Source organism: Pseudomonas mandelii, assembly GCF_024138395.1.
GTDB classification, from domain to species: domain Bacteria; phylum Pseudomonadota; class Gammaproteobacteria; order Pseudomonadales; family Pseudomonadaceae; genus Aquipseudomonas; species Aquipseudomonas mandelii_E.
In genome coordinates this window covers 1-115,343 of the sequence record NZ_JAMYDU010000003.1, presented here as the reverse complement: position 1 = coordinate 115,343, position 115,343 = coordinate 1, and the positions used below count along the sequence as shown (strand labels likewise).

Annotated in this window: 99 protein-coding genes, 2 tRNA genes and 1 riboswitch (1 of these 102 running past the window's edge); of the genes, 63 read left to right on the top strand and 38 right to left on the bottom strand. The window is 59.3% G+C overall.

The annotated features are described in order from the left end of the window. The 3 genes from NHU87_RS06845 to NHU87_RS06835 all read right to left on the bottom strand — a co-directional run. Positions 1-630 carry the 5' portion of an aldo/keto reductase gene (locus tag NHU87_RS06845; RefSeq protein ID WP_253546822.1) on the bottom strand. It extends 183 nt beyond the left edge of the window, so the window shows 630 of its 813 coding nt (coding positions 1-630); it begins with the start codon at positions 628-630; the stop codon falls past the left edge of the window. Next, positions 627-1,802, bottom strand: coding sequence for an NAD(P)/FAD-dependent oxidoreductase (locus tag NHU87_RS06840; protein ID WP_253546820.1), 1,176 nt, complete (start codon positions 1,800-1,802; stop codon positions 627-629). Before NHU87_RS06840 ends, NHU87_RS06845 begins: the two co-directional genes overlap by 4 nt. Before the next feature lie 241 nt (positions 1,803-2,043). After that, entirely contained in the window at positions 2,044-2,376 is a 333-nt protein-coding gene (locus NHU87_RS06835; protein WP_008004867.1) for a DMT family transporter, read from the bottom strand. Between the two features lie 103 nt (positions 2,377-2,479). On the opposite strand from NHU87_RS06835, the gene NHU87_RS06830 reads away from it, so the two are divergent. Together NHU87_RS06830 and waaA are read left to right on the top strand one after the other, a co-directional pair. After that, the gene (locus NHU87_RS06830; protein ID WP_253546818.1) at positions 2,480-3,370 is read left to right on the top strand and encodes a LysR family transcriptional regulator; all 891 of its coding nucleotides are present in this window, start codon (positions 2,480-2,482) and stop codon (positions 3,368-3,370) included. A 22-nt stretch (positions 3,371-3,392) separates the two neighbouring features. Continuing rightward, entirely contained in the window at positions 3,393-4,670 is a 1,278-nt protein-coding gene (gene waaA, locus NHU87_RS06825; RefSeq protein ID WP_253546816.1) for a lipid IV(A) 3-deoxy-D-manno-octulosonic acid transferase, read from the top strand. Positions 4,671-4,899: 229 nt separating this feature from the next. On the opposite strand, the gene NHU87_RS06820 is transcribed toward waaA, so the two are convergent. Beyond that, on the bottom strand, positions 4,900-6,333 hold the full coding sequence (locus NHU87_RS06820) for a TolC family outer membrane protein (protein ID WP_253546814.1): 1,434 nt from the start codon (positions 6,331-6,333) through the stop codon (positions 4,900-4,902). Positions 6,334-6,526: 193 nt separating this feature from the next. Next, positions 6,527-6,632, top strand: a riboswitch (TPP riboswitch). 166 nt (positions 6,633-6,798) lie between these two features. Here NHU87_RS06820 and thiC point away from each other — a divergent pair. Then, positions 6,799-8,688, top strand: a complete 1,890-nt coding sequence (gene thiC / locus NHU87_RS06815; RefSeq protein ID WP_123721515.1) for a phosphomethylpyrimidine synthase ThiC — start codon at positions 6,799-6,801, stop codon at positions 8,686-8,688. Between the two features lie 170 nt (positions 8,689-8,858). Here thiC and NHU87_RS06810 read toward each other — a convergent pair whose 3' ends face one another. After that, positions 8,859-9,605, bottom strand: a complete 747-nt coding sequence (locus tag NHU87_RS06810) for an RsiV family protein (protein ID WP_253546812.1) — start codon at positions 9,603-9,605, stop codon at positions 8,859-8,861. 240 nt (positions 9,606-9,845) lie between these two features. On the opposite strand from NHU87_RS06810, the gene NHU87_RS06805 reads away from it, so the two are divergent. The 9 genes from NHU87_RS06805 to NHU87_RS06765 all read left to right on the top strand — a co-directional run bounded on the left by NHU87_RS06805 (position 9,846) and on the right by NHU87_RS06765 (position 19,273). Beyond that, positions 9,846-10,463, top strand: coding sequence for an NUDIX domain-containing protein (locus tag NHU87_RS06805; RefSeq protein ID WP_253546810.1), 618 nt, complete (start codon positions 9,846-9,848; stop codon positions 10,461-10,463). Beyond that, the gene (locus tag NHU87_RS06800) at positions 10,454-10,906 is read left to right on the top strand and encodes a DUF1249 domain-containing protein (protein WP_253546808.1); all 453 of its coding nucleotides are present in this window, start codon (positions 10,454-10,456) and stop codon (positions 10,904-10,906) included. Before NHU87_RS06805 ends, NHU87_RS06800 begins: the two co-directional genes overlap by 10 nt. A 98-nt stretch (positions 10,907-11,004) precedes the next feature. After that, complete coding sequence (gene cpdA / locus NHU87_RS06795; protein ID WP_253546806.1) at positions 11,005-11,820, top strand: 3',5'-cyclic-AMP phosphodiesterase; 816 nt, start codon at positions 11,005-11,007, stop codon at positions 11,818-11,820. A gap of 212 nt (positions 11,821-12,032) precedes the next feature. Beyond that, the gene (locus NHU87_RS06790; RefSeq protein WP_253546804.1) at positions 12,033-12,641 is read left to right on the top strand and encodes a YqiA/YcfP family alpha/beta fold hydrolase; all 609 of its coding nucleotides are present in this window, start codon (positions 12,033-12,035) and stop codon (positions 12,639-12,641) included. Between the two features lie 52 nt (positions 12,642-12,693). Next, the gene (parE, locus tag NHU87_RS06785) at positions 12,694-14,598 is read left to right on the top strand and encodes a DNA topoisomerase IV subunit B (RefSeq protein WP_253546802.1); all 1,905 of its coding nucleotides are present in this window, start codon (positions 12,694-12,696) and stop codon (positions 14,596-14,598) included. Beyond that, positions 14,598-15,587: an esterase-like activity of phytase family protein gene (locus NHU87_RS06780; RefSeq protein WP_253546800.1), complete on the top strand. Its 990-nt coding sequence runs from the start codon at positions 14,598-14,600 to the stop codon at positions 15,585-15,587. Before parE ends, NHU87_RS06780 begins: the two co-directional genes overlap by 1 nt. After that, complete coding sequence (locus tag NHU87_RS06775) at positions 15,584-16,105, top strand: retropepsin-like aspartic protease family protein (protein ID WP_253546798.1); 522 nt, start codon at positions 15,584-15,586, stop codon at positions 16,103-16,105. Before NHU87_RS06780 ends, NHU87_RS06775 begins: the two co-directional genes overlap by 4 nt. A gap of 10 nt (positions 16,106-16,115) precedes the next feature. Beyond that, complete coding sequence (gene parC, locus NHU87_RS06770; RefSeq protein WP_253546796.1) at positions 16,116-18,383, top strand: DNA topoisomerase IV subunit A; 2,268 nt, start codon at positions 16,116-16,118, stop codon at positions 18,381-18,383. Between the two features lie 176 nt (positions 18,384-18,559). Continuing rightward, on the top strand, positions 18,560-19,273 hold the full coding sequence (locus tag NHU87_RS06765; protein WP_253546794.1) for a PqiC family protein: 714 nt from the start codon (positions 18,560-18,562) through the stop codon (positions 19,271-19,273). Between the two features lie 452 nt (positions 19,274-19,725). Here the strand turns inward: NHU87_RS06765 and NHU87_RS06760 are convergent, their stop codons facing one another. Next, a complete protein-coding gene (locus NHU87_RS06760) occupies positions 19,726-21,255 on the bottom strand; it encodes an AhpA/YtjB family protein (protein WP_253546792.1) in 1,530 nt (509 codons plus the stop codon). A gap of 134 nt (positions 21,256-21,389) precedes the next feature. On the opposite strand from NHU87_RS06760, the gene serB reads away from it, so the two are divergent. After that, positions 21,390-22,604, top strand: a complete 1,215-nt coding sequence (gene serB, locus NHU87_RS06755) for a phosphoserine phosphatase SerB (protein ID WP_253546790.1) — start codon at positions 21,390-21,392, stop codon at positions 22,602-22,604. A gap of 119 nt (positions 22,605-22,723) precedes the next feature. Here serB and NHU87_RS06750 read toward each other — a convergent pair whose 3' ends face one another. After that, entirely contained in the window at positions 22,724-24,514 is a 1,791-nt protein-coding gene (locus tag NHU87_RS06750) for a molecular chaperone (protein ID WP_253546788.1), read from the bottom strand. Positions 24,515-24,550: 36 nt separating this feature from the next. On the opposite strand from NHU87_RS06750, the gene NHU87_RS06745 reads away from it, so the two are divergent. Next, positions 24,551-24,739, top strand: a complete 189-nt coding sequence (locus NHU87_RS06745; RefSeq protein ID WP_253546786.1) for a hypothetical protein — start codon at positions 24,551-24,553, stop codon at positions 24,737-24,739. 21 nt (positions 24,740-24,760) lie between these two features. On the opposite strand, the gene asd is transcribed toward NHU87_RS06745, so the two are convergent. The 3 genes from asd to NHU87_RS06730 form a co-directional block, all read right to left on the bottom strand. Further along, positions 24,761-25,621 (bottom strand): archaetidylserine decarboxylase, encoded by an 861-nt coding sequence (gene asd / locus NHU87_RS06740; RefSeq protein WP_253546784.1) that lies wholly within the window; start codon positions 25,619-25,621, stop codon positions 24,761-24,763. 18 nt (positions 25,622-25,639) lie between these two features. Beyond that, a complete protein-coding gene (locus NHU87_RS06735) occupies positions 25,640-26,455 on the bottom strand; it encodes a rhodanese-like domain-containing protein (protein ID WP_253546782.1) in 816 nt (271 codons plus the stop codon). A 277-nt stretch (positions 26,456-26,732) separates the two neighbouring features. Continuing rightward, positions 26,733-28,265: an HDOD domain-containing protein gene (locus tag NHU87_RS06730; protein WP_253546780.1), complete on the bottom strand. Its 1,533-nt coding sequence runs from the start codon at positions 28,263-28,265 to the stop codon at positions 26,733-26,735. Positions 28,266-28,430: 165 nt separating this feature from the next. On the opposite strand from NHU87_RS06730, the gene motA reads away from it, so the two are divergent. Together motA and motB are read left to right on the top strand one after the other, a co-directional pair. Further along, complete coding sequence (motA, locus tag NHU87_RS06725) at positions 28,431-29,282, top strand: flagellar motor stator protein MotA (protein WP_253546778.1); 852 nt, start codon at positions 28,431-28,433, stop codon at positions 29,280-29,282. A 3-nt stretch (positions 29,283-29,285) separates the two neighbouring features. Continuing rightward, positions 29,286-30,308, top strand: coding sequence for a flagellar motor protein MotB (motB, locus tag NHU87_RS06720; RefSeq protein ID WP_253546776.1), 1,023 nt, complete (start codon positions 29,286-29,288; stop codon positions 30,306-30,308). Here the strand turns inward: motB and NHU87_RS06715 are convergent. Continuing rightward, positions 30,295-30,609, bottom strand: coding sequence for a hypothetical protein (locus NHU87_RS06715; RefSeq protein ID WP_253546774.1), 315 nt, complete (start codon positions 30,607-30,609; stop codon positions 30,295-30,297). The two genes, motB and NHU87_RS06715, sit on opposite strands and share 14 nt — an antisense overlap. 329 nt (positions 30,610-30,938) lie before the next feature. Here NHU87_RS06715 and NHU87_RS06710 point away from each other — a divergent pair, with 329 nt between their 5' ends. From NHU87_RS06710 to NHU87_RS06700, 3 genes are all read left to right on the top strand, one after another. Next, positions 30,939-31,208: a hypothetical protein gene (locus NHU87_RS06710; protein ID WP_253546772.1), complete on the top strand. Its 270-nt coding sequence runs from the start codon at positions 30,939-30,941 to the stop codon at positions 31,206-31,208. Positions 31,209-31,641: 433 nt separating this feature from the next. Beyond that, the gene (locus NHU87_RS06705; RefSeq protein WP_253546770.1) at positions 31,642-32,622 is read left to right on the top strand and encodes an ImmA/IrrE family metallo-endopeptidase; all 981 of its coding nucleotides are present in this window, start codon (positions 31,642-31,644) and stop codon (positions 32,620-32,622) included. After that, positions 32,623-33,264: a hypothetical protein gene (locus NHU87_RS06700; protein WP_253546768.1), complete on the top strand. Its 642-nt coding sequence runs from the start codon at positions 32,623-32,625 to the stop codon at positions 33,262-33,264. Positions 33,265-33,596: 332 nt separating this feature from the next. Here NHU87_RS06700 and NHU87_RS06695 read toward each other — a convergent pair whose 3' ends face one another. From NHU87_RS06695 to rsgA, 4 genes are all read right to left on the bottom strand, one after another. Then, positions 33,597-34,082, bottom strand: coding sequence for a toll/interleukin-1 receptor domain-containing protein (locus NHU87_RS06695; protein WP_253546766.1), 486 nt, complete (start codon positions 34,080-34,082; stop codon positions 33,597-33,599). After that, on the bottom strand, positions 34,082-35,041 hold the full coding sequence (locus NHU87_RS06690) for a caspase family protein (RefSeq protein ID WP_253546764.1): 960 nt from the start codon (positions 35,039-35,041) through the stop codon (positions 34,082-34,084). The genes NHU87_RS06695 and NHU87_RS06690 overlap by 1 nt, the downstream gene beginning before the upstream one ends. Before the next feature lie 3 nt (positions 35,042-35,044). Beyond that, on the bottom strand, positions 35,045-35,452 hold the full coding sequence (locus tag NHU87_RS06685; RefSeq protein WP_253546762.1) for a TIR domain-containing protein: 408 nt from the start codon (positions 35,450-35,452) through the stop codon (positions 35,045-35,047). 213 nt (positions 35,453-35,665) lie between these two features. Continuing rightward, positions 35,666-36,697 carry a small ribosomal subunit biogenesis GTPase RsgA gene (gene rsgA, locus NHU87_RS06680; RefSeq protein WP_253546760.1) on the bottom strand — a complete coding sequence of 344 codons (1,032 nt, stop codon included), beginning with the start codon at positions 36,695-36,697 and terminating at the stop codon, positions 35,666-35,668. Positions 36,698-36,804: 107 nt separating this feature from the next. Between rsgA and orn the strand changes: the two genes are divergently transcribed. Next, complete coding sequence (gene orn, locus NHU87_RS06675) at positions 36,805-37,347, top strand: oligoribonuclease (RefSeq protein ID WP_008068863.1); 543 nt, start codon at positions 36,805-36,807, stop codon at positions 37,345-37,347. A 203-nt stretch (positions 37,348-37,550) separates the two neighbouring features. Further along, positions 37,551-38,162 (top strand): trimeric intracellular cation channel family protein, encoded by a 612-nt coding sequence (locus NHU87_RS06670; protein WP_253546758.1) that lies wholly within the window; start codon positions 37,551-37,553, stop codon positions 38,160-38,162. A gap of 89 nt (positions 38,163-38,251) precedes the next feature. Here the strand turns inward: NHU87_RS06670 and queG are convergent, their stop codons facing one another. Continuing rightward, entirely contained in the window at positions 38,252-39,340 is a 1,089-nt protein-coding gene (gene queG / locus NHU87_RS06665; protein WP_253546756.1) for a tRNA epoxyqueuosine(34) reductase QueG, read from the bottom strand. Between the two features lie 63 nt (positions 39,341-39,403). Between queG and NHU87_RS06660 the strand changes: the two genes are divergently transcribed. The 12 genes from NHU87_RS06660 (at position 39,404) to NHU87_RS06605 (ending at position 54,407) form a co-directional block, all read left to right on the top strand. Then, on the top strand, positions 39,404-40,903 hold the full coding sequence (locus tag NHU87_RS06660; RefSeq protein WP_253546754.1) for an NAD(P)H-hydrate dehydratase: 1,500 nt from the start codon (positions 39,404-39,406) through the stop codon (positions 40,901-40,903). Beyond that, the gene (tsaE, locus tag NHU87_RS06655; RefSeq protein WP_253546752.1) at positions 40,891-41,361 is read left to right on the top strand and encodes a tRNA (adenosine(37)-N6)-threonylcarbamoyltransferase complex ATPase subunit type 1 TsaE; all 471 of its coding nucleotides are present in this window, start codon (positions 40,891-40,893) and stop codon (positions 41,359-41,361) included. The genes NHU87_RS06660 and tsaE overlap by 13 nt, the downstream gene beginning before the upstream one ends. A gap of 48 nt (positions 41,362-41,409) precedes the next feature. Next, positions 41,410-42,792: an N-acetylmuramoyl-L-alanine amidase gene (locus NHU87_RS06650; protein WP_437180820.1), complete on the top strand. Its 1,383-nt coding sequence runs from the start codon at positions 41,410-41,412 to the stop codon at positions 42,790-42,792. After that, positions 42,789-44,699, top strand: coding sequence for a DNA mismatch repair endonuclease MutL (gene mutL / locus NHU87_RS06645; RefSeq protein WP_437180819.1), 1,911 nt, complete (start codon positions 42,789-42,791; stop codon positions 44,697-44,699). The genes NHU87_RS06650 and mutL overlap by 4 nt, the downstream gene beginning before the upstream one ends. Beyond that, a complete protein-coding gene (gene miaA, locus NHU87_RS06640) occupies positions 44,699-45,670 on the top strand; it encodes a tRNA (adenosine(37)-N6)-dimethylallyltransferase MiaA (protein ID WP_253547380.1) in 972 nt (323 codons plus the stop codon). Before mutL ends, miaA begins: the two co-directional genes overlap by 1 nt. 93 nt (positions 45,671-45,763) lie before the next feature. Beyond that, positions 45,764-46,024: an RNA chaperone Hfq gene (gene hfq, locus NHU87_RS06635; protein WP_007902656.1), complete on the top strand. Its 261-nt coding sequence runs from the start codon at positions 45,764-45,766 to the stop codon at positions 46,022-46,024. 12 nt (positions 46,025-46,036) lie between these two features. After that, positions 46,037-47,338 carry a ribosome rescue GTPase HflX gene (hflX, locus tag NHU87_RS06630; RefSeq protein ID WP_008009827.1) on the top strand — a complete coding sequence of 434 codons (1,302 nt, stop codon included), beginning with the start codon at positions 46,037-46,039 and terminating at the stop codon, positions 47,336-47,338. 96 nt (positions 47,339-47,434) lie between these two features. Next, positions 47,435-48,607, top strand: coding sequence for an FtsH protease activity modulator HflK (gene hflK, locus NHU87_RS06625; RefSeq protein WP_253546750.1), 1,173 nt, complete (start codon positions 47,435-47,437; stop codon positions 48,605-48,607). Further along, positions 48,607-49,476, top strand: coding sequence for a protease modulator HflC (gene hflC, locus NHU87_RS06620; protein WP_253546748.1), 870 nt, complete (start codon positions 48,607-48,609; stop codon positions 49,474-49,476). Before hflK ends, hflC begins: the two co-directional genes overlap by 1 nt. Positions 49,477-49,791: 315 nt before the next feature. Further along, positions 49,792-50,979, top strand: coding sequence for an ATP phosphoribosyltransferase regulatory subunit (locus NHU87_RS06615; RefSeq protein ID WP_253546746.1), 1,188 nt, complete (start codon positions 49,792-49,794; stop codon positions 50,977-50,979). A 54-nt stretch (positions 50,980-51,033) separates the two neighbouring features. After that, a complete protein-coding gene (locus NHU87_RS06610; protein WP_253546744.1) occupies positions 51,034-52,323 on the top strand; it encodes an adenylosuccinate synthase in 1,290 nt (429 codons plus the stop codon). A 149-nt stretch (positions 52,324-52,472) separates the two neighbouring features. Continuing rightward, positions 52,473-54,407: a methyl-accepting chemotaxis protein gene (locus tag NHU87_RS06605; RefSeq protein WP_253546742.1), complete on the top strand. Its 1,935-nt coding sequence runs from the start codon at positions 52,473-52,475 to the stop codon at positions 54,405-54,407. A 92-nt stretch (positions 54,408-54,499) separates the two neighbouring features. Here NHU87_RS06605 and NHU87_RS06600 read toward each other — a convergent pair whose 3' ends face one another. From NHU87_RS06600 to NHU87_RS06580, 5 genes are all read right to left on the bottom strand, one after another. Continuing rightward, complete coding sequence (locus NHU87_RS06600; protein WP_253546740.1) at positions 54,500-56,065, bottom strand: ABC transporter permease; 1,566 nt, start codon at positions 56,063-56,065, stop codon at positions 54,500-54,502. Further along, on the bottom strand, positions 56,065-57,075 hold the full coding sequence (locus tag NHU87_RS06595) for an iron ABC transporter substrate-binding protein (RefSeq protein ID WP_253546738.1): 1,011 nt from the start codon (positions 57,073-57,075) through the stop codon (positions 56,065-56,067). Before NHU87_RS06595 ends, NHU87_RS06600 begins: the two co-directional genes overlap by 1 nt. 107 nt (positions 57,076-57,182) lie before the next feature. Next, entirely contained in the window at positions 57,183-57,425 is a 243-nt protein-coding gene (locus NHU87_RS06590; protein WP_253546736.1) for a hypothetical protein, read from the bottom strand. Beyond that, a tRNA-Leu gene (locus tag NHU87_RS06585) sits at positions 57,396-57,482 on the bottom strand. The genes NHU87_RS06590 and NHU87_RS06585 overlap by 30 nt, the downstream gene beginning before the upstream one ends. Before the next feature lie 165 nt (positions 57,483-57,647). Then, positions 57,648-57,734: transfer RNA gene (locus NHU87_RS06580), tRNA-Leu, on the bottom strand. 226 nt (positions 57,735-57,960) lie between these two features. On the opposite strand from NHU87_RS06580, the gene rnr reads away from it, so the two are divergent. From rnr to dnaB, 7 genes are all read left to right on the top strand, one after another. Next, positions 57,961-60,591: a ribonuclease R gene (gene rnr / locus NHU87_RS06575; protein WP_253546734.1), complete on the top strand. Its 2,631-nt coding sequence runs from the start codon at positions 57,961-57,963 to the stop codon at positions 60,589-60,591. Next, positions 60,588-61,349, top strand: a complete 762-nt coding sequence (rlmB, locus tag NHU87_RS06570) for a 23S rRNA (guanosine(2251)-2'-O)-methyltransferase RlmB (RefSeq protein WP_253546732.1) — start codon at positions 60,588-60,590, stop codon at positions 61,347-61,349. Before rnr ends, rlmB begins: the two co-directional genes overlap by 4 nt. A gap of 317 nt (positions 61,350-61,666) precedes the next feature. After that, on the top strand, positions 61,667-62,089 hold the full coding sequence (gene rpsF, locus NHU87_RS06565; RefSeq protein ID WP_007902678.1) for a 30S ribosomal protein S6: 423 nt from the start codon (positions 61,667-61,669) through the stop codon (positions 62,087-62,089). A gap of 28 nt (positions 62,090-62,117) precedes the next feature. Continuing rightward, positions 62,118-62,348 (top strand): 30S ribosomal protein S18, encoded by a 231-nt coding sequence (gene rpsR, locus NHU87_RS06560; RefSeq protein ID WP_002551829.1) that lies wholly within the window; start codon positions 62,118-62,120, stop codon positions 62,346-62,348. Between the two features lie 36 nt (positions 62,349-62,384). Beyond that, positions 62,385-63,278 carry a hypothetical protein gene (locus NHU87_RS06555; RefSeq protein ID WP_007902692.1) on the top strand — a complete coding sequence of 298 codons (894 nt, stop codon included), beginning with the start codon at positions 62,385-62,387 and terminating at the stop codon, positions 63,276-63,278. Positions 63,279-63,297: 19 nt separating this feature from the next. Then, positions 63,298-63,744 (top strand): 50S ribosomal protein L9, encoded by a 447-nt coding sequence (gene rplI, locus NHU87_RS06550; protein WP_003197251.1) that lies wholly within the window; start codon positions 63,298-63,300, stop codon positions 63,742-63,744. 123 nt (positions 63,745-63,867) lie between these two features. Beyond that, positions 63,868-65,262, top strand: coding sequence for a replicative DNA helicase (gene dnaB, locus NHU87_RS06545; RefSeq protein WP_007902695.1), 1,395 nt, complete (start codon positions 63,868-63,870; stop codon positions 65,260-65,262). A gap of 42 nt (positions 65,263-65,304) precedes the next feature. Here the strand turns inward: dnaB and NHU87_RS06540 are convergent, their stop codons facing one another. Both NHU87_RS06540 and NHU87_RS06535 read right to left on the bottom strand, forming a co-directional pair. Beyond that, the gene (locus NHU87_RS06540; RefSeq protein ID WP_253546730.1) at positions 65,305-69,957 is read right to left on the bottom strand and encodes an NEL-type E3 ubiquitin ligase domain-containing protein; all 4,653 of its coding nucleotides are present in this window, start codon (positions 69,955-69,957) and stop codon (positions 65,305-65,307) included. 113 nt (positions 69,958-70,070) lie between these two features. Next, on the bottom strand, positions 70,071-72,311 hold the full coding sequence (locus NHU87_RS06535) for a hypothetical protein (protein ID WP_253546728.1): 2,241 nt from the start codon (positions 72,309-72,311) through the stop codon (positions 70,071-70,073). A gap of 230 nt (positions 72,312-72,541) precedes the next feature. Here NHU87_RS06535 and NHU87_RS06530 point away from each other — a divergent pair, with 230 nt between their 5' ends. From NHU87_RS06530 to NHU87_RS06510, 5 genes are all read left to right on the top strand, one after another. After that, a complete protein-coding gene (locus NHU87_RS06530; RefSeq protein WP_030128321.1) occupies positions 72,542-74,845 on the top strand; it encodes a YgiQ family radical SAM protein in 2,304 nt (767 codons plus the stop codon). 398 nt (positions 74,846-75,243) lie between these two features. Continuing rightward, positions 75,244-78,519, top strand: a complete 3,276-nt coding sequence (locus NHU87_RS06525) for a DUF2126 domain-containing protein (protein WP_253546726.1) — start codon at positions 75,244-75,246, stop codon at positions 78,517-78,519. A gap of 88 nt (positions 78,520-78,607) precedes the next feature. Next, the gene (locus NHU87_RS06520; RefSeq protein ID WP_253546724.1) at positions 78,608-81,094 is read left to right on the top strand and encodes a circularly permuted type 2 ATP-grasp protein; all 2,487 of its coding nucleotides are present in this window, start codon (positions 78,608-78,610) and stop codon (positions 81,092-81,094) included. Next, positions 81,094-81,984 carry a transglutaminase family protein gene (locus NHU87_RS06515; RefSeq protein WP_253546722.1) on the top strand — a complete coding sequence of 297 codons (891 nt, stop codon included), beginning with the start codon at positions 81,094-81,096 and terminating at the stop codon, positions 81,982-81,984. The genes NHU87_RS06520 and NHU87_RS06515 overlap by 1 nt, the downstream gene beginning before the upstream one ends. Positions 81,985-82,032: 48 nt before the next feature. Next, complete coding sequence (locus tag NHU87_RS06510) at positions 82,033-82,410, top strand: NUDIX hydrolase (protein WP_253546720.1); 378 nt, start codon at positions 82,033-82,035, stop codon at positions 82,408-82,410. A gap of 73 nt (positions 82,411-82,483) precedes the next feature. Here the strand turns inward: NHU87_RS06510 and NHU87_RS06505 are convergent, their stop codons facing one another. Together NHU87_RS06505 and NHU87_RS06500 are read right to left on the bottom strand one after the other, a co-directional pair. Next, positions 82,484-82,672 (bottom strand): hypothetical protein, encoded by a 189-nt coding sequence (locus tag NHU87_RS06505; RefSeq protein ID WP_253546718.1) that lies wholly within the window; start codon positions 82,670-82,672, stop codon positions 82,484-82,486. A 68-nt stretch (positions 82,673-82,740) separates the two neighbouring features. Then, the gene (locus NHU87_RS06500; protein WP_253546716.1) at positions 82,741-83,328 is read right to left on the bottom strand and encodes a TIGR00730 family Rossman fold protein; all 588 of its coding nucleotides are present in this window, start codon (positions 83,326-83,328) and stop codon (positions 82,741-82,743) included. A gap of 344 nt (positions 83,329-83,672) precedes the next feature. Between NHU87_RS06500 and azu the strand changes: the two genes are divergently transcribed. Further along, complete coding sequence (gene azu / locus NHU87_RS06495; RefSeq protein ID WP_253546714.1) at positions 83,673-84,119, top strand: azurin; 447 nt, start codon at positions 83,673-83,675, stop codon at positions 84,117-84,119. A 191-nt stretch (positions 84,120-84,310) separates the two neighbouring features. Here azu and nadE read toward each other — a convergent pair whose 3' ends face one another. The 3 genes from nadE to NHU87_RS06480 all read right to left on the bottom strand — a co-directional run bounded on the left by nadE (position 84,311) and on the right by NHU87_RS06480 (position 87,505). Beyond that, positions 84,311-85,138 (bottom strand): ammonia-dependent NAD(+) synthetase, encoded by an 828-nt coding sequence (gene nadE, locus NHU87_RS06490; protein WP_253546712.1) that lies wholly within the window; start codon positions 85,136-85,138, stop codon positions 84,311-84,313. A gap of 4 nt (positions 85,139-85,142) precedes the next feature. Next, positions 85,143-86,369 carry a nicotinate phosphoribosyltransferase gene (gene pncB / locus NHU87_RS06485; protein WP_253546710.1) on the bottom strand — a complete coding sequence of 409 codons (1,227 nt, stop codon included), beginning with the start codon at positions 86,367-86,369 and terminating at the stop codon, positions 85,143-85,145. Between the two features lie 227 nt (positions 86,370-86,596). Further along, entirely contained in the window at positions 86,597-87,505 is a 909-nt protein-coding gene (locus NHU87_RS06480; RefSeq protein ID WP_253546708.1) for a LysR family transcriptional regulator, read from the bottom strand. Positions 87,506-87,689: 184 nt separating this feature from the next. Here NHU87_RS06480 and amaB point away from each other — a divergent pair, with 184 nt between their 5' ends. The 8 genes from amaB (at position 87,690) to NHU87_RS06440 (ending at position 97,668) form a co-directional block, all read left to right on the top strand. Continuing rightward, the gene (gene amaB, locus NHU87_RS06475) at positions 87,690-89,180 is read left to right on the top strand and encodes an L-piperidine-6-carboxylate dehydrogenase (RefSeq protein WP_253546706.1); all 1,491 of its coding nucleotides are present in this window, start codon (positions 87,690-87,692) and stop codon (positions 89,178-89,180) included. Positions 89,181-89,319: 139 nt separating this feature from the next. Next, on the top strand, positions 89,320-90,603 hold the full coding sequence (amaA, locus tag NHU87_RS06470) for an L-pipecolate oxidase (RefSeq protein WP_253546704.1): 1,284 nt from the start codon (positions 89,320-89,322) through the stop codon (positions 90,601-90,603). A gap of 364 nt (positions 90,604-90,967) precedes the next feature. After that, entirely contained in the window at positions 90,968-92,101 is a 1,134-nt protein-coding gene (locus tag NHU87_RS06465) for a branched-chain amino acid ABC transporter substrate-binding protein (protein WP_253546702.1), read from the top strand. A gap of 170 nt (positions 92,102-92,271) precedes the next feature. Beyond that, complete coding sequence (locus NHU87_RS06460; RefSeq protein WP_030128310.1) at positions 92,272-93,186, top strand: ABC transporter permease subunit; 915 nt, start codon at positions 92,272-92,274, stop codon at positions 93,184-93,186. A gap of 3 nt (positions 93,187-93,189) precedes the next feature. Beyond that, positions 93,190-94,473 (top strand): high-affinity branched-chain amino acid ABC transporter permease LivM, encoded by a 1,284-nt coding sequence (gene livM, locus NHU87_RS06455; protein WP_253546700.1) that lies wholly within the window; start codon positions 93,190-93,192, stop codon positions 94,471-94,473. Continuing rightward, positions 94,470-95,345 carry an ATP-binding cassette domain-containing protein gene (locus NHU87_RS06450; RefSeq protein ID WP_253546698.1) on the top strand — a complete coding sequence of 292 codons (876 nt, stop codon included), beginning with the start codon at positions 94,470-94,472 and terminating at the stop codon, positions 95,343-95,345. The genes livM and NHU87_RS06450 overlap by 4 nt, the downstream gene beginning before the upstream one ends. Next, the gene (locus NHU87_RS06445; protein ID WP_030128307.1) at positions 95,342-96,058 is read left to right on the top strand and encodes an ABC transporter ATP-binding protein; all 717 of its coding nucleotides are present in this window, start codon (positions 95,342-95,344) and stop codon (positions 96,056-96,058) included. The genes NHU87_RS06450 and NHU87_RS06445 overlap by 4 nt, the downstream gene beginning before the upstream one ends. An 842-nt stretch (positions 96,059-96,900) precedes the next feature. Then, on the top strand, positions 96,901-97,668 hold the full coding sequence (locus NHU87_RS06440; protein WP_038978733.1) for an SDR family oxidoreductase: 768 nt from the start codon (positions 96,901-96,903) through the stop codon (positions 97,666-97,668). 224 nt (positions 97,669-97,892) lie between these two features. On the opposite strand, the gene NHU87_RS06435 is transcribed toward NHU87_RS06440, so the two are convergent. The 7 genes from NHU87_RS06435 to NHU87_RS06405 form a co-directional block, all read right to left on the bottom strand. After that, positions 97,893-99,020 carry an AGE family epimerase/isomerase gene (locus tag NHU87_RS06435; protein WP_253546696.1) on the bottom strand — a complete coding sequence of 376 codons (1,128 nt, stop codon included), beginning with the start codon at positions 99,018-99,020 and terminating at the stop codon, positions 97,893-97,895. Between the two features lie 183 nt (positions 99,021-99,203). Further along, positions 99,204-99,776, bottom strand: a complete 573-nt coding sequence (locus tag NHU87_RS06430; RefSeq protein ID WP_253546694.1) for a HupE/UreJ family protein — start codon at positions 99,774-99,776, stop codon at positions 99,204-99,206. Between the two features lie 28 nt (positions 99,777-99,804). Beyond that, the gene (gene ureG, locus NHU87_RS06425; RefSeq protein ID WP_253546692.1) at positions 99,805-100,419 is read right to left on the bottom strand and encodes an urease accessory protein UreG; all 615 of its coding nucleotides are present in this window, start codon (positions 100,417-100,419) and stop codon (positions 99,805-99,807) included. Between the two features lie 23 nt (positions 100,420-100,442). Continuing rightward, the gene (locus tag NHU87_RS06420; protein ID WP_052965907.1) at positions 100,443-101,117 is read right to left on the bottom strand and encodes an urease accessory protein UreF; all 675 of its coding nucleotides are present in this window, start codon (positions 101,115-101,117) and stop codon (positions 100,443-100,445) included. Further along, entirely contained in the window at positions 101,114-101,614 is a 501-nt protein-coding gene (ureE, locus tag NHU87_RS06415; protein ID WP_253546689.1) for an urease accessory protein UreE, read from the bottom strand. The genes NHU87_RS06420 and ureE overlap by 4 nt, the downstream gene beginning before the upstream one ends. Before the next feature lie 269 nt (positions 101,615-101,883). Further along, complete coding sequence (locus NHU87_RS06410; protein WP_008009759.1) at positions 101,884-102,516, bottom strand: TetR family transcriptional regulator; 633 nt, start codon at positions 102,514-102,516, stop codon at positions 101,884-101,886. Positions 102,517-102,674: 158 nt separating this feature from the next. Further along, positions 102,675-103,145 carry a hypothetical protein gene (locus NHU87_RS06405; protein ID WP_253546687.1) on the bottom strand — a complete coding sequence of 157 codons (471 nt, stop codon included), beginning with the start codon at positions 103,143-103,145 and terminating at the stop codon, positions 102,675-102,677. Between the two features lie 387 nt (positions 103,146-103,532). Here NHU87_RS06405 and NHU87_RS06400 point away from each other — a divergent pair, with 387 nt between their 5' ends. Beyond that, on the top strand, positions 103,533-105,608 hold the full coding sequence (locus NHU87_RS06400; RefSeq protein WP_253546685.1) for an AsmA family protein: 2,076 nt from the start codon (positions 103,533-103,535) through the stop codon (positions 105,606-105,608). A 128-nt stretch (positions 105,609-105,736) separates the two neighbouring features. On the opposite strand, the gene NHU87_RS06395 is transcribed toward NHU87_RS06400, so the two are convergent. After that, a complete protein-coding gene (locus NHU87_RS06395; protein ID WP_253546683.1) occupies positions 105,737-106,669 on the bottom strand; it encodes a LysR substrate-binding domain-containing protein in 933 nt (310 codons plus the stop codon). 122 nt (positions 106,670-106,791) lie between these two features. Between NHU87_RS06395 and NHU87_RS06390 the strand changes: the two genes are divergently transcribed. The 3 genes from NHU87_RS06390 to NHU87_RS06380 all read left to right on the top strand — a co-directional run bounded on the left by NHU87_RS06390 (position 106,792) and on the right by NHU87_RS06380 (position 108,733). Then, positions 106,792-107,430 carry an FMN-dependent NADH-azoreductase gene (locus tag NHU87_RS06390; protein ID WP_253546681.1) on the top strand — a complete coding sequence of 213 codons (639 nt, stop codon included), beginning with the start codon at positions 106,792-106,794 and terminating at the stop codon, positions 107,428-107,430. Further along, complete coding sequence (locus NHU87_RS06385) at positions 107,431-107,736, top strand: DMT family transporter (protein ID WP_253546679.1); 306 nt, start codon at positions 107,431-107,433, stop codon at positions 107,734-107,736. A gap of 106 nt (positions 107,737-107,842) precedes the next feature. Then, a complete protein-coding gene (locus NHU87_RS06380) occupies positions 107,843-108,733 on the top strand; it encodes an esterase/lipase family protein (protein WP_253546677.1) in 891 nt (296 codons plus the stop codon). A 108-nt stretch (positions 108,734-108,841) separates the two neighbouring features. Here the strand turns inward: NHU87_RS06380 and NHU87_RS06375 are convergent, their stop codons facing one another. After that, the gene (locus tag NHU87_RS06375) at positions 108,842-109,729 is read right to left on the bottom strand and encodes a DMT family transporter (RefSeq protein ID WP_253546674.1); all 888 of its coding nucleotides are present in this window, start codon (positions 109,727-109,729) and stop codon (positions 108,842-108,844) included. Between the two features lie 97 nt (positions 109,730-109,826). Here NHU87_RS06375 and NHU87_RS06370 point away from each other — a divergent pair, with 97 nt between their 5' ends. The 3 genes from NHU87_RS06370 to NHU87_RS06360 all read left to right on the top strand — a co-directional run bounded on the left by NHU87_RS06370 (position 109,827) and on the right by NHU87_RS06360 (position 112,197). After that, on the top strand, positions 109,827-110,615 hold the full coding sequence (locus tag NHU87_RS06370; protein ID WP_253546672.1) for an AraC family transcriptional regulator: 789 nt from the start codon (positions 109,827-109,829) through the stop codon (positions 110,613-110,615). Between the two features lie 72 nt (positions 110,616-110,687). Then, on the top strand, positions 110,688-110,987 hold the full coding sequence (locus NHU87_RS06365; protein WP_253546670.1) for a PsiF family protein: 300 nt from the start codon (positions 110,688-110,690) through the stop codon (positions 110,985-110,987). A 196-nt stretch (positions 110,988-111,183) separates the two neighbouring features. Next, positions 111,184-112,197, top strand: coding sequence for an AI-2E family transporter (locus NHU87_RS06360; protein ID WP_063341719.1), 1,014 nt, complete (start codon positions 111,184-111,186; stop codon positions 112,195-112,197). 136 nt (positions 112,198-112,333) lie between these two features. Here NHU87_RS06360 and NHU87_RS06355 read toward each other — a convergent pair whose 3' ends face one another. After that, positions 112,334-113,608: an Hsp70 family protein gene (locus NHU87_RS06355; protein ID WP_038978749.1), complete on the bottom strand. Its 1,275-nt coding sequence runs from the start codon at positions 113,606-113,608 to the stop codon at positions 112,334-112,336. Between the two features lie 296 nt (positions 113,609-113,904). Between NHU87_RS06355 and NHU87_RS06350 the strand changes: the two genes are divergently transcribed. Then, the gene (locus tag NHU87_RS06350; protein WP_253546668.1) at positions 113,905-114,852 is read left to right on the top strand and encodes a DnaJ C-terminal domain-containing protein; all 948 of its coding nucleotides are present in this window, start codon (positions 113,905-113,907) and stop codon (positions 114,850-114,852) included. A gap of 24 nt (positions 114,853-114,876) precedes the next feature. After that, entirely contained in the window at positions 114,877-115,182 is a 306-nt protein-coding gene (locus tag NHU87_RS06345) for a chaperone modulator CbpM (protein ID WP_253546666.1), read from the top strand. The last annotated feature ends 161 nt before the right edge of the window (positions 115,183-115,343 follow it).

Sequence of the window (115,343 nt, the reverse complement as noted above, 5' to 3'; positions counted from 1 at the left end):
GATCGCTTTGCCGTGAGCAGCAGCATAGTCAATGACCGGTTTCTCGTTCTGTTCGTTCAGATTGTAGGTGACCATCGCGCAATCACCTTGTTCCAGAGCCTTCAAGCCACCTTCGACGGTTTTGCCGGAAAAGCCGAAACCGCGAATCTTGCCTTCGCGCTTGAGCTCGGCGAGGGTCGCGTAGACCTCGCTGTCATTGAGGATTGCCAGATCGTTGCCGTCGGAATGCACCAAGACCAGATCGATAACATCCGTTTCCAGGCGTTGCAGGCTGCGTTCCACCGACAGGCGAGTATGGGCGGCGCTGAAATCGTGATGCGACTGGCCGTCGGCAAACTCTTCGCCGACCTTGCTGACGATCACCCAATCCTGACGCTGACCACGCAGCAACGGGCCAAGACGTTCTTCGCTGCGGCCATAGGCCGGCGCGGTGTCGATCAGGTTGATGCCCAGGTCGCGCGCGAGCTTGAGCAGCATGCGCGCTTCGTCATCGCCGGGGATCTGGAAGCCGTTGGGGTACTTCACCCCTTGATCGCGGCCAAGTTTCACCGTGCCCAGGCCCAGAGGTGAAACCAGCAGGCCGGTGCTGCCCAGAGGGCGATGCAGATCGTGCAGGGTGGGTTGGCTCATGGCAGTAGTTGCTCCCAGGCAGGCACGCCCATCGGCGGTTTCGGCAGTTCCGGTAGCGGCGCCGGATGGCTCGGCTGGATACCGTCGCGTTGCAGTGAGGCGAGGACGCGGTCAGCGAAGTCCGGCGCCAGGGCCAGTTTGGTCGGCCAACCCACCAGCAGACGATCTTGTTCGGCGAGGAAGGCGTTGTCCGGGCGGGTAAGGCCCGATTGCAGTGGCTCGGCGCGGTCGACCCGCAACGTCGCCCACTGCGCCGTGCTCAGGTCGATCCACGGCAGCAGGTTGCCGAGTTCTTTTTGCGCGATGGCGATCTGCGCCGCCGGCTCGCGGGCCACGCCTTCGGCTTCGGCGATGTCGCCCCCCAGGTACCAGACCCATTGGCCATCGGCGGCGGGGTGGGTGGTCACGGTGAGGCGCGGCTTCGGCCCGCCACCCAGACAATGGGCGTACAGCGGTTTGAGGCCCGGGCCTTTGACCATGATCATGTGCACGGGACGGCGCTGCATGGCTGGTTGACTCAGGCCGAGCGCCGTGAGCAGGTCGGCGGTGCCGGCACCGGCGCTGAGGACGATGCGCTGGGCGCGGATTTCGCGTTCGTCGACTTTCAAGCCGACCAGTTCGCCGTTTTCCAGCAACGGTTCGATGTGCTGACCGGCCAGCAGACCGTCGCCCGCCAGATCGGCCAGACGCTGGATCACGCTAGGTACGTCGACCACCAATTCCGCCAAGCGATATACCTTGCCCTTGAAACGCTTGTCTTGCAGGGCTGGTGGCAGTTGCTCGCCCTTGACCTGATCGACCCGCCCGCGCACGGCTTTGCTGGCGAAAAAACTGGTGAGATTGCCGGCGAGTGTACCGGGGGACCAGAGATAGTGAGCATCGGACAACACGCGTACACCCGACAGGTCCAGTTCGCCGTCGCCGGCCAGCGCTTCACGCCAGCGACGCGGCATGTCGGCAATGGCTTCCGACGCGCCGGTCAGGGCACCGTGCAGCGCGTACTTGGCGCCGCCGTGGATGATGCCCTGGGACTTCAGACTCTGCCCGCCGCCGAGGCTGGCGCTTTCCACCAGCACGGTCGAAAAACCCTGGCGGCGCAGGCGCGCATTCAGCCAGAGGCCGGCGACACCAGCGCCGACAATCAGAACGTCGGTGGAAATAACAGATGGCATGCAGCGACCTCAGTGTTCAAGACGAGGGCGCAGTATACAGATTCATGCCGGACGCAATCCTTGTAGCAGCTGCCGAAGGCTGCGTTCGAGGACGAAGTCCTCGCCTTCGATCTGTCTCAGGAACGCTGTTGTCAGGTTTTACGACTGCTTCGCAGCCGAACGCAGCCTTCGGCAGCTGCTACAGACAGCCGTGCAACACGATTTACTTGCGTCGGAGCTGCCGCAGGCTGCGATCTTTTCTTCAATGCCCCGCGGTCTTCGAGAACAGCTGAATAACCACAACGCCCAACACAATCAGCGCCATCCCCAGCATTGCCGGCACATCCAGCTTCTGCCCGTAGATAAACAGCGCCGCGACGCTGACCATCACGATCCCCATGCCGGCCCACACCGCGTACGCCACGCCCACCGGGACGCTGCGCACCACCAGGGTCAACATCCAGAAAGCAATGCCGTAACCGACGATGACCAGCAGCAGCGGCAGTGGCGTGCTGAAACCTTTGACCGCTTTCATCGAAACAGTCGCGATCACTTCGGCGCAGATGGCGATGGCCAGGTAGTAGTAAGCGGTCATGGGTCAATCCTCGTGTGAAGTGTTGCTTTCTGAGGTCGGCATTCTAGAGATTCGCCAGATGCGGTAAAGTCATTACCTATCTGCTCTGAAGATGGGTTGAGCCATGAACATGCAATGGAATCTGGAACAGCTGCGCTTGTTTGTCAGCGTCGCGGAACAACGTTCGTTTTCCGCGGTGGCGCGGAATCAGCGCAAGGCGCAGTCGGCGGTCAGCAGTTCGATTGCACTGCTGGAGGAGGACTTGGGCGTCAGCCTGTTCGATCGCAGCAGTGGTCGTCAGCCGAAACTCACCGAAGCCGGCACCGCCCTGCTTGAAGAGGCGCGGGAAGTGCTGCGCCAATGCGAGCGCCTCAACGGCCGGGCACTGGCGATGATGCGCGGCCAGGAAGCGAGCTTGCGGGTGGCTCAGGATGAGGCGATGCCCTATCAGGCGGTGGTTGAAAGCTTCGAGGCTCTGGCAGAAAAGTTTCCCAGCCTCGAAGTGCAGCTGACCAGCGCCGCCCAAGGTGATGTCGCACGCAAATTGGTAGAGCGGCGGGCTGATCTGGGCTTGCTGTTTTATCACGAGCAGATTCCCGAAGCCCTCGAGCGGCGGGTGCTGGGCAGCGTCGAAATGGTCACGGTGTGCGGTGTGGGGCATCCATTGGCGATGCAGACGCAGATCGATTGCCAACAAATGGCGCAGCATCGACAGTTGCTGATGTCCACGCAGTCCAGCGTCTATCCCGGTAGCGAGCCGGCCAGCCCGCAGGTTTGGCGCGCCGACAGTTTCTATGTGATGGCCGAATGGGTGATGCGTGGTCTCGGCTGGGCCTGGTTGCCGCGACATGTGGTGCAGTACCCGGCGTATCAGAATCAGATGGTCGAGCTGGCCAGCGAATGGACTCCGCCGGCATTGATTGTCGAACTGGTCTGGCGTCGCGACGAGCCCCTTGGCCCGGCGGCTCGTTGGCTGGCGGAACGTTTTGCCGTGCACTTGCAGGCGATCAGCTAAAAAACCGATAAACTCCGCCGCCATGAATAGAACTCTCTACACCGCGCTGTTTTACCTGGGGCTGCCATTGGTAGCGATTCGGCTTTGGCTGCGGGCGCGCAAGGCGCCGGCGTACGCCAAGCGCATTGGCGAGCGTTTCTCCCTCGCGCTGCCGGCGATGAAGCCGGACGGCCTCTGGGTGCACGCGGTGTCGGTGGGCGAAAGCATCGCCGCAGCGCCGATGATCCGTGCCTTGCTGCAACGCTATCCGACGCTGCCGATCACCGTCACCTGCATGACCCCGACCGGCTCCGAGCGCATCCAGGCGCTGTTCGCCAACGAGCCGCGCATTCAACACTGCTATTTGCCTTATGACTTGCCCTGCGCAGCAAAGCGATTCCTTGATCGGGCCCGGCCGAAACTGGCGGTAATCATGGAAACGGAGCTCTGGCCCAACCATATCCACCAATGCGCCAAACGCGGGATTCCCGTGGCGCTGGCCAATGCGCGACTGTCTGAACGCTCGGCCAAAGGCTATGGCCGCTTCCATAAACTGACCCGGCCGATGCTCGCCGAGATGAGCCTGTTCGCGGTGCAGACCGAAGCCGAGGCGCAGCGCTTCCGGGATTTGGGCGCACGCCCGGAAACCGTCGAAGTGACCGGTTCGATCAAATTCGACCTGACCATCGACCCGCAACTGCTGCAGCGTGCCAGCGAATTGCGTGCGCAGTGGCAGGCGCAGGATCGCCCGGTGTGGATCGCCGCGAGTACCCATGAAGGTGAAGACGAGGTGGTGCTGGCTGCCCATCGTCGACTGCTGGCCAGTCATCCCGATGCCTTGCTGATTCTGGTGCCGCGTCATCCGGAACGTTTCAACCCGGTGTTCGACTTGTGCCGACAGCAGGGTTTCGCCACGGTACGGCGTTCGACAGGCGAGCCGGTTACTGCAAGCACTTCGGTGCTGCTGGGCGACACGATGGGTGAGTTGCTGTTTCTCTATGCGTTGGCCGACAGCGCGTTCGTCGGTGGCAGTCTGGTGCCGAACGGCGGCCATAACCTGCTGGAGCCAGCGGCATTGGCCAAGCCGGTGCTCAGCGGACCGCACCTGTTCAACTTCCTCGAAATCGCCGCGCAATTGCGCAGTGCCGGGGCGTTAGCCGAGGTCGATGATGCCGAAGGTCTGGCGCTGGCGGTGCAGCGACTGTTCGAATTGCCGAGCGATGCGCAGCGGATGGCAGAGGCGGGGTTGAAAGTGATGCGCACCAATCAAGGTGCGTTGCAGCGGTTGCTGGATGGGTTGGGCAAGTTGATTAAGCCCTGACCTTGCAGGAGCCAGGCTTGCCGTAATGCCTGTCAGTTAAGGCGGAATCTGTGAGGAGCGAGGCTTGCCCGCGAAGAACGATGACGCGTAATACCTGAAAATCCGCGGTGCATTCTTCGCGGGCAAGCCTCGCTCCTACAGAAATTTCGCTTAACTGACCGGCATTGAGGCTTGCCGGCGAAGGCGTCTTTGAAATCGCTTTCGCCGGCAGGCCTGGCTCCTACAAGTGTCAAGGGCGGGCTTTGAGTTGTTCAGCCGCAGCCTTGGCCAGATCTGGTGGCAGGAAGTCCTTGTCTGGGTTGTAGTCGGCTTTGAGATAACGCGTCAGGTCCTGCAAATCCCCCGGATTCAAGGTGCCGGCCGCCTGCTTCAAGCGCAGGTTGTCGAGGATGTAGTCATAGCGGGTGTTGTTGTAGTTGCGCACCGAGGTGTACAGCTGACGCTGGGCATCGAGCACGTCGACGATGTTGCGCGTCCCCACCTGATAACCGATTTCGGTCGCTTCCACCGCGCTCTGGTTGGAGATGATCGACTGCCGGCGGGCCTGCACCTGCTCGACGTCGGTGTTCACGGCGCGGTGCAGGTTGCGGGTGTTTTCCACCACCTGACGACGCAGGGCTTCGCGTTGTTGTTCGGACTGAGTCAGCCGCGAGTAGGACTCACGCACTTGCGAGCTGGTCAGCCCGCCGCTATAGAGCGGAATGCTCAGTTGCAGGCCAACCGTACGCTGCTCGACATCGCCGCCGTAACGCACGCCGTTCGGGTTCGGGTTGGTAAAGCCGAGGGCGTCGTTGTCACCTTTCTGGTATTGCGCGACCGCATCCAGGGTGGGCGCATGTCCGGCCTTGCGCTGCTTGAGGGTTTCCTCGGCGGCGCTCACCGCGTAGTTGCTGGCCAGCAAATTCAGGTTCTGCCTGGCGGCGGTGTCGACCCAGGCTTTGGCATCGTTCGGTGCCGGCGGCAGGATCGGCAAAGTATGGACGATGCCCTGGATCGAGTTGTACTGGCGGTTGGTCAGGGTGATCAGCGCTTCGAACGCGTCATCCACCTGACGCTGAGCGAGAATCCGGTTGGCCCGCGCCGTGTCGTAACTGGCTTGGGATTGCAGCACGTCGGTTTTGTCCGACAGGCCAACGTCGAAGCGCTCGTTAGACTGGTCGAGTTGACGCTTGAACGCCGCTTCTTCGGCCTTGGTCGAGGCCAGGGTGTCCTGGCTGCGCAGCACGTTGAAATAACTTTCGGCGCTTTGCAGAATCAGGTTCTGTTCGGTGGCCGAGAGTTGCAGGGCCGCCTGTTCGTTGACGTCCTTGGCGGCCTGCAACTGGAACCAGCGATCGGCGCGAAAAATCGGTTGCGCCAAGGTTGCCTGATACACCGTGCCACTGCGGGTCGAAGTCAGCGATGGCTGGTCGAGTGAGGTGCGGGTGTTGTTCAGGTCGGCACCGGCCGACAGGTTGGGCAACAGCCCGGCGCGGGCCTGGGGCACGACTTCCTTCTGAGCACCGTATTGGGCACGGGCGGCGGCGATGTCGGCGTTGTTGTCCACCGCTTCCTGATAGACGCTGACCAGATCAGTCTTGGTCGATAAGGGCGCTTCAGCTGCCCAGGCCATTCCATTGGACGCACAAGACACGGCAAGGGCCAGTGAGAGTTTGCGCAGCATGAGGCCATCCCTAAAAAATTACGCTGATAATTTGAGCGCCAAGGCTACGGCGCGGCGCCCTGCAGCGTCAAGGCGCGGCACGGCGTAGCGAGTGTAGTTGCACGCAGGCATGGCAACAATCCTGCAATTGCGCCATTCATCATGGTGTTTGCTGCGGAGTTGGCGTTCTTTGCCGGTTGTGTCTAGACTGGCCGGGTTCTTGTCGGGGTGCCTTGCTATGAGGCTGAGATCGAATAATTTCGGATCCCGTTGAACCTGATCAGGTTAGCGCCTGCGTAGGGAACAAGATTTCTCGTCACCCGGCGAGTCCTCTTGTGCTTCGTCCGGGATGTTGTTCGACAATCGAACACCCCTCGAGCACCGAGCACAGCACCAGCTGGTTTTCCCAGCGCCCGTGCGTCCATTCGTTTACAGGTTCGCTCCGACAAAAATCCACTGCCTGGATGTGTGTCTGGAGAGCCCGTGATGACTACAAAATCAAAAATCGAAACCAATCTGAGTGACTCGGCCAAGGTCGATCAGCAATCGGTTCAGCCGTTTACCCGCTCGCAAAAAATCTATGTCCAGGGCACTCGCCCGGACATCCTCGTGCCGATGCGCGAAATCAGTCTTGATGTGACCCCGACCGACTTCGGCGGCGAAATCAACGCGCCGGTGGTGGTGTATGACACCTCGGGCCCGTACACCGACCCCAACGTCATCATCGACGTGCGCAAAGGCCTGGCCGATGTGCGTTCACCGTGGATCGAATCCCGTGGCGACACCGAGCGTCTGCCGGGTCTGAGTTCCAACTTCGGCCAAGAACGCCTGGCCGATGCCGAGCTGACCAAGCTGCGTTTCGCCCACGTCAACAACCCGCGCCGCGCCAAGGCCGGGGCCAACGTCAGCCAGATGCACTACGCCCGTAAAGGCATCATCACCGCCGAGATGGAATACGTCGCCATCCGCGAAAACATGAAGCTCGAAGTGGCCCGTGCCGCTGGCTTGCTGGACCAGCAGCACGCCGGCTACAGCTTCGGCGCCAGCGTGCCGAAAATCATCACGCCGGAATTCGTCCGTGAAGAAATCGCCCGCGGTCGCGCGATCATTCCGGCCAACATCAACCATACCGAACTGGAACCGATGATCATCGGCCGTAACTTCTTGGTGAAGATCAACGGCAACATCGGCAACAGCGCGTTGGGTTCGTCCATTGAAGAAGAAGTGGCGAAACTGACCTGGGGCATTCGCTGGGGTTCGGACACGGTCATGGACTTGTCCACTGGCAAGCACATTCACGAAACCCGCGAATGGATCATCCGTAACTCGCCGGTGCCGATCGGTACCGTGCCGATCTATCAGGCTCTGGAAAAAGTCGGTGGCGCCGCTGAAGACCTGACCTGGGAGCTGTTCCGCGACACGCTGATCGAGCAGGCCGAGCAGGGCGTCGACTACTTCACCATCCACGCCGGCGTGTTGCTGCGCTACGTGCCGTTGACCGCCAAGCGCGTGACCGGCATCGTCTCCCGTGGCGGTTCGATCATGGCCAAGTGGTGCCTGGCGCACCACAAGGAAAACTTCCTCTACACCCATTTCGAAGACATCTGCGAAATCATGAAGGCCTACGACGTCAGCTTCTCGCTGGGCGATGGCCTGCGTCCGGGCTCGATTGCCGACGCCAACGACGCCGCACAATTCGGTGAGCTGGAAACCCTTGGCGAGCTGACCAAGATCGCCTGGAAGCACGACGTGCAGTGCATGATCGAAGGCCCGGGCCACGTGCCGATGCAGTTGATCAAAGAGAACATGGACAAGCAGCTCGAGTGCTGCGACGAGGCGCCGTTCTACACCCTCGGCCCGCTGACCACCGACATTGCCCCAGGCTACGACCACATCACTTCCGGTATCGGTGCGGCGATGATCGGCTGGTTCGGTTGCGCCATGCTCTGCTACGTGACGCCGAAGGAACACTTGGGCCTGCCGAACAAGGATGACGTGAAGACCGGGATCATCACCTACAAGATCGCCGCTCACGCTGCCGACCTTGCTAAGGGGCATCCGGGCGCACAGATTCGCGACAATGCCTTGAGCAAGGCGCGTTTCGAGTTCCGCTGGGAAGACCAGTTCAACCTCGGTCTGGACCCGGACACCGCGCGTTCGTACCACGATGAAACCCTGCCGAAGGATTCGGCCAAGGTCGCGCACTTCTGCTCCATGTGCGGGCCGAAATTCTGCTCGATGAAGATCACCCAGGAAGTCCGTGAATACGCGGCCAACCAGCGGATCGAAACCGTCGATGCGGAAGTTGCGCAAGGTCTGGCAGAACAGGCTGAGCGGTTCAAGCAGGAAGGTAGTCAGTTGTACAAGAAGGTTTGATCTGATCCGCAGCGCCAGTCCTCAAGACTGGCGTAGCTCTTGTAGGAGCGAGGCTTGCCCGCGAAGGCGTCCTTAAGAACGCCTTCGCCGGCAAGCCTGGCTCCTACGAAAAGCGGTTCACTCGATTAACTGACTGGCATTAGGGTAAGCCTCGCTCCTACAGGTAGTCCTCAGCTACGGCCGGGAAACAGCTCAGGCTTGAGAATACCGTTCAGGCGCGGGTAGGGGATCTTCAGTTCGACGTGACCCAATGCGTAAGGCGCGATGGTGCTCACTTCGTATTTGAGGATCACCCCGCCGTAGGTCAGCGCCACGTTCTGGGTTTTCACGAAGGGCCAGCTCTTCACGAACTCCGGTTCCTGATCGAGCTTGGTGCTGATCAGCCAGCTGTTGTGCGCCACTTGAGCCGCTTTCCAGAACGCCTCTTCCTGCCCCGGGATCAACATGTCCGAGAGGGTCAGCGCTTTATGCTGTTGACGTGAATAGTTGATGAAGCCGCGGCCCGGCGTGCCATGGGCACCGCCGGTGTCCAGGTAACTGGACAACTCAACGATCACCAAGCCGTCATGCTGCTCACGTACCTTGGCTTGCAAGTAGCTACTGTAGCGCGGGCCGGCACTGCTCAAAAACTGCTCGCGATACGCCGCCAGCGTCGGCGCTACGGGGGCTTCAGGTGAGGTGCGGGTCATTTGCAGCAAGCGTTTTTCGATGAGGCCGTCAAGCGCAGGCTCATCCGGGAAACGCAGCGTATCGATGTTCACCAACGGGCATTCAGGGTTGGCGCAGCCTGGTTTCAACTGTTCCGATGCGTCGCGGACAGTTTCCAGCGGCGCCCGATAGTTGGGCTGGAACAAACTCTGGCAGGCGCCCAGGGTCAGGGCGATTGCGGCTACGGAGGCGATTTTAAAAAGCGACATGGGCGTCCTTCATAAAACAGGGAAAGGCGAAAAGTTACCCGCTTCGACTCTCAACGAAGCAGTCAGTTCGCCACTAAGCTAATTAGAGTTGGTTTCGCCCTCACCGTCTATCCCGCTGACTGGAAAGGGGCTGCATCAAACATCGCGGGCGCGTTAGGATGGCGCGAAGTCGAGGTTGCAAGTAACAATGCAAGTAACAAAAAGGAACCTCGTAACGGATTTGCAGTAAAGAGGATTGTCATGACTGATTTTGCCAACGCCATTCCGACCGCCGTCGATATTGTTCGGCGCGAAAAGTGCTACGAGGGTTTCTACAAGCTCGACCGCGTGCACTTGCGCCACGAATTGTTCGCCGGTGGCATGAGTCGCGAGATCAATCGTGAACTGTTCGTGCGTCATGATGCGGTGTGCGTGCTGCCTTACGATCCACAACGCGATGAAGTGGTGCTGATCGAGCAGTTTCGCGTCGGCGCCATGGGCAAGATTGATAACCCGTGGCTGATCGAACTGGTCGCCGGTCTGATCGACAAGGATGAAGTACCGGAAGAAGTTGCTCACCGCGAAGCGCAGGAGGAAGCTGGGCTTGTATTCGGGGCGCTCTGGCCGATGACCAAATATTTTCCATCGCCAGGCGGCAGTAATGAATTCGTGCACTTGTACCTGGGGCGTTGCGAAACAACCGGGGTCGGCGGCCTGCATGGGCTGGAGGAAGAGGCAGAAGATATTCGCGTCACGGTCTGGGCGTTCGAAGATGCCCTGCAAGCCGTACGCGACGGACGTATTGCCAACGCGGCAAGCATCATCGCCTTGCAATGGCTGGCTTTGAACCGCGTTGAAGTGAGGGGGTTATGGTCGTAAACAAGCTGCGCGATCGCTACCGGATCGACCTCGTGGGGCTGCAGGCCTCCTGCGAGGCCAACTACGCGCGCCTGATGCGACTGCTACCGGACATGCGCAACGAGCCGCAGGCGCGGCGCATTGCCGTGACCCATGGTGACCAGATGCTTGGCGTGCTGGCCCTCGAAGTGCTGCTGGTCTGTCCATACACCACGACCCTGCAAGTGCGCCAGGAACACAGCCTGCCATGGCTGCCGGTGCCGCAACTGGAAGTTCAGGTCTATCACGACGCGTGCATGGCCGAAGTGGTCAGCGCTGAACATGCACGACGCTTCCGGGGCATCTATCCTTACCCGAACGCTGCGATGCATCAGCCGGATGAAAAGGCTCAGCTCAATCTGTTCCTGGGGGAATGGCTGAGTCACTGTCTGGCATGTGGGCACGAGTACGCAGTCGTTCGGTAGTTGTGAACTGCGTCCGGTTCACAGGTTTCCTCTTTAGATCGTCCCCCAGCATAATTGCGGCACTTATCCATCCCGTGATCACGCCCTGGGAGAACGCCTTGCCGAGCGTATCCACATTGACCACCGCCGATTCGGCGTTGCTGGTGCAACTCTCCGACAGTCATCTGTTTGCCGAGGCGGACGGGACGTTGCTGGGCATGAATACCCGCGACAGCCTGCAAAAGGTCATTGAGCTGATAAAGCTTCAGCAGCCGCAGATCGACCTGATCATTGCCAGTGGCGATCTTTCCCAGGACGGGACGCTGGAGTCGTATCAGCTGTTTCGTGACCTGACCCGGCAGATCGATGCGCCGGCACGCTGGATTCCCGGAAATCATGACGAGCCGCAGATCATGGCCGAGGCAGCGGTGCAAAGTGCGCTGCTGGAGCCGGTGGTGGACATCGGCAACTGGCGGGTCACCTTGCTCGATTCGGCGGTGCCGGGGTCAGTGCCCGGGTATTTGCAGGACGAGCAATTGCAATTGCTGGCCCGCTCATTGAGTGAGGCGCCGCAGCGGCATCATTTGGTGTGTTTCCACCATCATCCGGTGTCGATCGGGTGTGCGTGGATGGAGCCCATTGGCTTGCGAAATCCAGAAGCGTTGTTCGCGGTACTGGATCGTTTTCCGCAGGTACGTGCAGTGCTGTGGGGGCATGTGCATCAGGAAATTGACCAGATGCGCAATGGCGTTCGCCTGATCGCATCGCCCTCGACCTGTATTCAGTTCGAGCCGGGCAGTGATGATTTCAAGGTGAGCGAGCAGGCGCCGGGGTATCGGTGGTTGCGGCTTTTGCCGGATGGTCGGCTGGAAACAGGTGTTGAGCGCGTCACCGGTTTCGACTTTCAGGTTGATTACGGTTCTAACGGCTACTGACACTTTTCCTGCGGATGTACCGATTTCCACTGTAGGAGCTGCCGAAGGCTGCGATCTTTTGATCTTTCTTTGGCGCGACCCTGAAGATCAAAAGATCGCAGCCTTCGGCAGCTCCTACAGGGGGACCTCTTCATTTCCATCCGTGTCGGCAACCTACATGTCCCGACACCCTGTAAACTGCGCCCTCTTTACCCGACGCACAGGGAGCTCAAATGTCTGGTTCGATCCTTTATATCCACGGCTTCAACAGCGCGCCGGCGTCGAAAAAGGCCTGTCAGTTGATTAATGTGATGGAGCGGCTGGGCTTGAGCGATCAGTTGCGTGTGCCGGCCTTGCATCACCATCCCCGCGAGGCCATCGCTCAGCTGGAGCAGGCGATTGCCGAACTCGGGCGGCCGCTGCTGGTCGGCAGCTCACTCGGCGGCTACTATGCGACTCACTTGGCCGAGCGCCATGGCTTGAAAGCCCTGCTGATCAACCCTGCCGTCAGCCCGCACCGGATGTTCGACGGGTTCCTGGGAACGCAGAAAAATCTGTATACCGATGAGACTTGGGAATTGACCCACGACCACGTGACGGCCCTGGCCGAGCTGGAAGTGCCGGCGCCCAAGGATCCGCAGCGGTTTCAAGTATGGTTGCAGACTGGCGATGAAACGCTGGATTATCGCCTCGCCCAGCAGTATTACCGGGCCTGTGCCTTGCGTATCCAGGCGGGCGGTGACCATAGTTTCCAGGGTTTTGCCGAGCAATTGCCGGCAATGCTGAGTTTTGCCGGTATTGGCGCAGATTTGTATCAGGCGATTGATTTCACAGCACTGTGATTTGTCGCCTCTTTTTCACAGAACACTTTTTACAGGCGGACGACGAGACCCCATGGCCACTCCCAGCGCTAGCTCTTATAACGCAGACGCCATCGAAGTCCTCTCGGGCCTCGACCCGGTGCGCAAACGCCCCGGCATGTACACCGACACCAGTCGGCCGAACCACCTCGCCCAGGAAGTCATCGACAACAGCGTCGACGAAGCCTTGGCCGGGCATGCGACATCGGTGCAGGTCATCCTGCACGCCGATCACTCTCTGGAAGTCAGCGATGACGGCCGTGGTATGCCAGTGGACATTCACCCGGAAGAGGGTGTGTCGGGTGTCGAGCTGATCCTCACCAAACTTCATGCGGGCGGCAAGTTTTCCAACAAGAACTATCAGTTCTCCGGCGGTTTGCACGGGGTGGGTATTTCTGTGGTCAACGCCTTGTCGACCGAAGTCCGGGTACGCGTAAAGCGTGACGGCAACGAATACCAGATGACTTTCGCGGACGGTTACAAGAAAACCGACCTGGAAGTGATCGGCACTGTCGGCAAGCGCAACACCGGCACCAGCGTATTCTTTGCGCCGGACCCGAAGTATTTCGATTCGCCGAAATTCTCCATCAGCCGCCTCAAGCACGTGCTCAAGGCCAAGGCCGTTCTGTGCCCGGGGCTGCTGGTCAGTTTTGAAGACAAGGCCACCGGCGAGAAAGTCGAATGGCATTACGAAGACGGTCTGCGCTCGTACCTGGTGGACGCGGTCAGCGAATTCGAGCGCCTGCCGGACGAGCCGTTCTGCGGCAGCCTGGCCGGTAATAAAGAAGCGGTCGATTGGGCGCTGCTGTGGTTGCCCGAGGGCGGCGACAGCGTTCAGGAAAGCTACGTCAACCTGATCCCGACGGCCCAGGGCGGTACCCACGTCAACGGTCTGCGTCAGGGCTTGCTCGATGCGATGCGCGAGTTCTGTGAGTTCCGCAGCCTGCTGCCGCGCGGTGTGAAGCTGGCGCCGGAAGACGTCTGGGAGCGCATCGCGTTCGTCCTGTCGATGAAGATGCAGGAACCGCAATTCTCCGGTCAGACCAAGGAGCGCCTGTCATCCCGTGAAGCGTCAGCTTTCGTTTCCGGTGTGGTCAAGGATGCCTTCAGCCTGTGGCTCAACGCTCACCCGGAAACGGGCATGTTGCTGGCCGAACTGGCGATCAACAACGCCGGCCGTCGTCTGAAGGCCAGCAAGAAGGTCGAGCGTAAACGCATTACCCAAGGGCCGGCGCTGCCGGGCAAACTCGCCGACTGCGCCGGGCAGGACCCGATGCGTTCCGAGCTGTTCCTGGTGGAAGGTGATTCCGCCGGCGGTTCGGCCAAGCAGGCGCGGGACAAAGAATTTCAGGCGATCCTGCCATTGCGCGGCAAGATTCTGAACACCTGGGAAGTCGACGGCAGCGAAGTGCTGGCCAGTCAGGAAGTGCACAACATCGCAGTGGCCATCGGTGTCGATCCGGGCTCGGCGGACATCGCCCAGCTGCGTTACGGCAAGATCTGCATCCTCGCCGACGCCGACTCCGACGGTCTGCACATCGCCACATTGCTGTGTGCCTTGTTCGTCCAGCATTTCCGCCCGCTGGTGGATGCCGGTCACGTCTACGTTGCTATGCCGCCGCTGTACCGTATCGACTTGGGCAAAGAAATTTACTATGCCCTGGATGAGGCCGAGCGCGATGGCATTCTCGATCGTCTGGTCGCCGAGAAGAAACGCGGCAAACCACAGGTCACCCGATTCAAAGGCCTGGGTGAAATGAACCCGCCGCAGCTGCGCGAAACCACCATGGACCCGAACACCCGGCGTCTGGTGCAGTTGACGCTGGAAGATTTCGACGCGACCTCGGAAATGATGGACATGCTGCTGGCGAAAAAACGCGCTGGCGATCGCAAGTCCTGGCTGGAGTCCAAGGGCAACCTGGCCGAGGTTCTGGGCTGATGCGATTTGGCTGGGCCCTGGCGTGTGCGTTACTGCTGACCTCGGTAATGGTGTCGGCGGAGCCCGCACCCGAGCTGCGCCTGTTGTCCGAGCATGCCGTCGACGGCATGCGCGGTGGCAATCTGTCGGGGTTGGCCCAGTGCGGCAAGGAGCTGTGGACCGTTTCGGATCGTGACGATGACCAAATCTATCGCCTCGACACCCGCAACACCACCTGGCAGGCCGAAACCGTGCGCATCGACGTACCCCTGACGCCTGACAGCGGTTTGCCCTGGGGCTTGCGTTCGCGGACCTGGGCAGCGTCGTTCGTGCGCGGCGGGAATCTGGATTTCGAAGGCATCACCTGCGACAGCGCCGGCAATCGTTACATCGTCAGCGAAGCGCATGCCGCGGTGCTGCAAGTTCCGCCAATCGGTCCTGCGTCCTGGCTGAAAATATCGCCGATGCTGGTACGCGAAGCACGGGCCAGCGGTATGTTGCTGCACTTCAATGCGTTGTTTGAGGGGCTGACGATCAATCCGGCCGGTGACACGCTGTGGCTGGCCGCCGAACGTGAACGTCGCGGTTTGCTGCTGATCAAGCGCCAGCAAACGGTCTGGGACTGCAATGGTGGTTGTGTGCTGCTGAGTGAAGCGGGGGTGGAGATGCAACCGGTGCAATTTCCCAAGGCCAGAGCTCGCGCCCGGGATTTTGCCGATCTGTCATTGTTCGACGGCAAATTGTTTACCCTTGAGCGCAATGCCTTTCAGGTTTGCCGCCGTGATGCGGTGACGGCCAAGGTCGAGCGCTGCTGGTCGTTTACCGCCGAGGCCCTGCAGGAAAACCGTCGTTATTCACAGCCCTTTGGGCTGGCGGAAGCGTTGATCGTGGACGCCGACGGTGCCTGGATCGGTATCGACAACAATAATGGTGCGCGCGTCGACGGCGAGAAACGCCCGATTGTCTGGCGTTTTGCCGCGCCTGAAGGTGGCTGGAGTGCCAAGCCATGAGTCAGCAACCGCCGGGCAAACGCGCCGGTCGGGTGTTGATGGTGTTGGCCTGGTGCGCCGCGCTGTTTCTGGCGACCCGGTTTTTTGCTCAGTGGGAGGCGCGTCAGCAAAATCCCAACACCGTCGTCAGCTCCGAGCAGGGCGAAGGTTTTATCGAAGTGAAGCTGATCAGCAACAGCCAGGGGCATTTTGTCGCCACTGGCCAGATTAACGGCCAGCCGGTGGATTTCATGCTCGATACCGGCGCGACCGATGTGGCGATTCCGGCCGAAATGGCCGAGCGACTGAAACTGGATAAAGGCTTCGGGGTGACCCTGAGCACGGCCAATGGCTTGAGCGAGGGCTATCGAACCCGCCTCGACCGGCTGCAACTGGGCGACATCGTGCTGCGTGACGTTCGCGCGCTGGTGGCGCCCGGTTTGCACGGCAATCAGGTGCTGCTCGGCATGAGCGCACTGAACAAACTTGAATTTACCCAGCGCGGTGGCACCATGCTGCTGCGCCAGACCACGAAATAATGAGGCCCGCATGAGCGACTCCCTTGATCTCAGCCTGGACGGTGTAGAACGCCGGTCACTGGCTGACTTCACCGAAAATGCCTACCTCAACTACTCCATGTACGTGATCATGGACCGTGCCTTGCCGCATATCGGCGACGGCCTGAAACCGGTACAGCGGCGCATCATCTATGCGATGAGCGAGTTGGGGCTGGACGCTGATTCCAAGCACAAGAAATCGGCCCGTACCGTCGGTGACGTGCTCGGTAAGTTCCACCCGCATGGCGACTCGGCGTGCTACGAAGCCATGGTCCTGATGGCCCAGCCGTTCAGCTACCGCTACACGCTGGTCGACGGCCAGGGTAACTGGGGTGCGCCGGACGATCCGAAGTCCTTCGCCGCCATGCGTTACACCGAAGCGCGGCTGTCGCGTTATTCCGAAGTGCTGCTCAGTGAACTGGGCCAGGGCACCGCGGATTGGGGGCCGAACTTCGACGGCACGCTGGAAGAGCCTTTGGTGTTGCCGGCTCGTTTGCCGAACATCCTGCTCAATGGCACCACCGGTATCGCCGTGGGCATGGCCACCGATGTACCGCCGCATAACCTGCGTGAAGTCGCGACCGCTTGCGTACGCTTGCTCGATGAGCCGAAAGCCACGATCGAACAGCTCTGCGAACATATCCAGGGCCCGGATTACCCGACCGAAGCGGAAATCATCACACCGCGCGCCGACCTGCTGAAAATCTACGAAACCGGTAAGGGCTCGGTGCGCATGCGCGCCGTGTATCACATCGAAGACGGCGACATCATCGTCACCGCACTGCCGCACCAGGTTTCGGGTGCCAAGGTGCTGGAACAGATCGCGGCGATGATGCAGGCCAAACCGTCAAAAGCCCCGCAGATCGCTGACCTGCGAGACGAATCCGACCACGAAAACCCGTGCCGGATCGTGATCATTCCGGGCGCCCGCAAAAACTTTGACCACGACGCGCTGATGCAACACCTGTTCGCCAGCACCGAGCTGGAGTCGAGTTACCGGGTCAACATCAACATCATCGGTCTGGACGGCAAGCCGCAGCTGAAAAACCTGCGCGCATTGCTGGTGGAATGGCTGGAGTTCCGGGTCCAGACCGTGCGTCGTCGTCTGCAATTCCGCCTGGACAAGGTTGAGCGTCGCTTGCACCTGTTGGACGGTTTGTTGATCGCTTACCTCAATCTGGATGAAGTGATTCACATCATCCGCACCGAGGAACACCCGAAAGCCGCACTGATCGAGCGCTTCGCCCTGAGCGAAATCCAGGCCGACTACATTCTCGACACCCGTTTGCGTCAGTTGGCGCGACTGGAAGAAATGAAGCTGCGTGCCGAGCAGGATGAACTGCTCAAGGAACAGGCCAAGCTGCAAGCCCTGCTGGGCAGCGAAACCAAGCTGAAGAAGCTGGTACGCAGCGAACTGATCAAAGACGCCGAAACCTATGGCGACGACCGTCGTTCGCCAATCGTCGAGCGTGCCGAAGCCAAAGCTCTGACCGAGCATGATCTGCTGCCAAACGAGAAAGTGACCGTTGTGTTGTCGGAAAAAGGCTGGGTTCGCTCCGCCAAAGGCCACGAGATCGACGCCACCGGGCTTTCCTACAAGGCCGGGGATGGTTTCAAGGCCTTGGCGCCCGGTCGCTCCAACCAGTTTGCAGTGTTTATAGACTCCACTGGTCGCAGCTATTCGGTGGCGGCACACACGCTGCCCTCGGCCCGAGGCCAGGGCGAACCGCTGACCGGCCGTCTGACGCCGCCGCCAGGGGCGAGTTTCGAATGCGTGCTGATGCCTGAAGACGATTCGCTGTACGTGATCGCGTCCGACGCCGGTTACGGTTTTGTGGTCAAGGGTGAAGACCTGCAAGCCAAGAACAAGGCGGGCAAGGCCCTGTTGAGTTTGCCGAACAACGCCAAAGTGATTCTGCCGCGTCCGGTGGCCGATCGTGAGCACAACTGGCTGGCCTCGGTGACCACCGAAGGTCGGCTGCTGATTTTCAAAATCAGCGATCTGCCACAATTAGGTAAAGGTAAAGGGAATAAGATCATCGGGATTTCCGGTGAACGCGTTGCCAGTCGCGAAGAATATGTCACGGACATTGCCGTTTTGCCGGAGGGTGCCACGTTGGTCCTGCAGGCCGGAAAACGTACCTTGTCGCTGAAGGCGGACGACCTCGAACACTACAAAGGTGAGCGTGGGCGTCGCGGTAACAAACTGCCACGTGGCTTTCAGAGGGTGGACGCGCTGTTCGTCGAAAACCTCAATTAAGCGTCCTAGAGCGCTCGATCTACGATTTAACGCGTAGATCGACGCTTTGCCGCTGGAGTCGGAACGCATATTCACGGATGATATGGCCTTTCAAGCGCCGGCGTGGCCGAGCGTTCTTCATATTTTTTGAGTATTTTCACTGTGGTTAGCCTTGTGGCGGCCACCTGGATGGGACGATGACTGCTCTGCGCCTTCCTTTTATTTTGATGCTCGCCGGCGTACTTGGCCTGGCGGGTTGCAGCGTTCACCAGCCGGTGTCGCTGTATCAGCTGGACAGCGGAAGTCCGGCTCAGCCTGCGCAAAGCGCTGGCATGGCGGTATTGCTGGGTCCGGTCACGGTTGCCGATTACCTGCAACGCGAAACCTTGTTGCAGCGTCAGCCCGATGGCAGCCTGCAAGCTTCGGTTGATGGTCGTTGGGCGGGTAGCCTGTCGTCCGACATCGATCAGCTGTTGCTGCGTCAGGTCGCCGGCCATCTGGACAGCCAGCGCGTCGTCCTGGCACCGGCGACATTAGGCTTCACGCCGGATGTTCAGGTTCTGTTGACGATCACGCGTCTGGACTCGGGTGCATCGCAACCGGCAATCCTCGATGCACAATGGCGTTTGATCGACCGTCGTGGTCAGGTGCGCGATAACCGCATCATTCATCTACAAGAGCAGCACGCTGGCGGGACTGCGGCTCAGGTCCAGGCTCAGGGCGTATTGCTGCAGCGTCTGGCCGAGCAGCTGTCCACGGCGCTCAAGCCGCTGGCCAACCAGCCGCCGATTGCCGAAGCACCTCGCAAACCGGCTGCCAAGCCTGTGGCACCGGCAGCAACGCCAGAGAAGCAACCGAAAATCCCGATGGCTTCACCGATTCGCACCGATATGGAAGTGTTCAGGTTCTAAGCCTGGATTGATCCAAAGCAAAGCCCGCCATTGATGCGGGCTTTGTTGTTTCTGCGGAATGAAATCTTCAGTGTTCTGATCGTTCCCACGCTCTGCGTGGGAACGCCTCCAGGGACGCTCCGCGTTCCAGCCTCACCTCATACGTCGCCTGTCCCGGCCTCTTCGCGGGCAAGCCCGCTCCCACAGAGATTGCTGTCGTACACAGGTTTTGTATTCGCAGCGGTCAATGTGGGAGCGGGCTTGCCCGCGAAGAGGCCGGGACAGGCAACAAAAAGCCCAGATCAAAAGATCGCAGCCTTCGGCAGCTCCTACATGGACCGTGTAGACCGCGGCCTTGCAGGTGCATGCGAACTTTGTAGGAGCTGCCGAAGGCTGCGATCTTTTCAGACGGTCACCAAAAAGCCCGCAGACAATCGCTCATCTACGGGCTTCTTTACAGCGGGGGCTAGCGTTTACGCCCGGCGTTCGTGCATCCGTGCCAGTTGTCGCTCCAGCATCGACGGATAAGGCTCCATCAAGCGCTCTACGCAGCACGCACCTTCAGGGCTGGCGATCGGGCGGATCCGCGCACGCTGGCGAATCAGCGCGTCGTCGCTGATCTTGCGCTCCACCAGCAGCAGGTTGCGGCTGTGTTGTGACAGGGCCAGTGCATCCTGAGCTGTTTCAGTCAGCAGCAGGTCGATCTGGCTCAAACCGAACAGTTCGTCACCCAGCGTCAGGCCCAGCTGCAATTGCAGGGTGATGCCGCTGTCAGCGACTTCGATCTGCAATTGATGGCCCAGGGCGCGCAGCAACTCACCGCAGCAGATGGCGTTGGTCAGGTAATCGTCGCCGCTGTCTTCGGTGTGGAACAGCATCAGCGTGCTGCCATCGTTCAGGGTGTGCAGTTCGCTCTGGTAAAGCGACGCGGCCTGATCGAGGCAATCGCGATAGCGCTTCAGCAGCTCTTCCAGGCGTGCGCGGGGCAGGCGGCGCAGCTGATCTTGCGCGCCCAGTTGCACGGCCAGTACCGCGCTGTGCTGCGGCAGGTTCGATACGTGCGGCTTTACGACTGGTTTTGGTGCGCTGTCTGTCGAGTCGTCACGCAGATCGGCAAACGGATCTTCGTCGTCCTCATCGTCTTCGACGGTGCTGACAATGCGCCGTGGCGCAGGTTTGAGGCCGGCGACAGGCTTGGTTTCATCGAAACTCGGATCACGCAGGTTGCGCACTTCGAAAGCCGGATCGGCTTCCTCGTCGTAATCATTATCGTCGAACTCGGGTTCCGGCACAGGCTCGGGCTCGGCCGGTTCCGGGGCGAAATTGGCGTGCAGCTGACGCGCGAGATCGCCGACCTCATCCTGGCGCTCGGTGGCCGGGGTGTATTCGTCAATATTGCGCAGCCACACCCGCAATTGCATCAGCGGCGTGGAAATATTGCGTCCCAGGCGCAGGCTCAAGGCCAGGGACAGCGCCAGCAGAATCGCACTCAGAATGCCCATGCTTTGCAGGCTGATGGTCATCGGCTGCTGGAACTGGTCCATGTCCAGGCTAATGCGCAGTTGCCCGGCGGTCACGTCCTGGAAGGTGATCTTGCTTTGGTACATGCCTTCGGCTTCGCCCAGCAGGCTATGCTTTGGGCGCTGACCGGCTTCGGCGAGGATGCGGTTATCCACGCTGTAGATAGCGGCGTGGGCCACCAGTTTGTTCTTGGTCAGGTTGTTGAGCAGCACGTTCAGGCTGAGGATGTCGTTGGATACCAACAGCTCCGTGGCCGAGGTCGCAGTCTGGGTGGTCAGGCTTTCGCCCAGTGCGTCCGCCTGCTCGTGCATGGCCTGCTTGAACTGCAAACCCATCACACAGGCATAGATCACCAGGGCCAGAGCGACCAGGATCACGTTATGGCTGGCAATGCGCAATGCGATCGGTACACGGCGATGACGCAGTGCCCGGAAGATCAGCAGAAAGAAGTTATCGGTTTTTACTGGCGTGGGCCGGTTCACTTGAGCTCGGCTCTTTGTCCGTGAAGTTGACGCGCAGTATAGCGACAGGCCCTAGGCCGTCAAAGCGCTCGCGGTGTCCGATGGTCACTGAAAATGGGTAGAATGCGGTTTTTTTCCACCTGCGGGGGTGCGCCTTGCGCGAAATCGTCCTGATAAACATCACGGGAGTCGACCGTCCGGGTCTGACTGCGGCCATTACCGGCGTTCTGGCCCAGGGTGGTGTGAATATTCTCGACATCGGTCAGGCGGTGATCCACGACACCCTGTCGTTCGGCATCCTGGTTGAAATTCCCGATACCGAACAAGGCAGCTCGGTGCTCAAGGACATCCTGTTCAAAGGCTATGAGCTTGAGCAACAGGTGCGTTTCACGCCGGTGTCCGAAGAGGATTACCAGTTGTGGGTCGGCAATCAGGGCAAGAAACGCCACATTGTCACCCTGCTGACTCGCAAAGTGACCGCCGAGCAATTGCAGCGCGTGAGTTCGATCACCGCCAAATATGGTCTGAACATCGACCATATCGATCGCCTGTCCGGGCGCATGCCGCTGGACACCCCGGCCGACAAGGGCAAGGGCTGCATCGAGTTTTCCGTGCGCGGTGAAGCGGCTGATCCGCAAGCGCTGCGGGCCGAATTCCTCAGCGTCGCGCAAGAGCTGAACGTCGACATCGCCTTCCAGGAAGATTCACTATTCCGCCGTAACCGCCGTCTGGCGGTGTTCGACATGGATTCGACATTGATCGAGGCTGAAGTCATCGACGAACTGGCCAAGGCTGCCGGTGTAGGCGACCAGGTGTCCGCGATCACTGAGCGGGCAATGTCCGGCGAGCTGGATTTCCGCGCCAGCTTCAAAGAGCGCCTGGCCTTGCTGCAAGGTCTTGATGTCAGCGTACTGGATTCCATCGGCGCCTCGCTGCGCCTGACCGAAGGCGCCGAAACCCTGTTCGCCGAACTCAAGCGTCTGGGCTACAAGACGGCGATTCTGTCGGGCGGCTTCAGCTACTTCGCCAAGCAATTGCAGGCCAAGCTGGGCATCGACTATGTGTTCGCCAACGAACTGGCGGTGGTCGATGGCAAGGTTACTGGCGTGGCTGTCGAGCCGATTGTCGATGCGCAACGCAAGGCGGATCTGCTGCGTGAGCTGGCACATAAGGAAGGTTTGCGTCTGGAGCAGACGATTGCCGTCGGTGACGGCGCCAACGACCTGCCGATGCTGGCGATTGCCGGTCTGGGTGTGGCGTTCCGTGCCAAGCCATTGGTCAAGCAGTCGGCGAAGCAGGCGATTTCCACCCTTGGGCTGGATGGCGTGCTGTATTTGCTGGGCTTCCGGGATCGCGACGGGCAACTCTGAGTTTCAGGTTGTCTGGGCGGGCCTCTTCGCGGGCAAGCCTCGCTCCTACGGGATTTGCGCCGACCTGTAGGAGCGAGGCTTGCCCGCGAAGGCATCCCCGCCGATCAAATGCCTGACGCTCAAAGCGACTTCCACAACGAATCAAATTCTTCCGCTACCCCGACCACGCCGCTCACCGCGGCGTTTTCGTTTCTGGCTGTCTCAAGCGAACGGTAGGCAAACTGATTAAAGCTGTTGGTGCTCGCCACCCGACGCTCCAGCCCGGCCCGGCGGTCCTCGCCGTTGGTATTGATCAACACTTTATTGCCTTCCTGAAACGGCAGGCGCGGAGTGAGCAGGGTGGCCGGCAGGTCGATGGCGCTGATGGCAGGCAGCATCAGCCCGCGCAAGTACTGACTGTGCTCGTCGTCGGGGCGCATCAACTGTAGGCCGCAGGGTTCGGCGCAAGGCGCGACTTGCTCGATACCCATCTGCGTGCCACCGCCCCGCACCTGGCGGATCCAGCGCACCACTGCAATGCTCCAGCCTTGACCGGCAGCATCCTCGATACCGACCATTTCCCCAGCCTGTAGCTCGGCGGGCACCGCGCCGGGCCAGGCCAGGCAATAGCCGCCAGGGCTATGATTGATCACCGGCAGCACATAGGTCGGGAAATGCTGCTGGCGGTCGGATGCCTCGTGGCTGTCATCGTTCTGAAGGTGCGGGTATTCGATCTCTTCGTAGGGCAGCAGCGTATCTGCGGTGCCATTGGGGGCGGCGTCGAAGGCATGTTTCCATTGGTCTTTGGCGCGAGCTGTCGGGTCGGTGGCCGAGAACTGTGCGGGACGGGCGCCGGGTTTCTTCAGGATGTCGTTGAACGAGCGTTGCCCGCCGAGATAAAAGTGCAATGCGCTCATACCCACGCACAGGGTCAGCGTGCCGTGGCCGACGGTGCGCTGGAAGCTGCGCTCGGCGGCTTGGCCCCAGGCGGCATGCAGGTGTTGCAGCGTATCCAGATTCAGCCCCGCCGAAACGGGCAAAGGCGATACCTTGTCGGCCGACTGTTGCAGATGGATTTCGATGGCCGCGACCAGAGGTTGCGGGTCGATCCCCAGCAAGCTCTGCTGTTCTTCGACGCGAAATTTTGAGCGGTAACGCGGCCCGGTGTCGAGATCCGGGGCGATGGCAAACAGCCCGTTGTCCGGTTTGGCCGGTTGCAGCTTGATCCACTGGCTCCAGGGTTCGAGCACCTCGGCCAGCCGGGCGATCTGGTTCTGGCGCAGTTGATTGCAACGTGAAGAACCCAGCAGAAGGGCGACGACGTAGGTTTGCTCGATACTCAGCTTTTGCGTCTGGCTGGCCAGTTCATCGCGTACGCTCAAATTTTGCAGTTGGAACTGACAGCCGATCCGATACAGCTGATGCAGTTCCAGCCACAGACCTTCGGGCACCGGACAATAGAGTTCAGTGGCGCGGATCAACGCGCCGTTCAGGCAATGGATTGCCCGTTGCAAAGCCTGGGTCAGCAGCGGTGCACGGTCCTTGCTGAAGCGCGGTGCGATGCGGATGACGATTTGTTTGTAGCCGATCGCCAAGTGGCTCTGCAGCGCCTGGCAAAGGTTGGCGATCTTGCGCGAACGCTCATCGAGCACAATCGCCTGATGCAGAAAATGCCGCTCCAGGTGCTTGCAGACGTAATGCACCTCGGGCCGCAGCAGTTCGAGCAATTGCAGGCGATTGTCGCTGGGGGTGAGCAGCTGGTTGAGTTCGCTCAAGCCTTGATACAACTGGCGAGCGGTTTCGCCGATGTTGGCTTTGGGCAGGTTGACGATCCAACGCTTGAGATCGCGAGGCGTGGCTTCGCAGAAAGACAGGCGCGACTGCGTCGGGATCGGTGCGCGTAGCAGCAGGACAGGATTGGTCTCATTCATGCCAAGGACAAACTCCGACCGGGAAATGGGCAGTGAATGACTTTGACTGTAGCAGCTATGAACGCTGGAGGGCGTGATGTTGGCTCTGCGCTTGCCCGTGTAGGAGCTGCCGAAGGCTGCGATCTTTTGATTTTGCTTTTTTACAGATGTGAAGCTGCCGAAGATCAAGATCAAAAGATCGCAGCCTTCGGCAGCTCCTACAGGGGAATGCGCCGCCCGGAATAAATCCCGGGCGGCGGATCCGGATCAGGCGCTTGGCAAGCCGATGCTCTGGCCCATTTGCACTGGCGAAAGGGCGCCCAACCCTTCAGCCCATTTCACTTGATCCGGCCCGAACAGCACGACAGCCGTAGAGCCGAGTTTGAAGCGACCCAGTTCCGCGCCTTTTTCCAGATGGATCGGTGCACGGGCGGCTTCGTCGTAACGGAAGGTTTTCAGTTCGCGTTTTGGCGGCGTGATCAGCCCGGCCCAGACCGTTTCGATCGACGCCACAATCATCGCGCCCACCAGTACCACGGCCATCGGGCCACGTTCGGTGTCGAAAATGCACGCCACACGCTCATTGCGCGCGAACAGTTCCGGGACGTTTTCCGCGGTGGTCTGGTTGACCGAGAAGATGCGGCCGGGGATGTAGACCATCTCGCGCAGGGTGCCGGCCAGTGGCATGTGCACGCGGTGGTAATCCTTCGGTGACAGGTAAATGGTGGCGAAATCGCCGCCCATGAATGGCGCTGCGTTGGCTGCGTCACCACCGAGCAGTTCCAGCACGCTGAAGCTGTGGCCCTTGGCCTGGAAAACGCGACCGTGTTCGATCGGGCCGAGCTGGCTGACGGCACCGTCGGCCGGGCTGAGGATCGCGCCTGGGGTTTGATCCAGCGGGCGAGCGCCGTCTTTCAAGGCGCGGGTGAAGAACGCATTGAAGTGCTCGTAAGCCGTCAGGTCTTCGACCAGCGCCTGGGACATGTCCACTTGGTAACGCTTGGCGAACCAGGTGGTAAGGGCGTTCTTGAACCAGCGCACGCGGCATTCGGCAATGCAGCCGGCCAGTCGCGAGAGCAAGTGGTGGGGCAGCAGGTATTGGCTGAGGATAAACAAACGCTTATTCATTAACTGTCCTTAAAAACCTTAAATTTCTACGGGCGTGTCGGGATGGTTGCCCCATTCGCCCCAAGAACCGGCGTAGCCTTTGACTCGCGGATAACCGAGCGACTTGGCGACTAGATACGTGAAGCCAGAACGGTGGTGAGTCTGGCAGTGGGTAATGACTTCTTTGTCTTTGCTGATGCCCAGTTGTTCCAGGATCTTCGGCATGTCGGTGCGGATGCGCAGGTTGCGCGCCTGATCCATGCCGGCTGTCCATTCGAAATTGACCGCGCCGGGAATGTGCCCACCCTTGGCCGCCAACACTTTTTCGCCGGAGTATTCCAGCGGCCCGCGTGCGTCCCAGATCGCCAGGTCGGCGGCACCGAGACGGCTTTGCAGGTATTCGCGGGTGGCGATGGGTTCGTCGTGCAGGGTCAGGGCGACGGGGCCACCAACCGCTGGCGGGATCTGGATCGACATGGGCAAGCCTTCTGCCAGCCAGGCCGTCAGGCCGCCGTCGATATAGTGATACTTACTGTGGCCGATGACATCCAGCAGCCAGATAAAGCGCCCGGCCCAACCGCCACCTTCGTCGTCATACACGACATAGACCGCATCGGGGTTGTGGCCCAGTTCGCCGAACAATGCTTCAAGCGCGGCTTGGGTCGGCAGCAGGCCTGGCGCAGGCGCCTGACCCAGTTGAGTACGTTTAGGATCGACAAAACGTGCCCCGGGGATATGCCCAGCGGCATAGCGGGCACTGCTGGTCAGATCCACCAGAATCAGTTCGCGGGAGTTGAGACGCGGGAGCAGGTCGCTCGGCTCGATCACCAGCGCCAAGCCAGAGAAGTCAGACATGTGAGGTCTCCAGAGCACAAAGGGGAGGATTGTAGCGCAGCGTCATGAGGGCCTGTTATCAGTTATTTCGGCACAAGAAATAACTGATAACAGGCTCTGCTGGTTAATGCCGGGCCGTAGCAGCTGTCGAGCTTGCGAGGCTGCGTTCGGCTGCGAAGCAGTCGTGAATCCGGCCTGCACGGTTTGCCTGACGTACCGCAAGTTATGGTTATACGACTGCTGCGCAGCCGAACGCAGCCTCGCTGGGGCTCGACAGCTGCTACACCGGCATCAGTCCCTAGCGATGGCTAAAGCTGTGCAGGGCTTTTTCGATGCACTGCGCGGTTTTGCCGAATGCTTGCACGGTGATTTCCGAGAACGACCCGCCGCCCTGATCCGCCACCACGATCATGATCACCCGACCGTTGTTGACCAGCGAGCGCAGCAGCAAGTGTTCACCGCTGAACTGTTTACGCAGGCTGGCCGGCAACAGGGCGGACAATTGTGCATTGTTGCCTGGCGTCAGGCGCACCTGAGCCTGTTGCGCGAGCAGGCGCTGCAGCACGCTACTCTGGCTGACCACCAGGTTCAGGCCGGCCACTTCTTTGGGCAGCCCGGCAGTCTGGTGCACGCGCAGATTGGCGTGCGTGCGGTCGGCCATCAGGATCATCACCCGGCGCATGCCACACGCCACCAAGGCGTCTCGGGCCGATGTGGTCAAGTGCATGGCATTGGTAAAACGGCTCGGCTCCACCAGCAATTCGGCGCATTGTTTACGCCACTTCGCCAGGTCTTCGGCGGTGGGCGCCGGGGCCGGCAGCAAACCGGCGTGAACGCGGTTCATGCCCTGCGGCCAGATCAGCGCTTCGGCCGGGTGCCAGAGGTCCGGCATGGCATGTTGGCGGGCGCTGTTGGCGGCCTGTTGGTGCAATTGTTGCTGCACCTCATCCATCGGCATTTGCAGATAAAGGCTGGTCAGGTATTGCCAGCGTTCACAGTGGGGGCTGTCCCAGGCCTGTTGTGCCGACAACGCCAGCCCATTGGCCAGCAGCACGGTATTGGCGGGCTGATTGAGCCAACGGCGCAGCGTCGGGTCGTCATCGAGACGGTTCTGTTGGCGCAATGGGTGATCGCTGTCACGCGCGATGCGCAGGACTTTCACCAGCTCACGTTGTTCGCTGCGCAGCAGTCGATAACCCTGCTGCACCCAGATCGGCAAACGCCAGACATCCACCAGCGCCAGACAGATTTCCAGCAGGCGCACGCCGAACAATTGCTTTTCGACTTTGCGCGCCGACTCACCCTTATGGATAACCCGCAGCTCCCACTCTTCAAGCAACTGCGGATGGGTCAACGCCATGGGCCACAGTGGCGAAAGAAACAGCAGGCTCCCCCAGTGGATGTCCTGCCACAACCGCGCCAGGCGACTGGCAAAAAAACCGTTGGCCTGTTGAGTGGCGTGCTGGCTGATCAGCTGAAGCTGGCGCAGGGCGATGGGGATTTGCGATTGGGGTTCGGCGGGCAAACGCTCGAGCAATTCTTCGGTGCGTTTCAAACCGAGGCGATTGATTGCCACCTCAAGGTTTTCAGCCGGCGTGCTCATGCTGCCATGAGTGTGGCGATTGGCTTCGCGAATCACACTCAAGGCCAGGGCCGGGCTGTCCTGCATCATTTCGGCAATGTCGCGTAGCGAGCTGCGGCTATCGCGGATAGCTTTGCAGACTTGGTCGTGACTGGTTTGCGGAACCGGCAGGCGAACACCATCGAGAAGCTTGACCCAGCCTTCGAGCGTGGTTGGTTTTGGCGTTGGGACGTTCGTTTCGTTAGCCATGGCTGGACGCGATCATTGTCTGCATTACCTGTGCCCGGCGCGGGCTAATTAGCTTTTCGATTGAACTGGCTATAGTCTGGCGCAGTTTTGCCGATAAGTAGAAGAAGAGATTTTTTAACTTCCGAATATGACCTTGAACCCGACTCAGTAAGTGCTCTCCTACCTATGGCTAAAATTATCGGCATCATCGTCGTATTCGCGAGCGTGCTCGGCGGATACGTGCTTTCCCACGGCAAGATTGCCGCGCTCATCCAGCCTTTCGAGGTGATGATTATCGGCGGCGCGGCCCTTGGTGCATTCCTGCAGGCCAACCCCGGTCATATGACGATGCACGTGCTCAAGAAGTCCTTGAGCATGTTCAGTTCGCGCTTCAACCACACCTTCTACCTGGAAGTGCTGGGGTTGATTTACGAGATTCTTAACAAGAGCCGCCGCGAAGGCATGATGGCAATCGAAGGCGACATCGAAGATGCCGCCGCGAGCCCGATCTTCGCCAAGTACCCGGCAGTCCTGAAAGATGAGCGCATGACTGCGTACATCTGCGATTACCTGCGCATCATGTCCTCCGGCAACATGGCTCCGCATGAGCTTGAAGGTTTGTTCGACATGGAACTGACCAGTCTCAAGGAAGACCTGGACCACCCCTCTCACGCAGTCAACGGCATTGCTGATGCCATGCCGGGTTTCGGTATCGTCGCGGCGGTATTGGGTATCGTGGTGACCATGGCTTCCCTGGGTGAAAGCGACCAGAAAATGATTGGCTTGCACGTAGGCGCGGCACTGGTAGGTACCTTCTTCGGTATTCTCGCGGCCTACGGTTTCTTTGGCCCGCTGGCCCACGCCCTGGGCCACGATGCCAAGGAAGAACTGAACGTCTACGAAGCCATCAAGGCCTCGCTGGTGGCTTCGGCTTCCGGCATGCCGCCATCGCTGGCAGTGGAATTCGGTCGCAAGGTTCTATACCCGGCGCACCGTCCTAGCTTCGCTGAACTGGAACAAGCGGTTCGCGGTCGCTAAGTCATGGAAAATAACCAGCCGATAATCATCAAGCGCGTCAAAAAGTACGCGGGCGGGCATCACGGGGGCTCCTGGAAAATCGCCTTCGCGGACTTTGCGACGGCGATGATGGCGTTCTTCCTGGTGTTGTGGCTGTTGTCCACGGCAACACCGGAACAGAAGATCGCCATCGCCGGTTACTTCAAGGATCCGATCGGCTTTGCCGAAAGTGGCACCCCCTACATCATCGATCTGGGTGGCTCGCCGACCCTGGCGCCAGAGAACACCCTCAACCCCGAAGTGAAATCTCAACCACAGCCAGACAAGGTCACCGTCGACGCCGATCAGGCCGAAGGCATGGCCGAGCAGGTCGAGAAGGAGCGCCTGGAACTGTTGCTGCAAGAGTTGCAGAACAAGGTTGAAGAAAACCCGCAGTTGCAGAAGTTCAAGGATCAGATCCTCTTTGAGATCACGCCGGACGGTTTGCGCATCCAGATTGTGGACGCCGAAAACCGCCCGATGTTCGACTCCGGCAGTGCGCGTCTGAAGCCGTATTTCGAAGACATCCTGCTGGCCATGGCCGACACCATCAAAGCGGTGCCGAACAAGATCAGCATCAGCGGCCACACCGATGCCAAACCGTACTCGAGCACCGGCGATTTCGGCAACTGGGAACTCTCGGCCAACCGCGCCAACGCGGCTCGCCGTGCATTGATCGCCGGCAGCTATCCGGACACTCAAGTCGCACGAGTCGTGGGTTATGCCTCGTCAGCGCTGTTCGACCGGGAGAACCCGTTCAACCCGGTCAACCGGCGGATCGACATCGTCGTGCTGACCAAAAAAGCCCAGCGTGCCATCGAAGGTTCGCAAGGTGCCGAACCTGCGCCAGCGCCGACGCAAGGGCAGGGTGGCCCGGGCGAAGTGCCCGCGCCGCCAGTCGATCCGAATGCATTGCCGGCGGATAAGGAACCGCTGCCGGCTCATGAGCTTCGTGAGCGGTTGAATTTGTTTGATGATCCGAAACCAGTAGAACCTATGAAGCAGTGACCCACAAAAAAGCCGACAGCGATGTCGGCTTTTTTGTGCCTGCTGGCAGTAATGGATTGGTTTGGATTCCGGCCTTTGATTCATCCGGGTCTGGGAAGTGTTCTTGGACAGTGTTCGCGAGGGCATTGTTCTTACCTCCATCACGCGCCATAGCCTCATATGAACATTTGATGCTGCTGATCATTTTCGTGGCAACACGAAAATGATCAGCATTGGCAAAGGCAGTCAGTAATTCGTCAATGACTTCATGCTCACTCGTTATGTCTATTGCCTGTTGCCTGCCTGATTGCGGTAAAATCAAGGAATGAGGCTTTGTTCCGAGAATGGTGTAGGACGGCTCCGAGACCCGTAATCTGGGTTTTACTTCGCTTGGAGCCTCGCCTATAGTTCGCCCGTCGCCGACGAATCGGTGATCGACTTTAGCCGGTCGTTACAGATGATGCACAAGCGCCCGTTTAGACGCGGCGCTTTTTGCTGCCTGGCATTTTCATGTCTATGGTGGCTGTGCGTGGGACACCCTCGGGTGTGCCGGGTGCATCTGTCCGGTCGGCTAACCCGCGTACAGCTACCACCCCAATTCGTTTAGCCGCGAAGGGGTGGGAGTTTCACCTATCAGATGAGATTCAAGCCATGTCCAAATACCACCCGCTCCAAGGTAACTTCAGCGTCGGGCCCACACTGTACATTGACACCGAAGCCCGCACTTCCGATCTTCTTGAGACCGCCGTCCACCGAATCAAAGCAGCCCGTAATCTACTTAACAGCATCAGTTGTCTGTGTGTGAAGGATGCAGAAGGTCACGACTTGGAACATTTCGCCATTGCTGCACACATGTTGATTCAGGATGGCTGTGACGCCTTGGATGCGCTGGGCTGGAAGCTGGAAAAAGCTGCACGCTGAAGATCAGCAAGCCGCGATCATCGCGCAATTCAGTTCCGGCCTACACACCTTTCTGACCCCAACGCTTAGGGGGATGGTGTCCCCTATTTATGGACACCATTTTTAGCCTCGACAGCGGGTCGCCAGGTGTCAACGCGTGCGGGTAGTAACCATGAGTTTGATTCAGCCTTCAGCCTCAATTGATTCATTTTTTTTCGCACGCTATCACGAGCGCTGATAGCGTGCGTAAATCCTGTTATGTGGCCGTCAACTCGAAGAACCTGTGCTCCGGTGGTTCGCGGACCGACTCCGACGAGCAGCATGGTCCGCATCTCTGCATAACTTGCAACTGCTACAAAGAATCTATACTGTCCCGTGAGTTTTGCGGCAAGACATGATGTCTACTGCTTTAGCTACCCATTTCATGTGATGCCATTCTAGGGAGGAGGGATCTATGACCACAGTTCAGAACCTTTACTCCGCCTTAGACAAGCAGGGCATTTCGAAAAGAAAGCTCGCTCTCCTGCTACCTGAGTGGTGGACAGATGAGGTAGAGGCGTCACCGTCAGGTGTGCAGCAAGCCAAGGTTTATTTGGCCAAAGCATTAAGTCTGCGTATGCGTCCGTTCAGTGAGACGCCTCCTCGGATTGAATTCGACTTACCGGCAGATAAGCGATTCAAAAAGTCTGCCAAAACCTCTGAAGCAGATGTGAATCTTGCGGTTGCCTTGGCTCGCAGCGCCTCGCGCCTCGCGCTTTCTGCACTCGATACTCAATTCGCACCGCCTCCACCGGACGCACTGGCGATTCGTGAGCACTTGCTTTTGTCGGGGGCTCCTTGGGTGAGCTTGTCTGCTTTGCTCGACTATTGTTGGAGCATTGGTATCCCAGTCATCCACCTGGCTACACCTCTGCTCGGCCGAAAAATGGATGGCATCGCCATGGCGATCAATGGTCGGCCATCGATCGTCCTTTCTAACAATAGAAAAAGCGGTTTCTTGCTTTTCCATTTGGCACATGAGCTTGGGCATATTGCTTTGGGGCATGTCGGCGCAAATGGAACGATTGTCGATGATGAAATCAAGAAAGATGGTGCGCTAGACAAAGATGCCGATGAACTTGCCGCGGACCAGTTTGCGATCCAGTTATTAACCGGTAACACTCACGGTAATTTTAAGCTTCAGCAACTGATGAAAACGGCTATGTTGGCGCGATTGGCAATACAGTATGGAAAAGATCATAAAATTGATCCTACGCATATCGTTTTGAATTGCGCCCATAACGACAAACGCATTTTTGCACTGTGTGTTTCTGCCGCAAATTTCATCGCTGGAGAAAGCACTGACCAAGAGATGGTTACAGATTTTGTTTTTCGGCAGCTTCAAGAGAATCTCAAAGACGACAGTGAGCATTTACTGCGGAAACTGATCGCATAAATGATTCTTCTCACCGACAACGACATACTGGTAAAGCTTTCTCAATGTGACTTGATTGAGGAAGCTTTGTCAGTTTTTCAGTGTGGACTTGGTGAGTGCTATGTTCTAGACAGTGCCAAACACTCTCTCTACTTAAATGACGTAGAAAAGTGCGTATCCAAACGCGTCGGTAGCTACCAATCCTATGATCGCCTTTGCAATCTCGTCCATTCATGCCGCGTGCTTGGTGCGGCCGATGAAGATCTGGATTTCATGGACGAATTGCTTCAAATCGACAGCATCGACGATGGCGAGCTTTTACTGTTGATGCATGCTTTCTCTCTCTATCAAAATCAACAGCCTTACTCCTTTACCACGGGTGATAAACGCGCACTCGTCGGTATATTGATGTCGCAATCAGATAGAGCAAAGCAGATACTTTTCCAGCGGGTGGAATGTGTCGAGTCAATCATTTTGAAAGCAATTCGAATTTACGGTTTCCCGCACATCAGCACAAAGCTCATACAAGCTCAGGCTCTTGTGGCTGCGGAAAAATATGACAAGGTTCTGAGAATGGCTTTCGGTGCTGGGCGTGATGAACATCACTCTAATAACTGTCTTTCTCAATACCTCGCGCCTGTCGGTCAATTCATCAAGCCCTAACTGATATATGAACTCGCGGCCCTCCAGAGCACTGTTAAATGCTCAGAAGGACTGCTCGATACACGTAGTTAATCAGACAAAAATGGCATCGGCGGACCAGAAGGCTTTTCGGTTACCTCAGCGCCAAATATTGCGTGCTGCAACGAACCATGAGCATTTGATCTGACATCAATCCCATCTCCCTCTTCAATATTCTTAATCGTTATGTTCGCTCCGCCACTTTTCAACTTTCGAAAATCCGGTGCCGAAACAGGTTGAACGGTTGAACGGTTGAACCACTCAAGAAAGTGACCTACAAAAAAGCCGCGATGATCGCGGCTTTTTTGCGCCCGTCAGAAACCCCGTCGAATGCGGTTCTTGAGCTGCTCGTGGAACAGCTCGGCATTGCCTCTGTAGGTGCGGTAAAGGGATTCATTGATCGAGCCCAGCGTCATTGAACGCTTGGTCGCCACTTCTTCACGATAGGCGTCAATGAAAAACTCCAGATCTTTGTCGGTGCTGAGCTTTGGCCATTTATCGAGGTACAGCGGCAGCTCCGCCGGTCCGGTCTTGAATGAGCAGATGCGGCGATTGCTGATGGTCGCTTCACCGATTTCAAACGGCACCCACCACGACAGCGCGGTCTTGTCCGAGACTATCGCCATCAGATGCGTGCACGCGGTGATGTTGCGGGTGATGACCCCGGTGATGTCGTCAGTGGTCTGTGACTCCGGATCCAGCACGTCGAAGTAAGTCTTGATGTTGGCCTGAATAAGACGAGCGTTGATAGCGATGGCGTGGGGGCGATCGCTATGGCGGTAGCTGATAAACACAGGCATCAGAAATGTCCCTTGAGCGCGAGTTCGCGGTAATAGGCGCCGAGGGCGGTGAGGCGGCAACCGGTGGAATGGAGGGCGGCGTAGTACATGTGTTCGGCGTCCACCGGTTCGATCAGGCTGTGGCGGTTGCACTTTTGCAGTTGGGCAAAGACATCGCCGTGCTCCGGGTCGAACGTGGCTTCGGTAGGTTCGTAGCTTGGATCGAGGGCGAACATTGATTCCGCCTCTTCAAACCAATCAGGCAGTTTGCGCAGAATCTCTTTGGGGATCAGCGGCGAGACTTCGCGCAATGAAATGAACTGCGACACATTGGTCTTGAACACCGGGCGCTGTTCCCATGCGTCCAGAGCGTTGTCGACGAATGAATAGAGGCTGCCGGGGGTGATCTTTCCCAATATGTTCGCGGCGCCGCCGTGCAGTGCTTGCAGCAACAGCCCCGTGAAGATCCCGTGGTTGGCGCCCTCCATCGCCGGTTCTTCCTTTTTGCACGCGGTGAGGATGGTCATGCCTTCGCACACCATGCTGCTTTCGCTGCGTAGCGCCCGCACTTCTCCCGCCGAGCCCGCCTGGCAGCAGTCGAGAATAATCACTTTGTTTTTGATTTTTACGGCTTTGGTCGCCCAATTCAGGATGTCGCTGATGCGAATTCCATCCTTGGCGGATTTGTAGTCCTGGGGGATCAGCATGCCTTCGTCCGTATCGACGTCGAAGTTGCCGTGACCGGCGAAGTACAGCAGCGCAACGCTGCAATCACCTGAAAACAATTCCTGGATATGCCCTTCGAGCTTTTCACGGCTCAGATAATCTTCGGCGGAAGTCAGGACCAGGTTCTTGAAATTCGGATCGCCATTGGCGTCGGTTTTCAGCACCGAAGCCATGGCCATCGCGTCGTTGTTGCAGCCACTCAATTGCGAAACATGGCTGTAGTTATTGATGCCGATGAACAGTCCCTTGCGCATGGTTCAGCCCGCCGCGTGAGTGCGAATGGCACTGATGATGCTGTTGGTGTTCCACGCGCACTCCGCATGTGCAGCCCGGCGCACCACCGTGGAAATCCGCTCCGCACCAAAGGGCTTGATCGCAATGATCACTTTGCCCATGCGCTTGGCGATCTCGATTTCCTTGTTGATCCACTTGCTGTAGGTCGAATACATCCCCGCCATGATCAGCACTGCCGAACAGAGCCGAATCTTGTTTTCGATGGCTTCTTCAAGTTGTTTGTCGGTTTTCGCGCCGATGATCGGGTTGTCCGGTGGCACCGAAAAATTCTTGAACGTGAAGTCGGGCTTCGCATTGAGCAGGCGGACCAGATTGTCGTGGGCGTCAGGGTGGTTCCACGAGTGGCTGATGAACAAATGATAGGTTTGCATGGCTGTCCCTCGGTATCGCCAGAAATGCGCTGAGGGCTCGAATGTATGCACTTGAGTGGCCGCAACAAGGCCTTGGCGGTTAAAGAGACGCGTCCTTCAGGCAGGCGCGAAGAAGCCTTACAGAAAGGTCTGACGTTTAATTGAGGAAGTTTTTGTAGGATGCCACGAACGGCCTACCGCCCCGTCAGAGTCAGGGGCGGCTGGCGCGTCTGTTTAATAGCTGCTTTCAGGCAAACTGGCGATGATCGAGCGGTAGCTGTTCATCCGTTGCTGCTGCACGCGGCCCTCTTCCAGGGCCTTGAGCAGCGCGCAACCCGGCTCGCGGTCGTGCTTGCAGTCACGAAAGCGGCAGGTGCCGATCAGGTCGTTGAACTCGATGAAGCCGGCTTCGACATCGGCACGGCTGACGTGACCCAGGCCGAATTCCCGAATACCCGGGGAGTCGATCAACTCACCGCCACCGGGGAAGTGGAACAACCGCGCGGTAGTGGTGGTATGGGTGCCCTGGCCCGACAGCTCGGACAGCGGGCCGACGCGGGTGTCGACTTCCGGCAGCAGGCTGTTGACCAGAGACGACTTGCCGACACCGGACTGGCCGACGAATACGCTGATATGCCCGTCTAGCTGCTTCTGCAATTGCTCCATGCCATTGCCGTGGTGGGCCGACACTTCCAGTACCGGATAACCCAACGTGCGGTAAACCGCCAGTAAGGCATTCAGTGCCGTGGCGTTCTGCTCGTCGATCAGGTCGAATTTGTTCAGCAACAGCAGCGGCCGAATACCCGCGTGTTCTGCGGCGACCAGATAACGGTCGATCAGGTTGGCGTGAGGCTCGGGCAGCGGGGCGAAGACGATAACGATCAAGTCGACGTTTGCCGCCACCGGCTTGAGTTGGCCACGGCTGTCCGGACGGCAGAGCTCGGTCTTGCGCGGCAGTTGCGCCACGATCACGCCGATGCCCTGGTTGCCAGCACGCCACACGACCTGATCGCCGGTCACCAGCGCTGGCAGGTTGGCGCGCAAATGGCAGCGGAACACCTGGCCGGCCAAGTCGCCATCGAGGGCCTCGACTTCAACCTGCACACCGAAGTGCGCGATCACCAGGCCCGTCTGTTCCGGACCCAGGTCGCCGCCTTCGAGTGCCTCGACAGCCGAGGACTCGCGTTTGGCGGCGCGGGCAGCGCGCTCGCCCTGAATCTTTTCGATGCGCCAGTTTTGACGACGATTGAGTTGGCGTTTGGCCATGGGTGTTCCGTATCGAGAATGCAGCGATTAGGTAAAACGGCCGCGAGTTTAGCACGCCCAGTGGCCTCCCTAGGCTAAACTGCGCACCTACGCCGAGGAGCCGACCCATGCAAAACCCGCTGAACCTGATCTGGATCGACCTGGAAATGACCGGTCTGAATCCTGATACCGACGTCATCATCGAGATGGCCACTATCGTCACCGACAGTAATTTGAACACCTTGGCCGAAGGTCCGGTGATCGCCATTCATCACAGCGACGAGATCCTCGCCGGCATGGATGAGTGGAATACCCGTCAGCACGGCGGTTCCGGGCTGACCCAACGGGTTCGCGACAGCCGCATCAGCATGGCCGAAGCCGAAGCCGAGACCATCGCCTTCCTGGAAAAATGGGTGCCGAAGGGCAAGTCGCCCATCTGTGGCAATAGCATCTGCCAGGACCGTCGCTTCCTTTATACCCACATGAAATCCCTGGAAAGCTATTTCCACTACCGCAACCTCGACGTGTCGACCCTTAAAGAGCTGGCCGCGCGCTGGGCACCGGACGTACGCGACAGCTTCAAAAAGGGCAGCACCCACCTGGCCCTGGACGACATCCGCGAATCGATCGCCGAGCTGCAGCACTACCGCAAGAATTTCATCAAGTTCTGATGGGGTGGTGCCTGCTCTGACGCCTTCGCGGGCAAGCCTCGCTCCTACAGCTTTATGTCGTTCGCGCAATGTGCGCACGACGAAGACTTGTAGGAGCGAGGCTTGCCCGCGAAGAAGGCGACGCGGTTCATCAGAGTAAATGCCCCCTTTTGGTGCCCTGACGATCTGAGTAGACTGCGCGCCTTCCTGCAAGGACCGCCACCATGTTGCTGATGCTCTACCTGATCGCCATTACTGCCGAAGCCATGACTGGCGCCCTGTCTGCGGGCCGTCGCGGCATGGACTGGTTTGGCGTGGTGCTGATCGCGTGCGTCACGGCGTTGGGCGGTGGTTCGGTGCGTGACGTGCTGCTCGGCCACTACCCGCTGACCTGGGTCAAACACCCGGAATATCTGGTGTTGACCTCGGTCGCCGCAATGTTCACGGTTTTTACTGCCCGCTGGATGCGCCACTTGCGCTCGCTGTTTCTGGTGCTCGACGCGGTGGGCCTGGTGGCGTTCACCCTGATCGGCTGCATGACGGCCCTGGAAATGGGCCACGGCATGCTGGTGGCCTCGGTCAGCGGCGTGATCACCGGGGTATTTGGCGGCATCCTGCGAGACATCTTCTGCAACGACATCCCGCTGATCTTCCGCCGCGAGCTCTACGCCAGCGTCTCGTTTGCCGCGGCGTGGTGCTATCTGCTCTGCATCTACCTGCAATTACCCGGTGAACAGTCGATCCTGATCACCTTGTTCGGCGGCTTCCTGCTGCGCTTGCTGGCGATCCGTTTCCACTGGGAAATGCCGAAGTTTGTTTATAATGACGAGGCTTGATCGAAGGTTGCTGGTCGTGTGTGCGATTTACTCTTAACGGGGTAATTCGACTTCAAATGGGGTAATTCATCGTCTAATTACCCCATTTGTTAAGGGCGTGATCCATTGTTGCCAGCGCGTTGCTCATGTTGCTTCAACGCCCACTCGACATGCTCGCGCACCAGCTCAGACGGATAGTCCCGCCGTGCCTTCAGCGCTTCCAGCACCGGAATACTCGACGGCGCATTACCCAGGCCGACCGCCAGATTGCGCAACCAGCGCTCGTAACCCGCGCGTCTGAGTGGTGAACCCTCGGTGCTGCTGAGGAACTTCTCTTCGTCCCACATGAACAGTTCGGCCAGTTCGGCGTTGTCCAGGTTATGCCGGGGTTTGAAGTCGCTTTCCCCGGAAGGTCGGGCGAAGCGGTTCCATGGGCAGACGATCTGGCAGTCATCGCAACCGAACACCCGATTGCCGATCAATGGCCGCAAATCTTCAGGAATCGCACTTTTCAGTTCGATGGTCAGGTACGAAATGCAGCGTCGGGCATCCAGCAAATACGGACCGACGAAGGCATTGGTCGGGCAGATGTCCAGGCAGGCGGTGCAGCGGCCGCAGTGTTCGGTGGCGTGGGGCGGGTCGACCGGCAGCGGCAGGTCGACGAACAGTTCGCTGAGGAAGAAGTAGCTGCCGGCCTTGCGATTCAATACCAGCGTGTTTTTGCCGATCCAGCCAAGGCCAGCCTGTTCGGCGATGGCTTTTTCCAGTACCGGGGCGCTGTCGACAAAGGCGCGGTAGCCGAACGGACCGATCACCGCCTGAATTTTTTCCGCCAGTTGTTGCACGCGTTTACGGATCAATTTGTGGTAATCGCGGCCCAAGGCATAACGCGAGACGTAGGCTTTTTCCGGTTCGGCCAGGCGTTTGGCCATTTCGGTGTCGCCCGGCAGGTAATCCATGCGCAGGGAAACGACTCGCAAGGTGCCCGGCACCAGTTCTTCCGGGTGTGAGCGTTTGCTGCCATGGGCGCCCATGTACTCCATTTCGCCGTGGTAGCCGGCTTCGAGCCAGCGCTCCAGGTGCTGCTCATGCTCGGCCAGGTCGAGGCCGCTGATGCCGACTTGCTGAAAGCCCAACTCGCGGCCCCAGTCCTTGATGGATTGGGCGAGGGCAGGCAGGTCTGTAGTAATAGCGGGCATGAGGCGAGAGAAACCGGAGCTGAGATGCGTATAATTCTGCCAGACATCGGAGCCTGAAGACGCATGCCGCACACTAAAGATGAATTACCCGACGCGCTGTATAGCGGCGAGCAAGTCCGAGGGCTCGATGCGAGCCTGATTGCGGCCGGCACACCGGGCTTCGAATTGATGCAGCGTGCGGCGCGAGCTACCTGGCGTGCGCTGGTCCGTCATTGGCCGACGGCGCACGAATTGAGCGTGTTGGCCGGCCACGGCAATAATGCGGGGGACGGTTACCTGGTGGCCGTGTTGGCCCGACGTGCCGGCTGGCACGTGCGGGTGCTGGCCGCCGGTGATCCCGGGCGTTTGCAGGGCGATGCCGCGTCGGCCCATGCCGAGGCAGTAGCCGAAGGCGTCGCCATTCAAGACTGGAATGCGCACTGCGAATTACGCGGCATCGTGCTGGATGCCTTGCTCGGCACCGGCCTGACCGGTGAAGTGCGCGAGCCATACGCCAGTGTCATCGCTGCGATCAACGCCAGTGAGCTACCGGTTGCGGCGGTGGACATCCCCTCGGGGCTGTGCGCCGATACGGGGCGTCAGCTCGGCATTGCGGTTCGAGCTGACCTGACGGTGACGTTCATCGGTTTGAAGCTGGGTCTGTTCACCGGTGACGCTGCGGATCTGGTCGGCGATTTGGTATTCAATGATCTGCACGCCGCCCCAGAGACGTATATCGGGGCCACGGTCAGTGCTCGTCGCCTGACGGCCGGTAATGTGCCGCGTCTGACCAGTCGCGCTCGCACTTCCCACAAAGGCAACTTTGGCCACGTATTGCTGATCGGCGGTGATCGCGGTTTTGGCGGTGCCATTTTGCTCAGTGCACAAAGCGCCCTGCGCAGCGGTGCCGGCATGGTGTCCGTGGCCACCCGCCACGAGCATGTCCCGGCTGCATTGGCGCGTTTGCCAGAAGCGATGGTGCTCGGCATTTCATCGGCCAATCAATTAATGGGGCTGCTTGAGAAGGTCGCGGTGCTGGTCGTCGGCCCGGGGCTGGGGCAGGCCGGTTGGGGACGCAGTCTGTTGTCGGCCGCGGCCAATGCGCCGTTGCCGCAAGTCTGGGACGCCGATGCGTTAAACCTGTTGGCCGAAGGCGGCGTGAGTTTGCTCGCAAATTGTGTTATCACGCCGCACCCCGGCGAAGCTGCGCGGTTGCTGGGGGTATCGACGGCCGATGTTCAAGCCGATCGTCCTGCCGCTGCCCATGCATTGAGCAAAAAATATACAGCGGTGGTGATCCTCAAGGGCGCCGGCAGTTTGATCGCCAGCCCCGACGGGCGTCTGGCGCTGTGTCATCAGGGCCATCCGGCCATGGCCTCCGCCGGTTTGGGCGATGTGCTGGCCGGGCTGGTCGGCGCCCTGCTTGCTCAGGGCATGGACCCTTACGACGCGGCATGCCTGGCGGTCTGGCTGCACGCCAATGCCGGTGAGCAACAAGGTAAGTTCGGCCGCGGGCTGGCGGCCAGTGATCTGATTTCAGCCATTCGTCAGTTGTTGGAGGAGCAAGCACCGTGTCTGAAGTAACCCTGTACCTGGCCGATGAACAGGCCATGACCGACTTTGGCGCACGTATCGCCCGAATCACCCAAGGGCATGGTCTGATTTTCCTCGAGGGGGACTTGGGTGCGGGGAAAACCACGCTGTCTCGGGGTATTATTCGGGGCTTGGGGCATACAGGCGCGGTAAAAAGTCCGACGTTCACTCTGGTCGAGCCTTACGAGATTGGTGAGGTCCGCGCCTTCCATTTCGACCTGTATCGACTGGTCGATCCGGAGGAGCTGGAGTACCTCGGCATCCGCGACTATTTCGAAGGCGACGCATTGTGTCTGATCGAATGGCCCCGCAATGGTGCAGGCTTTTTGCCAAAGCCCGACCTGACCATTACCATTAGCCCGCAAGACAGCGGGCGTTCGCTGAAAATTTTGCCCCAGGGCTCGCGTGGCGAGTTGTGGTGTGCCGCTTTGGCATTGGAATCCAATTAAATGATGGGGTTAGGTATGCGCTTTCGCGCGTTGGTTGCTGCCGTAGGGATGTTGTTTCTGGCGGTGACCGTCGACGCTGTGGCCGAGACAAAGGTCAACAGTGTTCGCCTGTGGCGGGCGCCGGACAACACGCGACTGGTGTTCGACCTGACGGGGCCTGTCCAGCACAGCGTCTTTACCTTGACCGCACCGGATCGACTGGTGATCGACATCAATGGCGCATCGCTGGGGTCGCCGCTGAACGTCAATACCTCGAACACTCCGATCACCGCAATGCGCTCGGCTCAACGTACGCCGACCGACCTGCGAGTGGTCATCGACCTGAAAAAAGCCGTCACGCCGAAAAGTTTTACCCTGGCGCCGAACGCCCAGTACGGAAATCGTCTGGTCGTCGACCTGTTCGACAACCCGGCCGACGCCGCGCCACCGCCTGCGCCAACATCGTCTGTGGCCACGTTGCCTGCCGTACCCGTCGCACCCTCCGAGCCTTCGATCAAATTGCCGCCCGCCCCGGCTGGCAAGCGCGACATCATTGTGGTGATCGACGCCGGCCACGGTGGCGAAGACCCGGGTGCCTCGGGCTCTCGCGGTCAGCGTGAAAAAGACGTGGTGCTGGCCATCGCCCGTGAACTGCAGCGTCAGGTCAATGGCATGAAAGGCTTCCGCGCCGAACTGACTCGCACCGGCGACTACTTCATTCCATTGCGCGGCCGTACGGAAATCGCCCGCAAGAAGGGCGCCGACCTGTTCGTCTCGATCCACGCCGACGCTGCGCCTTCTACCGCCGCGTTCGGCGCCTCGGTGTTCGCCTTGTCTGATCGGGGCGCCACCTCGGAGACCGCCCGTTGGCTGGCCGACAGCGAAAACCGTTCCGACTTGATCGGCGGTGCCGGCAACGTCAGCCTCGACGACAAGGACCGTATGCTGGCCGGCGTGCTGCTCGATCTGTCGATGACCGCTTCCCTGACATCCAGCCTGAACGTTGGCCAGAAAGTCTTGAGCAACATCGGTCGCGTCACGCCGCTGCACAAACAGCGCGTGGAGCAAGCCGGGTTCATGGTGCTGAAGTCGCCGGACATCCCGTCGATCCTGGTCGAAACCGGGTTTATCTCCAACGCCAATGAAGCTTCGAAGCTCTCCGCTGCGAACCATCAGCAAGCGCTGGCACGCTCTATCAGCAGCGGCGTGCGGCAATTCTTCCAGCAGAATCCACCGCCGGGCACCTACATTGCCTGGCTGCGCGATTCCGGCAAAATCGCCCAGGGCCCGCGTGACCATCGCGTGAACCCCGGCGAAACCCTGGCGATGATCGCGGTGCGTTATCAGGTATCGCCCGCCACTCTGCGTAGCGCCAACAATCTGTCGAGTGATGAGCTCAAAGTCGGTCAGCATCTGACCATTCCCGGCACTGAACTGGCGGCCAAAGAATGAATCAGGTGCTGACCAATACCGCGCGCATCGAGCTGCTCAGCCCGCGGCTGGCGAACCAGATTGCCGCCGGTGAGGTGGTCGAGCGCCCGGCCTCGGTGATCAAGGAGTTGCTGGAGAACAGCCTCGACTCCGGTGCCAAACGCATCGACGTCGATGTGGAGCAGGGCGGCGTCAAGTTGCTGCGGGTGCGCGACGATGGCAGCGGCATTTCCGCCGATGACCTGCCCCTGGCCCTGGCCCGTCACGCCACCAGCAAGATTCGCAACCTGGAAGATCTCGAACAGGTGATGAGCCTGGGGTTTCGTGGTGAGGCACTGGCGTCCATCAGCTCCGTGGCGCGCCTGACCCTGACATCCCGCACTCGCGATGCCGATCAGGCCTGGCAGGTGGAAACCGAAGGCCGGGACATGGCGCCTCGCGTGCAGCCGGCGGCCCATCCGGTGGGGACTTCGGTGGAAGTGCGCGATTTGTTCTTCAACACTCCGGCGCGCCGCAAGTTTCTCAAGACCGAAAAAACCGAATTCGGTCACCTGCAAGAAGTGATCAAGCGTCTGGCGCTGGCGCGGTTCGACGTGGCCTTCCATCTGCGCCACAATGGCAAAACCATCCTCAGCCTGCACGAAGCCCATGATGACGCGGCCCGCGCCCGGCGTGTGGCGGCGATCTGCGGGGCGGGTTTTCTGGAGCAGGCGCTGCCGATCGAAATCGAACGCAATGGTTTGCACTTGTGGGGCTGGGTCGGGTTGCCGACCTTCAACCGCAGCCAGGCAGACTTGCAGTACTTCTTTGTGAATGGCCGTGCGGTGCGCGACAAACTGGTGGCCCACGCGGTGCGCCAGGCTTATCGCGACGTGCTGTTCAACGGTCGGCACCCGACGTTCGTGCTGTTTTTCGAAGTCGATCCGGCGGGCGTCGACGTCAACGTCCACCCGACCAAGCACGAAGTGCGCTTCCGCGACGGGCGCATGGTTCACGATTTCCTCTATGGCACTTTGCACCGCGCCCTCGGCGATGTGCGGCCGGAAGATCATCTGGCCGCGCCTGTCGCGACGGCGATTGTCCGGCCCACCGGGCTCGATGCTGGGGAGTTCGGTCCGCAGGGCGAAATGCGTCTGGCGGCCAATGCGCTGCTGGAACAGCCTCAGGCGCAACCGTCGTTCAACACCCCGGCTGGCTCGGGCGCTGGCGCCGGTTATCAATATCAGTACTCGCCGCGGCCTCAGTCCGGCGTGCCCGTCGCCGAAGCTCAAGCGGCCTACCGCGAGTTTTTCGCGCCTTTGCCCGAGGCCAATGCAGTCGCATTGCCGGCCGGGCAGGACGACATTCCGCCGCTGGGTTATGCGCTGGCGCAGCTCAAAGGCATCTATATTCTTTCGGAAAACGCCCAAGGCCTGGTGCTGGTGGACATGCACGCCGCCCACGAGCGGATCATGTACGAACGGCTGAAAGTCGCCATGGCCAGTGAAGGCCTGAGCGGTCAGCCATTGCTGGTGCCGGAATCCCTGGCCGTCAGTCAGCGTGAAGCCGATTGCGCCGAAGAACACGTCGCATGGTTCCAGCGGCTGGGCTTTGAGTTGCAGCGTCTTGGCCCGGAGTCGCTGGCGATCCGGCAAATCCCCGCATTGCTGAAACAGGCGGAAGCCAATCGACTGGTCAGCGACGTTCTGGCGGATTTGATGGAATATGGCACCAGTGACCGGATTCAGGCACACCTGAACGAACTGCTCGGCACCATGGCCTGCCACGGCGCGATTCGCGCGAATCGGCGTCTGGCCTTGCCGGAAATGAACGGTCTGCTGCGAGACATGGAAAACACCGAACGCAGCGGTCAATGCAACCATGGCCGACCGACCTGGACCCAATTGGGCCTGGACGATCTGGACAAACTGTTTTTGCGCGGTCGTTGATGAGCCAGTTCCCTCCTGCGATTTTCCTGATGGGGCCGACGGCTGCGGGCAAGACCGACCTGGCCATCGAACTCACCAAGGTTCTGCCCTGCGAGCTGATCAGCGTCGATTCGGCGCTGGTTTACCGTGGCATGGACATTGGCACCGCCAAGCCGTCCAAAGAGTTGTTAGCCGAATTTCCGCATCGGTTGATCGATATTCTCGACCCCGCCGAGAGTTATTCGGCTGCGGATTTTCGTCGTGATGCGCTCGAAGCCATGGCCGAGATCACCGCGCGGGGCAAAATTCCGCTACTGGTAGGCGGCACAATGCTCTACTACAAGGCTTTGCTCGAAGGTCTGGCCGACATGCCAGCGGCCGATCCTGATGTGCGCGCGCAAATCGAAGAAGAGGCTGCACGCCTTGGCTGGCAAGCCCTGCACGATCAATTGGCGGTCATCGATCCGCAATCCGCCGCGCGAATTCATCCGAACGATCCGCAGCGCCTTAGTCGAGCGCTGGAAGTTTATCGCGTCAGTGGTCAGAGCATGACTGAGCTACGCTTGCGACAATCTGCGCAAAGTACTGAAGCAGCCGCTTCGGGACTGCAACAATTGCCCTATACTGTCGCGAACTTGGCTATCGCCCCGGCAAATCGCCAGGTACTGCACGAGCGTATTAAACAAAGATTCACAAATATGTTGGAACAGGGATTCATCGACGAGGTCGTAGCCCTGCGAGATAGAGGTGACCTGCATTCGGGGATGCCGTCTATACGTGCTGTAGGTTATCGACAAGTCTGGGATTACCTGGATGGCAAGCTGACGCAAGCCGAGATGCAGGAGCGTGGAATCATTGCCACGCGCCAATTGGCAAAGCGCCAGTTCACCTGGCTACGCAGTTGGGCTGATTTACACTGGCTGGACAGCCTCGATTGCGACAATCTGCCGCGCGCCTTGAAATACCTTGGGACCATCTCCATATTGAGCTGAGTCCTTGCAATTGCCGTCTATCCTTGGGGGTGTGACGGCCCCAAGCCATCTGTTTACCTATTTTTATATTGAATCCTTAAAGGAGTGCGGCACATGTCAAAAGGGCATTCGCTACAAGACCCTTACCTGAATACTTTACGTAAAGAGAAAGTGGGGGTTTCCATCTACCTGGTCAACGGGATCAAACTGCAAGGCACGATCGAGTCTTTCGACCAGTTCGTTATCCTGCTGAAAAACACCGTTAGCCAAATGGTTTACAAACACGCTATCTCTACAGTGGTGCCGGTTCGTCCAATTCGTCTGCCTAGCGCAACCGAATCCGAAGCAGGTGACGCTGAGCCAGGTAACGCCTGATAGGAGTCTCCTTTGTTCTTTGAGCGCCACGGTGGTGGTGAGCGGGCAATTCTCGTTCACTTGGATGGTCAGGACCCTGAGGCGCGCGAAGATCCGCAGGAGTTTCAGGAGTTGGCAATTTCGGCAGGCGCCGAGACCGTCGCGTTTTTTAACGTGCCGCGTCATCGGCCAACCGCCAAAACCCTGATCAGCAGCGGCAAGGTCGAAGAGTTACGCGACCTGGTCAGCGCCGAACAGGTCGATCTGGTGATTTTCAATCACATCCTCACGCCCAGTCAGGAACGTAACCTCGAACGTATTTTCGAGTGCCGCGTGATTGACCGCACGGGTTTGATTCTCGATATCTTCGCCCAACGCGCCCGAACCCATGAAGGCAAGCTCCAGGTCGAACTGGCCCAGCTTGAACACATGAGTACGCGGCTGGTTCGTGGCTGGACTCACCTTGAGCGGCAGAAGGGCGGTATCGGTCTGCGCGGCCCGGGTGAAACCCAGCTGGAAACCGACCGGCGCCTGTTGCGGGTTCGCCTGCGGCAGATCAAGGGACGCCTGGAAAAGGTCCGCAGCCAGCGCGAGCAATCTCGTCGCGGGCGCAAACGTGCTGACATTCCGACGGTTTCACTGGTGGGTTATACCAACGCCGGCAAATCGACGCTGTTCAACTCGGTCACCGATTCCGACGTCTTCGCCGCCGACCAGTTATTCGCTACCCTCGACCCGACCTTGCGCCGGCTCGAACTCGACGACCTCGGGCCGATCGTACTGGCCGATACCGTGGGCTTCATTCGCCACCTGCCGCACAAACTGGTCGAGGCATTTCGGGCTACGCTCGAAGAGTCGAGCAACTCCGACCTGCTGCTGCATGTGATCGATGCGCATGAGCCTGAGCGGATGGCCCAGATTGAACAGGTCATGGTGGTGCTTGGGGAGATCGGAGCACAAGACTTGCCGATCCTTGAGGTATACAACAAACTCGATCTGCTCGAGGGTGTTGAGCCGCAGATCCAGCGCGATGCCGATGGCAAACCGCAGCGGGTCTGGTTGTCGGCCAAGGACGGTACCGGCCTGGACCTGCTCAAACAGGCTGTGGCCGAACTGTTAGGCAGTGATTTGTTTGTTGGCACCTTGCGCTTGCCGCAGCGTTTTGCTCGACTGCGTGCGCAGTTTTTCGAACTCGGTGCGGTGCAAAAAGAAGAACACGACGAAGAAGGCATCAGCTTGCTGGCCGTTCGCTTGCCACGGATCGAATTGAATCGACTCGTGAGCCGCGAAGGTCTGCAACCGATGGAATTCATCGAGCAACACACTTTGCAATAAAAGCCTGAGAAAGCGGTTGTGCCGCGGTGACAGGCATTCTGTAGCATTGGTCGGCGCGCCGTGGGTGCGTCTTTGCTTTATCAGATGGAGAGCGCTATGGCTTGGAATGAGCCGGGTGGCAACTCGAATAATCAGGATCCTTGGGGTGGCAAGCGCCGCAATAACGGCGACCGCAAGGGACCACCGGATCTCGACGAGGCCTTCCGAAAGCTGCAGGAAAGCCTGAACGGGTTGTTCGGTGGTGGTAAAAAACGCGGTGACGAGGGCGGTGGTCCGGGCAAGAGTGGCGGCTTTGGCGGCCTGCTCGGCATCGGCCTGGTCGTGCTGGCGGCCGTATGGCTGTACAGCGCTGTCTATGTGGTCGACGAGCAGGAACAAGCTGTAGTGCTGCGCTTCGGCAAGTACTATGAAACCGTCGGCCCGGGCCTGAACATCTATTTCCCGCCGATCGATCGCAAGTACATGGAAAACGTCACGCGTGAGCGTGCCTATACCAAGCAGGGTCAAATGCTGACTGAAGACGAAAACATCGTCGAAGTGCCGCTGACCGTGCAGTACAAGATCAGCAACCTGCAGGACTTCGTGCTGAACGTCGATCAGCCGGAAATCAGCCTGCAGCATGCGACTGACAGTGCCTTGCGTCACGTGGTGGGTTCTACCGCCATGGATCAGGTGCTGACCGAAGGTCGTGAATTGATGGCCAGCGAAATCAAGGAGCGTTTGCAACGCTTCCTCGATACTTATCGCACCGGCATCACCGTCACTCAGGTCAACGTACAGAGCGCAGCGGCACCGCGTGAAGTTCAGGAAGCCTTCGATGACGTGATCCGCGCCCGTGAAGACGAGCAGCGTTCGCGCAACCAGGCTGAAACCTACGCCAACGGCGTCGTGCCGGAAGCCCGTGGTCAGGCCCAGCGCATCCTCGAGGATGCCAACGGTTACCGCGACGAGACCGTCTCCCGCGCCAAGGGTGAGGCCGATCGCTTCACCAAACTGGTAGCCGAGTATCGCAAGGCCCCTGAAGTTACCCGCCAGCGTCTGTATCTGGACACCATGCAGGAAATCTTCAGCAACACCAGCAAGGTTCTCGTGACCGGCAACAAGGATGGCCAGAACAATCTGCTGTACTTGCCGCTGGACAAGATGGTCGACAGCGGTCGCAGCACCAGCACTCCGGTGACTGGCGCGGCAGCCAGCAGCAATGAAGCGAATGCGCGTGCGGCAGCCGATCTGCAGCAACAGCAAGCACGTACCAGGGAGAGTCGCTGATGAGCAATAAATCGCTGATCGCCCTTATTGTCGGCGTCGTCCTGGCGATCGTTGCCTGGAACTGCTTCTACATCGTGGCTCAGACCGAACGCGCGGTGATGCTGCAGTTCGGTCGCGTGGTCCAGGCCGATGTTCAGCCGGGCCTGCACGTGAAAGTGCCTTACGTGAACAAGGTGCGCAAATTCGACGCGCGCCTGATGACGCTGGATGCACCGACACAACGCTTCCTGACGCTGGAAAAGAAAGCCGTCATGGTCGATGCCTACGCCAAGTGGCGCGTGAAAGATGCCGAGCGCTTCTACACCGCGACTTCCGGCCTCAAGCAGATTGCCGACGAGCGTCTTTCCCGTCGTCTGGAATCGGGCCTGCGTGACCAGTTCGGTAAGCGCACCCTGCACGAAGTAGTGTCCGGTGAGCGTGATGCGCTGATGGCGGACATCACCAACTCGCTGAACAAGATGGCGGAAAAAGAGCTGGGCATCGAAGTTGTCGATGTCCGGGTCAAAACCATCGACCTGCCGAAGGAAGTGAACCGCAGCGTGTTCGAACGTATGAGCACCGAGCGTGAGCGTGAAGCTCGCGAGCACCGCGCCAAGGGTAACGAGCTGGCTGAAGGCATCCGTGCCGACGCCGACCGTCAACGCCGCGTGCTGCTGGCTGAAGCCTATCGTGAATCCGAAGAGGTTCGCGGTGACGGTGACGCCCAGGCTGCTGCGATCTACTCCAAGGCATACGGTCAGGATCAGGAGTTCTACGCGTTCTACCGTAGCCTGCGCGCCTACCGTGAAAGCTTCGCGAACAAATCCGACGTCATGGTCCTGGACCCAAGCAGTGACTTCTTCCGTTACCTGGAAAAAGCCAAGCCTTGATACGGCGTTGACCTGAATCATCCCCCGCCTGGCGGCTAAAACCTCGGGCGGGGTGATCCTTTGGGAAAACGTGTGTATGATGCGGCAGCCGGGAAATTCCCGGCTTTTTTGCGTCTGCACGTTTGATTGGTGTTTTCATGCAGGCGCCCGAGTTGATTGACTCGACAGGTTTTTCGAGGAAAGTGATTGGCGAAGCCGGTTTCAGGCTTTTCGCCCCGTTGTTCATGCGCGTGGTTTGCACATGAGCCGATCATTTTCTGCTTCACTCAAGGCTCGCCCAAAGGCTTGTCGCCCGGATCATAGGGGAATGGCGTAATGGCAACGGTAGACCGCTGGCTGCTGCCAGATGGCATCGAAGAAGTACTGCCACCAGAAGCTGCGCGCATCGAAGTAGCGCGTCGTCAGGTGTTGGATCTGTTCCAGAGCTGGGGTTACGAGTTTGTCGTGACTCCCCATATCGAGTACCTGGAATCCCTGCTGACTGGCGCGGGCTCGGACCTCGATCTGCGTACCTTCAAGGTCATCGACCCGCAGTCGGGCCGGCAGATGGGTTTCCGTGCCGACATCACGCCGCAAGTGGCGCGCATCGATGCGCATACCCTGCGTCGCGAAGGCCCGAGCCGTCTGTGCTATGCCGGTAGCGTGCTGCATGCTCAGCCACGTGCCTTGTCGTCCTCGCGCAGCCCGATTCAACTGGGCGCCGAGTTGTACGGCGATGCCAGCCCGAGCAGCGATGTGGAAGTCATCAGCCTGATGCTGGCCATGCTGCAACTGGCCGATGTGCCGGATGTGCACATGGACCTCGGCCATGTCGGCATCTACCGCGGCCTGGCCCGCGCGGCCGGTTTGTCCGGCGAAGTCGAGCAACAGTTGTTCGATGCATTGCAACGTAAAGCCATCGACGAGGTCATTACCTTGACCGAAGGCTTGCCTGCCGATCTGTCGGGCATGCTGCGAGCGCTGGTCGATCTGTGTGGCGGTCGTGAAGTGTTGAGCGCTGCCCGCGAGCGACTGGCCAATGCGCCGGCGCCTGTGCTGGCGGCCCTGGACGATTTGCTGGCGATCGCCGAGCGTCTGTCCGTGCGTTTCCCGGAATTACCGCTGTATTTCGACCTGGGCGAGTTGCGCGGCTACCACTACCACACAGGTGTAGTGTTCGCCGTGTTCGTGCCGGGTGTTGGCCAGTCCATCGCTCAGGGTGGTCGTTACGACGACATCGGCGCCGACTTCGGTCGCGCCCGTCCGGCGACTGGTTTCTCTACCGATTTGAAAACCCTGGTGACCCTGGGGCGTGCTGAAATCGAGCTACCGTCTGGCGGTATCTGGATGCCTGACAGTACGGATGCAGCACTCTGGCAGCAGGTTTGCCAGTTGCGCAGTGAGGGTCAGCGTGTCGTTCAGGCATTGCCTGGGCAGCTTTTGGCCGCCGCCCGTGAAGCGGACTGCGACCGGCAATTGATTCAGCAGAACGGGCTTTGGCAAGTATTGCCGCTGGCTTCTTGAGTTTTCCTGCCGGCCGCCGCCGGCACCAAGTTTGCGCGAATGAGGACAAGTGTTATGGGTAAGAATGTCGTAGTCCTGGGCACCCAATGGGGTGATGAGGGCAAAGGCAAGATCGTTGATCTGCTGACCGAACATGCTGCCGCCGTAGTGCGCTACCAAGGTGGCCACAACGCTGGCCACACCTTGGTGATCGACGGCGAAAAAACCGTCTTGCACCTGATTCCGTCGGGCGTGCTGCGCGAAGGCGTGCAGTGCCTGATCGGTAACGGCGTGGTGGTTGCACCCGACGCCCTGCTGCGGGAAATCATCAAGCTGGAAGAGAAAGGCGTACCGGTGCGCGAGCGCCTGCGTATCAGCCCGTCCTGCCCGCTGATCCTGTCCTACCACGTAGCGCTGGACCAGGCCCGTGAAAAGGCCCGTGGCGAGCTGAAGATCGGTACTACCGGTCGCGGCATCGGCCCGGCTTACGAAGACAAGGTTGCCCGTCGCGGTCTACGCGTAGGCGATCTGCTCAACATGCCGCGCTTTGAAGCCAAGCTGCGTGAGCTGGTGGAATACCACAACTTCATGTTGGTCGGTTTCTACAAAGAGCCAGCCATCGACTTCGACAAGACCCTGGCCGAGTGCAAAGAATACGCTGAACTGCTCAAGCCGCTGATGCTGGACGTGACTGCCGAGCTGCACGACCTGCGTCGCGCTGGCAAAGACATCATGTTCGAAGGCGCCCAAGGTTCGTTGCTGGACATCGACCACGGCACCTACCCGTACGTGACCAGCTCTAACACCACCGCTGGCGGCGTTGCTACCGGTTCGGGCGTTGGTCCTATGTTCCTGGACTACATCCTGGGTATCACCAAGGCTTACACCACACGTGTAGGTTCGGGTCCATTCCCGACTGAGCTGTTCGACGAAGTCGGTGCGCACCTGGCTAAACAAGGTCACGAGTTCGGCGCGACTACCGGCCGTGCTCGTCGTTGTGGCTGGTTTGACGCTGTTATCCTGCGTCGCGCTATCGACGTGAACAGCATCTCGGGCATCTGCCTGACCAAGCTGGACGTACTCGACGGCCTGGAAACCATCAACATCTGCATCGGCTACAAAGATGCAGAAGGTAAGGACGTTGCCCCGACTGACGCTGACAGCTACATGGGCCTGCAGCCGGTTTACGAAGAAGTGCCGGGCTGGACAGAGTCGACCGTGGGTGCCAAAACCCTGGAAGAGCTGCCAGCTAACGCCCGTGCTTACATCAAGCGCGTTGAAGAGCTGATCGGTGCGCCGATCGACATTATTTCGACGGGCCCGGACCGCAACGAAACCATCGTTCTGCGTCACCCGTTCGCTTAATAAGTCGTTGATGTAAAACACGAAGGCCCCTTAATTGGGGCCTTTGTCGTTTATACCTGTCGAACGGCATGACCTTTGCTGTGAACATTGAAAAAGCATCGTTTCTGACGTGCTATCAATTTGATGGCGTCAAAGCAGAGGGATTTTCAGTGTCGGCCGTTCTCTCACTGTTACAAAGCCGTCTCTTGCGGCCCGTGTTCGTTACCCTTGGTATCGCCCTTTTGGTGCAGGTGCTGGTAGCTGTCGCTCTGACCCGGAGCACAGTGACTGCGCTGGAAGCTGATTTGGGTATGCGGCTGGACGCCGACAGCCAAAAGCTCTCTGCTGAGCTTGAGCAGGCAGGGCGTGAAGTCACATCGAGCCTGGATAACCTGTCCACCAGTACCCGTCAGCGCCTGACCGCCGGGCTGTCTTCGCGTCTGAAGGACGAGCAGGCACAACTGCGTACGACGCTGGAGAAGGACCTGAAGGATTCGGCCAACGACATGGCGCAGCTTCTGGCCTCGGTCGCACCCCGCGCCATGTGGGACAGCGACATTCCCACCCTGTCCGAATTCGCTCGCCGTGCCCAACGTAATCCCAATGTGTTGTTCGTGGTTTACGACGATGCCACGGGCCAGCACCTGACGCGCTACCTCAACCGGGAGAACCCGATCAACAAGGCGCTTCTGGAAAAAGGCCAGGGCGAGCGGGCGCTGGACAAGGTGCTGGATGCGGCGAAGAACGATCCGTCGGTCTACTACCTTGAAGCCTCGATCAACCCTAATGGGGTAGAGATTGGCAAGGTTCTGATGGGTGTCTCGACCGCCTCCGTGGAAACCGATCTGGCGGCGCTGGACAAGCGCTTCTCGGCGCTGATTGCCAGCAGCGATCAACTGGTGGGTGATAGCCTCAAAGGCGCGGCAGCTGACAGCGCAACGGCGATGCGTGGGCGTCTGCAATCGGCGCAGTCCACCGCCACTGAAATGAAAGCCAATACCACCAGCGCCGTGCAGGAAGCTGCCGGAACTTTGCGCTGGCGCATCGGCATGGGCCTGGCGGTGGTGGGTTTTGGTGTGCTGCTGTTGCTGGCGGTGGTGCTGGGTCGTCGAGTGGTCAACCGCTTGAAGCTACTGATCGCCGCCATGGATGACCTGGCGGCAGGTGAGGGCGATTTGACCAAGCGGGTGCAGATCAACAGTCAGGATGAGATCGGCGACATGGCCTCGGCGGTCAATCGCTTTGTGGATAAGTTGCAGCCGATCGTGCGGGAGGCGGGCGATGTGGCTCAGCGGACCGGCGTGGAAATCGGCGCCATGACCCTGCGCAATGCCGGTGCGGATGCGGCGGCGGGCATGCAGCGCGATGAGGTGGCCGAAAGCTTGCGCGCGTTGTCGCAAATGGCTGACGAAGCTCAGTCTGAAAGCCACGCCATGCAGGCCGCCTTGCAGCAGGTGGTGGGCATTCGTCAGGCCACGGATGAAAACACTCGGACCTCGGCGAAAGTCGGCAGCCTGATCGAAGCGTTGGCCGGACAGGTCGACACCGGCGCGAAAGTCATCGAGCGCCTGGCGCAGCAAAGTGAGCAGATTGAAGTGGTTTTGACGGTGATTCACGGGATCGCCGAACAAACCAACTTGCTGGCATTGAACGCGGCCATCGAGGCGGCGCGTGCCGGCGAGACCGGTCGCGGGTTTGCCGTGGTGGCGGATGAGGTGCGGGCACTGGCGAGCAAGACTCAGAGCTCAACCGGCGATATTCAGGCGCATATCGTTGCGTTGCAGCAGGGCGCGCGCGAGGCCGTCGCGGCCATCGGGCAGGCCGGACGTCAGGCCAGCGAAGGTTTGCTGGTTTTGCGCGACAGCGCGCGGTTGCAGCAGTCGGTGCAGGTGTCGGTCGAGCAGGTACATGCGGCGATCGGTCTGGCGACCCAGGCCGCGGCGCATCAGGCGCAAGGTGCACAGGCCGTGCGTGGGCGGGTTGAGACCATTCATGCTCAAGCTGAGAAGGCTGCTCAGGCGGTGGTGGAGACTACGGCGAGTGGCAAGGTGCTGGATGGCTTGGCGGCGCAGTTGAAGGCGAGTCTGGGGCAGTTCAGGGCTTGATGTTTTGTCAGGGCTGACGCCTTCGCGGGCAAGCCTCGCTCCTACAGGGATGGCGCCATCCTTGTAGGAGCGAGGCTTGCCCGCGAAGCTTTTCAACGGCTCAAATACATCCGGGTTGTTAACAGGTACACCGGCAACCCCGACACCACAATCAACAACGCCGCATAAGGCGCCGCCGCCGCAAACTCCACATTCGCGGTATGCGCCCAGACTTCCGTCGCCAACGTATTGAGCCCGGTCGGACTCAGCAACAGCGTTGCCGTCAGCTCCTTCATCGCATCCAGAAACACCAGCGCAAACGCTGCCCCCAAGGCAGGGAAGATAATCGGCAGCGTCACCCGACAAAACGCGCTGAAGGACGACGCTCCCAGTGTGCGTGCAGCCTCTTCCAGTTGTGGTGCTGCCTTGTTCAGCGCCGTACGAATCGGCGCTTGAGCAAGCGGCAGAAACAACAGCGCATAAGCAATGAGCAGCAGCGCGGAGGTCTGGTACAGCACCGGCACATAATGCAGGGCGAAATACACCAGGGTCAGCGCAATCACCAGTCCTGGCAGTGCGTGCAGCAGATACGGCAGGCGCTCGGCCCAGATTGCCAGTCGGCCTTTATGACGCACCACCAGCAACCCTACCGGTACCGCGAGCACCAGGCACAGCGCCGCGCCACCGAGGGACAACGCCAGAGACGACAACAAGGCCTCGCTGATCGCGGCCACCGGGAACGCCGCTGACGAACCCACCATCAGCCAGTACGCCAGCATCCCCAGCGGAATACCGCTGCCGATGATCGCCAACAGCAGGCAGTAAAGTTGTCCGGCAGTCGTCCATGGCCCCAGGCGAACCTGCTGCGCATGTCGCGCCGCGCCCTGGCCGGTGCGTACATGTCGGCCCTTGCCACGCATGCGCAGCTCCAGCCATAGCAGCACCAGACACAGCGCCAGCAGCACCGCCGAAAGCATTGCTGCGTTAGCGTTGCTGAACTCCAGCTCGAACTGTTGGTAGATCGCTGTTGTGAAAGTCTGCAGGCCGATGATCGACAGCGCACCGAACTCCACCAGCATGTGCAGCGCAATCAGCAGCGAGCCGGCCAGCAGTGACGGCCAGAGCAAGGGCAGGGTGATTTTGAAGAACGCGCCCCAGCGATTCTGCCCCAGGGTTCGTGCGGACTCCTCCAGGGACGGATCGAGATTGCGCAGGGTTGCCGCCACCGGCAGAAAAATCAGCGGGTATTTGGACAGGGTCATCACCAGGATCGCCCCGCCCAGCCCTTCGAAGTGAGCGCTCAGGGAGACCCAGGTGAAGCTGCTGACAAACGCCGGCACCGCGAATGGCAGACACAGGATCACGCCCCATAGCCGTCGCCCCGGCAGATTGCTGCGTTCCAGCAACCAGGCGAGCGACAAACCAATCACACCGCAGGCCAGCGTGACGCCCACCATCAGTGCCAAGGTATTACGCAGCAGGCCAAACACGTAAGGTCGCCACAACAGATGCAGCGCCTCGGCCCAGCCGGCCTGCCAGGTCTTCAGTCCGACGTAAGCCAGTGGCAACAGGCTGAGCACCACCAGCAGCAAAACCGGCAGCAGCAACCAGATCGATGGCTGCTTGCGCTTTGGCACATAGCCGCTGCCCAAGGCGGTGGCAGATAACGATGCGCTCATCAGTTCAAGCCAACGTCACGTTCCAGGTCCAGGGCTTCTTCGGCGTTGCCGAGGTCGGCGGGCGTGACTTTCGGTGCTTGCAGTTCGCTGAACGGCTTGAGGCCGCGATCCGATTCCATGCCTTTGTGCAGCGGGTATTCGGCGGTGGTCTGGGTGATCACGCGCTGACCTTCTTCGCTGGCCATGTAGGCGAGGAATTGCTGGGCTTCTTTTGGATGCTTGCTGGATTTCAGCACCGCAGCGCTGGAAACGGTGATCAACCCGCCGACATCACCGCCGGTGAAGTAATGCAGTTTCGAATCGAGCTGGCCTTTTTCGCGCTGCAAGGCGAACCAGTAATAGTTGTTCACCAACACGGTGGCGACTTCGCCGTTTTCCACAGCTTTCAGCGCGACCATGTTGTTGCTGTAAGTCTTGCCGAAAGCGCGCAGGCCGGTGAGCCATTCTTCGGCGGCGTCCATGCCGTGCACTTTGATGATTGCTACGGCTTGTTCCTGAAATGCGCCGCTGGTTGGAACGAAGCCGACCTTGCCTTGCCATTTCGGATCGGAGAACTCCATTACCGACTTGGGCAGGTCTTTTTCATCGATCAACTTGGGATTGAACGCAACCACGCGGACTCGCGCAGTGATACCGATCCAGGTTCCGTTGCCGGCAACATAGTCCTTTGGCAGAACGGCGAGGGTGGCGGCGTCGGTCTGGGCCAGCAGGCCTTGTTCGCCGAGTTTGTTCAGCGGTGGGGATTCTTCGGTGTAGATCAGGTCGGCGGGGGAGCGATCGCCTTCTTCGACGATCTGGCTGGCGAGCTGGTTGCTGCTGCCCTTGCGCACATTGACGTGAATCCCGGTCTTGGCTTCGAAGGCTTTGGCGACGGCGTCGCCGACTTCCTTGTGTTGGCCGTTATAGAGTGTCAGGGAAATCGGGTCGGCGGCTTGGGTGAGGGGAGTGGCGAGTGTCAGGCCGAGCAGGGTGATGGTCAGGCCGCGGCGCAGGGTATTTCGAAACATCATTCGCAGGGTTCCTCACTGTCGTATTGCAAAATCTTGTAACAATGATAAACGATATTGTTTCTCATGTGCGTCTTGCAGATTCTGAGGAGTGTTTGCTAGAGGAGGGCTTAATGATCTCCCGTAGGAGCTGCCGAAGGCTGCGATTTTTTGATCTTGATGGTTGGCGCAATTGAATCGCTGAAGATCAAAAGATCGCAGCCTTCGGCAGCTCCTACAGAGGCCGTGCTGAGATGCTCATGAGTTTTTTCGAAAGCCAGAAACGCAAAAACCCGCTTTCGCGGGTTTTTGTGAAATTCAAGATCGTAACCTTGAATTTGAATTGGTGCCCAGAAGAAGACTCGAACTTCCACGACCTTGCGGTCACCAGCACCTGAAGCTGGCGTGTCTACCAATTTCACCATCTGGGCAGTATCGCAAGCGTTGCCGCTGTTGATGTGGCGCACTATACGGAGAGCATTTTGATCTGTAAACCCCTGATTTAGTTTTAATAAATCGGAAGCCTTAAATGCAAAAACCCGCTTTCGCGGGTTTTTGTGTGAGTCTTGAAATTGTTCTAATCTCAAGCTCGAAATTGGTGCCCAGAAGAAGACTCGAACTTCCACGACCTTGCGGTCACCAGCACCTGAAGCTGGCGTGTCTACCAATTTCACCATCTGGGCAGTATCGGCAGCGCGTCTGCGTCGTCGATGGCGCGCACTATACGGAGCGTCTTTTTAACTGTAAACCCCCGACATCGAAAAAACCTGGAAAATTTCTCCAGTGGTATTTAAATCAGCTTTGCGATGTCGATAAAGGGCTTTAGATGGGCTGTCACAGCCTGAAATTTCCCGTTTCATTACGCCTATGCCAAACTAACCCGCATATAGACAAGGTGAAAACTCTCTAATGGCCGATTGGCAGTCCCTCGATCCCGAGGCCGCTCGTGAAGCGGAAAAATATGAAAACCCTATTCCTAGCCGCGAACTGATCCTTCAGCACCTTGCTGATCGAGGTTCGCCTGCTAACCGCGAGCAGCTGGTCGAAGAGTTTGGTCTGACCACAGAGGACCAGATCGAAGCCCTGCGTCGCCGCCTGCGCGCCATGGAGCGCGATGCTCAACTCATCTATACCCGTCGCGGCACTTATGCGCCGGTGGACAAGCTCGACCTGATCCTGGGCCGCATCAGCGGTCACCGTGACGGCTTCGGCTTCCTGGTCCCGGACGACGGCAGTGACGACCTGTTCATGAGCCCGGGGCAAATGCGCCTGGTGTTCGATGGCGACCGTGCCCTGGCCCGTGTTTCCGGCCTCGACCGTCGCGGTCGCCGCGAAGGCATGATCGTTGAAGTGGTGTCCCGTGCCCACGAGACCATCGTCGGTCGTTACTTCGAAGAGGGCGGTATCGGTTTTGTCGTCGCGGACAATCCGAAGATCCAGCAAGAAGTACTGGTGACGCCGGGCCGCAACGCCAACGCCCAGGTTGGTCAGTTCGTCGAAGTGAAGATCACTCACTGGCCGACGCCACGCTTCCAGCCGCAAGGCGACGTGGTCGAAGTCGTGGGCAACTACATGGCGCCGGGCATGGAAATCGATGTCGCCCTGCGCACCTACGATATTCCTCACGTCTGGCCTGAAGCGGTGCTCAAAGAAGCCGCCAAGCTCAAGCCGGAAGTCGAAGAGAAAGACAAAGAGAAGCGCATCGACCTGCGTCACCTGCCGTTCGTGACCATCGACGGTGAAGATGCACGCGACTTCGATGACGCGGTCTACTGCGAAGCCAGACCGGGCAAGCTGCGCCTGTTCTCCGGTGGCTGGAAGTTGTACGTGGCGATCGCCGACGTTTCCAGCTACGTGAAAATCGGTTCGGCGCTGGATAACGAATCCCAGGTTCGTGGCAACTCGGTGTACTTCCCCGAGCGCGTCGTGCCGATGCTGCCAGAGCAACTGTCCAACGGCCTGTGCTCGCTGAACCCGCACGTCGATCGCCTGGCCATGGTCTGCGAGATGACCATCTCCAAATCCGGCGAGATGACCGACTACTGCTTCTACGAAGCGGTGATCCACTCCCACGCTCGCCTGACCTACAACAAAGTCAGCGCCATGCTGGAGACGCCGAAAGCCACCGAAGCGCGTCAGCTTCGCGGTGAATACACCGACGTCCTGCCGCACCTCAAGCAGCTGTACGCGCTGTACAAGGTTCTGCTGGCGGCCCGTCACGTGCGCGGCGCGATCGATTTCGAAACGCAGGAAACCCGAATCATCTTCGGTTCCGAGCGCAAGATTGCCGAAATCCGTCCAACCGTTCGCAACGACGCCCACAAGCTGATCGAGGAATGCATGCTGGCGGCCAACGTGGCCACTGCCGAATTCCTGAAAAAGCACGAAATCCCTGCGTTGTATCGCGTCCATGACGGCCCGCCACCGGAGCGTCTGGAAAAACTGCGCGCCTTCCTTGGCGAGCTCGGCCTGTCCCTGCACAAAGGCAAGGATGGTCCGTCGCCGAAGGATTACCAGGCTTTGCTGGCAGGCATCAAGGATCGTCCGGATTTCCACCTGATCCAGACCGTCATGCTGCGTTCGTTGAGCCAAGCGGTATACAGCGCTGATAACCAGGGCCACTTCGGCCTGAATTACGAAGCCTATACCCACTTCACTTCGCCGATTCGCCGCTACCCGGACTTGCTCACGCACCGGGCGATTCGCAGCGTCATCCATTCGAAAATGGACACCCCGCACGTTCGCCGTGCCGGCGCGATGATCATTCCGAAAGCGCGCATCTATCCGTATGACGAAGCGATTCTGGAGCAGCTCGGCGAGCAGTGCTCGATGAGCGAGCGCCGTGCCGACGAAGCGACCCGCGACGTAGTGAACTGGCTCAAGTGCGAGTTCATGAAAGACCGCGTGGGCGAATCGTTCCCGGGTGTGATCACTGCCGTGACCGGTTTCGGTCTGTTCGTCGAACTGACCGACATTTACGTTGAAGGCCTGGTGCACGTCACCGCGCTGCCGGGCGATTACTACCACTTCGATCCTGTACATCACCGCCTCGCCGGTGAGCGTACCGGTCGCAGCTTCCGCCTTGGCGACACCGTTGAAGTTCGCGTCATGCGCGTCGACCTCGACGAGCGCAAGATCGACTTCGAGATGGCTGAAAAAACCATCAGCGCGCCGATCGGTCGCAAGAAGCGCGGAACCGAAGCAGCCGCTCCAGCTGCTAAAACCGCCGCAGAACCGGCGCCGGCGAAAACCGGTCGTCGTCCTGCCAAGGAAAAGGCTGTCGAAGCCTATCGCCCGAGCGATGCGGCGGCAAAAAATGCCGAGTTGCGCAAAAGTCGTGAACTGAAGCAGGCGTTGCTGTCTGAAGCGAAAAGCGGCGGTAAAGCGGCGTCTGGGGGAAAGACCGGGCGGTCGGCGCCTGACAAGGCCTCCGGCGGCAAGCCAGCAAAACCGAGCAAACACCGTAAAGGCCCGCCAAAAGCGGGTTCCGCTCCAGCTGCCAGAAGTGGCGGGGCGCGTAAACCTAAGGCCAAGTCATGAGTCAGTTGGAAAAGATCTATGGCGTGCACGCTGTAGAAGCGTTGCTGCGTCACCACCCAAAACGCGTCAAGCAGATCTGGCTGGCTGAAGGCCGCAGTGATCCGCGGGTGCAGACGCTGATCGCACTCGCTGCCGAAAATCGCGTAGCGGTCGGTCAGGCTGAGCGTCGTGAGCTGGATGCGTGGGTAGAAGGCGTGCACCAGGGCGTGGTGGCGGACGTTAGTCCGAGTCAGGTCTGGGGCGAGGCGATGCTCGACGAATTGCTCGATCGTACCGAAGGCGCGCCGCTGTTGCTGGTGCTCGACGGCGTGACCGATCCGCACAACCTTGGCGCTTGCCTGCGTTCGGCCGATGCGGCCGGCGCACTGGCGGTGATCGTGCCAAAGGACAAGTCAGCCACCCTGACCCCGACGGTGCGTAAAGTCGCCTGCGGCGCGGCGGAAGTGATTCCGTTGGTGGCTGTGACCAACCTGGCGCGCACCCTGGAAAAGCTCAAGCAGCGTGGCTTGTGGGTCGTCGGTACGGCGGGCGAAGCTGAGCAGGAGCTGTATCAGCAGGACCTGACCGGCCCGACCATCCTGATCATGGGCGCGGAAGGCAGCGGCATGCGCCGCCTGACTCGCGATCTTTGCGACTACCTGGTGCGTCTGCCGATGGCAGGCAGTGTCAGCAGTCTCAACGTTTCCGTGGCGACTGGCGTGTGCCTGTTCGAGGCCCTGCGTCAGCGCGGCGTCAAAGCTGCCGCCAAAAAGTCCTGACGCACCCCTGTAGGAGCTGTCGAGTGAAACGAGGCTGCGATCTTTTGACTTTGATTTTTTCAAGATCAAAAGATCGCAGCCTCGTTTCACTCGACAGCTCCTACAGTCCAACCGTTCTACGGGTGTTCAGATTTGAGTTCAGGTGATTGTTCAAATAATCACCAATTGCCTTGCGCCTCTCTTGTCCCTTCTCTACAATTGCGCCCCTTGCTGTGACGGCAGGCACGCATGTGTCTATCGCAAGCAAGTCCATAAGTGTCATTCACTCCTTGTCTGACCGCTTTTGAGCGGCAGGCTACAACCCGTAAGGAGCATTCATGCGTCATTACGAAATCATCTTTTTGGTCCACCCGGATCAAAGCGAGCAAGTCGGCGGCATGGTTGAGCGTTACACCAAGCTGATCGAAGAAGACGGCGGCAAAATCCACCGTCTGGAAGATTGGGGCCGTCGTCAACTGGCCTACGCAATCAACAATGTTCACAAGGCTCACTACGTGATGCTGAACGTTGAGTGCACTGGCAAGGCCCTGGCCGAGCTGGAAGACAACTTCCGCTACAACGATGCAGTGATCCGTAACCTGGTCATCCGTCGCGAAGAAGCCGTTACCGGCCAATCCGAGATGCTCAAGGCTGAAGAAAACCGCAGTGAGCGCCGTGAGCGTCGCGACCGTCCTGAGCACTCCGACGCCGAAGGCGTTGATGGTGATGACAGCGACGCCAGCGATAACGCTGACGAGTAATCCACGGACCTTTTGAGGAGCCTATTACATGGCACGTTTCTTCCGTCGTCGTAAATTCTGCCGCTTCACCGCTGAAGACGTGAAAGAGATCGATTACAAAGATCTCAACACTCTGAAAGCTTACGTATCCGAGACCGGCAAAATCGTTCCAAGCCGCATCACCGGTACCAAAGCTCGTTATCAGCGTCAGCTGGCCACCGCTATCAAGCGCGCCCGCTTCCTGGCCCTGCTGGCCTACACCGACAGCCACGGCCGCTGAGACCGGGCAGTCGACACGTAGCAAAGGATTGAATGCATGCGCGCCTTAGCTGAGTTCATCATGCGCGGCCGTATGCAGGCCACTCTGGTAGTGGCCGGATGTGCAACGTTGCCGTTGTTGTATTGGTTGGGTGCTGCCGCAGGATGCCTTGTGCTCCTGCGGCGCGGATTGAAGGACGCCTTGGGCGTTCTTGCTCTGGGACTGCTGCCGGCGTTGATCTGGTGGCTTTACTCCGACGACCCACGGGCACTTCTGGTGCTGCTGGGGTCTTCGAGCCTTGCGTTGGTTTTGCGCGCAAGCGAGTCCTGGAACCGCGTGCTGCTGGTCAGCATAGCGATGGGATTGGTGTTTTCAGTGGTGCTGGGGGCGGCTTTTGCGCCCCAGATCGAGATGCTGGCGCAGGCTTTGATAAAAGTCATGCCGTCGCTACTCGGTGATGTCTACCAGCAATTGTCGGTAGACGAGCAAGCGCGTTTCGCGTCCCTGATTGCACCGGTCCTGACCGGCCTGATTGCGGCCTTGTTGCAAATCGTCAGTGTGCTGAGCCTGATTGTCGGGCGCTACTGGCAGGCGTTGTTGTACAACCCGGGTGGTTTTGGTCGCGAGTTTCGTGCCATCCGAATCCCGCTTTTACCGGCGATGTTGCTGCTGGTGTTGATGCTTCTGGGGCCTAACTTAGGCTCGCAGATGGCCATGTTGACACCGTTGTGCAGCGTACCGCTGGTGTTCGCCGGGCTGGCCCTGATTCACGGGCTGGTGGCGCAAAAGCGACTGGCCAAATTCTGGCTGGTGGGGTTGTACGTCACGCTGTTGCTGTTCATGCAGCTGATCTATCCGTTGCTGGTGGTCTTGGCCATCGTCGACAGCCTGATTGATTTTCGCGGTCGTTCGGCACCGAAAGATGCCGATAACGCGAACGGTGAAGGTTAAAAGTTAAGAGGATTTTCACATGCAACTGATCCTTCTGGAAAAAGTCACCAACCTGGGCAACCTGGGTGACAAAGTGAACGTTAAGGCTGGTTACGGTCGTAACTACCTGCTGCCTTACGGCAAAGCTACCGCTGCGACCGCTGCCAACCTGGCTGCGTTCGAAGAGCGTCGCGCTGAGCTGGAAAAAGCCGCAGCAGACCGTAAAACTTCGGCTGAAAGCCGTGCCGCCCAACTGGCTGAGCTGGAAGTGACTATCACTGCCACCGCTGGTGACGAAGGCAAGCTGTTCGGTTCGATCGGCACCCACGACATCGCTGATGCACTGACCGCCTCTGGCGTTGAAGTTGCAAAAAGCGAAGTTCGTCTGCCGAACGGCACCATCCGCAACGTAGGCGAATTCGACGTAGCCGTGCACCTGCACGCCGAAGTTGAAGCCACCGTACGCGTTGTCGTGGTAGCAGCTTAAGCAGCAATTTGTCGGCTGGCACCCTCGGGTGCTTGTCGGTAACATCGGGCACGATCCTGTTTACAGGTCGTGCCCTTTGTCTTTCTGCAGTTCCTGATTTTCTACAACTAATTCCAAGTGGCCATGAACGATATCTCCGCTCCCGAGCAATACGATCTGCAAACCGCTGCCCTGAAGGTGCCGCCGCATTCCATCGAGGCCGAACAGGCCGTGCTCGGTGGTTTGATGCTGGACAACAACGCCTGGGAACGCGTGCTCGATCAAGTCTCCGACGGCGATTTCTATCGGCATGACCACCGCCTGATCTTTCGGGCCATCGCCAAGCTGGCGGACCAGAACTCCCCGATTGACGTCGTGACCCTTGCCGAGCAATTGGACAAGGAAGGTCAGACCTCGCAAGTCGGTGGCCTCGGTTACCTGGGTGAGCTGGCGAAAAACACGCCGTCCGTCGCCAACATCAAGGCCTATGCGCAAATCGTTCGTGCACGGGCGACGTTGCGGCAGTTGATCGGCATCGCCACCGAAATTGCCGACAGCGCTTTCAATCCGGAAGGCCGCACGGCTGAAGAGATTCTCGACGAAGCTGAGCGGCAGATTTTCCAGATCGCCGAGGCCCGGCCAAAAACCGGCGGCCCGGTGAGCGTAAATGACCTGCTAACCAAGGCTATCGACCGCATCGACACCTTGTTCAACACCGACAACGCCATCACTGGCCTGTCCACCGGTTACACCGACCTCGATGAAAAGACCAGCGGCTTGCAGCCTTCCGACCTGATCATCGTCGCCGGCCGTCCGTCCATGGGTAAAACCACCTTCGCGATGAACCTGGTGGAAAATGCCGTGTTGCGCAGCGACAAGTGCGTACTGGTTTACTCACTGGAGATGCCAGGCGAATCGCTGATCATGCGTATGCTTTCGTCCCTTGGGCGTATCGACCAGACCAAAGTCCGGGCCGGTCGCTTGGACGACGACGATTGGCCGCGCCTGACCTCGGCGGTCAATCTGCTGAACGATCGCAAGCTGTTCATCGACGATACGGCCGGTATCAGCCCGTCGGAGATGCGCGCGCGGACCCGGCGTCTGGTGCGTGAACACGGCGACATCGCGCTGATCATGATCGACTACCTGCAGTTGATGCAGATTCCAGGTTCCGGCGGTGATAACCGGACCAACGAGATTTCCGAGATCTCCCGTTCCTTGAAAGCCCTCGCCAAGGAATTCAACTGCCCGGTGGTGGCGCTGTCCCAGCTCAACCGCTCCCTGGAGCAACGACCGAACAAACGCCCGATCAACTCCGACTTGCGGGAATCCGGAGCGATCGAGCAGGATGCTGACGTGATCATGTTCGTGTACCGGGATGAGGTGTACCACCCGGAAACCGAGCATAAAGGCATCGCCGAGATCATCATCGGCAAGCAGCGGAACGGCCCGATCGGCACGTCCCGACTGGCGTTCATCGGTAAATACACCCGCTTCGAAAACCTGGCGCCGGGCAGCTACAACTTCGACGACGAGTAAATGTCGGCCGAAAGATTTCGGCCAACATTCACTCCAATCGCGTTATGCGCTTGCGCCCGCCACTTCATCGCCAGTGTTGCCGGCTGAATGTTCGGCCAGTTCTTGACGGGTCAGTGTTTCGATCAATGCAGCTTCCTCAGTCATCCACGAATTTTGCATCGTTTTGGATTGCGCATCGTAATCGGCAAACGATAGCTCCTTGGCCGCATATGACTCGTCGAGAGCTGCCTGCCTGTCCTGAAACGGCTGGCGCTGCTTTTCGAAATCTTCCTGGTACTTGTTAGTGAGGAATTTTTGCCAGAAGTCCCTCGATACCAATTCCTGAAACTCATCCGGGGAGTTATCCAGCGCGATAATTTTTTTATACGCGTCGTCCAATTGCGCTTTTGATACGCCGGCCAGACGAGAAAAACCCATTTTTTCAGGTTGCGCCGGCAATTGCAGTCGGTCTTTCAGGCCATGGCGATAGAACAGCCTGACTTCAACCTCCTCCGGCACATGAGGCGGTGGAAGGCCTGCTGCTTCTTGAGGCGACCTGGCTGCGGCAATTCTTGCCTCCCGTTGCGCAATGTCTGCCGAGGCGATTTTGTCGACTTCATGTAAGCGGAACAAAGCTTTGGACAACGCGAACAGTTTTAGCCCCTGTGTCTTGTCGCCGGCCTGGGCAAGGGCGTCGTGCATCATTGCCCTGGTTTCCAGATTGGCAAAGGTGAATGCCGCCCGATCACAGCAGGCCGCGTCGCCTGCCCGATCAAACACTTCTTTGCGCAGGCGTTCGGACTCCGGGGTGTTTTGGGTAATGCTGTCGATCAGCTTCCAGACTCGACTCTGGAGTTCATTGTGCCCGGTGGGCGACTCCAACAGGCGCTCTAGCGTATTGAACAGGCCATCCGAGCGAGGCTGATCACGCAGTGTTTGCCACTGTGTTCTCCTGGCTGCCACTTGATCTGTCGTTAGTCCTGCCGTCCAACGCGCCATTGGATCATCTGTTGTTCTTCGGTTGACTACAGGGGCATTGCCTCGCGCCGTATCGACCAGATTTCTCCAGCCGGTCAGCGGTGTCTCGGCCTGTATCAGGCGGTCGTTGTATTCGGTCAGCCGGGTGAGGGTCGCCGCGGACAGCGGATTGTCGGCGATGTTGGTCACGTTGTTGATACGTACGGTGTGCGCGAGTCGGTCGTCCGGCGGTGCTATGGCAGTGTCTGGAATCTGCGTAATCCGATTGTTGCTCAGATTGATGGTGTCCAGCAGTGGCTGATCGGCAAGGCCGGTCGGGAAGATGTCGATACCGGTGTTGGCCAGATCGATCGAGCGCAGATCGATGATCCGGCTGAAATCCGGAGCGATGCCCAGTCGCGGGTTTTCATGCAACCAAAGTGCTCGCAGGGTTGTGCGCTCTGACAGAACACGGGCGGTGTCGGCCGTCAGGGAAATCTGGTTCTTCTGCAGAAACAGTCGCGTCAGCCCGTTCATTTCTCCAACGGCAGGCGGCAGTTCGCGCAATTGATTTCGCGACAGATCCAGCCAGCGTATATGGCGGAAACGGGTCAAAAAGCCTTCCGGCGAAGTGCTCAAGTCCATATTGCTCAGTTTTAGCGAGCCGACATGACTGAAGTCCACGTCGATGTCCGGCAGGCTTGGCAGCCTCAGGCCGCTAAGATCCAGCTCAAGACCGATAGGCGTTTGGTCATTCGCCAGTTTCGGCAGTGTCTCTTGCCTCCAGCAACTGATAATTCTGTCGCTTGCCGTGACCCGGTCAGGGCGGGTTTGCGCGTTGACCGCCAATTGGTTCGCCCGAATGTAACCCGCGCGGTTGCCTCCTCCAGAAAAAACCCAGGCGTCGAGCTGACGTTTCAGCACGCTGAATTCCCGTTCGAGGCTGTGGACTTTAGCGACCGCGGTATCACCCTCAAAGCCCCAGAGGTATTCCCTGCACAACTTGACGTCTTTGTGTGGAAACAGCCGCCGATAACGCTGGGTCAGGGAGTTGTCGCTATCAAACATCACATCATGGTGAGAAGTCAGCAAATCGGGGGCTACCCGGTGCACGCGTCGCCAGTAGTCGTCGAATTTCTTCCAGTAGCCGGAAGGGAAATCGTTGCCGGCGAGTTGCGTAATGCTGTTGATCCGGGCGATCGTCAGCAACTGTTCCGGAACCGGATTGATAAATGCCTGCGGCACTTCATTCAAGCGGTTATGACGTAAATCAAGAATGATCAGCCCTGTCTTGTCCTGCAATCCAGTCGGCCAGTGATTGATTCCGGTGTTATTCAACATCAGGTATTTCAGCCCGGACATGCTGCTGAAGTCAGGGGACCGCGTGAGCGCCGGATTATCGGAAAGATTGATAACCTCCAGATGACCCATGGCACTGAGCGTTGCAGCGCTTTCCTCGTCCAGTTCAAGTCGGTTGCTGCCCAGGTCCAGATTGTTCAATTTCTCCATCGCGCCAATTGACCCGGGTAAGGTTTCAATCCCGGATTGACTGATGGACAAGCGCTCCAGGTTGGTAAAGTTGGACAGGAATATATCGGCATCGCCCGACCAGGTAACGGCGTTGAGAGAAAGGAATTTGACATGACTGAAGTCCGCAGTCAGGGCCGGGAGAGGCGCGTTGATGGAAGGCAGCCTCAACGTTTCCCCCGAGTCCTGAAGCCAGCAGCCCCTGATGATTCTGGCGAGACGTCGCGCTTGTATTTTCGCGGGTGTGTCGGCGATGGATGAGTCGGGCTGACGGCTGTCGACGTAGGCGTTCAGCTGGGTTTCCAGTAAATCGAGTTCCTCGACACGTCGAGCCAGTTTCACTTTACCGTCATCACCCAATCCGGTGAAAAACTCCCGGGCTTCTTGTGTGGTTTTGCTCGGATAGACTCGCAGTACGTTAGCGACCTCGGGCATATCACTATCAAGCCTGAACGCACCCTCCAGGGCATTGGTGTTCAGTTCCGGGTGATCGGTGGCCACGCGTCGCCAAAACACTTCAAGCTTTTTCCAGTAGTCGGCCGGAAATGGATTGCCTTCCAACAGTGTGGCGCTGTTGATCCTGGCGACCGCTGCGAACTGATCGGTCGAGGGGTTGAGGTTGGTCTGCGCAATCTCTGTCAACCGGTTGTTGCGCAAGTCCAGCAGCGTCAGTTGCGCCTGATTGTGCAAACCCGTTGGCCACTGTTCCAGTTGCGCATTGCTCAGGTTCAGTGTCCTGAGTTCAGGCATGCCGGAAAAATCAGGTGTTATACCCAGTGGATTCCCAGACAGGTCAAGGTTCTTGAGCTTGCCCAGAGCGCTCAGTTCTCCTGCCGATAGCTCGTTGAGTGCAATTCGGTTCGCACTCAGATCCAGATTGCTCAGGCTGGACATTTGCGCAATGGCGGCGGGTAGCGTGTCGAGCGTTGTGCCAGTGACCTGCAGGCCCTCCAGGTTGGGGAAATTGCGGAGGAATGTGTTGGCTGAGTCTGTCCAGGTGACAGATTGCAGTGTCAGGTGCCGGACATGACTGAAATCCGCTTTCAGCGCGGGCAGAGCTCCACCTCCGGCCTCCAGCCAGAGAATGCCTCCGCTCTGATGGCGCCAGCAACGCTTGAGGCTGTGGGCAACCTGTTGCGCGTAGCTTTGCGATGTGCCCGGCGTCGAAGCGATGGCGGATTGTTTGATCCAGGTATTCAGTTCGACCTTCAGCGTTTTGTAGGCAGTCTCGCGGCGGGTCAAGCCACCAGCGACGTCATTCCCCAGTGACTCGATGAAATCGCCAATCTCGTCATCGGTGTGGTCCGGGAACAATTTTCTGGCGCGGGACTCTGGGCTGCGCAGCCTGTTGAAGGCCAGTGACAGCGAGTCCCGCAGCCCCAGACGAGCAGGAGCACTGCTGCCATCGCTGCGCAACATCCCTCCGGCCCCGGCCACTGTGGTGCCAACCCAGCCTTGTATGGCATCGAAAACAATCGGCTCCGACCTTCCCGGACGCGTTGCGATGTACAGGTTGGCGCTGTCACTGGCCACGGGGTCCTCGCTGCGCACGATGCGCATCACCGCCGCCAACGGGGTTGACGCATCTGGATCGCGCAGGACCTGATAGGCGTGGTTTTCGATCACCACGTAGAGTTTGCCGTCGAACCGATGAAGCCCATCGCTGCGGGGTTCTGCGTCGTTGAATTCCAGCCCGGTGCGAAACGGCTCCAGACGGGTATCGCTCAACGGGAAAGTGATCGGTTCGAAATCCTCAAGCCTGTGCCACAGCCCGCTCTCGGGATCACGCAGCATCACCGGTCCGGAGGACTGCAACTCGCTTGCCAGCCTCGCTCGCCACAGCCCGCTCTGCGGATCCTTGCCGACGAGGACCACTCGGCCCTCGGCCACTTCTACGTATAGACGGCCCTTGAATGTCCTGAACCCTTCGGCGTCGGCGGCCGGCAAGCCGACCGCTGCCGTGAGCAGGTATCGCTCCAGCGTCCGATCGACGTGGCGAGGGGGTTCGACAACTGATGTGGTCGGATGAATCATGACTGTTGGGGCTGGGTTTATTGCATCGAGATCGGGATTTGAACTGCCTGGGCGCAGTGGCGAACTGATCTCGAGTGAAGTGTCGAAGCCCGTGCGCGGTATTGTGTCCAGGCGCGGAGTATTCACGTCCGGTGACGGAGCCGGTCGAATGTGAGTGTTGCCGGTTGTGCTGCCTTTGGGCGGGGATTTGATTGGCATTGCTTACTTTCCATGTAGAGGTTGTGTTCGGCTTCATTGCCTGGTTAAAGGTGTGACTGGGATTTCGGTGACATTTCTTCATCCTTGAAGAGGTGGAAAGTTATGCAACGGCCTCAGGAAGCCAGCTCGAATATTTTCTGTGCTGTACGGCCGTCGAGGGTCTCGCGCCAGATAGCCACGTGGGGACGCCCGACCTGTTCGTCCTGTCGTTGGGATGCCGCACCGGATCCGCTCTGTTCGAGTGTTTTCAGATGGCCGCCCTTGACCTTGAATTCCAGCGCCGGGCTTTCGCTTTTTTCATAGTGAAAGTGCGCCTGCCACAGGGGCTCATCGCTAAGTCTGTCGTTCAGCGAGTAAATATCGAGAAAGTGTTTTTGCTGGCCTTTGCCGGTTTCCAGCCGGGTATGTGTGCGTCGCACGGACAGATGTTCATGACGAATCAGATACGCCACCCGGTCTGCGCTCAGGTAGTTTTTGTCTTTGTAAAGCCGCACGCGGATAGCTTCGCCCTCATCGCGCAGGCGCTGGCTGTCGCGCTTGAGGCGCTGAACAAGGGGCGCTATTTCATTGGCGGCGAGGGGCGAAGCGCGTTCCATCTGCACACAAAGGTCATCGAGATCTTCTGCTTTGCGGCCAAGGAATTCGACGATGTTCGTGGCATTGCGTTTTGCCGCTTCATCCCGGTGTGCCTTACGCACGTGCGAGTCTGACAGTTCCAGTAGTCGCCCGGCCTGATCGGCCAGTGTCGCCAGGTTCTTCTCTTGAATGGCCACCACGCGACGCCACTCGCCCTCTCGACGCTCATAAGTCTGCAAGACCTCGGCGGGTTTGTGCGGGTGCATGACATCGATCAGCTCTTGGCCAACAGCGTTGCGCCGGGATTGGCCAATACGGATCTTGTCGATGCCGTGGTGTTTGCTGCGAAACATTCTTCTGGACGTCGCTGCGGACTGTTTTTTGCCTTGTGCCGGAATGAAATCGAAGTCGATGGACTGGTCAGACATCGGCAATGGCGCAGCGCTTTCCAGGTCTTGATGATGGAGGGTGATGCGATCTTCCAACAGGGTTTCGAACGTCGTGATGGCATCGACCATCTCTTGCCGGGACGCGGCATGGGTGGTACCCGAGGGGATCTCCAGGTATTCGAAAGAGGCTCGGATGGCGCTGCATTGGTCAACCAGATCGCTCAATACAGGAATGCGTGCTTCAAGCGGGATGTTGTCGATGTTGCGGTAGGCAAGCGTTGTCTGGGAGAACATCAACGACAAACGAACGGGCGTGCGGTCGCTGAGATCGGCCGCCAGCATATGGCTTTTCGCATGCAACCAGTCGGCGGTGTTTTCGTGTACTTCCATTGGGTCGTAACCCATCTCGGCCAACTCGTTTTCCGAGTAACGCGATTTTTTCAACATTTCGTCAGCGATGCTCTGGCGCTTGCGCAGCAGAACCAGTTTGCCCTTCAGGTAACCTGCGATCGAGCGGTGACTCTCCAGGGTGAAGCCCATATCCGGTGGAATATCCATGTGCTTGCGCCAATCGCCCGCCACCATGAGTTTGGTGTAGATCTCGAATCGCCTTCCCTGAATCTTGAACAGCTCATTGCCGTACGCACTCGGCCCTTTGTGTATCAGGAGCGATAGCTGTTCCTTTACATAGAAATCGAGGGTTTTTTCCAGCGTCGCCAGATGTCTGTGACACTGGACTTCGAACTGAACGAGTGCGGCTCTTTCACCCTCTTCACCCTTGATGGCATGCCAGGCGACTTGCAGTTTTTTCGCAAGGTCCGCGGATTCGGTCATCGACTTGAAATGCTGGCTGAGTTCCAGATTCAAAACCTCCGCCGAGCGAAGGGGCGAATGGTCTGGCGAGACCTCCAGCGGCTGCCACAGCTTGCTGTCATGATCACGCACCAGGAGCGGACCTGATGGGTCGCGCTCGCTCGCCAGTTTCGCTCGATACACGCCGATTTTTGGATCGATCGCGACCTGCACGATATGTCCGCCCGCTACATCGACGTAATGGCGTCTCTTGAAGACGCGCAAGCCTTGGCTGTCGGCCGCAGGTAGACGAGCTTCCATGGTAATCCAGTAATCTTGCAGCGGTCGTCGGGGTGCGGCGGATACGAGTGCAGGACCGGTCGCTGTTCGATTGACGGTTACGACAATGGCAGCGTGTTGTAGGGGGCCATCCGTGTTCTGTTGATTCGGTATGTCCCCGGTCTGCCGGGGGGGCGGCAAACCCGCATCGGCACGTGAGGCGGTAATGGGCCTGAGTGTGCTCGGGCCGGGCGTCTGTATGGGTTGTGTATGGGAATCGCTTCTAATGGTGCCTTTTACAGGTGATTTCGGTGACATTTCTTCATCCTTGAAGGTTTTTTCCCATCGGCCAGAGCCAGCGCTGACTGATGAGTATCGGATTGATCGACGATTTTTCCGGTGACGCATGTGATCGCCCGGCCCGCTGACGGGCGACTGCGGCTACGGCGGGCGGGCTCTGAGAGAAACCGACCACCGTCGTCGGAATTGGTCAAAATTTGTGCTATATTCCGCGCCCGCGATTTTTCACTTCAACACCGGTCGTCGACATGCAAGCAGCCAAGCCGTTATTTGACTATCCAAAATATTGGGCCGAATGTTTCGGGCCAGCGCCATTCCTGCCGATGAGCAGGGAGGAGATGGATCAGCTTGGCTGGGATTCGTGCGACATCATCATCGTCACCGGTGATGCCTATGTCGATCACCCGTCGTTCGGCATGGCGATCATCGGCCGGCTGCTGGAGGCCCAGGGCTTCCGCGTCGGGATCATTGCGCAGCCGAACTGGCAGTCCAAAGACGACTTCATGAAGCTCGGCGAGCCGAACCTGTTCTTCGGTGTCGCGGCCGGCAACATGGACTCGATGATCAACCGCTACACCGCCGACAAGAAAATCCGTTCCGACGACGCCTACACCCCCGGTGGCCTGGCGGGCAAACGTCCGGACCGCGCGAGCCTGGTTTATAGCCAACGCTGCAAGGAAGCCTACAAGAACGTGCCAATCGTGCTCGGTGGCATCGAAGCCTCCCTGCGCCGCATTGCCCACTACGATTATTGGCAGGACCGGGTGCGTAACTCGATCCTGATCGACGCCTGCGCCGACATCCTGCTCTACGGCAACGCCGAGCGCGCGATCGTTGAAGTCGCCCAACGCCTGTCCTACGGTCACAAGATCGAAGACATCACCGACGTGCGCGGCACCGCGTTCATTCGTCGCGACACGCCGAAAGACTGGTACGAAGTCGATTCCACGCGTATTGATCGTCCGGGCAAGGTCGACAAGATCATCAACCCGTACGTGAACACCCAGGACACCCAGGCCTGCGCCATCGAGCAAGAAAAAGGTCCGGTTGAAGACCCGAGCGAAGCCAAGGTCGTGCAGATTCTGGCGAGTCCGAAAATGACTCGAGACAAGACCGTGATTCGTCTGCCATCGGTAGAGAAAGTCCGCGGTGACGCCGTTCTTTACGCCCACGCCAACCGCGTATTGCACCTGGAAACCAACCCGGGCAACGCCCGCGCGCTGGTGCAGAAGCATGGTGAAGTGGACGTCTGGTTCAACCCGCCTCCGATTCCGATGACCACCGAAGAAATGGACTACGTGTTCGGCATGCCTTACGCACGGGTTCCGCACCCGGCGTACGGCAAGGAAAAGATTCCTGCCTATGACATGATCCGTTTCTCGGTGAACATCATGCGTGGCTGCTTCGGCGGCTGTACGTTCTGCTCGATCACCGAGCACGAAGGCCGGATCATCCAGAACCGTTCCGAAGAGTCGATCATTCGCGAAATCGAAGAGATCCGCGACAAGGTCCCAGGCTTCACCGGGGTGATCTCCGACCTCGGCGGCCCGACCGCGAACATGTACCGCATCGCCTGCAAGACTCCGGAAATCGAATCCGCGTGCCGCAAGCCTTCGTGCGTGTTCCCCGGCATTTGCCCGAACCTGAACACCGATCACTCGTCGCTGATCCAGCTCTATCGCAGCGCCCGTGCCTTGCCCGGTGTGAAGAAGATCCTGATCGCGTCCGGCCTACGTTACGACCTCGCGGTCGAGTCGCCGGAATACGTCAAGGAGCTGGTGACTCACCACGTCGGTGGTTACCTGAAGATCGCCCCGGAACACACCGAGGAAGGTCCGCTCAACCAGATGATGAAACCGGGCATCGGCAGCTATGACAAGTTCAAGCGCATGTTCGAGAAGTACACCAAGGAAGCCGGGAAAGAGCAGTACCTGATTCCGTACTTCATCGCTGCACACCCGGGCACCACCGACGAAGACATGATGAACCTGGCCCTGTGGCTCAAGGGCAACGGTTTCCGTGCCGACCAGGTGCAGGCGTTCTATCCGTCGCCGATGGCCACCGCTACCGCGATGTACCACTCGGGCAAGAACCCGCTGCGCAAGGTCACTTACAAGAGTGACGGCGTGACTATCGTCAAGAGCGAAGAGCAGCGTCGTCTGCACAAGGCGTTCTTGCGTTATCACGACCCGAAAGGCTGGCCGATGCTGCGTGAAGCGCTGACCCGCATGGGCCGCGCCGACCTGATTGGGCCGGGCAAGAACCAGTTGATCCCGCTGCATCAGCCGGCGACCGACAGCTACCAGAGCGCCCGTCGCAAGAACTCGACACCGGCCGGCAGCCACAAAGTGGCAGGCGAAAAGACCACCAAGATCCTGACCCAGCACACTGGCCTGCCTCCGCGTGCCAGTGATGGCGGTAACCCGTGGGACAAGCGTGAACAGGCCAAGGCGGCGGCATTCGCCCGCAACCAGCAGGCGGCCAAGGAGCGCAAGGACGCGGCCAAAGGCAAAGGGCCGAAACCTGCGCGCAAACCGGTAGTGCCGCGCTGAGTCCTCGCTTGAGCTGAACAAAACGCCAACCTTCGGGTTGGCGTTTTGTGTTTCTGAGCCACGGAAAATCGGGGCACTGGCTCGCTATCTGTGTTGGGGCAACTGGCCTCTTCGCGGGCAAGCCCGCTCCCACAGGGATCTGCTGTGAACGCAGAACCGGGGGCAACCTCGAACACTGTGGGAGCGGGCTTGCCCGCGAAGAGGCCGGTACAGCCAATGCAAAAACTGACTGACGGTCTCGATCGCCACATTTGTGTGCAACTCTCCCAAACCAATTTCCCGCATCGCCCGATTTTGGTGCTGTACTGCCCTGAGCAAATCTGTGAAAGCGCCAGCCTGCTGGATGGCATAAGTCTTGCGCGCTTTCGATAACGCTTAAGGCTCGCAGGAGGCACGCCGTGTCGATTCATGTCGCATTGCATCACGTCACGCATTACCGCTACGACCGCGCCGTCGAGCTCGGTCCGCAGATCGTTCGCCTGCGCCCGGCTGCCCACAGCCGCACGCGGATACTGTCCTATGCGCTGAAAGTCTCGCCCGAGCAGCATTTCATCAACTGGCAGCAGGATCCCCAGGGCAATTATCTGGCGCGATTGGTGTTCCCGGAGAAAACCGATGAGCTGCGGATCGAGGTCGACTTGCTGGCGGAGATGGCGGTGTTCAATCCGTTCGACTTTTTCCTCGAGCCTTACGCTGAAAAAATCCCTTTCACCTACGCCGCAGATGAGCGCAAAGAGCTGGCGCCCTACCTGGAAACTTTGCCGCTGACGCCGAAATTCAAGGCCTATCTGGATGGCATCGATCGCACGCCGCTACCGAGCGTGGATTTCCTGGTCGCGCTCAACCAGCGCCTCAGCGAAGACATCGGTTACCTGATCCGCATGGAGCCGGGTGTGCAGACCCCGGAACACACCCTCGAGCATGCCTCTGGTTCCTGCCGCGACTCGGCGTGGTTGCTGGTGCAATTGCTGCGCAACCTTGGCCTGGCGGCGCGTTTCGTGTCCGGTTACCTGATTCAGTTGACCGCCGATGTCAAAAGCCTCGACGGCCCCTCGGGCACCGATGTGGACTTCACTGACCTGCACGCCTGGTGCGAGGTCTATTTGCCCGGAGCCGGTTGGATCGGCCTGGACGCGACTTCAGGGCTGTTTGCCGGTGAAGGACACATTCCGTTGGCGTGTAGTCCCGATCCGTCCTCTGCGGCACCAATCAGTGGCTTGGTGGAACCGTGCGAGTGCGAATTCACTCACGAAATGTCGGTCGAGCGGATTTGGGAGGCGCCGCGGGTCACAAAGCCCTATACCGAAGAGCAATGGCTGGCGATTCAGGCATTGGGCCGGCAGATCGATGCCGACCTGCTCGAAGGCGATGTGCGCCTGACCATGGGCGGCGAGCCGACTTTCGTTTCCATTGATGACCCGGATGGCGCCGAGTGGAACACCGCCGCGCTCGGGCCGGACAAACGTCGCCTGTCCGCCGAACTGTTCCAGCGCATGCGCAAACATTACGCGCCCAAGGGGCTGGTGCATTTCGGTCAGGGCAAGTGGTACCCCGGCGAGCAACTGCCGCGCTGGTCGCTGAACTGCTACTGGCGCCGCGACAGCGTGCCGATCTGGCACAACAGCGCGCTGATCGCCGACGAGCAGGAAGACTACGGCGCCGATGGCGAGTTGGCCGGGCGTTTTCTGGCGAGTATCGCCGAGCGCTTGAAAATTCCGACACGCTTTGTGTTCCCGGCCTACGAAGACAATTTCTATTACCTCTGGCGCGAAGGCACTTTGCCGCAGAACGTCAGTGCCGAAGACTCTCGTCTCGAAGAGCCTTTGGAGCGGGCGCGCCTGCGCAAAGTCTTCAGTCAGGGCCTGGACAAGGTAATCGGCCAGGTCCTGCCGCTGGCGCGTACGGCCAAGGGCGATCAGTGGCAGAGCGGGCGCTGGTATCTGCGCGAAGATCATTGCCGATTGGTGCCGGGGGATTCGCCGCTGGGGTATCGCTTGCCACTCGGCTCGCAGCCTTGGGTGAAAGCAGCGGAGTATCCGTTCATTCATCCTGTCGACCCGAATCAGGATTTCCCTGAGCTGCCGGGCACCGACCGGCTACAGAATCACGCTCAACCGAAAACCGCCGACGAACGTGCGCCAAAGATTGATGAATCCGCTGACTGGCTGACCCGCACCGCGTTCTGCGCCGAAGCGCGAGAGGGCCGGTTGTACCTGTTCATGCCGCCATTGGAGCGGGTCGAGGACTATCTGGAACTGGTCGCCGCCATCGAAGCCACCGCCGAGGAACTGCATTGCCCGGTATTGCTGGAAGGCTATGAGCCACCGAGCGACCCGCGTTTGAGCAACTTCCGCATTACTCCGGATCCAGGCGTGATCGAGGTTAACGTCCAGCCATCCGCCACTTGGGATGAGTTGGTGGAGCGCACTGAGTTTCTGTACGAAGAGGCGCGCCAGACTCGACTGACCACCGAGAAATTCATGATCGACGGCCGGCACACCGGCACCGGCGGCGGCAACCATTTCGTATTGGGTGGCGCGACCCCGGCTGACTCACCGTTTCTGCGCCGTCCCGATCTGCTGCGCAGTCTGATCAGCTACTGGCATAACCATCCATCCTTGTCCTACTTGTTTTCCGGATTGTTCATCGGTCCGACGTCCCAAGCGCCACGGGTGGACGAAGCGCGCAACGATTCCCTGTATGAGCTGGAAATCGCCTTCGCACAGATGCCGAAGCCGGGCGAAGAATGCCCGCCCTGGTTGGTGGATCGCTTGCTGCGCAATTTGCTGATCGACGTGACCGGCAATACCCATCGCGCCGAGTTCTGCATCGACAAACTCTATTCGCCGGACGGCGCCACCGGGCGCCTCGGATTACTGGAGCTGCGGGCCTTTGAAATGCCGCCCCATGCGCGCATGAGCCTGACTCAGCAATTGTTGTTGCGGGCGCTGGTGGCGCGGTTCTGGCGCGAGCCTTATGCGCCGCCGAAACTCGCGCGTTGGGGCACTGAACTGCACGACCGGTTCCTGCTGCCGCACTTTATCGAGCAGGATTTCGCTGATGTCATCGTCGACCTCAATGCCGCCGGTTATCCCGTGCGGGCCGAGTGGTTCGCGGCGCATCTGGAGTTCCGGTTTCCCAAGGTCGGCGACTACGCCCTCAGCGGCATTGAACTGGAGTTGCGTCAGGCGCTGGAGCCTTGGCATGTACTCGGCGAGGAAGGCGCGGCAGGTGGCACGGTGCGTTACGTGGATTCGTCGCTGGAGCGTTTGCAGGTCAAGCTCAGCGGCTTGCCGCCCCAGCGTTATCTGCTGACCTGTAACGGCATCCCGGTGCCGTTGCAATCCACAGGGCGGGTTGGCGAGTTCGTCGCCGGCGTACGCTTTCGCGCCTGGCAACCGGCCAACTGCCTGCAACCGACCATCCCGGTCCACGCGCCGCTGGTGTTCGACTTGCTCGACACCTGGATGGGCCGTTCGCTGGGCGGTTGTCAGTACCACGTCGCCCATCCGGGCGGGCGCAATTACGACAGCCTGCCGGTGAATGCCAATGAAGCCGAGAGCCGGCGGATGGCGCGTTTTTTCCGTATCGGACACACGCCAGGGAAACTTCCTATACCGAATCTGGAAATTAACGACGAGCTGCCGATGACTCTCGATTTGCGACGTATCTAAACCGTACGCGACGCTCGGATTTTTCGTATATCCGGGCGTCATGAGCCTGCGTTAGTCTGACCGTTCTTTGCTGTCTGCCGAGCTTTCCATGCCTGACCTGCTTGACCGCTACCCGCTGACCGCGGGCACTTATCATGAACTGCTCGACGACAGCGGTGCCGTGCGCCCGCACTGGCGGCGGCTGTTCGATCAATTGCAACGCAGCACGCCAACGCAATTGGTGCAGCGTCAGGCACTGCTGACCCGGCAGATCCAGGAAAACGGCGTGACCTATAACGTCTACGCCGACCCCAAGGGCGCTGACCGACCATGGGAGCTGGACCTGCTGCCCCATGTGATTGCCGCCGATGAATGGGAGCAGTTATCGGCCGGGATCGCTCAACGGGCACGCTTGCTCAATGCTGTGCTGGCGGACCTCTACGGCCCTCAGCGCTTGATCGCCGAAGGCCTGCTGCCGGCTGAGCTGGTGTTCGGTCACAACAACTTCCTCTGGCCCTGTCAGGGCATTGCGCCGCCCGATGGGGCCTTTCTGCATCTGTACGCCGTGGATCTGGCGCGTACACCTGACGGTCGCTGGTGGGTGACGGCGGACCGCACGCAAGCGCCATCCGGTGCCGGTTACGCGCTGGAAAACCGCACCATCGTGTCCCGGGCCTTCCCCGAGTTGTACCGCGATTTGAAGGTGCAGCACCTGGCCGGGTTCTTCCGCACCCTTCAGGAAACACTTGCCCGTCAGGCGCCGAGCAGTGACGAAGCGCCTCTGGTGGTACTGCTGACGCCGGGACGTTTCAACGAAAGCTATTTCGAACACCTGTATCTGGCTCGTCAGCTCGGTTATCCGTTGGTGGAGGGCGGCGACCTGACCGTCCGGGATGCCACGGTCTACCTGAAAACCTTGAGCGGGTTGCGTCGGGTTCACGCGATCATGCGTCGGCTCGACGATGATTTCTGCGACCCGCTGGAGCTGCGCACCGACTCGGCCCTCGGCGTGCCGGGGCTGCTTGAAGCCGTGCGTCAGGGCCGGGTGCTGGTAGCCAACGCCCTCGGCAGCGGCGTGCTGGAGTCGCCGGGGTTGCTGGGTTTTCTGCCGAAGATTAATCAGTATCTGTTCGGCGAAGAGCTGATCCTGCCGTCCATCGCGACCTGGTGGTGCGGTGAAGCGCCGGTGCTGGCCCAGGCCTTGGAAAAACTGCCGGAGCTGTTGATCAAACCGGCGTTTCCATCACAGAGCTTCGCCCCGGTGTTTGGTCGTGATTTGAGTGAAAAACAGCGCCAGGTCCTGGCTGAGCGCATGCAGGCACGGCCTTACGCCTATGTTGCGCAAGAATTGGCGCAGCTGTCCCAGGCGCCGATCTGGCAGGCCGAAGGTGGTCAGTTGCAACCGCGGGCCATTGGCATGCGCGTGTATGCGGTGGCCAGTCGGGACGGCTATCGAGTACTGCCCGGCGGACTGACCCGGGTTGCCGCCGACGCCGACGCCGAAGTGGTGTCGATGCAGCGCGGCGGCGCCAGCAAAGACACTTGGGTGTTGGGCGATCGCCCGCCCAGCGGTGAACAATGGAAAGCCCAGCGCAACATTGGTGTTCACGATCTGGTGCGACGCGATCCGTATCTGCCATCGCGGGTGGTCGAGAACCTCTTCTGGTTCGGCCGTTACTGCGAGCGCTGCGATGACAGCGCGCGGCTGCTGCGCATCATGCTCGCGCGCTATGTCGATGGCGATGACCCGCAAGCCCTCAAGGCGGCAGTCGATCTCGGTGAGCGTCTGAATCTGTTGCCGGAGGAGGGCGAGTTGCCGGAGCGATTGCTGGCGGCGCTGCTTGGCGATGATTGGCCGTTCAGCCTGCGCTCCAATCTGCAACGCTTGCAGTGGGCGGCGTCACAGGTACGTGGCAAGCTCTCGCGAGAGAACTGGCAAGCGCTGGTGGAATTGCAGCGCGAGGCCATGGAACTGGAAACTGAAGAGCCGGATTTCGGCGAGTTACTGGATTTCCTCAACCGACTGGTGATGTCGCTGGCGGCGCTGTCCGGCTTTGCCCTCGACGACATGACCCGGGACGAAGGCTGGCGTTTTCTGATGATCGGTCGACGGATTGAGCGGCTGCAATTTCTCAGCGGCAGCCTGGCGGCGTTTCTGCGTGGCGCCGGGGCTTTCGATCAGGCCGGGCTGGAGTGGCTGCTGGAATTGGGCAACAGCAGCATCACTTACCGCTCGCGGTATCTGGCGGTGGCGCAATTGATCCCGGTGCTGGACCTGTTGTTGCTCGACGAGCAAAACCCTCACGCGGTGTTGTTCCAGTTGAAACTGGTGACCCGCACGCTGAAGCGCTTGAACGATGACTTTGGCGCGCCGCGCGAAACCGGCCTGCCGCAGTTGGTGGATCGGCTGGCGCGCTTCGATCTGGGTTGCCTGGAAAACCCACTGTTTGGCGAGGCCAGTGTTCGCGCCGCCATAGAAGGGTTGGCCGATCTGCTGCAAGAAATCGCCGATGCCAGCGGCCAAGTATCGGATCGCCTGGCCTTGCGCCATTTCGCCCATGTCGATGATGTCAGCCAACGCACGGTGTCCGTCTGATGAGTGCCCATTACCAGATTTTCCACGACACCCATTATCACTATGACAGCCCGGTATCCCTGGCCCAGCAATTGGCGCATTTGTGGCCGCGGGCTTGCGTTTGGCAGCGATGCACCGATCAGCAATTGCAGATCAGTCCCGATCCGACTTCGCGTCGGGATGAGCTGGATGTGTTCGGCAACCCGCTGACCCGGCTGGCATTCGAGCGGCCCCACGATGAATTGCTGGTCAATGCCAGCCTGACGGTCGAAGTGGTGGGCCGACCATTGTTGGACTTCAATCAGTCGCCCGCCTGGGAAGAGACCTGCAACGCGCTGACCTACAGCAGTCAGCCACTCTCTCCTGAATTGCTGGAAGCCTGCCGTTACCGATTCGAATCGCCCTATGTGCATTTGAAGCGCAATTTCGTAGAGTTCTCCGAAAGTTGCTTTCCTCCTGGCCGGCCATTGCTGCTGGGGGTTCAGGCGTTAATGGAGAAGATTTTCAGCGAATTCACCTTTGACGCCGAAGCGACCCAAGTGGCAACGCCACTGGTGGAAGTGCTGGAGAGCCGGCGTGGGGTTTGTCAGGACTTTGCGCACTTGATGCTCGCTTGTGTGCGCTCCCGGGGATTAGCGGCGCGTTATATCAGCGGCTACTTGCTGACCCAGCCCCCGCCGGGCCAGCCACGGCTGATCGGCGCCGATGCGTCTCATGCCTGGGTGTCGGTGTTTTGTCCGGTGTTGGGTTGGGTGGATTTCGACCCGACCAACAATGTGCAACCGGCGCTGGAGCACATCACTCTGGCCTGGGGCCGGGATTTTTCCGATGTGTCGCCGTTGCGTGGGGTGATCCTGGGAGGCGGCAGTCATGACCCGGAGGTTCAGGTGACAGTGATGCCATTGGAGTAACGAAGATCCCACAGAGGGATGTGGTGCTTTTACTGACGAGGGTTTTCCATGTTTCCGGTTTCGATCAAAGGTGTACTACGATCTCCCAAAGGCCTGGTTGTGCTGATGCTCAACGAGCGCGACGAATGGGAGTTACCCGGCGGGCGAATCGAATTGGGCGAGACTGCACCGCAGTGCCTGGCGCGAGAGATCGTCGAAGAACTGGACGTCGTAGTTGCAGTGGGAGAGCCGTTGGATTCATACCTGTTCGAGGTGATCCCCGGTAAACACGTGTTCATCTCCACCTACCGCTGTGAGTTGCTGGGCGGTTTTGTGCCGACGATCAGTCATGAACACAAGGAAATCGGCTTGTTCGATCCGGCGCAATTGCCGGCAAACTTGCCCAAGGGTTATCGCGATTCGATTGGTAAAGCGCTGGGACTGTGAGGGTCAGCAACATCGTTGCTGACCCTGGACACAGATCCGGTGGGCCTGATCAGATCATCGGGCCCTGAGGGTCTCAGGCGTCGGGCGCCTGATCTTTCGGTGCTTCAGCTTCGTCTGTAGCCACTTCGCCTTCGGTATCCGGGTTCAGTGCTGCTGCTTCTTCTTCAGCTGTAGCTTTTTTGCGCTGAAGCTTTTCCTCTTTCTTCTGCTCCTTGGCCAAGTCTCTCTGACGTTTGGCGAAGGAATAATTAGGTTTAGCCATGGGCGATCCTCTGGGGTCGAAGGTGAGGTTGAGCGGCGCATATTCTGCCCTGTATCGATGCCGAGCCGTTAGCTGGGTTTTTGCTCGGTCCATTTTGGCGGTACCGAGGGTTGCCAGGCGTCCAGTGCATCGAGCAGGGTTTGCGGCGATTCGCTCATTTGCAGCATGTCACGGTGCGCTTCGCGAACGAAGCCTTCGCCGACGATATGATCAAGAAAAGACGTCAACTTGCTGTAGAAACCGTTTACTTCCAGCAAACCCAGCGGTTTTCCGTGATAGCCAAGCTGGCCCCAGGTCCAGACTTCGAACAGCTCTTCCAGCGTGCCCAGGCCGCCGGGCAGAGCGATAAAGGCATCGCTGAGCTCGGCCATTCGCGCCTTGCGCGCATGCATGCCGTCGACCACTTCCAGGCGGGTCAGGCCGCTGTGAGCGATTTCCTTGTCTTTGAGGCTCTGCGGGATGATCCCGATCACTTCACCGCCGGCCGCCAGTGCGGCGTCGGCCACAATCCCCATCAGTCCGACAGCGCCGCCGCCATAGACCAGAGTCAGCTTGCGCTCGGCCAATGCTCGCCCCAGGGCGACAGCCGCTTCACGATAAGCCGGGTTAGTGCCAGTGCTGGCACCGCAAAATACACAAACGGACGCTAAAGACATGCCTTACTCCATGGTCATCAGGGCCACAGAGTAAAGGCAGGCTTGCCTCGTTCCAAGGGTTAAACCTCGCGTTCAGGTGTTTCACAGGTACCGCTGGCGCCACAGGCATAAGCGGCGAGCAAACTGCTCAATAAACGGTTGAAAGACATGACAGACGCTCCGGATGAGAGATGACGGCCCTGATGATAGGGCCGTGCCAGACGCTTGGCCGGTAGATTGTTTCGATGAGTGTCATAGCCCTAAAGTTGTATACAATTTTTGATTCAGGTCATAGGAACTTGCGAAGAATTCAGGCAGTCTTCTGTCCATTAGCACTTTTGTTAACCCTGCCTTGGAGATTCACCATGTTTGCCAAACTTGTTGCGGTATCCCTGCTGACACTGGCTAGCAGTCAATTGATGGCTGCCGAGTGCAAAACGACCATCGACTCCACCGACCAGATGACCTTCAGCACCAAGGCCATTGAAATCGACAAGAGCTGCAAAACGTTCACCGTTGAGCTGACCCACTCTGGCAGCCTGCCGAAAAACGTCATGGGTCATAACTGGGTGCTGAGCAAAGAAGCCGACATGCAGCCGATCGCTACCGATGGTTTGACTGCCGGCATCGACAAGGACTACCTGAAAGAAGGTGATGCCCGCATCATCGCTCACACCAAACTCATCGGCGCCAAGGAAAAAGACTCGGTGACTTTCGATGTGTCGAAGCTCAATGCCGCTGAAAAATATGGCTTCTTCTGCTCGTTCCCGGGCCACATCTCGATGATGAAAGGTACTGTTACCCTGAAGTAATCGAATCAAGCGCATAAAAAAAGCGTCCACTCGGGACGCTTTTTTTGTGCCTGACGGTTGACCGCGTCATCGTTCTTCGCGGGCAAGCCTCGCTCCTACAAGATTTGCGTCGTGCCCATTACTGGTGTCCGACACAAAATCTGTGGGAGCGTGGCTTGCCCGCGAAGGCGTCAGTACAGGCACCCACGACCTCACGGCGCAAACGGCATCACCCGCTTGTGATGAGTCTTCTTGTACGTCTCACAGATAATCTTGAACGCTTCCTCCCGCACCGGCTCACCATGCAAGAAAGCATCAATCTCGGCATAGGTCACGCCGTGGGACGCTTCGTCCGGTTTGCCCGGCGACAGGTCTTCGAGGTCGGCGGTCGGGATTTTTTCCACCAGCGACTCTGGCGCGCCGAAGCTGCGGGCAATCGCCCGGACCTGATTTTTCACCAGGCCGCTCAGCGGTGCGAGGTCGCAGGCGCCGTCACCGAATTTGGTGAAGAAGCCCATTACCGCTTCTGCCGCGTGATCGGTGCCGATCACCAGGCCATGAGCCGCGCCAGCGATGGTGTACTGCGCGACCATGCGCATCCGCGCCTTGGTGTTGCCCAGCACGAAATCCTTCTGCACCGCCTCCTTACCCTCGAAGGCCGCCACTTCGCTGGCCAGGGATTTGACCGCCGGGCCGATGTTCACGGTATGGCGTTCGTCCGGGGCGATGAAGTCCAGTGAAGCCTGGGCGTCGTGTTCGTCGAACTGGACGCCATAGGGCAGGCGCACGGCGATGAACTTGTAGCTGGCATCACCAGTGCGCTCGCGCAGTTCACGCATGGCGCGCTGGGCCAGCAGGCCGGCGGTCAGGGAGTCGACGCCGCCGCTGATGCCCAACACCAGCGTCTTGAGCCCGGCGTTGACCAGACAGTCCTGAATGAAGGTGATCCGCCGGGCAACTTCAGCCTCGAGGGCGAGTTGGTCCGCGAAGGGCGGTTGGACCTTGAGCTGTTCAGCAATCTCACGCTGTACGGCTTGCATGAATTCACTCCTTGCTAGATGGGCTGAAAATGGCGGCAGGTACTTGGAAAACATGTCGCAAATAGGCGACGAAATTCGGGTCTTTGCAATGAGTCTTGCCAGGCTCATCAGAAATCTTGGCCACCGGCTGGCCATTGCAGGCCGTCATTTTAAGCACGATGCTCATCGGTTCGACACCCGGAATATCGCACGTCAGGTTAGTGCCGATACCGAAGCTGACATTGATCCGACCGCGCAATGCCCGAAAAATCTCCAGAGATTTGGGTAGCGTCAGGCTGTCGGAAAACACCAGGGTCTTGCTCATCGGGTCGATGCCAAGCTTGTGATAGTGGGCGATGGCTTTTTCCGCCCACTGCACCGGGTCACCGGAGTCGTGGCGCAAGCCGTCGAAGAGCTTGGCAAAGAACAGGTCGAAATCGTTGAGGAAGGCATCGGAGGTGATGCAGTCGGTCAAGGCGATCCCCAGCAAACCCCGGTATTCGCGAACCCAGCAGTCGAGGGCGGCAATTTGGCTGTCGATCAGCCGCGGGCCGAGTTGCTGGTGGGCCATGATCCATTCGTGGGCCATGGTGCCCAGCGGCTTCATGTCCAGTTCCCGGGACAAGTGCACGTTGCTGGTACCGACGAAGCGTCCGGGGAAGTCATGCTTGAGCACGTTCACTACTTCTTCCTGGACACGGTACGAGAAGCGACGGCGGGTGCCGAAATCGGCTACCTGCAACTCGGACAATTCGTCCGCGCTGGCGTTGGCGGTCAGCCAGTCGAACTTGCGATAGAGCTGCTCGCGGGCCTGCTCCAGAACGATTTCCCGGTAGCGATAGCGGTTGCGTACTTCGCTGACCATGGCCAGTAGCGGCACTTCGAACAGAATCACGTGCAGCCACGGCCCGCGCAGACGGATGAACAACTCGCCGTTTTCGATGCCTGTGTGGATATAGCGCAGATTGAAGCGGAACAGCCCGAGAAAGCGCAGGAAATCCGGTTTCAGAAAGCTGATGCGCTCCAGGAAACTCAATTGATCGGCACTCAGGCTCAACTCGGCCAGACGCTCGATCTGGAAACGGATCTCTGCCAGGTACGGGCGCAGATCCTCACTGTTACGGCAACGAAACTCCCATTCGACTTCCACGTTCGGGTAGTTGTGCAGCACCGCCTGCATCATCGTCAGTTTGTAGAAGTCGGTGTCGAGCAGGTTCTGCACGATGCGATCGGCAAACACACTCTCGCTCATAGCGGGTCTCTCCATGCTGGCGCGGCCCGTGGCAGCGACGTTGCAGCTGTTTCAATGAATGGGGCTAGTGGCGCATATCGGCGGCAGGTATTGCCAGCAATTTTTGTATCGACGAGTCACTGTGTAGGAGCTGTCGAGTGAAACGAGGCTGCGATCTTTTGATTTTGCTTTTAAACAACCAGATCAAAAGATCGCAGCCTCGTTTCACTCGACAGCTCCTACAGGGATTAGTCGTTAGAGATGGGATGATTTATTTGCTCCAGCATCCACTTCACAAAATCCCGCACCTTGGGAACTTCCGCCGAATGCTCTGGATACGCCAGGTAATAGGCGTCGGTGCTAGGCATGGCATGCTTCCAGGGGATGACCAGTTTGCCGTCGGCCAATTCCTCTTCCACCAGAAACTTCGGCAGCAGCGCCACGCCGCAGCCGACCTGGGCGGCGCGGATGCACATGTAGAAGGTTTCGAAACGCGGGCCGTGGTAGCTGTGTTCGGTGTGGTAGCCCTGGCTGTCGAACCAGTCGTGCCAGGCTTGGGGCCGCGAAGCATTTTGCAGCAGGACCAGGTCGGTGAGTTGCGTCGGGTCGGTGAACGGCGTGTCTGGCAGGCTGCCCGGTGCGCAAACCGGCACCAGCTCCTCGCCAAACAGCTTCAGGCATTCAGTGCCGGGCCGTGAGCCCTGGCCAAAATAGAACGCCAGGTCGCTGCGACCTTGCAGCAGATCGTCGGCTTCTTGCTCGCTGCACAGGTCCAGATGGATCGATGGATGACGCAGGCGCCAGCCTTTCAGCCGCGGCACCAGCCAGCGCGCGCCGAAGGTCGGAGGTGTCGAGACTCGCAAGACTTCGGTATCACCACCGTAGGAACGCAGGTAATGGGTCGACATTTCGACTTGGGTGAGGATCTTTCGTACCTCCACCAGGTACAAATCGCCAGCGGGGGTCATTTGCAGGCGTCGGCGCACCCGACGGAACAGCAGGTGTTGCAGCAATTCTTCGAGTTGCGCGACCTGTTTGCTCACGGCGCTCTGCGTCAGGTTCAGCTCTTCGGCGGCACGGGTGAAGCTCAAATGCCGGGTCACGGCCTCGAAGCACTGCAGCGCGGTGATCGACGGCAAGTAGCGTTTATTCAGCATGGATGGTCCTTTTTCTTGTTTCTCTATGCTCTTTTTTACCGGCAAATTCGCAGCATGAATAAACGGAATGATATCTCTCTTAAAGGTCGTTTGTTGGGTAACCTCGGGGGAGCTAAAACTACAGGTCTGATCAGCCGAATCAATCCGGCTGCACGTTTTCTGTTTTTTGCTTGAGGAGTGACCCATGGTTGCCGCATTGCTTGATCGTCTTGGTGTGAACCCGGCCCTGTATCAGAACGGCAAAGTGCCGGTGCATTCGCCTATCGATGGCAGCCGTATCGCTGCCGTGAACTGGGAAGGCGCCGCTGAAGTCGAGCAGCACATCAGTCGCGCAGATCATGCGTTCGAACTGTGGCGCAAGGTTCCGGCGCCGCGCCGTGGCGAATTGGTGCGCCAATTGGGCGATATCCTGCGGGAGTACAAAGCCGATCTCGGTGAGCTGGTTTCCTGGGAGGCCGGCAAGATCACTCAGGAAGGTTTGGGCGAAGTTCAGGAAATGATCGACATCTGCGACTTCGCGGTCGGTCTGTCCCGTCAGCTGTACGGTTTGACCATTGCTTCCGAGCGTCCTGGCCACCACATGCGCGAAACCTGGCACCCGCTGGGCGTCGTTGGCGTGATCAGTGCGTTCAACTTCCCGGTCGCCGTTTGGGCCTGGAACGCCACGCTGGCGCTGGTTTGCGGTAACCCGGTGATCTGGAAACCGTCGGAGAAAACCCCGCTGACCGCGTTGGCCTGCCAAGCGCTGTTTGATCGCGTTCTGAAGAATTTCAGCGACGCCCCGCCGCACCTGAGCCAAGTAATCATCGGTGGTCGCGATGCTGGCGAAGCCCTGGTCGATGACCCGCGTGTCGCGCTGGTCAGCGCCACCGGCAGCACCCGCATGGGCCGCGAAGTGGCGCCGAAAATCGCTGCACGTTTTGCCCGCAGTATTCTGGAGCTGGGCGGCAACAACGCGATGATCCTCGGCCCAAGCGCCGACCTGGACATGGCTGTACGAGCGATTCTGTTCAGCGCCGTCGGCACCGCCGGTCAGCGTTGCACCACGTTGCGTCGCCTGATCGCCCATGAGTCGGTGAAGGAAGAAATCATCACCCGCCTCAAAGCCGCTTACTCCAAGGTGCGCATCGGTCATCCGCTGGAAGGCAATCTGATCGGGCCGCTGATCGACAAGCACAGCTTCGAAAACATGCAGGACGCCCTGGAGCAGGCCTTGAGCGAAGGCGGCCGGGTGTTCGGCGGCAAGCGTCAGCTGGAAGACAAATTCCCCAACGCTTACTACGTTTCGCCAGCGATCGTCGAAATGCCGGAGCAGAGCGATGTGGTGTGCAGCGAAACCTTCGCGCCGATTCTGTACGTGATCGGTTACACCGATTTCGAAGAGGCGCTGCGCCTGAACAACGCCGTGCCACAAGGCCTGTCGTCGTGCATCTTCACCACCGACGTGCGTGAGGCCGAACGGTTCATGTCGGCGGTGGGCAGCGATTGCGGCATTGCCAACGTCAACATCGGCCCGAGCGGCGCGGAAATCGGCGGCGCGTTTGGCGGCGAGAAAGAAACGGGCGGTGGTCGTGAATCCGGTTCGGATGCATGGCGTGGGTACATGCGCCGTCAGACCAATACCGTGAACTATTCGCTGGAGTTGCCGTTGGCTCAGGGGATTACGTTCGACTGACGGCCCCTTCGCGGGCAAGCCTCGCTCCTACAGGTCTTGTGTCGTCCCGCAAGTCGCGGACGAACACAACCTGTAGGAGCGAGGCTTGCCCGCGAAGCTTTTGCTTGTTGTTTGTTAGGTTTCGGATTGGAGTCTGGCAATGCCGTTACGCGAAGAGTGTCTGTGGGAAAAACTGACGCCGCAAAGGCCCGACAACGTGGCGCTCAAGGGCGAGGTGACGGTGGATGTCTGCGTCATCGGTGCCGGTTTCACCGGTTTGTCGGCGGCGGTGCATCTGCTGGAACAAGGTAAAAGTGTCTGTGTGCTGGAAGCGCATCGCGCCGGGCATGGCGGTTCCGGGCGTAACGTCGGGCTGGTCAACGCCGGGATGTGGATTCCACCGGATGAAATCGAAGCCGGTTTCGGCGAGGCGATCGGCAGTCAGCTCAACCGCATGCTCGGTGCGGCGCCGTCTCTGGTGTTCAGTCTGGTCGACAAATACAACATCGATTGCCAGTTACGCCGCGAAGGCACGCTGCACATGGCGCACAACGCGCGCGGCGAGGCGGATCTGCGCAGTCGCGAAGAACAATGGAAACGTCGCGGTGCGCCAGTCGAACTGCTGACCGGTCAAGCCTGCGAACAAGCCACGGGCACCAAAAAGATCGCCGCCGCCTTGCTCGATCGGCGCGCCGGCACGCTCAACCCGATGGCCTACACCACGGGGCTGGCCAATGCGGCCATCGGCCTCGGCGGTCAGTTGTTCGATCATTCCCCGGTGACCCGACTCGAACGTCAGGGCCAGCATTGGTCGGTGCAAACCGCCCAGGGTTCGGTGCTGGCCGAGCAGGTGGTCATCGCCTCCAACGCCTATACCGAAGGTGACTGGACGGAGCTGCGGCGCAATTTCTTCCCCGGTTATTACTATCAAGTGGCCTCGGTACCACTGACCGAAGAGGCTGCACAGCAGATTCTGCCTGGCGGCCAAGGTTCCTGGGACACCCGGCAGGTGCTCAGTAGCATTCGGCGGGACAAGGACGGTCGTCTGTTGCTCGGCAGTCTCGGCAATGGCAACCAGAAACCGACCTGGTTCCTGAAAGCCTGGGCCGACCGGGTTCAGCAGCATTATTTCCCGTATCTGAAACCGGTGGAGTGGGAATGCACCTGGACCGGTTGCATCGCTTTCACGCCGGATCATTTGATGCGCCTTTTCGAGCCGGCGCCGGGTTTGGTGGCTGTCACCGGTTACAACGGTCGAGGCGTGACCACCGGCACAGTGGTCGGCAAAGCCTTTGCCGATTACTTGTGTAATGGAAATCCTCAAGCCCTGCCGATCCCCTTCGCCCCCATGCAGCCATTGGCGGGAGTGGGGCTGCGAAGCTGTCTATATGAGGCTGGATTTTCGCTGTATCACGCGGGCCAGTGCTTGCGGATCGTGATCTGATTGTTGAAATATGTTGCTGGAAGCGGCGCTTTTCGGCGAAGCGGCTAGCCTGTAATGGTGCGGGTTGTAGCAGTCTGCGCACCAGCAGTGTGCAGTTCGGTGACGCGAGCTGTTACAGGCTGGTTGCACATCGTTTGGCGCTGCGGTTGCAATGATGGCGCGTGCTGGTTGCGCCTTTAGAAATAAATGGTTTCACCTCCCGCGGTTTAGACGGTTGCACGCCCAATGAAAATGGGCCCGAAACAGTCGAAAAAACAATAAGGCAGCGACTTTTCCCAGAATAAAAAACCGATGGCACGGCCCTTGCTCTGAGCATTCAGTGAAGTCGCAGTGCCAACTAAAAAAAACCTTGGAGCACCACCTCATGTCCCAGACGTTTTACAAGAAAGGCTTTCTGGCCCTCGCAGTGGCAGCTGCGTTGGGTGTTTCTACGTTTGCACAGGCTGATGTGAAAATTGGTGTGGCGGGGCCGATGACAGGCGCCAACGCCGCATTTGGCGAGCAGTACATGAAGGGTGCGCAGGCAGCGGCTGATGCGGTCAACGCCGCTGGCGGTGTCAACGGGGAAAAAATCGTACTGGTCAAAGGCGATGACGCCTGCGAACCGAAACAGGCTGTGACGGTCGCCAAGGACCTGACCAACCAGAAAGTCGCGGGCGTAGTCGGTCACTTTTGCTCCTCGTCGACCATTCCGGCCTCCGAGATCTACGACGAAGCAGGCATCATCGCGATCACCCCGGGTTCCACGAACCCGGCTGTTACCGAGCGCGGCCTGAGCGCCATGTTCCGTATGTGCGGGCGTGACGACCAGCAAGGCATCGTGGCCGGCGACTACATCGTCGACGTGCTCAAGGGCAAGAAGGTGGTGGTCCTGCACGACAAGGACACCTACGGTCAAGGTCTGGCAGATGCCACCAAGGCCCAGCTGGAAAAACGCGGTGTGAAGCCGGTGCTGTATGAAGGCCTGACCCGTGGCGAAAAAGATTTCAGCACCATCGTCACCAAAATCCGCGGCGCTGGCGCTGATGTCGTTTACTTCGGTGGCCTGCACCCGGAAGCCGGTCCTCTGGTTCGTCAACTGCGTGAGCAAGGTCTCAAAGACGTCAAGTTCATGTCCGACGACGGCATCGTAACCGACGAACTGGTGACCACCGCCGGCGGTCCGCAATTCGTTGATGGCGTGCTGATGACCTTTGGCGCCGACCCTCGCATGCTGCCAGACAGCAAGACCGTAGTGGACGAGTTCCGCAAGAAAGGCACCGAGCCTGAAGGCTACACCCTGTACGCCTATGCTTCGGTCCAGGCCCTGGCCGCAGCCTTCAATGGCGCCAAATCCAACAGTGGCGAGAAAGCCGCCGAATGGCTGAAAGCCAACAAAGTCAAAACCGTGATGGGTGAGAAGGAGTGGGACAAAAAGGGCGACCTGAAAGTCTCCGACTACGTGGTTTACCAGTGGGACAAGGATGGCAAATACCACCAGCTGGAAAAACAGAAGTGATATGACTGGCTGATTGCCCGGCGTCTTGCGCGCCGGGTAATCAAAGAACATGTCCGTGCTGTACCTGTCTTTTCTCGTAGAGCTGCATATCACCATGTTGCGTCGGCGGCTGAACCCCGGTCCGGCGCCTCCGGTTTTTGTGCAGTCTCTCAAATGCGTGAGATTGCGTTATGGATGGTATTTTCCTGCAGCAACTGGTCAACGGCCTGACCCTCGGGTCGGTCTATGGCCTGATCGCCATCGGCTACACAATGGTCTATGGCATCATCGGCATGATCAACTTCGCCCACGGCGAGGTTTACATGATTTCCGCTTACCTGGCGGCGATCAGTCTGGCTCTGCTGGCATACTTCGGTATTGAATCCTTCCCCCTGCTGATGCTTGGCACACTGGTCTTCACCATCATCGTCACGGCGGTGTATGGCTGGGTCATCGAACGCGTCGCCTACAAACCGCTACGCAACTCCACCCGATTGGCACCGCTGATCAGCGCCATCGGTATTTCGCTGATCCTGCAAAACTATGCACAGATTTCCCAAGGGGCCCGTCAACAGGGCGTACCGACACTGCTGACCGGTGCATGGCGAGTTGAAGTCGGGACCGGCTTCGTCCAGCTGACCTACACCAAAATCTTCATTCTGATCGCAGCGTTTGTCGGGATGGCCCTGCTGACCTACGTCATCAAGTACACCAAGCTCGGCCGTATGTGCCGCGCCACCCAGCAAGACCGCAAGATGGCCTCGATTCTGGGGATCAACACCGATCGCGTCATTTCCTACGTGTTCATCATCGGTGCCGCGATGGCAGCCCTGGCTGGCGTGCTGATCACCATGAACTACGGCACATTCGACTTCTACGCGGGCTTCATCATTGGCATCAAGGCGTTCACCGCCGCGGTGCTCGGTGGGATCGGCTCGCTGCCTGGGGCAATGCTCGGCGGGATCATTCTCGGGATCTCAGAGTCGCTGTTCTCCGGATTGGTCAACTCGGACTACAAAGACGTTTTCAGCTTCTCGCTGCTCGTTCTCGTTCTGGTCTTTCGGCCCCAAGGCCTGCTCGGCCGTCCTCTTGTGTCGAAGGTGTAAGCGATGTCTTCAACCACTAAAAAAACCATTGATCTCAAAACAAGCCTGGTTGACGCGATTCTTGCCGGCCTGGTGGCCTTGATTGTGTTCGGCCCGATTGTCGGCGTAGTCCTCGACGGCTACGGCTTCAATCTGGAAGCGACCCGGGTGGCATGGATTGTCGCCATCGTCATGGCCGGCCGCTTTGCCTTGAGCCTGTTCCTGCAAACCCCCAAGGGCCTGAGCATTCTTGAAGGCTTTGAAAGCACCGGCTCCGGGGTTCATGTACTGCCGCCTGATTACAAATCCCGCTTGCGCTGGATCATCCCGGTGATGATCGTTATCGCCGTGGTGTTCCCGTTTTTCTCCAACTCCTACCTGCTGGGCGTGGTCATCCTCGGGCTGATCTACGTGCTGCTGGGCCTGGGGCTGAACATCGTGGTCGGCCTGGCCGGCCTGCTCGACCTGGGTTACGTGGCGTTCTACGCCATCGGTGCCTACGGGCTGGCGCTCGGTTATCAATACCTGGGGCTGGGTTTCTGGACGGTGCTGCCGCTGGCGGCAATCATTGCCGGGTTGGCCGGTTGCATCCTGGGTTTCCCGGTGCTGCGTTTGCATGGTGACTATCTGGCGATCGTGACCTTGGGGTTCGGTGAAATCATTCGGTTGATCCTCAATAACTGGCTGTCCCTGACGGGCGGCCCGAACGGTATGGCGGCTCCGTTGCCGACGTTCTTCGGCCTGGAGTTCGGCAAAAGAGCGAAGGAGGGCGGCGTCCCGTTCCATGAGTTCTTCGGCATCGCCTATAACCCGGACGTGAAGTACTACTTCATATACGCGGTATTGTTCCTGGTGGTTCTGGCCGTGCTGTACGTCAAGCATCGTCTGACCCGCATGCCGGTCGGTCGGGCGTGGGAAGCCTTGCGTGAAGACGAAATCGCCTGCCGTTCCATGGGCCTGAATCACGTACTGGTCAAGCTGTCGGCGTTCACCATCGGTGCATCGACTGCCGGTCTGGCCGGTGTGTTCTTCGCCACCTATCAGGGTTTCGTCAACCCGACCTCGTTCACCTTCTTCGAATCGGCACTGATTCTCGCCATCGTGGTGCTCGGCGGCATGGGCTCGACCATCGGTGTGGTGATTGCGGCGTTCGTGCTGACGGTCGCCCCGGAACTGCTGCGCGGCTTCGCTGAATATCGCGTGCTGCTGTTCGGCATCCTGATGGTGTTGATGATGATTTGGCGACCGCGCGGCCTGATCCGGATCAGCCGCACCGGTGTGACCCCACGTAAAGGAGTGGCGCCATGAGCGAAGAAATCGTTCTCTCGGTCGAAAATCTGATGATGCACTTCGGCGGCATCAAAGCGCTGAATAACGTGAGCCTGCAAGTCAAACGCAACTCGATCTTCGCGTTGATCGGTCCCAACGGCGCGGGCAAGACCACGGTGTTCAACTGCCTGACCGGCTTCTACAAAGCGTCCGGCGGGCACATCGAACTCAATGCCCACGGTGTGAAAACCGATGTCATCAAAATGCTCGGGGAACCGTTCAAGGCAGTCGATTTCGTTTCGCCGAAAAGCTTCGTCAGCCGGCTCCACTACAAGATGTTCGGTGGCACGCACCTGATCAACCGTGCCGGTCTGGCGCGGACTTTCCAGAACATCCGACTGTTCAGGGAAATGTCGGTGCTGGAAAACCTGCTGGTGGCCCAACACATGTGGGTCAACCGCAACCTGCTTTCGGGCATCCTCAACACCAAGAGTTACCGCAAAGCCGAAAGCGATGCGCTGGACCACGCGTTCTATTGGCTGGAAGTGGTGAACCTTGTGGACTGCGCCAACCGCCTGGCCGGTGAACTGTCCTATGGTCAACAACGCCGTCTGGAAATCGCCCGGGCCATGTGTACCCGGCCGCAGATCATCTGCCTCGACGAACCGGCCGCTGGCCTCAACCCTCAGGAAACCGAAGCGCTGAGCGCGATGATCCGGCTGCTGCGCGACGAGCACGATCTGACCGTGGTGCTGATCGAACACGACATGGGCATGGTAATGAGTATTTCCGACCACATCGTGGTACTGGACCACGGCGTTGTCATCGCCGAGGGCGGGCCTGAAGCGATTCGACACGACCCGAAAGTGATTGCCGCCTACCTGGGCGCCGAAGAAGAGGAAGTGGTATGAGTGCACCCATCCTCGAGCTCAAGGATCTGGACGTGTTCTACGGGCCGATTCAGGCGCTGAAGAAAGTCTCGTTGCACATCAATGAAGGTGAAACTGTCAGCCTGATCGGCTCCAACGGCGCCGGCAAATCGACCCTGCTGATGTCGATCTTCGGCCAGCCACGGGCCGCTGACGGGCAAATCATCTATCAGGGTGTGGACATCACGCACAAGTCGTCCCACTACATTGCGTCCAACGGTATTGCTCAATCGCCGGAAGGCCGGCGGGTATTCCCTGACATGACCGTCGAGGAAAACCTGTTGATGGGCACCATCCCTATCGGTGACAAGTACGCCAAGGAAGACATGCAGCGCATGTTCGAGTTGTTTCCGCGGCTCGAAGAGCGGCGTACCCAACGTGCCATGACCATGTCGGGTGGCGAGCAACAAATGCTCGCCATCGCCCGGGCGCTGATGAGCCGGCCAAAACTGTTGCTGCTCGATGAGCCGAGCCTGGGCCTGGCGCCGATTGTCGTGAAACAGATCTTCGCGACCCTGCGGGAACTGGCCAGTACCGGCATGACCATCTTCCTGGTGGAGCAGAACGCCAACCACGCCCTCAAGTTGTCGGATCGGGCGTATGTGATGGTCAACGGCGAAATCCGCCTCAGCGGTACCGGCAAGGAGCTGCTGGTGAACGATGAGGTGCGTAACGCCTACCTCGGCGGGCACTGAGTTCTGCCTTGCAACAACAAGCCCCGACGAGCAATCGCCGGGGCTTTTTTATTATCTTAAGAACACCACCAATCCCTGTGGGAGCGAGCTTGCTCGCGATGACGGTGGCACAGTCAGCATTGAGGTGACTGATACACCGCTAGCGCGAGCAAGCTCGCTCCCACAGGTGTTTGCTACAGCCGTCAGGGAAATTGTGGAAAACAATATTCATGACCTCTCAAAGCGCGACATAAAGCCGCTGCAAATTGCTGTTTTGTCACGGTTTTGACTTGTCCCCGTTTGCTGTGGAGCTGGCTGTGAATAACGTGGGAGTAGCTGGCTGCAAGCCTTTGAATCCGTGGCTTGCAGAGATATGGTTGTTTTTTGATCAGGTGTTTTTATTGGACCTTTAGCCGGCTTTGTCAACCTTTTTGTTAGGGGCAAACACGCTATGAATCGAGGTGGGCAAGCCTGTGGATAAGTCTGTGGTTAAACTCTGGAAAGAGTCAGCTGAGGGCCGTAGTTACTGGCTTGGCGCCATCGTCGGTTTGACCGCTCGGTCGTGCAAATTGCCCGGGGCTACACAGCAGGCACCCGAGGGTCAAGCAAAAAACTTTCTAAGCTGCCCGCAAAGCCTTGTGAACAGCGGCTTGCAGCTTTTGCACTTGCCCCCGGAAACTGTGGACCGGCCTGTGGATAAGGTGCGCGTACATGGCTGCAAGCCACAGCCCATATGGCGTTGCCAGTGTTGATTGTTTTTTGTACGGTTTTTTCGATGGTTGCCGCTGTGAACAAGGCCGGGCATGCTGGCAACTGATTTTCTATTCCACGGGCTGTCGATCAGCCGAAGCAAGGAGAACACGATGTCCAACACCCTGTTTATTACCGGCGCGACTTCCGGTTTTGGTGAAGCCTGTGCCCGTCGTTTTGCCGAAGCCGGCTGGAAACTGGTGCTGACAGGTCGTCGTGAAGAACGCCTCAATGCCCTGTGCGCCGAGTTGTCGAAGCAGACCGAGGTTCATGGCTTGGTGCTCGACGTACGCGATCGCAAGGCCATGGAGGAGGCAATTGCCAACCTGCCGCCGTCCTTCGCCAAACTGCGCGGGCTGATCAACAACGCCGGCCTGGCCTTGGGCGTCGACCCGGCCCCCAAGTGCGATCTTGATGATTGGGACACCATGGTCGACACCAACATCAAAGGCCTGATGTACAGCACTCGCCTGTTGTTGCCGCGTTTGATCGCACACGGTCGTGGCGCTGGCATCGTCAACCTCGGTTCCATCGCCGGCAACTACCCGTACCCGGGCAGCCACGTGTATGGCGCGAGCAAGGCGTTCGTCAAACAGTTCTCCCTGAACCTGCGCTGCGATCTGCAAGGGACGGGCGTGCGGGTCAGCAACATCGAGCCGGGCCTGTGCGAGAGCGAGTTCTCGCTGGTGCGTTTCGCCGGTGACCAGGAGCGTTACAACGCCACTTACGCCGGCGCCGAGCCAATCCAGCCGCAAGACATCGCCGAGACCATTTTCTGGGTGCTCAACGCACCGGCCCACATCAACATCAACAGCCTCGAGCTGATGCCGGTGAGCCAGACCTGGAGCGGGTTTGCCATTGAGCGTAATGCCAAGGCGTAGACCGAGTAACGGCTATTCGCGGGCAAGCCTCGCTCCTACAGGTCATGTGTTGTTCGCAGAATTGTGATTCAACATAAACCTGTAGGAGCGAGGCTTGCCCGCGAATGCGTTCAGCCAGACAAAAGTGCCCATAAGGTAGACTCCCCTCCCAACAACCCCGCCGCACCCCGTGGTTTCAAGGTTCTCAGTGGCATTAAGGCTTGCCCGCGAAAGCAATCGCCCAGTCAGCGCAAATACTCGACCAGCCCGCGATAACAGGTCGCCAAATGATAAGGCGTGGTCGAAGGCATGTCCTTGCGGCTCACTTCGCCATGCTCATCGCGACACTCATACCAGCCACCCGCATGCAAAAAGCGCTGTTGCAACGCCTGCAATTGGCGCTGCACAGAGGCTTCGCTGCCCGGGCGCAAAGTCAGGGCGCGCAGGTATTCGGCCTGGGCCCAGATGCGTTGGGTCGCATCACGAGGCTGGTCGTCCAGCTCCAGCATCGCGCGCACAGCCCCGGTCTGCTGATCCACGCCCATTTGCTCGGTAAACGCAAAGGCGCGGTCCAGCGAGGCATGCAGTTTGGAGCCGCGCAGCAACGGTGAGGATTCCAGCAGGAAATACCATTCGAACTGATGGCCTGGCTCGAACCAGTTATCCACAGTGCCCAGCGGCTTTTCCATCAGCACCGCGTGTTGCGGGTCGATGAAGCGCTTCTGCATGGCTGTGCATAACTCGACAAGCGCGCTCTGCACAGCTGCGTCCTCGCGCACCGAAAGGATGGCGAGGAAGGCTTCGGCCAAGTGCATCAAGGGATTCTGCAGCGGCCCGGAGTTGAGCGAGGACCAATCACGGTTCAGGCTGGCTTCGTACAGGCCGTCGCCTGTGGCGAAGCGCTGGGCCAACACCTCCAGCGTGGCGTTGAGCACCGACTCCACCAGCGGTTCGCGAACCTTGTCCCAATAATGAGCGCAGGCGAACAGGATGAAGGCGTGGGTGTAGAGGTCTTTGCGCTGATCCAGCGGCGCACCTTGCGGGTCGATGCTGTAGAACCAGCCGCCATGCTCGGCATCGTGGAAATGCTGCTGCAAGGAACGGAACAGCGCCGCGGCACGTTTTTCGGCGTGGGGCACTTGGCCGATCAGGCTGGAAAACAGGTACAACTGCCGCGCGCAAGCCATGGCCCGGTAGCGCTGTGGTGGCAGCGGCTGATGCTTGGCGTCCAGCGCTTCATACGGCAATGCCATGTCGGCATTCCAGCCGGGGCCTTGCCAGAGCGGCACGATCACGTCCTGGAAGTGCTGTTGCACCGAGGCGAACAGGGCGGTCAATTCAGGCTGGGAAGCAGAGCGGGAAACAGAGGGCATTGGCTGGCGTCGTCACGGCAGGGTTAATTGCGCGACATGTTAGCAGGCCTGAGAGACGTGGTGTCTGTCGGGCCGCCTTCGCGGGCAAGCCTCGCTCCTACAGGTTTTGTCGTGACGCGGGACAAATATAATCCTGTAGGAGCGAGGCTTGCCCGCGAAGAGGCCGGTTCAGGCACTAGAGAATCAGCCCGCCAGCAACCACACCCCAGTCGCCGCCGAAGCCGCGCCCGCCAACCGAACCAGTGGTGCGGCGGCCTGAGGCAAGACGCGAACCACCGCATAACCCGCTGCATGCAAAGCTGCCGTCGCCACCACAAACCCAGCCGCATACGCCCACGGGCTCGACATCTCCGGCAATTCCAGACCATGCGCCACGCCATGAAACAGCGCGAACAACGCGGTCGCAGCCACCGCCAGGCTCAACGGCGGACGCACTGCCAAAGCCACCGCCAGGCCCAACGCCAATACCGATGCCGCAATCCCGCTTTCCAGCGCCGGCAGGTTCAGCCCTTCAAAACCCAGCAGGCCGCCGATCAGCATAGTGCCCACGAACGTGCACGGCAGCGCCCAACGCGCGGCGCCTTTCTGCTGCGCCGCCCACAACCCCACGGCAACCATTGCCAGCAAGTGATCGAGACCGCCAATCGGGTGGCTGATGCCGGCGATCAAACCATTGTCGCCATGGCCCGGATGCGCGAACGCGATGGCCGGGGTCAGCAGCAGGGTCATGGCGCCCAGAATGCGTTTCAATGTCATGGATAAGCTTCCTTGTTGATAAGTGTGATCAGGCCGCAGTCAGCAAGCCCTGGCGTTCAATGAAGGCGATGATTGCTTCCAGGCCCTGACCGGTTTTCTGGTTGCTGAAGACGAATGGTTTGCCGTTGCGCATGCGTTGGGTGTCGCTGTCCATCATCTCCAGCGAGGCGCCTACCAGCGGCGCGAGGTCGATTTTGTTGATCACCAGTAAATCGGATTTGCAGATCCCCGGTCCGCCCTTGCGCGGCAGCTTGTCGCCGGCCGAGACGTCGATCACATAGATGGTCAGGTCCGACAGTTCCGGGCTGAAAGTCGCCGAGAGGTTGTCGCCACCGGACTCCACCAGAATCAGCTCCAGCCCCGGGAAGCGCCGGTTCAGTTGATCCACGGCTTCGAGGTTGATCGAGGCGTCCTCGCGGATGGCCGTGTGCGGGCAGCCGCCGGTTTCCACGCCGATGATCCGCTCGGGCGCCAGGGCTTCGTTGCGCACCAGGAAGTCGGCGTCTTCGCGGGTGTAGATGTCGTTGGTCACCACGGCCAGGTTATAGCGGTCGCGCAGGGCCAGGCACAGGGCCAGGGTCAGGGCGGTTTTGCCGGAGCCGACCGGGCCGCCGATGCCGACGCGTAGAGGTTGTGCGTTCATGTGATTCTCCAAAGTAAAAGGCCCTAGGAACGGAACAGACGGCTGTACTGGCGCTCATGGGCCATGCACGCCAGGGACAGGCCGAAAGCGGCGCTGCCAGAGTGTTCGGGGTTGATTCGGGTGGCGTCTTGCTGCGCCTGTTGCAGCAGCGGCAGCAGTTCACTGGTCAGGCGCTGTGCGGCTTGCTGGCCCAGGGGCAGGGTTTTCATCAGCACCGCCAATTGGTTTTCCAGCCAGCTCCAGAGCCAGGCGGCCAGCGCATCTTGCGGGCTGATCTGCCAGGCACGGGCCGCCAGCGCCCAGCCGAGGGCCAGGTGTGGTTCAGGGCATTGGTCGAGAAAGGCCCGGGCCGGCGCATCCAGTTCCGGTAAACCGTTGAGCAGTTGCTTCAACGAATAGCCCATCTGTCGACTTTCCTGATGCAACTCGCGGGTTTCCCGGCTGGCGCGATGTTCTTCGCAGCGTTGCAGCAGTTCGGCCCAGTTTTCTTCGGCCGCAGCGGTGCAGTGGGCGAGCAGTAGCGGTGCTTCGAATCGCGCCAGATTCAATAGCAACTGATCGCTGATCCAGCGCCGCGCGCTGTCGGGATCGTTCACGCGGCCGTTATCCACAGCCATCTCCAAACCCTGGGAATAGCTGTAGCCGCCAATCGGCAGCTGCGGGCTGGCCAGACGCAGCAGCGCCCAGGCCGGGTTCATAAGCGCACGCCGAACTGGTGTAGTTTCGGCGGGTAGTTGAAATCCTCGTCACCGTGGCGCGAATGGTGATGGCCGCCGCCGTAAGCACCGTGTTCCGGCTGGAACGGCGCTTCGATGTTCTCGACCTTGGCATCAAGCTGTTCGAGCATGGCCTTGAGCACGTAATCATCGAGTAGGCGCAACCAGCCATCGCCAACTTGCAGGGCCACATGGCGGTTGCCCAGATGATAGGCGGCGCGGGTCAGTTCAAAGGCGTTGGCGCAGGTGACGTGCAGCAGTTGTTCGGGGCGAGCGCAGACGCGAACGACGCGCCCGTCTTCGGCTTGCAGGCATTCGCCGTCATACAGCGGCGGCTGACCGCGCTCCAAAAACAACCCGACGTCTTCATTCTCGGCACTGAAACAGCGCAAGCGGCTTTTGCTCCGGGCTTCGAAGGTCAGGTGCAACTCGGCGGCCCAGACGGGTTGAGGGTCGATTCTGCGATGAATCACCAGCATCGGAAGGCTTCCAGCAATGGGCAATGCTCAGTGATAGAGCAAGGGGCTTGCCAATCGGGTGAGAGGTAGGAAATGCCTGTCGGAGCGTGAAGGGGGGGCAGAATGTCGCGAAATTTTGAGTCGGTTTGGTGCGAGATGATGTTGAGTGCACCACTTTGCAGCGAGGTCGATGTTTCATGTGGGAGCGAGCTTGCTCGCGATAGCGGAATGTCAGTCACATCAATTTCGACTGTGCCGACGCCATCGCGAGCAAGCTCGCTCCCACAGGGTTATTCGGTGCTGCCCAAACCTTGCCAATGTTTGAGACCAATAAAGATAAAGCGCAATTGCTGAGTAATCTTCGCCTGAGGCGTCAAATGCTCAGGCAATGCTTCAGCCGGTGGATCGATAATGTCCGGCAAGGTGGCGAATACGCTTTTGACGATCAGATCAGCCATGACGCTCAAGCCTGCGATGTCCAGATGCTGCAGTTTCGGCATCAGCGACAAGTCCGCCGCCAGGTCCGAGCTGATGTCTTCGCGCAAGCGGCCAATGGCCTGGCGCACCGGCAGTGAGCCGCCGTACTGCTCGCGGGCAAGAAACAGGAACTGCGAGCGATTGGCGGTGACCACGTCGAGAAAGATCCGTACCGAGGCATCGATGATGCCGCCCATGACGAACTCGTTATGGCGCACCAGCCGAATGGTTTCACGGAAGGTCTGACCGACTTCGCTCACCAGCACCAGGCCCAGTTCATCCATGTCGGCGAAATGCCGGTAGAAACCGGTGGGTACGATCCCGGCGGTTCTGGTCACTTCGCGCAGGCTCAGGCTGCCGAATCCTCGGCCGCTTTCCATCAAGTGGCGGGCAGCGTCCATCAGGGCGTTGCGGGTCTGTTGTTTCTGTTCGGCGCGGGGCAGCATCGCAAGGGAGTTTTCTGGACAGGGACAGCGGCGCACTCTAGCAAATCGGCTTCACTGGCGTCGAACGACTATCGGGGGATCAAGCGGGGAAATGCAGCTTCTATGAAAGTCAAAAGCCCAATCCGGGGATTGGGCTTTTTTTCGGGGCCGCCATGGGCTTAGCTCACAGCGCTGTTGCGTTCGATCACACGGTCACCACCACCTTCAGCAAGGGTTTGACCTTGTGGGGTGCGGTCGGAACCGTCAGCTGCCAGGGTTTGGCCTTGTGGCGTGCGATCGGAGCCACCTTCAGCCAGGGTCTGGCCTTGTGGGGTGCGATCGGAACCACCTTCAGCCAGGGTCTGGCCTTGTGGAGTACGGTCGGAACCGTCAGCGGCCAGAGTTTGACCTTGTGGAGTGCGATCCGAGCCATCTTGAGTGATCAGGCCTTTTTCTTTCAGGCGATCATTACCACCTTCGGCCAGGGTCTGACCTTGTGGAGTGCGGTCGGAACCATCGGCGGCAACGGTCTGGCTGAATACCGAGTGGTTGTTTTTGACTTGTGGAGTGGCCTGATCTGCGGCCGGCAAAGCAAAAGCGGTGCTGGCTAACATTGAGAGGGTCAGGCTAAGCAGTAATTGGCGTTTCATGATGGGTTGCTCCTTGGGAGGGCGATAAAGTGGGTACGAGGGCAATGCTACTCTCGAGAAGTCGATATAAAAGTTCATAAGCGCAATGGTAATAATCAACGGAATTGATTGTTTCGCCGAGGCGCTCTAGACCGGGCCTTTCCGGCGACCGTTTTTGCACTGAGGTGGGTATTTTCGACCCACTCGTGCCGCACCAAGGTGCGGAGCCGGTAACGCCGGATGAGGGAGCAGGGTGTCCCCGACCGATTATTTGAGTGTTAAACGGCTATTGGGTTAAACCTGCACGCCATTTTCCAGTCCTAGATTTCATGGCAGGCCGGTTCTGGCCTAACGTTTCATCAGTGCGTCGCTGTCGGGGCGCTCAGTCGTATTCAGGAGCCCTGTGCAATGACGCGCACTCGTAAAATTCTTGCCTGGACCTTCGCCAGCCTCGTTGTCGTACTGGCCGTCCTGGTGCTGATCATCGCGTTCTTCGATTGGAACCGGATCAAACCGCCCCTGAACGCCAAAGTGTCCGAAGAACTGCATCGTCCGTTCGCCATCAATGGCAACCTCGCGGTGATCTGGCAGCGCGAGCCGGACGAGGGCGGCTGGCGAGCCTGGGTGCCGTGGCCACATGTGGTGGCTGAGGATTTGAGCCTGGGCAATCCGGACTGGTCGAAGCAACCGCAGATGGCCACCCTCAAACGTGTTGAACTGCGCATTTCGCCGCTGGCCTTGCTGGCGCAGCGGGTGGTGATCCCGCGCATCGACCTGACCGAACCCGATGCCGACTTGCAGCGTCTGGCCGACGGCCGTGCCAACTGGACGTTCAAGTTCGACCCCAAAGACCCGAACGCCGAGCCTTCGAACTGGGCGCTGGACATCGGTGCCATCGGCTTCGACAAGGGCCACGTCACGCTCGACGACCAGAAGCTGAAGACTCAGCTTGATCTGCTGATCGATCCGTTGGGCAAACCGATTCCGTTCAGCGACATTGTTGGCGACAAAGCGGCAAAAAAAGCGGTTGAAAAGGGTGGTTCGCCACAGGATTACGCCTTCGCATTGAAGGTCAAAGGCCAATATCACGGTCAGAATCTCGCGGGACAGGGCAAGACCGGCGGCTTGTTGGCTTTACAGGACGCCACCAAGCCGTTCCCGCTTCAAGCGCAAATGAAGATCGCCGATACCAGCGTCGAACTGGCCGGCACGCTCACCGATCCATTGAACCTCGGCGCCCTGGATCTGCGCCTGAAACTGGCCGGTGCCAGCCTGGGTAATCTCTATCCGCTGATCGGCGTGACGCTGCCGGACACTCCGCCTTACGCCACCGACGGACACTTGATTGCCAAGCTGCAAGAGCCGGGCGGGGCGGTGTACCGCTATGAGGCGTTCAACGGCACCATCGGCCAGAGTGACATCCATGGCAACTTGACCTACGTGGCGAGCCAGCCGAGGCCCAAACTCAGCGGGGCGCTGGAGTCCGATCAACTGCTGTTTACCGATCTGGCACCGCTAATTGGTGCCGATTCCAACGCTAGGAAAGAGGCCCGTGGCGGCGAAAGCAAGCAGCCTGCGGACAAGCTGCTACCGGTCGAGGAGTTCAGGACTGAACGTTGGCGCAACATGGATGCTGATGTGGAGTTCACCGGTAAACGCATCGTCCACAGCGCAAAACTGCCGTTCAACGATCTCTACACCCATGTGGTGCTGACCGATGGTGTGCTCAGCCTCGAGCCCCTGCGTTTCGGTGTGGCTGGCGGCAATCTGGATGCGCAGATTCGTCTGAACGGGCGCACCGAGCCTTTGGAAGGCCGGGCCAAACTGACCGCGCGCAAGTTCAAGCTCAAGCAGCTGTTCCCCACCCTGGAGCGGATGAAAACCAGTTTCGGTGAGCTTAATGGCGACGCCGATCTTGTCGGTCGTGGCAACTCGGTGGCCAAGCTGCTGGGCACTGCCGATGGCAATTTGAAGATGCTGATCAACGACGGCGCGATCAGCCGCGAGTTGATGGAACTGGCGGGGCTCAACGTCGGCAACTATGTAGTAGGCAAGATCTTTGGTGACCGGGAAGTGAGGATCAATTGCGCGGCGGCCGATTTCGATATCAAGAGCGGTTTGGCGACCACACGGCTGTTCGTCTTCGATACCGAGACCGCGATCGTCTACGTCGACGGCACGGCGAATATGGCGACCGAGCAACTGGACCTGACCATCTCCCCGGAATCCAAGGGCTGGCGTTTGATTTCGCTGCGTTCGCCGCTGTATGTGCGGGGCAAGTTCATCAAGCCGGATGCGGGTGTGAAACCGGTGCCGTTGATGCTGCGTGGGGCCGGGATGGTTGCACTGGGTGTGATCGCAGCGCCGGCGGCGGGCTTGCTGGCGTTGATAGCGCCCAGTGGTGGTGAGCCCAATCAGTGTGCGCCGTTGCTGGAGCAGATGAAGGCTGGGAAGGCGCCGGTGACGGTTAAGCCTACAAAGTAATCGGGTGTCTATGATGACGTCTTCGCGGGCAAGCCTCGCTCCTACAAGTTTTGCCTCGTGCCCATTGTCGGCATGCGACACAAAACCTGTAGGAGCGAGGCTTGCCCGCGAAAGCTGTTCAACAGTCGCTACAGGGGAGCGAGTTCTCCCGCAGGCTGCGATCTTGGCAACAGACCAGACAATCGGGCCTCCTCTTGCAACCACGCAAAAAACGCTCGCACCGGCGGATGCCGTTCACGGCCGGGTACGCACAGCGCGCTGTATCCGGCCCCGTCGACTTGAATATCGCCCCGATAAGGCAGTAGCAAGCCGCTGGCCACACTTTCCGACACCAGAATATTGCTCGCCAGCACCAGGCCTTGCCCGGCAATGGCGGCTTGCAGAGCGTAATGCTCTTCGTCGTATTCACGCACCGCCGGTTGCGCGGCCAGCCAGGTTTCGCCGGACTGCGCACACCAGGCCTCCCAGCCATGGGCGTACAGCTTGGAGTTGTGCCAGCGCACGCTGATCAGCGTCGGTACCCGACCGGCCGCCAAGGCCACTTGTTCAGGCGAGCCATAGACCCCGAAGGATTCATCGAACAGGCACAAACCATACAGGTTCGGGTAATCGTCGAGACTGTAACGCACCACCAGATCGACGCTGGCGTCTTGATGCAAATCGATCACTTCGCAGTGAGTGTCCAGGCGCAGGCTGATGTTCGGGTGACGGGCGTAAAACCGTCCCAGGCGCGGCACCAGCCAGAGGGCGGCGAATGCGGCCGTGGTGGAAATCGTCAGGCTGGTGCCGCTGCGTTGCGGGCGCAAGGTATCGACGCTTTGCGCCACTTCCAGCAGGGCGCCGTGCAGGCTGCGGAATAGCCGTTCACCGCATTCGGTGAGGCGCACCTGCCGCGGCAGTCGTTCGAACAGCGGCACACCGAGCCAGTTTTCCAGGGAGCGGATCTGGTGCGAGACCGCCGTCGGCGTCACGGAGAGCTCTTCGGCGGCGGCCTTGAAACTCAACAGGCGCGAGGCGGATTCGAAGGCGCGCAGGGCGGTCAGCGGCAACGAGGCAAACATTTTAGAACTCCATGGATGAAATGGATTCATCCAGACTGATTTTTGTTCATTTGAAGAGAGGCAGCTGCGCGCTTCAAGCTGCAAGCACAAGCCGTTTCAGTTTAGCCCTCAAGGAGATTCACATGAGCAGAATTCTTGCCATTCACGCCAGCCCCCGTGGCGACCGTTCTCACTCGCGGCGTTTGGCCGAAGTGTTTCTTTCCGCCTGGCAGGTGCGCAACCCACAGTCGCAACTGACTCGGCGGGAAGTCGGTCGGGCGTTGATTCCGGCCGTCAACGAAGCGTTCGTGGCGGCCGCTTTTCATCCGGAGCCTGAAGCGCGACCACTGTCGATGCAGGCTGACCTGGCACTCAGCGATGAATTGGTGGGGGAATTGCTCGGCCATGATCTGTTGGTGATTTCCACGCCGATGTACAACTTCAGCGTGCCCAGCGGCCTCAAGGCTTGGATCGACCAGATTGTGCGGCTCGGGCTGACGTTCAATCACACCTTGGACAACGGCATCGCACAGTACGAACCGCTGGTGCGGGGCAAGAAAGCGTTGATCGTCACCAGTCGTGGCGGTTTTGGCTTCGGCCCTGGCGGTGAGCTTGAAGCGATGAACCATGCCGATCCGTTGCTGCGTACCGCTTTGGGTTTCATCGGCATCACCGACGTCACCGTTGTCGCTGCCGAGGGCGAAGAGTCCGCCGAGCGTACCTTCCAGGTTTCCGTGGCCGAGGCCGAGCAGCGTTTGCTGGCGCTGGCCAGGGAGTTCTAGATGGCCTGGTTGTTCTTGCTGATCGCCGCCGGGTTCGAGGTCACCTTCGCTATGGGCATGAAGTACGCCGAAGGCTTCACCCGTCTCTGGCCGTCAGTGATTACCGGGGTAGCCGCAGTGGGCGGGATTTACTTCCTGACCCTGGCCATGCGCGAATTGCCGGTGAGCATCGCCTACCCGATCTGGACCGCGATCGGTTCACTGGGCACGGTGTTTCTCGGCTTTGCGCTGCTCGGCGAAAGCCTGACCGCGCTCAAGCTGGTTTCGGTCGGGCTGATTGTGGCGGGCGTGGTGGGGTTGAAGTAAGCGATGTCATAGACTGGTCGTTGAGTTGTCATCTTGGGTGGCGATGCTTGGCTGATGCCTTGCATCCTGCCTTGCTTCATCTCACCGATCACAAGGATGTTCATCCATGTCGCAAGGTTCCGCCACGCGTTACCCCTTGGTGCTGGTCCCGGGGATGCTCGGTTTTATCCGTCTGTTGCTCTATCCCTATTGGTACGGAATCATTTCGGCGCTGCGCCGGGATGGGGCGACCGTGATCGCAGTGCAGGTCTCGCCGCTCAATTCCACCGAGGTGCGCGGCGAGCAATTGCTGGCGCGGATCGAGGAAATTCTGCGCGAAACCGGGGCTGAGAAAGTCAACCTGATCGGCCACAGCCAAGGCTCGCTGACCGCCCGTTACGCCGCGGCAAAACGCCCGGATCAGGTGGCTTCGGTGACCTCGGTGGCCGGGCCGAATCACGGTTCGGAACTGGCGGACTATCTGTACACCCATTATCCGGCAGACAGCGCCAAGGGCCGGCTGCTGAGCTTTTTGCTGTGGCTGATCAGCGCGTTGATGTGCCTGCTGGAAACCGGCTATCGCGGGCCGAGACTGCCGGTGGATATCCCGGCTTCGCACCAATCCCTGACCACCGCAGGCGTGGCGCTGTTCAATCAGCGTTATCCACAGGGCCTGCCTGACACTTGGGGCGGGCATGGCCCGGAAGTGGTCAATGGCGTGCGGTATTACTCCTGGTCCGGGACTTTACAGCCAGGCAAGACCAATCGCGGATGCAACCTGTTCGACGGGACTAATCGCGCTTGCCGGTTGTTTGCCAGGACTTTCGTGCGCGAGGCGGGGCATTGCGACGGGATGGTCGGGCGTTACAGCTCGCATTTGGGGACGGTGATTGGCGATGAATACCCGATGGATCACTTCGATATCGTCAATCAATCACTGGGGCTGGTGGGCAAGGGCGCAGAGCCGGTGCGGTTGTTTGTCGAGCATGCGGCGCGGTTGAAGGCCGCCGGTGTGTGAACGGCAGTTGGACCGCGTTATCGTTCTTCGCGGGCAAGCCTCGCTCCTACAAGGTGTGTGGTGTTCACAAAGCCTGTAGGAGCGAGGCTTGCCCGCGAAAGCGTCATATCAGGCAACACTGACCTTTCGGCCAAGCACGGTGGTCCAGCGCTCGGAAAGAATCACCCCACCCAACGTCAACACCCCACCCACCAGGTGATACAGCGCCAACTGCTCATGCAGCACCACCGCCGCAATCAGTGCCGTAAGCAACGGCAGCAAATTGAAAAACAGCGTAGTCCGGCTCGGCCCCAGGCGCACCACGGCCTGCATCCACGCCAGCGGCGCAAGCATCGAAGCCAGCAGGCAGGCGTAGAGCACCAACGGAATGTTCTGCAGGGTCGGACCGATTTTCGGTGAGGCGAGGAACAACGGAAACAGCAACACCACCGCAACCAACACCTGCAAATACAACAACACCAGCGGCGGCAAACGCAGCTGCCATTTTTTCAGCAAGGTGCTGTAAATCGCATACGCCAGCGTGGCGATCAACATCATCGCGTCACCCAGGTTCACCCCGTGTTCCAGCAACGCGCCAAGGCTGCCGGACGACACCACCACCAAGACACCCGCAAATGACAACACCGCGCCGGCCAGTGCGCCGGCGGTCAGGCGTTGGCCGAGGCTGACAATCGCCATGGCCAGCGACATCAATGGCATCAGCGACAAAATGATCCCCATGTTGGTGGCCGAAGTCAGCGTCGCAGCAAAGTAGGCCAGGCTCTGATAAACCGCCATGCCAAGCACACCGAGAATGAAAATCCTGCCCAGGTTCGGGCGGATCAACGACCAGTGGGTGATCACCGGTTTAAGCATGAAAGGCGTGAACAACATGGCGGCCAGCAGCCAGCGATAGAAGCCGATTTCGGCGGGAAAAATCGCGCCGACCGCGAGTTTGTTGATCACGGTGTTACCGGCCCAAATAAAAATGGCCAGCAGGGGATAAGCGTATTGCATCGGGAAAAACCAGAACGTTAATGAAGGGTGATTATCCGCCTGTCTGTATCAATGCCTATACTGCGATCCAGACAACCTGCCTTTGATTCCGGACAGCATGAACAGCAAACACATCGACCTGCTGGATTTCAGTGAACTGCCAGCCCCGGTCTATTTCCGTTATGCCGACTTCAACACCCACGAGTACGCCTCGGCCCACCATCACCCTTGGGGCACCCTCGAGTACTCGGCCAATGGCGTCTTGCACATGGAAATCGGCAGCCGCCGCTTCATGTCGCCGCCGCAATACGCGGTGTGGGTGCCGCCCGGTACCGAGCACAGTTTTTATAGCAATCAGCCGATCAATTACCGCGCGGTCTGCCTTGCGCCCGCGCTGTGTCGCGATCTGCCGCAGCAGGCCTGCACCCTGGCGATCAGTGACATCCTCAAGGCGATCCTGAAAGACTTCGCCGCCCGTGATGTGAAAATTCCCGAACACGATGCAGACCAGCGACTGGCTCAAGTGCTGGTGGACCAACTGCAACAGGCGCCGATGCATGAGTGTTACTTGCCCTACGCCAGCAGCCCCGGGCTGCTCGCCATCCTTGAAGCCTTGCAGGCCGAGCCCGGGGATAACCGGCCATTGGCGCACTGGGCCGTACACATTCACGTCAGCGAACGCACGTTGGCGCGGCAGTTTGTTCGCGAGTTGGGCATGAGTTTCGGTGAGTGGCGGCAACGGCTGCGGTTTCTGGCGGCGATCGAGGCGCTGGACAGCCAGCGCAGCATTCAGGAAATCGCCTTCGACATGGGCTACAGCACCGGCTCGGCCTTTATCGCGATGTTTCAGCGTCAGGCCGGGTGCACGCCTGAGCAATATCGACGCAGCCACCTCGATAGCAGGTGAACGTGTAACAGGCTTTGTCTACACTCCGAAACGAGGCCGCATCCATCGGTGCGGCAACAAGGAGAACACTCCATGAAGATGTTGCGTGCCCCGTTGTTGATGGTCGGTTTGCTGCTCTGCTCCCAAGGTTTCGCCGCCACTGCCCAACAGAACAAAATGACCACCTGCAATGCCGACGCTACCGCAAAAAGCCTCAAGGGCGACGAGCGCAAAGCCTTCATGAGCACCTGCCTCAAAGCCGCGCCGGCCGAAGCGGTTGTGCCGAGCACCCCGCAGGAACGGATGAAAACCTGTAATGCCACCGCCACCACCCAGGCCCTCACGGGTGATGCGCGCAAAACCTTCATGAGCGAGTGCCTGAAGAAGAAATAAGTGGCTTCTCCTGTAGGAGCGAGCGGTGCGGCGATCCGACTTGCCCGCCATGAACGATAATGCGGTCCGTCAGTGGCATAAGCAGTGAGCCATTCGCGGGCAAGCCTCGCTCCTACAGGTTATGCACAATCCCTAGTGCTCGCCCCAGAACGCTGGCAGACTGCCAATCCTTTTACGTCGTTCGTTTTGAGGCTGTATGTCAGCGTTTTCTCAACGTCAGGTCTTGTTGCTTATCAGCTGGGTCATCATTTTTGGTGGTTTGCTGCTGGTGCTCCCTCTGCGATTACTGCCCAGCCTGCTGGCCGGGTTGTTGGTGTTCGAACTGGTCAACATGCTCACGCCGCAATTGCAGCGGCTGATCGAAGGTCGCCGTGCGCGTTGGCTGGCGGTGGCGTTGCTGGGAACATTAGTGGTCAGCGTGCTGGCGCTGATCTTTGCCGGCGCGATCAGTTTTCTGCTGCACGAGGCGGAAAACCCTGGCGCTTCTCTCGATAAATTCATGGTGGTGGTCGACCGCGCACGCGGGCAGTTGCCGCCGTTCATCGACGCTTATTTGCCGGCCAGTGCCGCCGAGTTCCGGGTAGCCATCGGTCAGTGGATGAGCAAGCATCTCAGCGATTTGCAACTGGTGGGTAAGGACGCGGCGCACATGTTCGTGACGCTGCTGATCGGCATGGTGCTGGGGGCGATCATCGCCTTGCAGCGAGCGCCGGATGTGACCAAGCGCAAGCCCTTGGCCGCAGCGCTGTTCGACCGCTTGCACCTGTTGGTTCAGGCGTTTCGCAACATCGTTTTCGCCCAGATCAAGATTTCCCTGCTCAACACCTTCTTCACCGGGATTTTCCTCGCGGTGGTCCTGCCGATGTTCGGGATCAAGCTGCCGCTGACCAAAACCCTGATCGTGCTGACCTTCCTGCTCGGCCTGCTGCCGGTGATTGGCAATCTGATCTCGAACACCTTGATCACCATCGTCGGGTTGTCGCTGTCGATCTGGGTGGCGGTGGCGGCGCTGGGTTACCTGATTGTTATCCACAAGCTCGAATATTTCCTCAACGCGCGCATCGTCGGCGGGCAGATCAGTGCCAAGTCGTGGGAGTTGCTGCTGGCGATGCTGGTGTTCGAAGCCGCGTTCGGCCTGCCGGGGGTGGTGGCGGGGCCGATTTATTACGCGTATCTGAAGAGTGAGTTGAAGCAGGTGGGGATGGTTTGATCAGGTCGATATGCATTGCCTGATCTGACGCCTTCGCGGGCAAGCCTCGCTCCTACAGGTTAGGTGTGTGCCGCGAAAACGCCGCATGACCTGTAGGAGCGAGGCTTGCCCGCGAAGGACGCACCACAAAATCAGGTCAATCCATCGGGCCGTAACGCTTGGCCGCCTCGATCGCCAACCCGCTGCCGATGCTGCCGAAGATGTTCCCTTCCACATGCCGCGCATTCGGCAACATCGCCGAGACGCTGTTGCGCAGCGCCGGAATTCCGCTCGAACCGCCGGTGAAGAATACCGTGTCCACCTGATCGACCCGCACGTTGGCGTCGTTCAACAACTGGGTCACGCTGTTGCGCACCCGCTCCAGCAGGTTGTCGATGGCCGATTCGAACAGTGCCCGGCTCAGTTCCACGCTCAAACCCGGTTCGATCCGATCCAGTGGCACATGGCGGCTGTCGGCGTGGGTCAGCTGGATCTTGGTTTCTTCCACTTCCATGGCCAGCCAATGGCCGGCGCGCTGGTCGATCAGCTTGAACAGGCGATCGATGCCGCCGGTGTCTTCGATGTCGTAACGCATGCTGCCCAGGGCCAGGGTCGACTTCTGCGAGTACACCGAGTTGATGGTGTGCCAGGTCGCCAGGTTCATGTGGTGGCTGGTCGGCATATAGGCGCCGCTCTTCATCCGGCTGCCGTAGCCGAACAGCGGCATCAGGCCTTGCAGGCTCAGCTGCTTGTCGAAATCGGTCCCGCCGATGTGCACGCCACCGGTGGCGAGAATGTCGTCGTGACGGTTGTCGTGGTTGCGGCGCTCAGGCGACAGGCGCACCAGCGAGAAGTCCGACGTACCACCGCCGATGTCGACAATCAGTACCAGCTCTTCTTTTTCGATGGTCGACTCATAGTCGAACGCTGCTGCAATCGGTTCGTACTGGAACGAGACGTCCTTGAAGCCGATGGCGCGGGCCACGTCCACCAGGGTGTTTTCTGCTTCCTGGTCGGCCAGTTCATCGTCATCGACGAAAAACACCGGACGGCCCAGCACCACTTCCTCGAATTCCCGACCGGCAGCGGCTTCGGCACGCTTCTTCAACTGGCCGATGAACAGTCCGAGCAGGTCCTTGAACGGCATCGCCGTGCCGAGAACGCTGGTGTCGTGCTTGATCAGTTTGGAACCCAACAGGCTCTTGAGCGAGCGCATCAGCCGGCCTTCGTAGCCTTCCAGGTACTCGTGCAGCGCCAGCCGGCCGTAAACCGGGCGGCGTTCTTCCATATTGAAGAAGACCACCGAGGGCAGGGTGATCTTGTCGTCCTCCAGCGCGATCAGCGTTTCCATGCCAGGGCGCAACCAACCGACGGTGGAGTTGGACGTGCCGAAGTCGATACCGCAGGCACGGGCTGGGGATGCGTTTTTCATGTCTTTCAAGTTCCGGTTAAAAAACGGCCGCGCAGTGTATGCCAGTGCGGCGAAGATTCGAAGGCCGACTATCCGTTAAATCGCAGCGCTCAGCGCTTGAAAGATGCCCAATCACCCCCAAACTTCCCTGCATAGACTTGGCAACCCCTGGGCGACTGCAAGAACCGCGCCCTGCTGCCGATAAACTTCTGATGCGCTGCCCGGTCACAACTTTGAGATCGGTCAATCCAGATGCTGCAAACAAGAGCATGCTGTGCCCAGCGGCGCGATTTCGATAATGGATGGTGATTCCCTCGATGGACTTCAAAGACTATTACAAGATTCTCGGTGTGGAGCCGACCGCGGACGACAAGGCGATCAAGGCCGCCTATCGAAAGCTGGCGCGCAAATACCACCCCGATGTCAGCAAGGAAAAGGACGCCGAGTCCAAGTTCAAGGATGCGTCGGAAGCCTATGAAGCGCTGAAAAGCGCTGACAAGCGCGCCGAATACGACGACTTGCGCAAATACGGCCACCACGGTCAGCCCTTTCAGGGCCCTCCGGGTTGGCAGAGCCGCGGTGGTTTCGGGGGTGGTGGTCAGGACACGGGCGATTTCTCGGACTTCTTCAGTTCGATTTTCGGCAACCGTGGTCCGGGTTTCAGTGGTGGTGGGCGGTCGGGCCGAAGCGCCGGGCGTCGAGGGCAAGACGTGGAAATGGAATTACCGGTTTTTCTGGAAGAAACCCTCTCGACCGAATCGAAGAAAGTCAGTTTCCAGGTGCCGCATTACAACGCTGCCGGCCAGCATGTCAGCAATACCAGCAAAAGCCTGAACGTGAAGATCCCCGCCGGCGTGACCGACGGCGAGCGCATCCGCCTCAAGGGCCAAGGGGCGCCGGGCGTCGGTGGCGGGGCCAATGGCGACCTGTACCTGACCATTCGTTTTGCGCCGCACCCCAAATTCGATGTCGAAGGCGAGAACCTGATCATCACCGTGCCGCTGGCGCCGTGGGAACTGGCGCTGGGGGCCGAAGTCGCGGTGCCGACCCTGACCGGCAAGATCAACCTCAAGATTCCAGCCGGTAGCCAGAATGGCCAGCGCATGCGCGCCAAGGGCCACGGCCTGCTGCACAAGGCCGGTCACCGTGGCTACCTGTTCGTGCAGTTGAAGGCAGTGATGCCGAAAAAACTCGACCATGACGTCAAAGAATTGTGGGAGGAGCTGGCAAAAAAAGCCCCTTTCGATCCGCGAGAGAACTTTTGATTTTGAGATAAGGAGGAGCCAATCGTGAGCGACCCCGTGATCGTTCTATTGGACCTGGCAGAATTCTGTGAGGCGGCCGAACTGTCGGATGTGCACGTGATCGAGATCGTCGAACACGGCATCCTCGAACCTCAGGGGGCATTGCCCAAGGATTGGCGCTTCACCGACTATGAGCTGGTGTTGGCCAAGCGCGCCGCCAAGCTGCGGCGCGACCTTGAGCTGGAATGGGAAGGCGTCGCCCTGGCGCTGGACCTGCTGGAAGAGGTCCAGCAACTGCGGGCCGAGAACCGCATGCTCAAGCAGCGCTTGGGGCGGCTGGTGGTCGAGTAGTCGTGCTGTTTTTGTGTTGCCCTTGAGGACGCTTTCGCGAGCAAGCCCGCTCCCACAGGGGATTTGCGGCGTACACAAATCAAATGTGGGAGATTCTATGTTGCAGGACAACCCCGCAACTTCAGGTCGGCTGGTATTCGCTCTGATTTTTCATCAGGGCA

Excerpts from the sequence above, each read along its gene's own strand:
- hflK (WP_253546750.1), top strand. The coding sequence starts at position 47,435 with ATGGCTTGGAATGAGCCGGGTGGCAACTCGAATAATCAGGATCCTTGG.
- hflC (WP_253546748.1), top strand. The coding sequence starts at position 48,607 with ATGAGCAATAAATCGCTGATCGCCCTTATTGTCGGCGTCGTCCTGGCG.
- nadE (WP_253546712.1), bottom strand. The coding sequence starts at position 85,138 with ATGCAAGCCGTACAGCGTGAGATTGCTGAACAGCTCAAGGTCCAACCG.
- NHU87_RS06710 (WP_253546772.1), top strand. The coding sequence starts at position 30,939 with ATGTCCAAATACCACCCGCTCCAAGGTAACTTCAGCGTCGGGCCCACA.
- parC (WP_253546796.1), top strand. The coding sequence starts at position 16,116 with ATGAGCGACTCCCTTGATCTCAGCCTGGACGGTGTAGAACGCCGGTCA.
- queG (WP_253546756.1), bottom strand. The coding sequence starts at position 39,340 with ATGCCCGCTATTACTACAGACCTGCCTGCCCTCGCCCAATCCATCAAG.
- NHU87_RS06730 (WP_253546780.1), bottom strand. The coding sequence starts at position 28,265 with ATGGCTAACGAAACGAACGTCCCAACGCCAAAACCAACCACGCTCGAA.
- NHU87_RS06530 (WP_030128321.1), top strand. The coding sequence starts at position 72,542 with ATGCAAGCAGCCAAGCCGTTATTTGACTATCCAAAATATTGGGCCGAA.
- NHU87_RS06670 (WP_253546758.1), top strand. The coding sequence starts at position 37,551 with ATGTTGCTGATGCTCTACCTGATCGCCATTACTGCCGAAGCCATGACT.
- NHU87_RS06540 (WP_253546730.1), bottom strand. The coding sequence starts at position 69,957 with ATGCCAATCAAATCCCCGCCCAAAGGCAGCACAACCGGCAACACTCAC.
- NHU87_RS06510 (WP_253546720.1), top strand. The coding sequence starts at position 82,033 with ATGTTTCCGGTTTCGATCAAAGGTGTACTACGATCTCCCAAAGGCCTG.
- motB (WP_253546776.1), top strand. The coding sequence starts at position 29,286 with ATGGAAAATAACCAGCCGATAATCATCAAGCGCGTCAAAAAGTACGCG.
- amaA (WP_253546704.1), top strand. The coding sequence starts at position 89,320 with ATGCCGTTACGCGAAGAGTGTCTGTGGGAAAAACTGACGCCGCAAAGG.
- NHU87_RS06420 (WP_052965907.1), bottom strand. The coding sequence starts at position 101,117 with ATGAACCCGGCCTGGGCGCTGCTGCGTCTGGCCAGCCCGCAGCTGCCG.
- NHU87_RS06400 (WP_253546685.1), top strand. The coding sequence starts at position 103,533 with ATGACGCGCACTCGTAAAATTCTTGCCTGGACCTTCGCCAGCCTCGTT.
- azu (WP_253546714.1), top strand. The coding sequence starts at position 83,673 with ATGTTTGCCAAACTTGTTGCGGTATCCCTGCTGACACTGGCTAGCAGT.
- NHU87_RS06465 (WP_253546702.1), top strand. The coding sequence starts at position 90,968 with ATGTCCCAGACGTTTTACAAGAAAGGCTTTCTGGCCCTCGCAGTGGCA.
- asd (WP_253546784.1), bottom strand. The coding sequence starts at position 25,621 with ATGAATAAGCGTTTGTTTATCCTCAGCCAATACCTGCTGCCCCACCAC.
- NHU87_RS06790 (WP_253546804.1), top strand. The coding sequence starts at position 12,033 with ATGTCTGGTTCGATCCTTTATATCCACGGCTTCAACAGCGCGCCGGCG.
- NHU87_RS06705 (WP_253546770.1), top strand. The coding sequence starts at position 31,642 with ATGACCACAGTTCAGAACCTTTACTCCGCCTTAGACAAGCAGGGCATT.
- NHU87_RS06820 (WP_253546814.1), bottom strand. The coding sequence starts at position 6,333 with ATGCTGCGCAAACTCTCACTGGCCCTTGCCGTGTCTTGTGCGTCCAAT.
- NHU87_RS06360 (WP_063341719.1), top strand. The coding sequence starts at position 111,184 with ATGTCAGCGTTTTCTCAACGTCAGGTCTTGTTGCTTATCAGCTGGGTC.
- rsgA (WP_253546760.1), bottom strand. The coding sequence starts at position 36,697 with ATGGCCAAACGCCAACTCAATCGTCGTCAAAACTGGCGCATCGAAAAG.
- rpsF (WP_007902678.1), top strand. The coding sequence starts at position 61,667 with ATGCGTCATTACGAAATCATCTTTTTGGTCCACCCGGATCAAAGCGAG.
- hfq (WP_007902656.1), top strand. The coding sequence starts at position 45,764 with ATGTCAAAAGGGCATTCGCTACAAGACCCTTACCTGAATACTTTACGT.
- NHU87_RS06775 (WP_253546798.1), top strand. The coding sequence starts at position 15,584 with ATGAGTCAGCAACCGCCGGGCAAACGCGCCGGTCGGGTGTTGATGGTG.
- NHU87_RS06370 (WP_253546672.1), top strand. The coding sequence starts at position 109,827 with ATGAACAGCAAACACATCGACCTGCTGGATTTCAGTGAACTGCCAGCC.
- rlmB (WP_253546732.1), top strand. The coding sequence starts at position 60,588 with ATGAGTCAGTTGGAAAAGATCTATGGCGTGCACGCTGTAGAAGCGTTG.
- miaA (WP_253547380.1), top strand. The coding sequence starts at position 44,699 with ATGAGCCAGTTCCCTCCTGCGATTTTCCTGATGGGGCCGACGGCTGCG.
- thiC (WP_123721515.1), top strand. The coding sequence starts at position 6,799 with ATGACTACAAAATCAAAAATCGAAACCAATCTGAGTGACTCGGCCAAG.
- NHU87_RS06520 (WP_253546724.1), top strand. The coding sequence starts at position 78,608 with ATGCCTGACCTGCTTGACCGCTACCCGCTGACCGCGGGCACTTATCAT.
- motA (WP_253546778.1), top strand. The coding sequence starts at position 28,431 with ATGGCTAAAATTATCGGCATCATCGTCGTATTCGCGAGCGTGCTCGGC.
- NHU87_RS06685 (WP_253546762.1), bottom strand. The coding sequence starts at position 35,452 with ATGCAAACCTATCATTTGTTCATCAGCCACTCGTGGAACCACCCTGAC.
- NHU87_RS06750 (WP_253546788.1), bottom strand. The coding sequence starts at position 24,514 with ATGAATGAGACCAATCCTGTCCTGCTGCTACGCGCACCGATCCCGACG.
- NHU87_RS06375 (WP_253546674.1), bottom strand. The coding sequence starts at position 109,729 with ATGCAATACGCTTATCCCCTGCTGGCCATTTTTATTTGGGCCGGTAAC.
- NHU87_RS06500 (WP_253546716.1), bottom strand. The coding sequence starts at position 83,328 with ATGTCTTTAGCGTCCGTTTGTGTATTTTGCGGTGCCAGCACTGGCACT.
- NHU87_RS06385 (WP_253546679.1), top strand. The coding sequence starts at position 107,431 with ATGGCCTGGTTGTTCTTGCTGATCGCCGCCGGGTTCGAGGTCACCTTC.
- NHU87_RS06615 (WP_253546746.1), top strand. The coding sequence starts at position 49,792 with ATGGCAACGGTAGACCGCTGGCTGCTGCCAGATGGCATCGAAGAAGTA.
- NHU87_RS06660 (WP_253546754.1), top strand. The coding sequence starts at position 39,404 with ATGCCGCACACTAAAGATGAATTACCCGACGCGCTGTATAGCGGCGAG.
- ureG (WP_253546692.1), bottom strand. The coding sequence starts at position 100,419 with ATGAACGCACAACCTCTACGCGTCGGCATCGGCGGCCCGGTCGGCTCC.
- NHU87_RS06690 (WP_253546764.1), bottom strand. The coding sequence starts at position 35,041 with ATGCGCAAGGGACTGTTCATCGGCATCAATAACTACAGCCATGTTTCG.
- NHU87_RS06745 (WP_253546786.1), top strand. The coding sequence starts at position 24,551 with ATGACTTTGACTGTAGCAGCTATGAACGCTGGAGGGCGTGATGTTGGC.
- NHU87_RS06440 (WP_038978733.1), top strand. The coding sequence starts at position 96,901 with ATGTCCAACACCCTGTTTATTACCGGCGCGACTTCCGGTTTTGGTGAA.
- waaA (WP_253546816.1), top strand. The coding sequence starts at position 3,393 with ATGAATAGAACTCTCTACACCGCGCTGTTTTACCTGGGGCTGCCATTG.
- NHU87_RS06840 (WP_253546820.1), bottom strand. The coding sequence starts at position 1,802 with ATGCCATCTGTTATTTCCACCGACGTTCTGATTGTCGGCGCTGGTGTC.
- NHU87_RS06365 (WP_253546670.1), top strand. The coding sequence starts at position 110,688 with ATGAAGATGTTGCGTGCCCCGTTGTTGATGGTCGGTTTGCTGCTCTGC.
- NHU87_RS06765 (WP_253546794.1), top strand. The coding sequence starts at position 18,560 with ATGACTGCTCTGCGCCTTCCTTTTATTTTGATGCTCGCCGGCGTACTT.
- parE (WP_253546802.1), top strand. The coding sequence starts at position 12,694 with ATGGCCACTCCCAGCGCTAGCTCTTATAACGCAGACGCCATCGAAGTC.
- NHU87_RS06505 (WP_253546718.1), bottom strand. The coding sequence starts at position 82,672 with ATGGCTAAACCTAATTATTCCTTCGCCAAACGTCAGAGAGACTTGGCC.
- livM (WP_253546700.1), top strand. The coding sequence starts at position 93,190 with ATGTCTTCAACCACTAAAAAAACCATTGATCTCAAAACAAGCCTGGTT.
- NHU87_RS06515 (WP_253546722.1), top strand. The coding sequence starts at position 81,094 with ATGAGTGCCCATTACCAGATTTTCCACGACACCCATTATCACTATGAC.
- NHU87_RS06390 (WP_253546681.1), top strand. The coding sequence starts at position 106,792 with ATGAGCAGAATTCTTGCCATTCACGCCAGCCCCCGTGGCGACCGTTCT.
- orn (WP_008068863.1), top strand. The coding sequence starts at position 36,805 with ATGCAAAACCCGCTGAACCTGATCTGGATCGACCTGGAAATGACCGGT.
- NHU87_RS06445 (WP_030128307.1), top strand. The coding sequence starts at position 95,342 with ATGAGTGCACCCATCCTCGAGCTCAAGGATCTGGACGTGTTCTACGGG.
- NHU87_RS06450 (WP_253546698.1), top strand. The coding sequence starts at position 94,470 with ATGAGCGAAGAAATCGTTCTCTCGGTCGAAAATCTGATGATGCACTTC.
- NHU87_RS06480 (WP_253546708.1), bottom strand. The coding sequence starts at position 87,505 with ATGCTGAATAAACGCTACTTGCCGTCGATCACCGCGCTGCAGTGCTTC.
- amaB (WP_253546706.1), top strand. The coding sequence starts at position 87,690 with ATGGTTGCCGCATTGCTTGATCGTCTTGGTGTGAACCCGGCCCTGTAT.
- NHU87_RS06380 (WP_253546677.1), top strand. The coding sequence starts at position 107,843 with ATGTCGCAAGGTTCCGCCACGCGTTACCCCTTGGTGCTGGTCCCGGGG.
- NHU87_RS06435 (WP_253546696.1), bottom strand. The coding sequence starts at position 99,020 with ATGCCCTCTGTTTCCCGCTCTGCTTCCCAGCCTGAATTGACCGCCCTG.
- NHU87_RS06460 (WP_030128310.1), top strand. The coding sequence starts at position 92,272 with ATGGATGGTATTTTCCTGCAGCAACTGGTCAACGGCCTGACCCTCGGG.
- NHU87_RS06395 (WP_253546683.1), bottom strand. The coding sequence starts at position 106,669 with ATGTTTGCCTCGTTGCCGCTGACCGCCCTGCGCGCCTTCGAATCCGCC.
- pncB (WP_253546710.1), bottom strand. The coding sequence starts at position 86,369 with ATGAGCGAGAGTGTGTTTGCCGATCGCATCGTGCAGAACCTGCTCGAC.
- NHU87_RS06780 (WP_253546800.1), top strand. The coding sequence starts at position 14,598 with ATGCGATTTGGCTGGGCCCTGGCGTGTGCGTTACTGCTGACCTCGGTA.
- NHU87_RS06600 (WP_253546740.1), bottom strand. The coding sequence starts at position 56,065 with ATGAGCGCATCGTTATCTGCCACCGCCTTGGGCAGCGGCTATGTGCCA.
- dnaB (WP_007902695.1), top strand. The coding sequence starts at position 63,868 with ATGAACGATATCTCCGCTCCCGAGCAATACGATCTGCAAACCGCTGCC.
- NHU87_RS06695 (WP_253546766.1), bottom strand. The coding sequence starts at position 34,082 with ATGCCTGTGTTTATCAGCTACCGCCATAGCGATCGCCCCCACGCCATC.
- NHU87_RS06410 (WP_008009759.1), bottom strand. The coding sequence starts at position 102,516 with ATGCTGCCCCGCGCCGAACAGAAACAACAGACCCGCAACGCCCTGATG.
- NHU87_RS06735 (WP_253546782.1), bottom strand. The coding sequence starts at position 26,455 with ATGTCTGACTTCTCTGGCTTGGCGCTGGTGATCGAGCCGAGCGACCTG.
- NHU87_RS06830 (WP_253546818.1), top strand. The coding sequence starts at position 2,480 with ATGAACATGCAATGGAATCTGGAACAGCTGCGCTTGTTTGTCAGCGTC.
- rplI (WP_003197251.1), top strand. The coding sequence starts at position 63,298 with ATGCAACTGATCCTTCTGGAAAAAGTCACCAACCTGGGCAACCTGGGT.
- NHU87_RS06535 (WP_253546728.1), bottom strand. The coding sequence starts at position 72,311 with ATGTCACCGAAATCACCTGTAAAAGGCACCATTAGAAGCGATTCCCAT.
- NHU87_RS06610 (WP_253546744.1), top strand. The coding sequence starts at position 51,034 with ATGGGTAAGAATGTCGTAGTCCTGGGCACCCAATGGGGTGATGAGGGC.
- rpsR (WP_002551829.1), top strand. The coding sequence starts at position 62,118 with ATGGCACGTTTCTTCCGTCGTCGTAAATTCTGCCGCTTCACCGCTGAA.
- NHU87_RS06800 (WP_253546808.1), top strand. The coding sequence starts at position 10,454 with ATGGTCGTAAACAAGCTGCGCGATCGCTACCGGATCGACCTCGTGGGG.
- NHU87_RS06350 (WP_253546668.1), top strand. The coding sequence starts at position 113,905 with ATGGACTTCAAAGACTATTACAAGATTCTCGGTGTGGAGCCGACCGCG.
- NHU87_RS06835 (WP_008004867.1), bottom strand. The coding sequence starts at position 2,376 with ATGACCGCTTACTACTACCTGGCCATCGCCATCTGCGCCGAAGTGATC.
- NHU87_RS06405 (WP_253546687.1), bottom strand. The coding sequence starts at position 103,145 with ATGAAACGCCAATTACTGCTTAGCCTGACCCTCTCAATGTTAGCCAGC.
- rnr (WP_253546734.1), top strand. The coding sequence starts at position 57,961 with ATGGCCGATTGGCAGTCCCTCGATCCCGAGGCCGCTCGTGAAGCGGAA.
- ureE (WP_253546689.1), bottom strand. The coding sequence starts at position 101,614 with ATGCTGGTGATTCATCGCAGAATCGACCCTCAACCCGTCTGGGCCGCC.
- mutL (WP_437180819.1), top strand. The coding sequence starts at position 42,789 with ATGAATCAGGTGCTGACCAATACCGCGCGCATCGAGCTGCTCAGCCCG.
- NHU87_RS06595 (WP_253546738.1), bottom strand. The coding sequence starts at position 57,075 with ATGATGTTTCGAAATACCCTGCGCCGCGGCCTGACCATCACCCTGCTC.
- NHU87_RS06810 (WP_253546812.1), bottom strand. The coding sequence starts at position 9,605 with ATGTCGCTTTTTAAAATCGCCTCCGTAGCCGCAATCGCCCTGACCCTG.
- NHU87_RS06555 (WP_007902692.1), top strand. The coding sequence starts at position 62,385 with ATGCGCGCCTTAGCTGAGTTCATCATGCGCGGCCGTATGCAGGCCACT.
- NHU87_RS06355 (WP_038978749.1), bottom strand. The coding sequence starts at position 113,608 with ATGAAAAACGCATCCCCAGCCCGTGCCTGCGGTATCGACTTCGGCACG.
- NHU87_RS06805 (WP_253546810.1), top strand. The coding sequence starts at position 9,846 with ATGACTGATTTTGCCAACGCCATTCCGACCGCCGTCGATATTGTTCGG.
- NHU87_RS06700 (WP_253546768.1), top strand. The coding sequence starts at position 32,623 with ATGATTCTTCTCACCGACAACGACATACTGGTAAAGCTTTCTCAATGT.
- NHU87_RS06430 (WP_253546694.1), bottom strand. The coding sequence starts at position 99,776 with ATGACATTGAAACGCATTCTGGGCGCCATGACCCTGCTGCTGACCCCG.
- NHU87_RS06650 (WP_437180820.1), top strand. The coding sequence starts at position 41,410 with ATGTTGTTTCTGGCGGTGACCGTCGACGCTGTGGCCGAGACAAAGGTC.